Source organism: Sphingobacterium thermophilum, assembly GCF_039541675.1.
Classification (GTDB): Bacteria; Bacteroidota; Bacteroidia; order Sphingobacteriales; family Sphingobacteriaceae; genus Sphingobacterium; species Sphingobacterium thermophilum.
Map to the genome: position 1 here is coordinate 57,672 of NZ_BAABGR010000029.1, position 115,343 is coordinate 173,014.

Below are 115,343 nucleotides of genomic sequence, written 5' to 3' on the forward strand. Positions count from 1 at the left end.
TCTCTATTGACGCTATCGAGCAGATTGTGGTGAATGTGACACCTTTCGACGTACGTCAGTCAGGTTTTACAGGTGCTGCGGTAAATGCGGTAACGCGTTCCGGCCGTAATAACTTCTTCGGATCGGCTTTCTATACCGGACGTTCGGATCATCAGCAAGGTTCGCGTGTAAAAAATACGCAAGTTGCTATCAACGATATGGAGGAGAAACAATACGGTGTAAGCTTAGGAGGTCCTATTGTTAAAAATAAGTTGTTCTTCTTCGTTAACTTGGAGCAAAATAAAACCGTAGAACCTGGACCAACAAAAGTTGCAGATGACGCCAACAACCGTCAATATGGTTCGGGTAACTCCAACATTGCAAGACCTACTTATCAGTTTCTGGATGAAGTAAGAAATTACTTGATCACTAAATATGGATATGATCCAGGTGTTTATCAAGGTTACTCGAATAAGAGCAATAACGATAAACTTTTCGCTAAGATCGACTGGAACATTGCCGACAACCATAAAATTAACTTCCGTTACAATCAGGTAAAAGGAAAGAGTCCAAGTCAAATCAGTAATTCTTTCACTGGATCAGGACTTTCCAACCTAAGCCGTACCGGATCAAATGCTTTACACTTCTCTAATTCCAACTATTTCCAAGAAACTAACCTCTATTCGGGAGTAGCGGAATATACCGGTAAGTGGGGCAACACTAATAATACTATACGTGTAGCATACGTTCATCAAAACGAACCACGTTCTTCTGGCGGAGCAGACTTTCCTCTGGTGGATATCAAGGAGGGAAATAATATTATCACCACTTTCGGCTATGAGCCATTCACTTATGGCAACTTACGTGATGTGAAGACTTTGACTGTGTATTACGACGGGAACTATGTATACAAAAACCACAACTTCACGTATGGAGCCCAATACGAGGCTAGTACGACAAAAAATGGTTTCCAACGTTTTGGGGCAGGATATTACTTGTATAATTCGTGGGATGATTTTGTAAATGGGGCTAAGGCAGCTAACTATGTGCTTACTTTCCCACTGACAGAAGACGGCTCTCAGGCTTTCCCTTCATTCAAATTTGCACAGTATTCGCTTTTTGTTCAAGACCAGATTGCTGTTAACAGTAAACTGAAACTGACTGGAGGTGTTCGTTTGGAATTGCCAACATTCCCTAGCATTTCTGCTATGAAAACACACCCGCTTGTGGAGCAGTTAACGTTTGCTGACGGATTAAAGCTAAATACAGGTTTGACTCCGAAAGCGCGAGTGATGGTGTCTCCACGTATCGGCTTCAACTATGATGCTTATGGAGACCGTTCATTGGTATTGCGTGGTGGTTCGGGTATTTTCACCGGACGTATTCCTTTTGTATGGATTGTAGCTCAGTCTGGTGATGCAGGTATGTTGCAATATACACAAATCTTTCCTGCAGACCGTATTCCTGATTTTAATCCGGATATCAAAGCTAATTTTCCTTCTCCAATTCCTCAGGCAGGAACCTCTATTCCAAGTTCTATCTCAGCTATGGATAGAAACTTGAAGTTCCCTTCAACATGGAAGACCAGCTTAGCTGTAGACTACACATTGCCAGGAGGAATTATTGCTACATTAGAAGGTATTTATAACAAAGACCTTAATGCTGTTGTGGCGAAAAACGTAAACCTTGTAGAACCTACTGCTTTAGCAATCCCAGGATATAATGATCACAGATATATCTATCCAGCCAGCACAGCTAGTAAATACATCAATAAATTAAATTCTAATGGATTGGTTACGCCTGATGCGACAAACCGTTTTGATCCTACCTATATGACAAATGCTAAAGGAGGTCATTATTATTCAGTAACAGCACAGTTACAGAAAAACAATTGGAATGGCATGTCGGCATCTTTAGCATACACTTATTCAGGAGCTAAAAACTTTGGTGATGGTTCGGGAGACCAGATTGCCAACTTGTGGTCATTGCCAGCTACAAACACAGGAAATCCAAACGTTCCTTCGTTAGGATATACTACAAACGTGGTACCTCACAGATTGGTAGGGTTTGTTTCTTACAGCAATAACTGGATAGGTAAGTTGAATACTACTATGACCTTATTCTATTCAGGATCTTCAACAGGAAGAATGAGCTATGTTTATGCTGGAGACTTCAACCGCGACGGAAACTCAAACAACAATGACTTGATTTATGTGCCTAGCAGTCCTGCAGAAATAGAGTTTGATCCAATAGCTGCTGGTAACAGCAACTATGGTGGAAGGGCTTATACTGCTCAAGAGCAGGCCGATATATTCTTTGAGTTGATTGATAACGATAAATATTTAAAATCACGCAAAGGAAAATACGCAGAGCGTAATGGTGGCGTGATGCCTTGGAGAAATCAGTTTGATTTCCGTCTATCTCAAGAAATCTTCAAAAATGTAGGCGGAGCAAATAATTCGTTGGAATTTTTCTGGGATGTATTTAATCTAGGCAACTTATTAAGTTCAAATTGGGGTGTGTATAAATCCGCTAATACCCAGTTGTTGAGACCGACAAATACAAGTGCATTAACTCCTGACGGTACAACAAAACCTAAATTCCAACTTAATTATAGCAATGGAGATATTATTCGTTCAACAACTTACGTAAACGAAACAATATCATCAACGTATTACATGCAATTCGGGTTGAAATTCAAGTTTAACTAAGGTTGTTTAAGTGCTATATGTAAAAAGCCTTTCCATATATCGGAAAGGCTTTTTTAATGGATGTCTTTTATTAGAAGTTTGGTTTGAGCAAATATTTATCGTAGAAACGAAAGATATGTCCGGCAGCCTCTTCGGCGGTATCTACTATTCTATACAGCTTTAGGTCCTCAGGAGAGATATATGCATTGGCAAGCATGGTCTTTTCGATCCATTCGAACAAACCGCCCCAATATTCCGAGCCTACTAATACGATAGGGAAGCGGGCGATTTTTCCGGTCTGGATAAGAGTGATCGCTTCAAATAGCTCATCCATCGTGCCGAACCCTCCAGGCATCACGATATAGCCCTGAGAGTATTTCATAAACATAACCTTACGTACGAAGAAGTAGTTGAAGGTTAGAATTTTATCTCTGTCTATATAGCTGTTGTGAAACTGCTCGAATGGCAATTCGATGTTTAAGCCTACCGATTTTCCACCCACAAGGTGAGCTCCTCTGTTGGCTGCTTCCATAATTCCCGGACCACCCCCAGAGATCACACCGTATCCTTTTTCTGCCAGAAGTTTGGCTATCTCTACGGTCATCTGATAGTATTTATGGTTTTCAGGAGTTCGTGCCGAACCGAATATAGAAACACAAGGACCTATTTTTGCCAACTTCTCAAAGCCATCCACAAATTCTGACATGATTTTAAAAATCTGCCATGAATCTTTCACTTTAATCTCTTGCCAAGTTTTGTTGGCAAACGAATTTCTAATTTTACTTTCTCCTGTCGTCATCTTCTTTAAACTCAAATCAAGAGTTGCAATATAATAAAAATTATATTTCTATCCTTATACTAAAATTTTCCTTAAGAAAGCTATTTTTTGTCCGAATGGCCCAAGTTTTTTTCAGGACAGATGCGGTCTCTTACCCGCTGCTTTAGGGTTTTGATATCTGCAAAGCCTCCATCTCTTTTTCTGTCGAAAATCATAAAATCTTCATGACGTATCTGAAAACGGCCGCTCACCTCGCTAGGAATAAGCGTAATGCCGTAAACATCCTCTTCAAAGGTGGTCAGTAACTCTTGGGCTATATAAGCAGCCCGTAACATCCATCCGCACTTAGGGCAATATTCAATCTGTAGTGTTGGTTTCATAACAGAAATATAAAAAAATATAATGCAGAACGGAGCAATGTTTTCGTATACTGATATTTTGCTGACATAAAAAATAATTACCTTTGTATTATGAATTTTTCATCCAAGCTATTAGAAAATGCGGTAGAGGAGTTCGGGCGCCTGCCCGGAATCGGGAAAAAGACCGCATTGCGATTGGTGTTACATCTGCTCAAACAGCCGGATGGCGAAGTGCAACGTTTTGTGCAGTCCCTGACTACGCTCAAAGAGCAGATACAGTATTGTCGCGAATGCTACAATATTTCGGATGAAGCTGTCTGTGAGATCTGTCAGTCCGTAAAGCGTGATAAGACGACTATCTGTGTGGTGGAGGACACTCGTGATGTCATGGCCATAGAAAATACCAACCAGTATCAAGGTGTTTATCATGTATTGGGAGGGCTTATCTCTCCGATGGAAGGTGTAGGTCCTTCGGATCTAAAAATCGAAGGGCTTCTCGAACGCATACGTCGAGGGGACGTCAAAGAGGTAATCCTAGCCCTCAGTGCTACTATGGAAGGGGATACCACCATATTCTATCTATACCGTAAGCTGAAAGAATTTGATATTCAGATTACGACCATAGCTAGAGGTATAGCGTTCGGTGGAGAATTGGAATACGTGGACGAAATAACACTGGGCCGCTCCATATTAACTCGTGTGCCATACGAACGCAACGTAGGTTAAATCTTCATCTTGGTAATGACAAACTGGAATCCACCACTAGCAAGTAGTAGTAGGCTACCTGCCACTGTCCACAAGGTGAAGTATCCGTAGTGTTCAGCTAGGTAAGTTCCCAAATAAGGGGAAACGATATTGGCTGCAGCGAAGGCTAATGAGTTGAACCCCATATAGGCTCCTTGGTTATGTAATCCCGCTCGTTTGATAGAGATTGTAGCCATAAAGGGTAGTGTCAGCATCTCCCCGGTGGAAAGAATAAACATGGACATATAAAGCCAGATAAGCCCAAAATCTATATTCAGCATAAAGTATGCTATGGAAGTAATGGCTGTACCCCACACCATAATCTGCCGTACCGTAAAGCGATGTTCTACGAAATGGACCAAGACCATTTCAAAAACCACTATGACGAAGCCGCTAAACCCTAGAAGAAGACCTATCTGTGTGGAGTCTAAGCGATAAACATCCTTATAAAACAGCGGTAAAGTACTTAACAGCTGAAAGAATGCCATTGAAAAGAGGCAACATAAAATATTGAAGATGATGAAGAGACCGTCCCGATAAGCGTTTTTCTCTTTTTTCGTATCTTCAGAAGTTTCTTTGGTTGTTACATTAGGCTTTCTGTTTTTGAAGAAATAGATAAAGACAATACATGCCAATCCGGCAGCAATAGCGTTACCATAGAAAATCCAATGATAGGAAATAGTGGCGAGGAAGCCTCCCAGTGCAGGACCTATGGAAAACCCTAAATTTACGGCCATCCTGTTGAGTGAATAGGCCCGTGTAATATTTTCGGGTTTAGCATAGCGTGCCACCGAAACTGAGTTGGCCGGTCTAAATGTGTCGGCCACTACGGAAAGCAGGAAAATCATAGGAGCCAGCCCTTCGAAGGTAGTGAAAGCCGGTAGCACCAAGAAAAGTGGTATTACCGCCATCAGGGAGATGGCCTGAACTTTAAAATTACCAAAGCGGTCTGTCAGCCAACCTCCTAACCAGGAACCACATACCGCTCCTAATCCAAAGCAGCCTAACACCAGACCTATCTGAGTCTTGCTGAAGCCCAACTCCGAAGACATATACATCCCCAGAAAAGGTATTACCATGGACCCGGTTCTGTTAATCAATATCACCAAAGCCAATAGCCATGCCGCTTGCGATAATCCTTTGTATGAGTTTATATATGTTTGAAAAAGAGCTTTCAATCTATTTTTATGTAATTTAAAAGGTTAATTATACAATATTGTTGTCAACTTTGTAATTGTTGAATACAACCTTTTTTGTTTTGTCTTTGGGATTGAAGATAAAATCTATTCTTCCCAATATTGCTCCACCCGTTGCAGCCTGATTGACTATAGTTTCTTTGCCGGCAGCGTTAAGGACACGGGTTGGTTCTTCTAGGTAGGTGTGTGTATGTCCTCCTATGATAAGGTCGATATCCTTTGTTGCGGCGGCCAATTTCAAATCCGAAATCTGATCCGTGGTATAGCTGTATCCCAAATGAGAAAGACAGATAACAATATCGCATTTATGCTTGTTCTTTAACGTAGGAACTATTCTGTTTGCTACAGCAATAGGATCCAAATATTTCATCCCTGCATAGTTTTTCTTGTCTACAAGTCCTTCGACATTGACGCCTAGTCCGAAGACTCCTATTCGTATTCCACCTCGCTCCAAAATCAGGTATTCCTTGGTTTTTCCGGCCAAGGCTGTATTGCTGAAGTCGTAGTTGGAGGTAACGAAAGGAAAGTTGGCTTTGTCGAAATGTTTGAGAATACCGTCAATGCCATTGTCAAATTCGTGGTTGCCGAAGGTGCCTGCATCATATCCCAACTTGGACATGAGGGTAAGCTCCAGCTCTCCATCAAAAAGGTTGAAATAGGGGGTACCTTGAAACATATCTCCTGCATCGAACAGAAGTACATGCTTTTCTTCCTTACGTATTTTGTTTATCAACGTACTTCTGCGTGCTACACCTCCTAATCCTTGTAGTTTTGAACCATCCATAGGAAAAGGTTCTATGCGGCTGTGTACGTCATTGGTATGTAGGATGGTAAGCTTTATTTCTGTAGGCTTAGCCCACAGGTCTGTAGGCAGCTGACTTAGTGCTATAGTACCACCCAATACTCCTATATTTTTTAGGAAATTTCTTCTATTTAATGATTTGAACTCTGCCATCGAGTTTAGTATTTATGGTTTTACCTTCACTTGTTAACTTCTTCAGGTAGTCGATAAGACCGTTTCGGACCAATATTCCTGAATCTTTTCTCGAAATAGGGTTGTCTAGTCCTAATATGCGGTCGCCGCCATTAGCCAGATAATCGTAGGTCACCAATTTATAATTCTTATTGATGTCGAAAGGTTGGCCTTGAATAAAGACATCTACCGGCTTTCCGTCTTTGATTTTCATGGTCATTCCCGCGATAGGTTGTCCCCCTGTGTTGGCCATAAACTGTAACAGGTTAGCCATTTCCGACCCTTTTATTTCCAATATGGTGATATAATTTTCAAAAGGCATGAGCTCATAGATATTGCCGATTGTAACATCTCCCTTCTTGATGTCTGCACGTATACCGAATTTTGTGGCAATAGAAAACTGTACGTCAGGATCCAGTGTTTTTCCGATTTCCAGCAGTGCATCTACGAAAAAGTTTCCAGCCGAAGATTCGGCTTCTGATCGCGTGCGGTACAGGTTGTCTTCGGCAAAGGCGATGACTCTGTTCATCTCAATTTCCATCTTTTGCTTATAAGGCAAATAATATCGGATGATGCTGCTGTCTTCTTCAACCTGACTGTTAATGACATAGTTGTGGGTTGAAGTGCTATGTCCCCATTGAGTGGTCTTGCATCCCACTAGGGAGAGGGTTAGCAAGAGCGTCGGGAATATTTTCGAAAAGAAATTCATGGTACTAAATTTTATGCGAAGCTAAGAAGAATGTGGCTAGGAGCCAATTATCTTTTTGTAAAATTTTGATTTCGTCCTAGTAAAATTGTAAAAAAAAGAATTCTAATTTTTTCAAACAAAGTATTAGTTGTAATTTGGCTTATTGAAATCTAAATTATTCACCTTAAATAATCGATCTAAACTAGAGTAGGAGGAAGAGAAAAAGTATGCCTTTAAAGATTCCAGATAATTTGCCGGCTATAGAACTTCTAAAGCGTGAGAACATTTTCGTTATGAGTGATTTGAGGGCCAATACGCAGGATATTAGGCCGTTGCGTGTATTGGTGCTCAATCTTATGCCTTTAAAGATTTCGACGGAAACCGACTTTATCCGGCTTCTGTCCAACAATCCTTTACAGGTGGAGATGGAATTTTTGAGTATGGAATCTCATGTATCCAAGAATACTCCACAGGAGCATTTGGAGATGTTTTATAAGACTTTTAGTGAAGTTTCGAATCAATATTACGACGGATTGATTGTCACGGGGGCACCTGTAGAGATGCTTCCTTTTGAGGAGGTGAACTATTGGGAGGAGCTTGTACAGATTTTTGATTGGGCCCGTACACACGTTACCTCTTCATTATATATCTGCTGGGCTTCCCAAGCTGCCTTGTATCATTTTTATGGCGTCAACAAAATTGCTTTGGACAAAAAGTTGTTCGGTGTATTCAAACATACCGCTAGCAAGAAGAAATATCCGTTGTTTAGAGGCTTTGACGATGAATTTTACATTCCGCATAGCCGACATACAACTATTGATAAGCAGGAAGTGTTGTCCAAAGACGGATTAACCATCCTTTCGGAATCTCCAGAGGCGGGAATTGCCATTTTAAGTTCAAGAGGAGGAAGGGAGTTTTACCTTACTGGTCATTCGGAGTATAATCCATTCACGCTGCATGAAGAATATATGCGTGACTTGGAAAAAGGTCTGGACATAGAGATGCCAAAAAATTATTATCGAAATGATGACCCTAATGAGGGACCTATGGTACGTTGGACAAGCCATGCCAACCTTTTGTTCAACAATTGGCTCAACTATTACGTGTATCAGGAGACTCCATATAACCTTAACGATATTGCTTCTTTAGGCGATATTGGTGAGCAGAGCGAATAATAGCCACGACATAAAAAGGACTTTGAAAACTTTTCAAAGTCTTTTTTTTAATGTACACTTTCTTTACTTTCAACGACTATTAGTTGTAATTTAGGAATATGATTGGTAGCTACAGATATATGGATATTGCTTTCTCCTCGTCGGATAAGGTAGCTACTGACATGGCTATTATCTTTTAAGTTTAACCTCCATGTCGTATTATCCTTTACCGATTCGTCCATGGGAGGCAAGACATCGCCTTCAAATACTTTAATTCCTCCTAGAGTACTCACTTGGTCGGTGATATTCTTGATGACATAGTATGTGGTGATTTCAAAGTTATTTGCAGGGTCTTGTTCTAGCATAGCACTAAAGACACGTCCTTTAACAGGGATTTTATTTAGGCTATCCAGATAAAAAATGAAGGTGCAATTTTCGCAGATATTTTCATTGGTCGATTTGGCTCCTTTGGGGACTTTTAGGTATGGAAAATCATTCAAATCTACATCGGAAATAGGTATGTTGCTTAGAAATTTTTCTATACTCAGGACGCCTTCTTTCTCATTGTCTGTATGTGGAGGGTTATTTGGTGGATGACAACCTACCAAAATTCCAACCAACAGTGATAGTAGTGCAGTTTTGTTGATCAGCTTTTTTATAAGATGTGAATCACTTACGGAGTATGATTTTTATTTCACCAAATTAATATTCTGGTAGTAAGACAGGAAGCTGATAAAAGTTTATTTTTTCCTTTAACATATCGATTATTAAGATTGTAGTCTTCAAATCTTCTCCAATAGCTTTACTTATCTGGTCTAATGAATTATTAGCTTTTAAAAGCTCAATGAGTTGTGTTTCTCTTTTGGTAAGTTTTACCGTAGGTATACTATTATCTTTATGGATGTTTTCTAGTTTTTCACTAGATATTTCACAGAAGAAGAATTCACCGTTCATTACTTTTGTGATAGCTTCGTAAATTGTGGGGATTTTTGCCCCTTTCACTATATAGCCGTCGGCTCCGGCTTTCATAAATCTGTTGATATATTCGTAATCTTCAAAAGAAGAGTAACCAATGATTTTGATATGAGGATTTACTTTTTTGAGGTAGGGGCAAATCTCAAAGCCACTTGTATCTGGGAGATTGATGTCCAGAAGAGCAACGTCGATATCTTTCAGTCCTGTAAATTCGAAAAGTGATTTACCGGTAGAAAAATTATCAACAATATGGATATCATCGTATTGCTGTAAACCAATTTTAAGGTTAAAAACCACTATAGGGTGGTCTTCTATAATGATAACCTTTCTCATAAATGATGCTTTTCATAGTAAGATGTTTTAATAATACAATAATTAAATAAGAAATACAATGATTTTGTAGCACTGTTTAAAAATATTCTTTGTATTGAGGGATTTGAAGTATATTTATATAAGTTTTGGGATTATCTACCTATGAAATTTAAAAAAATTATTTTTTATATACTATCTTATTTTCTACTTACCAGTCCATTATGTGCAAAATCTTTTTCTCTTGATTCGTTGAACCAGTATAATGACTCTGTTATAAATCTTATAAAACGCACAAGTAAACTAGAGAAGAAGCATGTGTTAATAAATGACTTGTTAAATAAGAATAAAGAAGAAAACTTTGATTTTAACCGCAATTTTGTTCAAAAGCATTATCTGCTTGATAAAAATTACCAAAAAGACAGTCTTACCTATTCCAAAATATTATTCAATCATTATTCAAAGCTATATTTTTTCGTAGAACCGGACACTATTCTTTCTTATATCAAAGGGATGATAAGTTACCTCAGGGGGTCGACTACTCCGGAGTTGCAAAATATGCTGTATGAGTTTCAGCTGTTGGAAGCTACGGTTATCGGTCGGATGGGCTATGCATTGACAGAGTTAAGGATGCTTTCCGAACTTTATCCTAAGCTACTTAAAAGCAATAACACACTACTTTTATATAGATATAATTTCAATTTAGCCCTTATATATTACCAATATAACGAAACACAAAAATCATTGGATTTTCTATATAAGGTCATCCATGAAAAGAAATTGACCCAAGAAGTACAAAGATATAAAGGTGTTTCTTATATCCTTCTTGCATCTAATTATTTGAAACTTAACCAACCGGATAGTATCAGAAAATATAATAGAATGGCGGCACAATTTCTAACACGAAAGGTGCTGAGTCATATAATTTATATTTCTCGATATCATAGTATCAATGCATATCTGTTGGCACTGGACAAAAATTTTGTTGAGGCCTATAAGAATATTGATTCGGCCTACAATATAGCTGTGGAACGTAATAATGACGGAGAAATTTTGTATTCTAATTTTATGAAAGCGCGTTGTTTCGCTTTGCAAAAACGTTATGATGAAGCTATAGATCTTTATAAATATATTTTGGCTAATTCTCCGGTCCTTATGCTTAATATTTATAAGTCTTATATTTTAAGAAATCTATTAGATGTTTATAAGCAGACTGGAAAGATTGAGAAGGTGTATGATACATATGACGAGCTTCTCGAATTTCAGGAAGAAGAGACACAGCGAACTAAAGAAATGCAGATAGAGGAGTTGGATTACAATTTCAAGCTCAATGAAAAGCTTAATGAAATTGAAAAACTTAGAATAACAAATGAGAAGGCGGAAGTGACCAAACAACGTAATCGTATTTTTATTGTGTCTTTGGTCATATTGATGGTTTTTCTTGCTGGTATTTCGCTTTTGATTCATAAGAACAACGTCCGTAAAAGGCAATTGGCGATGAACCAATATGCCCTGTTGGAAGCTAGATTGGAGGAAGAAAGGCAGAATAAAAAAATCTATGAGATGCAGCTGCTTAAGCAGGTGGAAGATAGGGAGCGAAACCGTATAGCTAATGATTTGCATGATAGTCTTGGGGGATTGCTGTCTTCCGTGAAAACTGCATTGTACAGCCTACAGGAAAGGCAAGAGGATAATACAGAGGATAAAGCCCATATCGATCAGATTTTGGGATATGTGGGGGAGTGTAAACAAGAGCTTCAACGTATTGTTTACAACCTCACGCCTCTCGTGGTGGAGAAATTCGGTTTTGTGGAAGCAATAAAACAATACTGCAAAAAACTTCAAAATGAACAGCTTAAGATTGATCTGCAGTTGATAAGTGTGCCGGCAAATATAGTTATGGAAGATGAGATTATGCTTTATCGTATTATCCAAGAGGTGCTGTATAATATTACCAAACATGCCCATGCAAGTCATGCCCTGGTACAGATTCAATCCAACAAAGAGGGCATGATGATGATTATTATCGAAGATAACGGACAAGGCATATCTGCGGATGTCATGGAGGTAAATGCAGGTTTAGGTCTTCGAAGTCTTTATTCTCGGGTGAGCAGTCTTAAGGGAAAAATTAATATAGAATCAGAGAAAGGACAAGGTACGGTGGTGAATATTATATGCTATCCTAAATTGAAAGATATTGTTTGATAGCGTACAACTATATCGTTGACTTGGAATTAAGCTGATAATTTGTTAATTTGAGGCAAATCAGTGTTATGATACCATCCATAGTTATAAGAAAGTACAAAAATGAAGATTTTGAACCGTTGGTTCGTGTGTTAGAGCAAAACATACCTCAATACTTTGCTGAGTCCGAGATTGAAGATTACAGAAATTTTCTGACCAATGAGTTGGAGGATTATTATGTTTTGGAAATGGAAGAAAGTGTTGTTGGAGGAGGAGGTATCAATTACGACAGGGCTAAGAAGATAGCAAAGCTGAGTTGGGATTTGCTATTGCCGCAGTATCACAATCAAGGATTAGGCAAGCTTTTGTTGGACCATCGTTTGGGCATCATTTCCAAGAGGGAATACGTTAATACTATTGTGGTCCGTACCTCTCAGTTTGTATATCCGTTTTATGAAAAAAGCGGGTTTAAATTAGTTGAAACACATAAGGACTACTGGGCAAAAGGCTTTGACATGTATAAACTTGTCAAAAACAAGTAACTTAACTTTCCTTAAGCTCAAAAAGAAAGCCGGAACATTTGTTCCGGCTTTCTTTTATTGAGACTTAGAAAACATTAGTTTAAAGCATCCAATTTAGCCTGAATTTCTTTAGATTTTTCTTCTGCTTGTAAGAAGTCATATAAGCTTTTCAAACCTCTCAAAGCGCTTTCTTCATTAGGATTAACCTTAATGGCGTTTAAGAAATATTTTTCTGCACCTTTAGCTCTTTCTTTGAATTCAGCTACTTTCGCATTGTATGCTGCATTGGTAATATTTCTGTCACTGTTCAATTTTTGTAAATCTTCACGGACAAGATTCATGATAACTACACCAGCATTAACGTTGGCGTCAGTGTAGTCCGGGTCAATTTCCAAAGCTTTTTTATAAGCTTCTAAAGCTGCCTGTTCATTATTTTGAGAAGCTTCAGCGATACCCAAATAGAAGTAAAGCGTTTTGTTGGTTGGTTCTTTTTCTATTTGAGCTTTAAGATCGTTCATTATACCTGCTGTATTTCCTAACGCAATGTTAAAGTTGATATTTTGGTTGGCAATCTCACTATCCTCTGGATATTCTTTTGCGGCGATGCCGGCATATTTCAAGGCGTTAGTAGTATCCTGTAATGTCAAATAGATGTTTGGAAGATCTTTAAGGATTTTCTTGTGTTCGCTATAGTCTTTACGATCTACCAAAGCAAGGTATTTTTCCAATCCTTTTTGATAGTCATTGCTTTGTAGGGCAGCGATGCCGGCATAATATGTGGTGGTAGTGTCACCTGGCACGATCAAAGAAGCTTCGTGGAAAGCATTATATGCGGCATTATAATCTTGTTTATCCCAAGCCGCTACTCCTTGGTTGAAGTTGTATACATAAATGGTTTGTTCACCTAAAGTAATGTTTTCGGTGAACTTATTGTCTTTGTCCAACTGGCGGGCTTTGGCTAATGCTTCTTTAGCTTTAGCGATATCTTCAGCGTTGTTGGCATCTGCACCAATGTTGGCATAGATGGTACCGTAGTATGCCCATGCTTCCGCAGATTCTTTGGTCTTATCGTGAACGATTGCTGCATCGATGGCTTCTTTTGCCGATTTAATAAACGTTTCGCCTAGCTTAGCATTTCCGGCTTGTTTAAATTCGTAATACTTTTGAAAATTTGTCAATGCTGATTTTACTTTGCCGGCTTGGGCGAATAATGAACCTGCCGAGAAAAATATGGCAGCAAATAAAATTCCTTTTTTAATGTTCATACGTTTTACCTTTTTAATTATTTGATAACTGATTTAGAAGCAGATTGACTCTGTCTAATTGTTCTTGATCGCCAGTAGCTTCATAGAATAAAGCCAAGCCTTTTAGGGCATTTGTAGCATAAGGTTTGATTCCATTGGCTTTCAGTAGGTAGTCCTGTGCCATATACTGTGCTTCTAAATTGTTTTTATCCTTTAGATATTCATTTAAATATATCAATCCTAATGCCAAATTAGCATCATAATTGTCTTCTTCCAAATTTAATACTTTGGAATAATAATTTTTTGCTTCGGCAATGTTACCTACATTTTCGTGTGCAAATCCAGCCAGATAGTAAAGTTCTATGTTATCAGGCTCATAGGCTATAGCCTCAGCAATGATAGGAGTGAGGGCTTGATAGGTTTTATTTTGTGCATAAAAATCCACTAACAGAAAAAGAATATTCTTATGCTTAGGGAACAGTTGACGAGCTCGCTGTAAAGTACTTAGATATTCTTGGGAGTTATCTATGGCTTTATATGCTTGGGCCAATGCTATGTACACCTCTGGTTCTGCTTCTGTACTTTGTATCAGCTTTTGGTAATAGGAGATGGCTTCTTTATACTTTCCTGCCTGAGCGGACAGATATGCCAAATTCCTCAATACATCTACCGACTGCGACCCTAATTTCTCGACTTCAAGGAAGCTGTTATACGCTTTTTCGAATTCTTCTTTTTCTATTTCCTTATTTGCTTTATAAATATATGCTGCAATAAGATTTTGCTTGACGTAAGTAATTTCGTTAGTGAGATTTTTTCTATCCCGCGGGCGGATACGTTTCAAGGCATCTTCCGCAATGATGATAGGATCTTTATCTGTTTTGATTTTGCGCAAAGAGTCTGCATAAGCCATAGAACTATAAATCATAGCTCTAAGCACGTTGTTCTTAGTTAATGAAGAGTCACGTCTAGTTTTGTAGGCGGCATCAATGAATTTTTTGGCATTTTCCAATTCTTTTACGTCGCCTGTTTTCGTGTATTTGGCAAAACTGTTGGAGCCCTCCTTAAAGTTAGACTGGGCTACAACAGTAGAACCTATAAATATCGAAAGTATTGAAGCTAATATTGCTTTCATTTTTTTATTCTTCAGTCGCTTGATTGTCTGTTGTGTCGTTTTCGGCTGAATTGTCCATAGTGTTTTCATCTATATTTTCTTCAACCTCTTCGTCTTCCTCTCTTGCTACTTTAGTAATAGATGCGATCTCATCGTTTTCTTTCAACGTAATCAGACGTACCCCTTGCGTTGCTCTACCCATCACACGAAGGGTATCTACACCTATACGGATTACGATGCCCGATTTATTGATTATCATCAGGTCATCATTGTCTGTCACGTCTTTAATCGCTACCAACAAGCCTGTTTTTTCGGTGATGTTGATAGTTTTCACACCTTTACCACCACGATTTGTAATACGGTAGTCTTCAATGTCGGTACGTTTTCCATACCCTTTTTCCGAAACTACCAACACGGTAACATCAGGACTATTAACACTAATCATGCCAACTACTTCATCGTCATCGCTGGCAAGCGTAATTCCTCGAACTCCCGTAGCGGTACGGCCCATAGGACGAACGGTAGATTCGTTGAAGCGTATTGCTCTTCCCGATTTTAGAGCCATCACGATTTCGCTGTTTCCTGTTGTCAAACAAGCGTCGATCAATTGGTCACCCTCATTGATGTTGATGGCATTGATACCGTTTGCTCTAGGACGTGAATAAGCCTCTAAAGAAGTCTTCTTGATGATTCCCTTTTTGGTACACATGATGATGAAGTTGTTGTCCATGTATTCCTTATCTTTAAGGTTTTTCACCAAGATGTAGGCACGGATTTTATCTTCTTTAGGGATGTTAATGATATTTTGTAAGGCTCTTCCTCGAGAGGTGCGACTTCCTTCCGGAATTTCGAAGGCACGCAGCCAGTAGCAGCGTCCGGATTCCGTAAACAACAACATATAGTTGTGTGCTGTTGCCGTAATGATGTGTTCGGTGAAGTCTTCGTCTCTGGTGCTGGAGCCCAAAGAACCTTTACCACCACGTCCCTGACGTTTGTATTCCGACAGCGGAGTGCGTTTCACATAGCTGTTGTGTGAGATGGTGATGACTACTTCCTCATCGTCGATGAAGTCTTCCATGGTCATGTCTTCTGCCGAGTAGACTATCTGAGAGCGGCGTTTGTCACCATATTTCTCTTTAATTTCTATCAACTCGTCTTTGATGATCTTATAGCGCAAACTTTCATCAGCCAGGATTTCTTTTAAGTATTCGATAGTCTTCATTAATTCGGCATACTCTTCTTTGATCTTATCACGTTCCAGACCTGTAAGACGACGTAGAGTCATATCTAGGATGGCGCGTGCCTGAAGATCTGAGAGGCCGAATTTTTCCATCAATCCTACGCGTGCATCTTCAGGGGTTTCCGAATTACGGATCAGTTGAATAACTTCGTCAAGATGATCTAGGGCGACGAGATATCCTTCGAGGATGTGTGCACGTTTTTCGGCTTCAGCCAACTCAAATTTGGTACGTCTAACCACTACCTCATGACGATGCTCTACGAAAGCCTGAATCATATCTTTCAGGTTCATTAGCATCGGTCTTCCTTTAACCAGGGCAATATTATTTACTGAGAATGAAGACTGTAAGGCTGTATATTTATACAGGTTGTTTAATACAACGTTGGCGTTGGCGTCACGCTTTACTTCGTAAACGATACGTATATCTTTTGCTGATTCGTCACGTATTTCCGAAATTCCTTCGAGTTTTTTCTCGTTAATCAGTTCTGCGGTACGTTTGATCATGTCCGCTTTGTTGACTAAATAAGGAATTTCTGTTACGACGATGAGCTCTTTTCCAGTTTTGGTGGTTTCTATTTCGGCTTTACCACGGATAACGATACGTCCACGTCCAGTCTCGAATGCTTCACGTACGCCGTAATGTCCGTAGATGATACCCCCTGTAGGGAAGTCCGGCGCTTTGATGTATTGCATCAGCTCCGATATCTCGATGTCGCGGTTGTCGATATACGCATTGATACCATCTATGACTTCAGAAAGGTTGTGTGGGGCCATATTGGTTGCCATACCTACCGCAATACCGGAAGCTCCATTAATGAGGAGGTTAGGAATACGTGTAGGCAGGACGGTAGGCTCTTGTTCGGAGTCGTCGAAGTTAAGCTGGAAATCTACGGTATCTTTTTTGATATCGGAAAGCATCTCTTCGGCGATTCTACGAAGGCGAGCTTCGGTATAACGCATCGCCGCAGGAGGGTCTCCATCTATAGAACCGTAGTTACCTTGGCCATCTACCATAGGATAACGCATAGACCACTCTTGGGCCATACGCACCATAGTGTCATATACTGAAGAGTCACCATGTGGGTGATACTTACCTAATACTTCTCCGACGATACGAGCGGATTTCTTGTAAGGCTTGTTGGAAGTAACTCCCAAGCCGTCCATTCCGTATAATACGCGTCTATGTACAGGTTTTAGACCATCACGAGCATCAGGCAATGCTCTGGAAACAATCACAGACATCGAGTAATCGATGTATGCGGATTTCATCTGGTCTTCAATATTAATTTTTATGATCCTGTCTTCCGCAGGAACTAGATTATTGTCATTTTCTGTTTCTTCAGCCATATTTATTTGGAATCAGTAAAACTAAACTTTGCGGCGGATATATACGTCCGCTACCTTGCGAAGTTACAATATTTTATCGAAAAAAAGGACTCTTAAGGTCAAGAAAAGTGGAAGGGCGGTTATGCTATTTTCTTGTCATTTTTTTTATATGGAATAAAAGTTTGATTACGAGAGTTTTGATGGTAAAACGCTTTAGTAAAATGAGCTACTCAATAATTATCTTTTATAAAAAACGTTTTATTGATGAATTTTTAATAAAGAACAGTATTTAATTTTGATAATTAATTAAAAAAGCTCTTATATTTGCCTGAAAATAAAAGCTAACACAAACAATAATGAAACATAATTTTGGAGCAGGACCATGTATTTTACCACAAGAGGTATTTCAGGAAGCGGCGCAGGCTGTTCTTGATTTTAATAATACAGGTCTGTCGATATTAGAAATCTCTCACCGTTCTAAAGAGTTCGAAGAGGTTGTCAAAGAGACTGAAAGTTTAGTGCGTGAATTGCTAAATGTTCCAGAAAACTATTCCATCTTGTTTTTACAAGGAGGAGCAAGTCAGCAGTTTGCCATGGTGCCGATGAACCTGCTTCCAGAAGGAGGCAAAGCCGCGTACTTGGATACAGGTGTATGGGCTACAAAAGCTGCCAAGGAAGCAAAGAATTTCGGTCAGATTGAAATCGTAGCTTCATCAAAAGACAAAAATTACACTTACATTCCGAAAGATTTTGAAGTTCCTTCGGATGCTGCTTATTTTCACTTTACATCGAACAACACCATCTACGGTACGGAAGTCTTCGAAAAGCCACAGACAAACGTACCTACAGTAGTAGATATGTCTTCCGATATTTTCAGTAGAGAAATTAATGTTTCGGATTACGATTTGATCTATGCAGGAGCTCAGAAAAATATGGGGCCTGCAGGCGTTACGTTGGTAATCATCAAAAATGATATTTTAGGAAAGACAGGACGTACTATCCCAACCATTTTCAACTATGAGAGCCACATCAATGCAGGCTCCATGTACAACACACCTCCGGTGTATTCGATATATGTATCGATGTTGAATTTACGCTGGTTGAAAGCCAAAGGAGGTGTAAAAGCTATAGAGCAGGAAAATATTATCAAAGCTCGTACGCTATATGCAGAAATTGACAGAAATCCATTCTTCAAAGGAACTGCAGAAGTGGAGGATCGCTCACGTATGAATGTTACCTTTGTGATGGATACTCCGGAGTTGGAAGCTGAATTCTTAGCTTTGGCGAAAAAGCGCGGTCTGGTAGGCATCAAAGGACACCGTTCGGTAGGTGGTTTCCGTGCATCTATTTACAACGCTTTGTCTATAACATCCATAAATGCATTGGTAGATGCCATGCGAGAATTTGAAGAGAGCCATAAGTAAAAATTTTTAAATTAGCAGATCAATGAAAATATTAGCCAATGATGGGATCGATCCTATCGGTAAAAAAATATTAGAAGACGCAGGTTTTACAGTAGATACAAACCATATAGCACAGGAAGAGTTGGCATCTCGTCTTAACGAATACGATGCTATTACCGTTCGTAGTGCTACTAAAGTTCGTAAAGAGCTTATTGATGCTTGTCCTAATATCAAAGCTATCGGTCGTGGTGGTGTAGGCATGGACAACATCGATGTGGAATATGCTCGTTCAAAAGGTATTGCCGTAGTAAATACACCGGCGGCCTCATCTCACTCGGTAGCAGAATTGGTTTTTGCTCATCTGTTGGGAGGGGTGCGTTTTCTCTATGATGCTAACCGTAAGATGCCTGTAGAAGGAAATACTAACTTCGGAGGTTTGAAGAAAGCTTATGGAGCAGGAAAAGAGCTTAAAGGTAAAATTCTAGGTGTTGTAGGTTTTGGCCGTATAGGTCGTGAGACAGCGAAAATCGCATTAGGCCTAGGTATGGATGTGGTTTACTACGACTTGTTTGAAGGGCCTAAAACATTGACGTTGGAGCTTTCGGGCAACATTACAGTGGATGTTCCTGTAAAGCAAGTAGAGTTGAAGGAACTGTTTGCGGTTTCTGATTTTATTTCACTGCATGTGCCTTTCTTGGATAAACCGGTAATCGGTAAAGAAGAATTTGCTTTGTTGAAAGATGGAGTAGGTATTGTCAATGCTTCGCGTGGTGGGGTGATTGATGAGGAAGAGCTGTTGAACGCATTGAACTCCGGCAAGGTTTCTTTTGCAGGGTTAGATGTATTTGAAAATGAGCCAACACCAAGAGAAGATTTGTTGAAGCATCCTAAGGTATCTTTGACACCGCATATCGGTGCCGCAACAAACGAAGCGCAAGAGCGTATCGGTGTAGAATTGGCCAACTTACTTATTGATAGCTTGAAGAAGTGATTCTTCCGCATATATCAAAAGAATATATGCGGCACAAATAGCTTATAGCGTTTTGTGCCGCTTTTTTGTATAATAAGTTTTAATAGTATCAGTGATTAGTCTAAACTACTACTAATTATAACGATGAAAGTTTTAAAATTTGGAGGAACTTCCGTAGGAAGTGCAGCTCGCATCAAAGCGTTATTAGATATTGTAGATCCTAGCGAGCGTCAGATTGTGGTGTTGTCTGCCGTGTCAGGCACAACCAATGCATTGGTGGAAATAGCACAAGCTTTTGCAGACAGAGAAAAGTCCAAGGCATTAGAATTAATTCAAGCACATAAGGATAAGTACGAACAACTTATCAAAGAACTTTTTTCTACCGAAGAAGGGTTTAAGAAAGGTAAAGATTTGATAGATTATCATTTCAATCTTATCGCTGAATTCGGTAATCATGATGTCTTTACGCCTACCGAAGAGAAGATTATACTAGCGCAAGGAGAGTTGTTGTCTACAACATTATGGCATTTTTACCTTACAGAAATTAATATTCCTTCTATATTGCTTCCGGCGTTGGATTTCATGAAAATTGATGAAGATAATGAACCTATAGTAGAATATATTACAGATAAGTTGACTCCTTTGTTGGAACAACATGCCGACAATAAGCTGTTCATCACACAAGGATATATCTGCCGCAATTCGTTCGGTGAGATAGACAACCTTCGTCGTGGTGGTTCCGATTATACGGCTTCGTTGATAGGGGCCGCTTTGAGAGCCGAAGAAGTACAGATATGGACCGACATTGACGGAATGCATAACAACGACCCTCGTGTGGTGTCGGGCACTAAGCCCATTGCGCACTTAAGCTTCGATGAGGCAGCAGAATTAGCCTATTTCGGTGCTAAAATCCTACACCCGCAGTCTGTCTTTCCTGCACAAAAGTATAATATTCCGGTACGTCTGCTAAATACGATGGATCCTAAAGCCCCAGGAACGTTGATTTCCAAGGATGGAGGAGAGAAAGGTACTATACGCGCTATTGCTGCAAAAGACGGCATTACGGCTATCAACATTCATTCCTCGCGCATGTTGTTGGCATATGGCTTCTTACGTCGTATCTTCGAGATTTTCGAGCGCTACAAGACACCGGTAGACATGATTACCACTTCAGAAGTTGCTGTTTCTATGTCTATAGATGATACGTCCCATTTGTTGGAGATTGTAAAAGAGATAGAGCTGTTCGGAAAAGTAAATGTAGATGAGGGACAGACAATCATCTGTGTAGTAGGGGACTTCAGGGCTAACACGCATGGCTATGCTGCTCGTGTGTTGGATGCTGTGAAACACCTTCCGCTGCGTATGATTTCTTATGGCGGTTCGGATTATAATATTTCCATCCTTTTGGATACAAAATACAAAACTGAGGCGTTGCGATCCTTACACAATAGGTTATTTTAATGGTTTAACATTGTAAATTTGTAAGTGATGTTTAAGAACGATATAATAAAAAATAATCTGTTGCAGCAAGAGACGCCACTTTATTTTTATGACTTGCGTTTATTAGAGAAGACCTTAGACGCCGCCAAGAAGGCAGCAGACAAGCGTAATTTCCATATACATTATGCACTGAAAGCCAACTTCAACGATCGTATCCTTTCTCTTATCCAGTCTAAGGGGTTCGGTGCCGACTGTGTCAGTGGCAATGAAGTTCAAAAGTCTATAGATATAGGTTTCCCGGCGGAAAAGATAACCTTTGCTGGAGTGGGCAAATCGGATAAGGAGATTATTACAGCCTTGAAGCACAAGATTTTTGCTTTCAACGTAGAGTCTATTCAAGAGCTGGAAGTTATAAACGAACTAGCAGGTCAGGTAGGCGAGAAAGCTAATGTTTCGTTGCGTATCAATCCTAATGTTGATGCACATACCCATCATTATATTACGACAGGTTTGGACGAGAATAAATTTGGTGTGCCAAACTCGGAATTGGAAAAGGCTGCAGCCGTAATTAACAGCTGTGAAAATATACATCTTGTAGGCTTGCACTTTCATGTAGGTTCACAGATTACCGATTTGAATGTTTTCAAGAGTCTGTGTGTTAAGGTCAATGAGTGGAAAAACTGGTTTGAAGAGCGAGGAACCTATATCAAAGTGCTCAATGTAGGAGGAGGTTTGGGGGTAGATTACAAATATCCGGATGAAAATCCTATTCCGGATTTTGAAGCCTACTTCGATATTTTTGATAAATTTTTGGAACGTACGTCGCAGCAGGAAGTACATTTCGAGTTAGGAAGAGCTTTAGTAGCCCAATGTGGCACGTTGGTCAGCAAGGTGCTTTATACCAAAAGTGGGGTGAAAAAGAATTTCCTGATATTGGATGCAGGGATGACGGAACTTATGCGGCCGGCGTTATATCAGGCGTATCACAAGATAGAAAAGATAGGAGAGGAAATAGCAGGTGTACAAAAGCTTAACTATGATGTGGTAGGCCCTATCTGCGAAAGTTCAGACTGCTTTGGTAAGGAGGTAGAACTTCCCCCATGTAAGCGTGGTGATCTCATCGCTATACGTACTGCCGGAGCTTATGGAGAGGTTATGGCTTCAAATTATAATTTGAGAAACGAGATAAGGCATTATTATTACGAATAGTCTTAAAAATGTCTCTTATACCTTTTGAAAAAGCCTCGAATAGAATAATCTATCGAGGCTTATGCTTTATTATAGTATGCGGATTAGGAGTTTTTAATTTTGACGGGCAATGACATCAAATCTATCGGCATTCATGACTTTTGTCCATGCAGCGATAAAGTCTTTGATGAATTTTTCTTGAGCGTCAGCGCAGGCATATACTTCCGCTACAGCCCTTAATTCGGAGTTTGAACCGAAGACCAAATCCGCACGTGTTCCTATCCATCTTAATTCTCCTGTCTTGCGATCAAATCCTTGATACAGCTCTCTGTGGCTGCCTTCTACCACTTTCCATTCGGTGGCCATGTCCAACAGATTCACGAAGAAGTCATTGGTCAATACTCCTTCTCGGCTGGTGAAGACACCGTTTTTGGAGCCGTCAGTATTTGTTCCAAGTACACGCATACCTCCTACCAATACCGTCATTTCTGGTATTGTCAAAGTCAACAGCTGGGCTCTATCTATTAAGGCTGCTTCGGTAGAGAATGGTGTGTATCCTCTTTTAAAGTTGCGAAAACCATCCACTTTAGGTTCCAAGAAAGAGAATGCCCAAATGTCAGTCTGTTCTTGAGATGCATCACCTCGTCCCGGTAGGAAAGGAACTTTAAAGTCATATCCTGCTGCCTTAATAGCTTTTTCAATACCTACATTACCTCCCAAGACAATGATATCGGCCAGAGAAATGTGGATGCCAGCATTATTTACATCAGCTTTTATAGTTTCGAACACGTCTAACACTTTACTTAACTGAGCCGGATTGTTCACTTCCCAATAACGTTGTGGTGCAAGTCTAATACGAGCACCGTTGGCACCTCCTCGCTTGTCCGAACCACGGAATGTAGAAGCCGAAGCCCAAGCTGTGGATACAAGTTCTGACACTGTCAATCCGCTTTGAGCGATACGTTCTTTCACTTTTTCTATTTCATCTTCTGTTAAGTTATAGTTTCCAGCAGGAACCGGATCTTGCCAGATGAAATCTTCCTCTGGTACTTCAGGACCTAAGTAGCGTGCTTTTGGCCCCATGTCCCGGTGAGTGAGCTTGAACCAAGCTCGGGCGAAAGCATCGGCAAACTCATCTGGATTTTCGAGATATCTTCTGGCTATTTTTTCAAAAACCGGATCAAAGCGCAAAGCCAAATCTGAGGTCAGCATGGTAGGTCTTAGCTTCTTATTAGGGTCATGAGCATGCGGGATAATTTCGCCTACATTTTTAGCTACCCATTGGTGAGCGCCTGCAGGAGATTTGGTAAGCTCCCATTCGAAGCCGAAAAGATAACTTAGGAATAGATTAGACCATTCTGTAGGTTTGCTTGTCCATGTCACTTCCAATCCTGAAGTGATGGTGTCTGCACCTTTTCCTGTGCCGAATGTATTTTTCCAACCCAAACCTTGTTCTTCAAGTCCCGCAGCTTCCGGTTCTTTCCCCACATGGTCGGCAGGGCCTGCGCCATGTGTTTTGCCGAAGGTGTGACCACCGGCAATCAAAGCTACCGTTTCTTCATCGGTCATACCCATTCTGGTGAAGGTGTCACGAATATCTTTGGCAGAGGCTACAGGGTCGGGATTGCCATCCGGACCTTCGGGGTTTACGTAGATTAATCCCATCTGTACAGCTGCAAGTGGGTTTTCCAGATTTCTGGAATGGATTTTTCCATCTGCATCATCATCGGAAACCAATACCCCTTCTCCTTCAACACCTTCCGAACCATGTGCATAACGTTTGTCACCACCCAGCCATGTGGTTTCTGACCCCCAATATACATCTTGGTCGGCTTCCCAAGTATCTTCTCGTCCACCACCGAATCCGAAAGTTTTCAATCCCATGGATTCCAAAGCCACGTTACCGGCAAGAATCATAAGATCAGCCCATGAAATTTTGCGTCCGTACTTTTGTTTGACAGGCCAAAGTAACCTGCGGGCTTTATCCAGATTGACGTTGTCCGGCCAGCTGTTAAGCGGTGCAAAGCGCTGTTGTCCACGACCACCGCCACCACGTCCGTCTTGAATACGGTAAGTACCAGCACTGTGCCAAGCCATACGGATGATTAGTGGACCGTAGTGTCCAAAATCTGCCGGCCACCAATCTTGTGAAGTTGTTAATACTTTCTCAATATCTTTTTTTACTGCGTCGAGGTCCAAGGATTTGAATTCTTTTGCATAGTCGAAATCCTTATCCATAGGGTTGGACAACGACGAGTGTTGACGTAAGATGGCCAAATGTAGCTGGTCAGGCCACCAATCTTTGTTTTGCGTTCCTGCACCTGCAATTCCTTTGTTCATGGTTCCATTGTGGAACGGGCACTTGCTGATGTCATTAGCGTTATTTTCCATAGTTTATATAATTTTTGAATTATTTAACGTTTTGTTAGTATAAAAGTAAAGGGAATTTACTCTTAAGGAAAATAGTTTTATTTTATACGATATAATGTAAATTTATAATGTAGCTCTCTTTTTATTGTATTAGTCTATAATTGGTGTTTTATTAAATGCCTAGGCCGACCTTAAAACATTATTTCATAAAAAAACAAATTTTCGGCTTTGGTGTTTTTATAAAAGAGTTTATTATAATTTAATAAGTAAATATAATAAAAATGTAAGGACAATAAGATATGTTGTTAACCTAAATTAGAAGGAGTTATGGGAGTAATGTCCAAATATCAAATGTTAATAGATGAAGCAAAAAAATCCGGTATTGCTGAGCTGCAGATTGCGGAGCAGAATGGGATTTTATATATTCGAGGTATAGCTCCCACCGCTGATGTAAAGAATAAGTTGTGGGACATATATAACCAGATTGATCCAAATTTTTTTTCGGGAGAAGTGGTACTTGACATTGTAGTTTCGCCCGACGTGGTGGGAACCAAAGTAAGGGTGGTGACTGAAAGTACAGCTTTGAATATCCGTAAAGGGCCTGGGATAGAGCAGCCTATCATAGGGCAGGCCGCGAAAGGAGAGGTCATTACCTTACTAAACAGAGCAAACAGCTTATGGTGGCTGATCCGAACAGTTAATGGTATAGAAGGATATTGTTATGCCGAATATCTTGAACCGATAAAATAAGAAAGGGCTTATAAAAGCCCTTTCTTATTTTGTTAATGTCTTAGGCTTAGCTGCTCCGTTATGACAGGTCTCGCAAGAAATATTTTTTAACACTCCATCGTGTTCTTTGTTGAAGTATTTCTTATTGATTTTCTGGGTCATTTTTATCATTTCGCGAGCTACATTTTTCTTAGGATTGGCATCGCTGGCAAAGTCCATTCCTTTTTCACCATTGGATTTTGGAGCGTGACAATAATTACATTTTACCCCGAGGGCTGCATTGAATCCGCGCATGACCTTGGTTAGCTCTTCATTCGAAATATTTTTTGGTAAAACCTTTAGATTTTTAGGTTTTTCGTTTTGTGGCTGTCCCGGTTGGGTAAATGCTGAAACAGCAATTATCATGCATAATATTCCTGCAAGGAATAAGGTTTTCTTCTGTTTTTTCATTGTTCTTTTATAATAAAAACTAATATTACGAAAGATTTTGGGAACGTCATAAAAATGTCATGAAATATTTACACTTGTGGATTGGTAAGTGTATTTTTGCGTCAATAGTGTTTAATAAATTTATGAAGATACTTGTTAGTTTCCTGCTTGTGCTAAGTTATTTGGGGTTGCAAGCTCAAACTGCAGTATATGACAGGACGAGTTACAATTTTTTGATACATCAGCCCTCAATAGACACTTCTAATGGGAAATTGCCTTTGATAGTCTTTCTTCACGGAAGAAGTCTTAGCGGAAGTAATAACCTAGAAAGAGTAAAAAGATATGGTGTTTTTCGTGCCTTAGAGCGCGGTTTACAGCTTCCTAATGCTATTGTTATAGCCCCTCAGTCGCACAGAAAGTGGGAGCCTGACCGCGTCATGGAACTGATAGATTATGTCATCCAACATTATAATGCAGATTCATCTCGAGTGTATGTCTGTGGAATGAGTATGGGTGGGTATGGAACAATGCACGTGGTAGGAAAATATCCGCACAGGATTGCTGCAGCGGTGGCTATATGCGGTGGAGGGGATTTGAATGATGCCTGTAATTTAGGACAGGTGCCGATCTGGTTGATGCATGGCAGCATAGATAAGATAGTGCCTCCTTCGGAATCACGAAAACTGTATCGTGCGATAAAACAATGTAGGGATACAGCAAAGGTGAAACTGACAATAATAAAGGGAGGAACACACGGTAGTGTGGAGCGTGTTTTTCATACGCCTGAGATGTATGAATGGATGTTAGAGCACACCAAAAATAAATAGTATAAGACCTCAAGATTTCTTGAGGTCTTTTTATTTTTCGATATAAGTAGAATCAATTTTAGTCCTTAAAAGCCGGAAAGCTCGTTATTATGTGTAGATATTTTTACCTTTAATAAGGATTAGTTGTCCGAAGCGTAACATAAGTTACAGATTTTGATGTTGAAGGATTTTACTTTTGTCATAAACTAAAAAAATATGGAAGCTATTTATGGAACATGGCCTTGGTATGTAGGAGGGCCCTTAGTAGCCTTAATTATGCTGGCTTTGATAAAGCTAGGAAAAACTTTTGGGTTTTCTTCGAATTTCCGCACGTTATGTTCGGCGTTGGGCGCAGGCAAAAGTTGTGATTTTTTCGACTTTGACTGGAAAGCGCAGCGCTGGAATTTGTTATTTCTGTTGGGTACTGTCTTTGGAGGTGCTCTTGCAGCTTATGGATTATCAGACCATCAGGTGCCACCAATTGCGGAGAATACCATAGGAATATTAAAATCTTATGGGTTTGATAGTGCTGGAAAGGCTTATCTGCCGACAGAGTTGTTCTTTGAGATGGACCTCAAAAATGTGCTTCTGCTTCTTATAGGCGGAATTTTTGTAGGCTTTGGCACTCGCTATGCTGGAGGATGTACTTCCGGACATGCCATTACGGGATTGAGTGAACTGCAATGGCCTTCCTTAGTCGCTGTAATAGGATTTTTTATTGGAGGATTGCTTATGGTTCATGTGTTTTTCCCTTTAATCTTTTAAGTTATGAGAAAGTTAGTTTTTATTCTACTAGGCATTTTGTTCGGCGTAGTGATGTATAAGGCAGAAGCCGCATCATGGTTCCGCATTTTCGAGATGTTCAACTTTCAGTCTTTTCATATGTACGGATTTATAGGTTCTGCGTTGGTGGTAGGGCTTTTAGGTGTTCAGTACATGCAGCGCAATAAGTCCAAAGACGTTGACGGTAAAGAAATCGTATTTCATCCTAAGGTTAAGTCTATTCCACGATATCTTATAGGAGGTATATTTTTCGGATTAGGGTGGGCATTGGTAGGTGCATGTCCCGGTCCCATTTTTGCGTTACTGGGAGCAGGGGTTTATGCTATGCTTATTGTGATTGTAGGAGCCTTGTTGGGAACTTATTTATACGGTGTATTACGCAAATATCTTCCACATTAATTCATGTTTGTTTTAGGATTAATTTTAGCTGTAATTGTAGGCATTACGTTAGGTTTAGTCGGTAGTGGAGGCTCCATATTGACCGTTCCTATATTTGTCTATGTTTTTGGTGTGGATCCGGTTTTGGCCACGGCTTATTCGTTATTTTCCATAGGCGTGACATCCCTTGTGGGAGGGGTGAAGGGCTTTATCTATGAGGATGTCGATATGGATAAGCTTATAAAATTCGGGATTCCTTCGATGATTTCGGTATTTGTGATGCGAAAATATATCGTACCCCTGATTCCCGACGAGTTTTATATAAGAGGGTATGTCATCAGCCAGGAAGTGGTGTTGATGGTGGCTTTCGCTATTTTGATGCTCTTTGCTGCTTATGCCATGTTTAAGGATGTAAACCTTCCGCGGTCGAAATATCCTTTTTTCGCGGTGGTGTCAAAAGGTGTTATTGTAGGTAGTGTCACTGGTATTGTAGGGGCAGGGGGAGGATTTTTAATTATCCCAGCACTGACGAGCTTTTTCCATCTAAGCATGCGTAAGGCGGTGGCTACTTCTTTGGTACTTATCGCCATCAATTCCATGTTAGGCCTACTGGGCGACTGGCGAAGGATTGGCATGTTCCAATGGAATCTTCTTCTGACGTATACAGGACTTACGGTACTAGGCATATTTATAGGCTTTAATTTAAGCAATAAGTTAGACGGTAAGAAGCTAAAAAAGCTTTTCGCGTTGGTCATTATGTCGGTAGCCATTTTTGTCATTCTCACCGAATTAGGAATTATTTAATGGTTGAATCAAAAAAAATTAAGATATGTTTTTCGAGTTGATATACGACAAAACTTTAGCTCAAGCTAGCTATATGATTGGTTGTCAGGTTTCCAAAGAAGCAATAGTTATTGATGCTAAAAGAGATGTGGATACCTATTTAGAAATAGCGAAAGCCAATAATCTTCATATAACCCATGTTGCAGAAACGCATATACATGCTGATTTTCTTTCCGGAAGTCGAGAGTTGGCTGCCCTTACCGGAGCAAAACTGTATCTTTCTGATGAAGGAGGAGAAGACTGGCAGTATGAGTTCCCCCATATAGGACTGAAACATGGTGACAAGATAAAATTGGGTAATCTTTCGTTGGAGGTGCTCCATACTCCGGGACATACACCTGAAAGTATTTCCTTTCTTCTTACAGACCATGCCGCAACCGATAAGCCGGTGATGATCTTTACGGGGGATTTTGTCTTTGTGGGAGACGTTGGACGGCCGGACTTGCTGGAGGAAGCTGCCGGGGTGGTGGGCTCTAAAGAGAAGGGGGCAAAGCAACTTTTTGAATCACTGAAATTGTTTAAGGCTCTGCCGGACTATGTGCAGGTGTGGCCTGGTCATGGGGCAGGGTCTGCTTGTGGGAAGGCCTTAGGTGCTGTGGCAAGCTCTACAGTGGGCTATGAGAAGATAAGAAACTGGGCTTTGAAACATGAGGACTTTGAAGCATTTAAAGAGGAGCTCTTGCGCGATCAGCCGGAGGTTCCGACCTATTTCGCTATGATGAAGAAATTGAATAAGGAAGAGCGCCACCTCCTTACCGAAGTGCCTGATCATCCGGTGATAGCAGTATCGCAGATTCCTGCAGAAGCTATAGTTGTAGATACGCGCAACAAGTTTGAATTTGCCACAGGACATCTTCGGCATTCTATTAATATCCAGAATAATAACAGTCTGGCTAACTGGGCGGGGTGGATGCTTCCATACGATAAAGCTTTAGTGCTGGTGGTCTCTCCAGAAAACAAAAAGGAGGTGACTAGAAAGTTGATGCGTATAGGTATGGACAATATTGTAGGCTTTGTGGAAAAGCTGGAAGGGGATTTGGTGCAAATACCGATTGTGGAGGCCGAAGAGGTGAAGTCAGCATTGCAAGAGGACTCTTCTGTATTGCTAGATGTGCGCAGCAAGGTAGAGTTTCGCAACGGTCATATCCCGGGAGCTCAACATTTTTTTGTGGGTAGGCTGGCTAAAGCACTTCCCGACATTTCTAAGCATCAGCCCATTATGGTCCAATGTCAAGCAGGGGACAGAGCTACTATAGCAGCATCCATACTCAATCGAAACGGCTTTACGAATGTTAAAAGTTATATCGGTAGTATGCAAGATTGGCTGGCAAAAGGTCATGACGTCGTAACAGCTTAGTTGTTGCTATATTATTTTGCAGACGGCAGTGTACGGAACGGTACACTGCCGTCTGCTTTTGTGTTTTTGTAAATTTTATTTTCATTATTCTGATTTTTATAGAATTTTACAACATGAAAATAACGTTATTGTGCATAGGAAAGACGGACGATAAATACATTCAGGAAGGACTGGATAAGTATTTGAAGCGGTTGAAACATTATATTTCCTTTAATTTTGTAGTGATTCCTGATGTTAAGAATGCTAAAAACCTTTCCGAAGCACAGCAGAAAGAGAAAGAGGCAGAACTCTTTTTTAAATATATTGCGGCAAACGATCAGGTCATCTTGTTGGACGAACGAGGGAAGGAGTACCGTTCGGTAGAGTTTGCCGATTTTTTGGAAAAGAAGATGGTTTCCAGTGTACAACATTTGGTATTTCTTATCGGAGGACCCTATGGATTTGCTGATGCTGTTAAAGCGAGGTCCAATGGTTCTTTGTCTCTTTCTAAAATGACATTTTCACACCAAATGATAAGATTGTTTTTTGTGGAGCAGATTTATAGAGCTTTCACGATTATGAAAGGTGAACCTTATCACCATGAATAAGCAATAATTTACAAAATTAATCGTAATTTAACTAGCAATAAATATTTTGAAGGAGACAAAATCATGGAAAAATATAAAAGAGATTTCAAATTCAGAAGCGAGGAAGGGGAGAAAAGCTATACATGGCTTATTATTTTGGCGGGTATCGCAGTAGCTGTATTAGCTTATTTTCTATAAGATTTTCAAAAAGATAAGGCGATATTTTGGGGGATATCGCCTTAAAATCACACTAACTATTTATCTCTTATGAAAAGAGAACAGGATGTCGATGGTCTGAAAATTTTCAGGAATTCATCGATGAGATAAAATTATATAAAAAATTTATCTTTGTCAAGAGTTTGTTACGATGAAAAGAAAAATTAATTTAAATTTTAAATATTAATTAAGCTTTCTGTATTCCTCCCACGCCCTTTGATCGGTACGGAAAGTAAGATCCTCTGTTTTAAGTTGGTCTATATCCACCAAACGGAAGACTTCTAATTTTTTTATGGAGTCTTTGTCATGAAAGTCGAAGGGTTTCTCCTTGAGCTCTATGTCCAATTTGTCTAGGGCTTCCACCTCATAATAAATCGATATGATTTGGCTACTATTGAAGCTGGATTTCTCGAAAAAGTCGGTGGTGTAGATATGTCTTTTTACTTCAATTCGTAGGTTGCACTCCTCGAGAAACTCTCTTTTCAGTGCATCAATAAGTCCTTCTCCGTATTCTAATCCTCCACCCGGAAACTTCGTGAATGATATATTTTCTGCTCTTTCATCCGTAATGAGAACTTGATTGTCCTCATTTTTAAGGATTCCGTATACGCGGACGTTAAATGGAAACATTTTATCTTTTTCGCTTATAATCAAAACAAATATCTTCTATATTATCGCAGTTTCATGATTTGAAACTGCCTATCTGATTATATTTTGTCAGTATTACAATTCAATAAAAGCATTGCCTTCGATGGAAGCTTCATCTACAAACAGCACCGAATAATGCTTAGGCAACATCCAAGCAATAGCGCTTGAAATCTCTTCAAACAGCTTGTCATTTTTCAGTTGAGGAGGAGTGAAGTTGAATACAAGGTCTTGTTTTAAGTCTTCTTCGTTTTCGAAGCTGCGTGCTATAAGCATAGCTTTTGGCTGCTGTATCCCCATATGTTGCAAAAACTCACGCAATTGTTTTTTCAGATATTTAGGAAGTATAGCTTCTGAAGGAGCTCCCACCAACACGCGTTCGTCTTTGCCGATAACCACGATATCTTGGCTGTGGGAGAAGCTACTTTCGTTGCTGTAAAAAGTGTCGTTAAGCTCGTAATTTACGATATCACCATAAGAAAATACCCAGTCCGGTCTTTCTTTCTGCGGGTTGATAACTACGCCGAAACCTTGTAAAAGAATTGTAGGAAGCTGTTTGCTGATTACAAAAGCCTGAAAACTTTCTTCAGCTTCCACATTTTGTAATTGTATATAAGGAAAGCCGTCGCTGGCAACAATAACTTCAGGATTGCCTAATTTAAGATTGGCTTGATCGATAACGCTCAAAAATTGATCTACCCATTTCTCGTCACGTTGCCCAAAAGGAACTTCTAGCAATGTGTTAAGAATCACCGTCTTTTCCAAATCTCCTAATCCTATCTCCGGATTTACGCCGTTATTCGCTGTATTCATAAAACTCTAAAGTATCAATTATTTGCGCTTAAAAGTACGTAATTATTGTATATATTTTAGGACTAATATTAAATTATTGGTTATATTGTAAAGAGTTAATTTGCTACTTTTGTTGAATAAGAACATAGATTAATGATTGATTCACGTTTGAGTGCACCGATGAATAGTATACCTTCAAAATTGAGCTTTGATGATTTTCGTGCTATCGTTTTAAAGGATTATGAAGCGGCGGTGCAAAGTCGTAATGCAAGTTTGTTGGGAAGGAAAGAAGTACTTACAGGTAAGGCGAAGTTTGGAATTTTTGGTGATGGCAAGGAGGTGGCGCAGATTGCTCTTGCCAAAGTATTTAGAAAGGGCGATTGGCGTTCGGGCTACTACAGGGATCAAACATTAGCCTTTCAGACAGGTATAAGCACCATTTATCATTTCTTCTCACAGTTATATGCTCACCCTTCTTTGGAGGCTGATATATCCTCGGGAGGAAGGCAGATGGTAGCTCACTTTGCTACCAAGCTGGTAGAAGAGGACGGAAGCTGGAAAAACCAACTGCAGCAGATTAATTCTTTTTCTGATATTTCTACCACGGGGGGGCAGATGGCCCGAACGTTGGGATTAGGACTTGCCTCCAAACTTTATCGTAACAATAAAGAGTTGGCTTATCTTACAGAATATTCCGACAATGGAAATGAAGTTGTCTTTTGTAATGTAGGTAATGCTTCAACCTCCGAAGGTGTTTTCTGGGAGACCGTCAATGCGGCGGGAGTGAAGCAGATTCCAGCCGTAATTTCCATTTGGGATGATGGTTATGGCATTTCTGTGCCGAACGATATACAGACTACGAAGTCCGATATTTCAGAAGTGCTGAAAGGTTTTCAGTCGGATTTTAAAGGTCTAGGAATAGAGATTTTTAAAGTAAAAGGATGGGATTATCCAGGTCTCTGCGAGACTTATGAGCAGGCAGCGAAAATCGCACGCGAACGTCATGTGCCTTGCCTAGTGCATGTAGTGGATCTTACGCAGCCACAAGGGCACAGCTCTTCGGGATCGCATGAGCGCTATAAGTCTGTCGAACGATTGCAGTGGGAAAAAGATTACGACTGCAATGTGAAGATGCGTGAATGGATTATCGAAGCTGGCATCGCTACCGCAGAAGAACTAGACAAGATAGAGGCTGAGGCTAAGGATTTTGTAAGAAAAGAACAAAAGCGAGCTTGGTTCGATTACCGTAACTTCCTGCAACAGGAGCTAGATGAAGCTATTGTTTATCTTTCGGCGGTGAAAGATGGGCAAGTAGAGCACGCGCTAAACGTATTAAAGAGCGCTACGGAGCCCTCACTTAAGGATATCTATTCGGTAGTACGTCAGGCATTGCGTGGTTTACGTTTTACCGACACGGCAGAGAGGAAGGCCTTATTGGACTGGTATCAGTCGCGCAAAGCCGTGAATGAAGAACGTTACAACAGTAAGCTTTTTGTAGAAAATATATATTCACCATTGGAGGTGGATATTATAGATCCGGAATATGCGGACAATGCAGCCGTCTTGGATGGAAGAGAGGTGTTGAACGCCTGTTTTGAGGCTAACTTCCGTAGAGATCCAAGGTTGGTAGCTTTCGGAGAAGATGTTGGAAAAATCGGTGATGTAAATCAAGGCTTTGCAGGCTTGCAGGAGAAATTCGGTGACCTTCGTATTTTCGACACCGGAATCCGGGAGTCAGCTATCATTGGTAAGGGGATAGGTTTAGCAGTAAGGGGCTTAAGACCTATAGCCGAAATACAGTATCTGGATTATCTGATTTATGCCTTGCCGGTGTTAAGCGATGACCTTGCTTCGTTGAGTTATCGAACCAAAGGACAGCAGAGAGCACCTCTCATTATTCGCACCAGGGGCCATCGTTTGGAAGGAATTTGGCATTCCGGATCGCCAATGACTGTGCTTTTAGGCTCATTGCGTGGGTTGCATATATGTGTGCCGCGCAATATGACGCAGGCAGCAGGAATGTACAATACTTTGCTGAAAGGAGAAGATCCTGCCGTAGTGGTAGAATGCCTTAACGGATATAGGTTGAAAGAGAAAATGCCTAGCAATGTGGGCGACTTTACGGTGCCTATAGGTATTGCTGAAGTCATACGAGAAGGTAGGGATGTAACCGTAGTATCGTATGGATCTACATTACGCTTAGTACAGGAAGCAGCATTGGAATTGGACAAGATAGGCATTTCCATAGAAATTGTAGATATACAGTGTCTACAGCCGTTTGACCGTACTCAAGTGTGTTTGACGTCCTTGTCAAAGACAAATAGAATTTTGGTAGTTGATGAAGATATGCCGGGTGGAGCCAGTGCATTTATCATGCAGCAGATTTTAGAAACGCAAAACGGATACTATCATTTAGATAGTAAACCTCGTACGTTGTCGGCCAAACCCCACCGACCTCCTTATGGTTCAGATGGGGATTACTTCACCAAACCATCGGTTGAAGACATTGTCGAGACCGTGTATGAAATTATGAACGAGGTCGATCCGCAGAACTACCCTAAATATATCTAAGGAAAATCAAGACAAGCCTTATTCAAATATGGAGGCAGCACCTATCAGTGCTGCTTTTTCTGCATATTGTGCATGTGTAATATGATATACCGAGAAAATGCCGCCCTGATCAATTAAATTCCAAGCTTTTGCGATATTGCCTCCTATGATAAAATCTTTGCAGCAATGTAGCTCGCTGAAATATTTAAGGAAATCAATCAGGTGTATTCTATATTCTAACATTAACTGTTGGAAAGCCGCTGTTTCTTGATGCTTTTCTATAATTTCTTTAAGGCCAGTTTCTTTGATTCCTGAAAGCTGTTCAAAGCGATTCGTAAACCATCTTGTCACCAAGTATTCCTCGAAGATGCTGTCTTTGTAAGGGGTGTTCCAAAGGTCAGCGTCGAAAGCTTTATGACCTTTGCTCCATACCGCACTTCCTAGACCTGTGCCCAGCGTAATGCCAAGCACTTTGGGTTTATGTTGTAGCTGTTGGGCATATACTTCCCCCTGCAGGAAGGCTGCCGCATCATTGATGTATTTGATACTGCAATTTTTATTGTTCAAACCTTCTAATATGCCGTGCGACACATTTAGCTTATACAAAGCATCGTATTTGTCTTGATTTTTCATTAAAGAAATGCCTTCTTCGTAATTGAAAGGGCCCGGCATCGCAATACCGATTTGATTGATGGTAACTTCATGCTTTTGTTGGCAAAGGTTGATGGTAGAAGACCAATTTTGAAAAATCGATTTAGCATCAGAGGAAGAATCAACGTGATTTCGTACCAATGTATCAGGTAATATAGTCCAGTCCTTAGCATTCACTATGGCTGAGGTGATGTGGGTACCTCCGATGTCACAAGCTAAAATAAAAGAAGCAGTATCAGACATTATGATTATATTTAGTTAGTATTTTTCGCCAAATATAGGATATCTCAATAAAATTTAGGGATAAAAATTAATTTTTAGCTAACGATTGCATAGACTTCTGTCTACATAGGTCTTATTTCCATTGCTATTGATGTAATAACAACCACCTCTTGGGCCTCGTATATACGTTTTTTGAACAGCTGATGATTTTCTTTTGGGAGAAGAGTAGGAAGAAAAATTTCGACTTGTAGAAGTTCTGTAGGATGAGCTATTGCTTTTGGATGGAGCTTTTCTATTGACGTATTCCCAAGTTCCGTTACTTCGTAAAAGTACGACTTTTCCATTGCTTGTGGTGGCGTATTGATCTTGAGCATATGATGAGGTAGCTATACATACACCGAGTAATATCATGCGGATGAAATATCTCATAATCATTTAAAACTAGGAAGAACTTCCGTGTATGATTACGGAAGTTCCAAATTTATACTAAATAAGCTTTCTGTTTCAAGAGATAATCTGCTATCACGAGTGCGGCCATAGCTTCCACGATAATTACGGCACGAGGCACCACGCAAGGGTCGTGTCTTCCTTTGCCAGAGATGGTAGTTTCTTCACCTTGCTGATTTAATGTGGTTTGGTCACGCATGATTGTCGCTACAGGTTTGAAGGCTACTTTGAAGGTGATGTCCATGCCATTGGATATTCCACCCTGTATACCACCTGAAAAGTTTGTTTTGGTGACGACTTTGCCGTTTTCTGTGGTGAAGATATCGTTGTGTTCAGAGCCTCTCATCTTAGACCCTTCAAAACCAGATCCGTATTCAAATCCATGAACGGCATTGATGCTGAGCATAGCTTTTCCCAGTTCGGCATGGAGCTTGTCAAATACAGGTTCTCCCAATCCGGCGGGTACTCCACGTATGATAGTGAAAATTCTGCCACCTACGGTATCCCCATTCTTGCGAATCTTCTCGATAAAGCTAATCATCTCATTTGCTGTTGCCGGATCGGCACAACGCACTATGTTGGATTCGCGGATTTCAAGTAAGTTTTTTAGGTCTGCGGTGTCTACGTTAGGAGATTCGATTTCTCCCACACCAGAGACGTGGGCAAAGATTTCAATGCCATGCTGTTTTAGGAAAAGCTTGGCAATAGCGCCTGCAGCAACACGTGCTGCCGTTTCTCTAGCGGACGAACGGCCTCCTCCACGGTAGTCACGAATACCATATTTCATCTGATAGGTATAATCTGCATGGGAAGGGCGGTATTTGTCAGCAATGTGGGAATAATCTTTCGATCGTTGATCCTCGTTAGGTATCAGAATAGCTATAGGTGTTCCGGTAGATTTACCTTCGAACGTTCCGGACAAAATTTGTGCGGTGTCGCTTTCTTTACGTTGTGTAGTTATTTTCGACTGTCCCGGTTTTCTTTTGTCTAACTCAGATTGAATAAACTCTTCGTCGATTTGAATATTAGGGGGGCATCCGTCCACGATCACGCCTATGGCTTTTCCATGGGATTCACCAAAGGTCGTAATGCGGAATAGTTCGCCAAATGAATTTCCTGCCATAATGATTAGTATTTGTACTAAAATACAAAATAATATGCCTGCTGGAGACACAAATGTTTATTAGAGTGTCGCTGAACCGTATCGCCACATAGTCCTTGTTGTCTTTTCACAACTATATGACGATACGCAAAGGCGACAAATTTTTTATTAAGCTCATTGTATTGCAAAACCTTGAGCTTCCAAATGTTCCCAAAACATTGGATAAGATTTTTCTACTACCTGAGGTTCTTCAATGCTTATTTCTTTGAATACCAATGCCAAAGGAGCAAAAGCCATCGCCATACGGTGGTCTTCGTAAGTGGCAATAGATATGGCTTCAGGTTCTTTGACATTGTCGGTGTTTAGATGGTAGATACCATTATCTTCAGTCAAAGTAGCACCGAATTTGCCTATTTCGGTTTGTAGAGCAGTAATACGGTCTGTCTCTTTGATTTTCAGTGTTTCCAATCCTGTGAAGGAAACATTTCTTTTTAGTAGGGCGGCTACTACTACTACCGTCTGTGCAAGGTCGGGACATTCTTTGAAGTCGAAAAGAATTTTGTCAGAACGGCTGTCTTTCTTTTTTAGCAAAATCCCTTTTTCTTCGAAAATGGTTTCCACGCCGAAATGTTGCATAATTTCTGCAATGGCAATATCCCCTTGCAGGCTGTTTTTCTTCAATCCAGGAAGTTGAATTTCCGCATCTTCGGCCAAGGCGACCATGGCATACCAGTATGAGGCTGCACTCCAGTCCGGCTCGATGTAGATTGTTGCTTCTTGGGCTTCCTGCGGCCTAATATGAATTTTATTGTCTTGCCAGCTGTGATGTATGCCTGCTTCTGCCAGCATGTTTAGTGTCATCGTCACATATGGACGGGAGGTCAACTCACCTTCGATTTCTATGGTAAGCCCTTTTTTAAGTGCCGAGGCTACCAGCAATAGTGAAGAAATATATTGACTGCTGACATTCCCTTTTATGCACACATGGTCTTTAGTTTGGAAAAGCTTTCCCTCAATATGAAGAGGAGGGAAGCCCGCCTTTTTAACATAATGAATGTCGGCTCCAATATCTTTCAAAGCATCAACAAGGATACCTATAGGACGTTGCTGCATGCGTTCTGTTCCTGTAAGTATAAAATCTCCCGGAATGAGATTCAGGTAGGAAGTCATGAAACGCATAGCCGTACCAGCTGGACCTATATCTATGGTTTTCTGTTCGGTGCCCGGCATACAGGCTTGCTGGAGAGCTCTAGTAAGCAGTACGGTGTCATCTGCTTTGGACAGGTTTTCTATCGTAACCTTGCCCTTACTCAGAGCCTGTATGATGAGAGCACGGTTGCTCTCTGACTTAGAGCCAGTAAGTTGTACCGTGCCTTGTAACTTTTTCGTCGGATGAGATAGCTTGATGCTTTTTTGACTCATTATGCCTCCGCTACTGGTTTAGAGTTCATAACCTCGTTTTGTTTACGAATAGATTCGTTGTGCAACAATTCTAAGTATTTTACCGTAAACTCTTCTCCGAGATTTAGCGCCTTTGCCAGTTGAACACGTTTTTGGACGATTTCATCCCAACGCGATACTTGCAAGATTGTTACGTTGTTGTCGCGTTTATATTCTCCGATTTTTTCAGCAATTTTCATGCGGTCGGCAATGGTTTTAAGGATTTGGTCGTCTAGTTTGTCGATCTGTTTACGCAATTCAGCCAGTTTATCTTCGAAGGCGGGATTGTCTGACGCAGGTTTACGTACAGCAATATTATCCAGCATATCCGCTAAGGCAGCAGGAGTAACCTGTTGTTTGGCGTCTGTCCATGCCACTGACGGGTCGATATGGGATTCGATGATAAGCCCCTGCATATCCATATCCATAGCTTTCTGCGTAATGTATGGGATCAACTCACGGTTACCACAGATGTGGCTTGGGTCGTTGATGATAGGAAGCTCGGGAGCAATGGTTTTCAGCTGGATTGCGATGTCCCACATAGGTTCGTTGCGGAAAGCAGTTTTCTCGAATGAGGAGAACCCACGATGTATGGCGGCAATCTTCTTGATGCCAGCACGGTTGATACGTTCTAATGCACCGATCCATAAGGAAAGATCAGGATTCACCGGGTTTTTCACCAATACTGGTACGTCGGCTCCCAATGCTTTTAGAGCATCAGCGATTTCCTGTACTGTGAATGGGTTTGCCGTAGAACGTGCGCCTACCCAAAGTACGTCTACACCGGCTTCCAAAGCTTCTTCGACGTGTTTTGCTGTTGCAACCTCGGTAGCAGTCAAAAGTCCTGTCTCTTCTTTAGCACGTTTCAGCCATTGTAAACCTATACTTCCGATACCTTCGAATTCTCCCGGACGTGTACGAGGTTTCCAAATACCGGCACGAAGGATATTTACTTTTCCTGTATTTGCCAATAGGTGTGCTGTAGAGACCAATTGCTCTTCAGTCTCAGCACTACATGGACCTGCTATTATAAGTGGTTTGCCATTAGTGTCAATCCATGAACTTAAAGGAAGAACTTCTAAAGAATGTTTCATCGTATTATGTTTTAATATTTTAAATTGATTAGTAACTTTATTGTTTGTGTTAATTATACTTTGTCATTTTTGATGTATTCGCCCATGATGCTGAAGTTTACCGTATGTTTTAATACTTTACGGATGGCGGCGTCATAGTCGGACTGTTTTTTCCATTCTACGTCCACATAGAAGTCGTACTCGTTACGACGGCCTATGACAGGCATAGACTGGATTTTGCTGAGGTTAACGTTCTGCTCGGCAAAACATTGTAGTACTGTAGCCAAAGCACCTACTGAATTGCCTATTTGAAACGATAGAGAAGCTTTATTGGCTCCTTTTTGTTCTACCACTTCGTTTGCCAATATGAGAAAGCGGGTAGCATTCTTTTTGTGCGTCTCAATTCTTCTTTCTAGAATGTTAAGACCATAAATCTTAGCCGCATATTCGCTTGCAATGGCTGCCGTATTTTTAAGTTTCTCTTCGCTGATTCTTTTGGCACACCCCGCCGTATCCAATCCTTCTTTGATGGTCCATTCCGGATGTTCGCTTAAGAATTCGTCACATTGACGGATAGCAATAGGATGCGATTCCACGGTCTCTATGTCGCTTAATTTGACTCCTGGCAAAGCCAAAAGATTTTGCTGTATATTTAAATGTACTTCTCCGATGATATGAAATCTGTAATCTCTCAGTAAATTATAGTTAGGCAAGATACTTCCAGCAATGGAGTTTTCTATGGCCATCACCACATAATCTGCTTTACGTTGCTTCAACATTTCGCAAGTCTGTCTGAAAGAACCGCACTCAATAGTTTCGATATCCGAACCGAAATACTTGACTGCAGCTTCTTCATGAAATGAAGCCTTTACTCCTTGAATAGCAATTTTTGTCTTCTTACTCATCTGTCTCATCTAGTATAAAAAAAGTCCCAGTTTCAAACCGGGACTTTTGTGATATGCTCTTGATTTTAACCATACTACTAGTCCCGTCCTTTATTTCTAAAATAAAAGAAGTTGAAAAAGTAATATGTGTTAAAATTATTCATGTCCTTGTTTTGATGATTCAAATGTAAAACAGTTTTTTTTAATTCCAAAATAAATTATAATTTTTTTGATTTTTTGGCTTTTTTGTTGTGCTAAATGGGTAAAAAAATGTGTATTTTTTTATTAAAAAAAACTCAAAAAAATAGCTTAAAATTAACTGTATTTTTTATGTGTATAATTTTTAAAATATTAATATTCAGCTATTTAAGTTTTTTTATTGTCTGTTTTTTTATACTTTTTTTTGTATTGATTTTTCATCAAAAAAAGAGCTTATTTTTTTATAAAAATGTTTGTTTTTTGAGGTAAAAAATATGTCTTTTTAAGTGGTTTTTATGAATTATCAAATATGAAGATTATTTGATATTATTGTGCTGTAATAAGAGTTCCATATAATGATATATGTTTTATTGAGTGTATGCTGTAGCGTTTTGGTTGGTGTTTTGATAAAAATAGCCCGTAAGAGGAGTGTTGACGTACAACAGATGGTGTTGTGGAACTATCCGACTACCGTTGCGCTCACTTATTTTCTTTTCCGACCGGAGATTGGGGTGTTGCAAGAGGTTACATTGCCTTATCTATATTATTTGCCTTTGGCAATCATGTTGCCTTGTCTTTTTATCTTTATAGCGTTAGCGGTAAGATATAGTGGTATTGTAAAGACCGATGTGGCACAGCGTATGTCGCTGTTTATACCGCTTATTGCTTCTTTTGTACTCTTTAATGAAGCGGTACAAGTTCGGAAGATTATAGGAATCCTTATCGGGGTAGTAGCCGTGATCTGTTCTGTGAGCTGGCGTAATCATGAGGATAAGCCGAACAGCAAGAATATATATCCTTTTATTGTTTTTATAGGTATGGGATTTATAGATATTCTTTTCAAGCAGGTGGCTCAATATAAGAATATTCCGTATACTACTTCCATGTTTTTGGTGTTTGTGGGGGCAATGATTTTTGCTTTTATGATATTATTATATTTCAGCTGGACTAATCGACAAAGGTGGGATAAAGACGCTATACTTTGGGGATTGTTTTTAGGATTGTTTAATTTTGCAAATATCTACTACTATATGCGGGCACATAGAGCCATTTCTGATAATCCTTCCATCGTATTTACGGCGATGAATGTAGGGGTAATAGTTTTGGGCAGTTTGGTGGGAGTATTTGTTTTTAAGGAGAAATTGACTTTGTTGAACAAGATTGGACTGCTTTTGGCGGTTATATCGATTATATTAATAGCATATCTGTGAGTCTATTTGAAGATACGTATCTGACTATAGAAGAACCTGCGGAAGGCATTTTTAAGGATAAGGGCAGTAAATTTATTGCGTATGCTTTTCCATTTAGGGATGAGAATCAGCTGAAAGAGATTATCGCAGGTGTAAAGGCTGAGCATCCAAAGGCTCGTCATCACTGTTGGGCATATAGACTTACTCCCGATCGGTCGATTTATAGGGTAAACGATGATGGGGAGCCTTCCGGTACGGCAGGCCGTCCTATTTTAAATGTCCTTCTTTCCAAAGATGTCACTAATATTCTGGTCGTGGTGGTCCGTTACTTTGGAGGTACCCTACTTGGTGTGCCCGGCTTAATCAACGCTTATAAGACGGCGACACAAGAAGCCCTTGAGAATGCCATTATCCTCGAGCGTACCGTAAATGATGTTTACTGCATAGAGTTTGAATACCTTTCGATGAATGACGTGATGCGAGTCATTAAAGAAGAAGGTATTACGGTATTGAATCAACAGTTTGATAACTCGTGCTCCATGACGGTGGAGATGCGTAAGATGCAGGTCAATACTTTTATTCAGAAGATGGAAAAGATTGATGGGGTAAAGACCACTTATCTTAAGACGCTTTAGTTAGGTGATAAGCCTTTGCGCATAGAGTCAAACTTCAACAGAATAAATAGAAGTATAGTAAAGCTCCATAATGAAGACCCTCCGTAGCTGATAAAAGGAAGAGGAATACCTATAACAGGAACTATACCTATGGTCATGCCAATATTGATAAAGAAGTGGAAGAATAGGATGGAGGCCACCCCATAGGCATAAACACGAGCAAAGGTGGTCCGCTGTCGTTCTGCGATATGTATTATCCGGAATAGAAGGAATACATATAAAGCTATCAATGTTACGCAGCCGACAAAGCCCCATTCTTCGCCAATAGTACAAAATATAAAGTCTGTACTTTGTTCGGGCACGAAATTGTATTTAGTCTGTGTCCCTTGCAAATACCCCTTGCCGAAGAGTTTTCCCGAACCAATAGCAATCTTGGATTGATTCAGGTTGTAACCTTGACCTTTTGGGTCATCCATCTTTCCTAATATGATGTCAATGCGGTTACGTTGGTGCGGCTGAAGGATTTTTTCGTAAGCGAAATCTACACTCATGACAAAGACGCTGGCCACGGCGAAGATGATGCTGAGATCAATGATATATTTTCTTTTCTTCCCTAAAAGAAAAATGAAAAGCACACAGATGGCTGCTATAATTCCTATCAGAATCCATTGGTTTATAAGAAGAGCCATGATGAAAAGCAGGATGGCCAATCCTCCAAAAATCAGTAGTTTGGTGCCTACATACCCTTCTCTGTAGAATACAAAAATGAGAGAGAAGAAGGCTAAAGCAGAACCCGTGTCCGGTTGCAACATGACTAGGAAAACGGGAAAAAGTACGATGCTGGCACCTATTAACAGTGCTTTAAAGCTTGGAAGCTTGTTGGTCTGTGTATTAAGGTAATAGGCAAGCAATAGACAGGTGGCCAGCTTACCAAATTCAGAAGGCTGCAGACGGAAACTTCCCAGAGGTATCCAGGCTTGGTTACCTCCCACATTGCGTCCTATCACGAGCACTGCGATAAGAAGAAGAATGACCACAAAATAGATGAAGGGCGGTGCCGAATAGAAAAAGCGTTGGTCGATGATAAGTATGCTGAAACCGATAATCAAGGCTGTGAAGATGTAAATAGACTGCTTGCCATAGTTGGTAGCCATATTAAAGATGCCCGGATTTTCTGCATCATATACGGCTGCATGGATGTTGAACCAGCCGATAAGGCACAGCGTGAACCAGAGGCATATAGTTACCCAGTCAATTCTTCCCAAAAAACCTTTCTTATCATTGTGCATAATTTTTTCTGACTTGGCTATGATGAACTAAGATATTTGACTCTTTATTCTCTTGATATGCAACTTGTTTGTTGGCAGTTGTTGAATCTTTCTTCGAATTGTTATCTTGTTTATCTGTTTTTTTCACTTCCGGTGTGCTTTTCTTTTTGAATGGCAGGATGTTCGTATTCATTATTCTATCCTGCACATGCTTGGACATGGATATGGTATCGCGAATATATTTTTCCACGATCATACTGGCAATAGGGGCAGCCCAAGTTCCTCCATACCCTGCATTTTCGACGAAGACGGCGATCGCGATTTTAGGGTTTTCGCGCGGTGCAAAAGCAAAAAACACAGAATGGTTTTCGCCGTGTGGATTTTGGACGGTTCCTGTTTTGCCACACATCTCAATTCCTGGGATTCGGGCGCCGGCAGCGGTACCACTGGAAACGGCACGACTCATCCCTTCGATTACAGGTTCGTAATATTGAGCGTCCACGCCCGCCCATATTTTTTCGGTAAACTCCTTTTTGACGATTTTCTTCTGTCCTATACCTTTGATAAGGTGAGGACGGTAATAATAGCCGCGGTTTGCTACTATCGCCATCACATTGGCCATCTGAAGAGGTGTGATGCCGAGCTCTCCCTGACCGATAGATAAAGAAATATTAAATGATGAAGCCCACTTGTTACTTCTGAACCGTTTGGTGTAATATTCGGCAGGATAGATGTTGCCACCCTTTTCTCCAGGAAGGTCAATACCCAAAGGATTTCCTAAGCCAAATTTCATTAGTGACTCTCGCCAAAGTTCGTATGCCTTATATGGAGGCATTCCTCTGGATTCCAGCATACGAGCATATACATATCCGTAGTAGGTGTTACACGAATTTTGGATGGATTTTACGAGGTCTGTAGTACCGTCCACATGGGTACAGCGCATTTTGGCACCATTCACATAATATCCCCCAGGGCAAAAGAAGGTTGTCTTAGCGTTAATAACACCGGCTTGTTGGGCTGTAAGGGCTGCAATAACTTTAAATGCTGATCCCGGAGGGTAGGAGGCCTGAATAGGTCTGTTGAACATAGGTTTGTTCGGATCCCTGAGCAACTTCATATAGTTGTTGCCCCGCTCACGTCCTACCATAAGGTTAGGATTGTAGGAAGGGCTGCTCACATAGACCAATATTTCTCCGGTAGAAGGTTCTATAGCCACGATAGAGCCCGATTTGTTGCGCATGAGCTTTTCTGCTAGTATTTGAAGGTCTTTATCCAATGAAGATATAAGGCCTTCCCCGGCAACAGCCAGCGTATCGTACTTGCCGTTCATGAAGGAGCCTTGCGGTCTATTCAGGGCGTCCACCATCAGGTTTTTAACCCCTCGGGTGCCACGTAGGAGCTCCTCATAGGAACGTTCTACTCCAGAGGCGCCGATATAATCTCCTGCGCGGTAGAAGCCGTTGGAACGCTCAATATCTTTTTCGTTTACCTCCTGAATATATCCTAAGAATTGGGCTGCTATGCTGTCCGGATAGGTCCGGATATTTCTATCAACGGTGTAAAAACCGTTGAACTTGTCCATATGTTCTTGCAAAACGGCAAACGTCTCTTTAGGGATAAGCTTTTCGAAAATGGATGCTCGGTAAGGAGAGTGTTCACGAGCTTTTTTCATTCTTTTTTCAAAGCCCTCCTTATCTATGCCCAGAAGATTACATAGTAGAAGAGTGTCAATATTTTTTGCTTCTTTAGGGATGACCATAAGATCATACACTGGTTCATTCTGTACCAGAATCTTGCCATTGCGATCCAAGATAATCCCTCGAGCAGGATATTCTATTACTTTACGTAGGACGTTGTTATTGGCTGATAATAAATAAGAATCGTCGATGATCTGGAGATAGAACAATCGAGCGATAAGAGTTAAGGCAACTATCAGAATAATTCCTTGTATGATATATTTTCGCTGAAAAAAACTATTCATAATAATTCCTTATTAATTGCTCAATATCCGTGTTTTTTTCTGATATGTCAGCAAACTAATGATGAAGATGACAATACAAGTCATCAAAGAACTTAGTACGACACTTAATAATGTCTGTAAGATATTCGAAAAAGAAAAAGATTCTACCAAAAATAGTACGAGATGATGGATGAATGTCCCTAAAAGGATATAGGTACTGTACCATTTTAATCCTCTGCTTCCCCACGATGGAGTATTGAAGGAGCTTCTCTCTTCGACTTCGATGGTGATGTTGTGAAAGAATATCCTGAAAAAAGCTAAAGCTACGCAAGCCGAAGCGTGAATCCCTATACTGTCGTAGAAAGCGTCCACACACAAGCCGGTCAAGAAGGCTAATACGTATAAGACCAAGTTGGGTATTCCTATAGGTAACAACAGGATGATAAGGATATACGGATAGGTTACAGCTATATTATAATATCCGAAGTTTTTCAATACAGCTACTTGCAGAATCAGTAATATTACAAATCGAATAATGTTATATATAATTACTTTAGCCATTGTTGTCGTTTCCCGCTTCGAGTTCCAGCTTTTCTTTCGCTAATTTATCTTTAACAATATAGACGTGATGCAGTTGCTCAAATTTAGTCGTCAGTAAGATGCGTACATCTTTAAACGACCCTCCGCTTACAATATCTGTCTGTACGATATGACCTACTTTTATGCCTTTCGGAAATTTAGTGGAATATCCGGAGGTGAAGATAGGTTGACCTATATAAAGCTTGACGTGATTCGGAATATCTCTAACCATTGCAAAGCGGGGCTCGGTATTGTTTCCCCATACAAGAGAACCAAAAGCTGTAGCATTGGAATCAATGGTTACGGAAATTTTTGTGTCCGGATGTAATAGTGATTTGATGGTGCTAAAGTGAGGAGAAACGTTTTGAACGGTTCCTACCACACCGTTAGAGGTTATTACACCCATATCTTTTTCAATACCATCAAGAGATCCTTTGTCTATGGTGATATAATTGCTTCGGTGATGTACACTGTTGTTTACTACTGAAGCAACTATAAATTCGTATCTATTGTGATCTATATCTTTGGGAAGGGAGTCCAAAAACAGAGCATGTTTTGCACTGTCTTTATCTAGGAGATTTTGCAGATGATAGCGCAACAATGCATTTTCATCCATCAGATCTTTGTTGGTTTCTGCCAAGTGCATATATCCTTTCCAAGAATTCACTTTGGCGTAGAAAGAGCCTACAACAATATTGGAAGAGTTGATAAATGCAGATCGCTGATAGTTATTGTTGTTTATTACTAACACTAGAGAAAACACGAAAAAGAGGATAAACCAAAAGGTGGAGTTGTATCGGACCAGAAAAAGCCACAAATTTTTCATGTCTCAAATGTTCAGTAATGTAATTGTTATTAATAAGTACGCGATATTGAAAAAGTTGGACTTTTCAATATCGCGTAAAGATATACCTAAGCAACTCTATTATTGCATTAAGAATTTAAATCTACCGATATTTTTCAGTGCAATACCTGTACCGCGTACTACTGCACGTAGTGGATCTTCTGCCACATGAACTGGCAATTTGGTTTTTGCCTGAATACGTTTGTCCAAACCTCGTAAGAGTGCACCACCACCAGTCAAGTAAATACCGGTCTGATAAATATCTGCAGACAACTCCGGAGGAGTGATCTCCAACGCTTTGAGGATAGCTTCCTCGATTTTAGAGATAGATTTGTCCAGACAGTGGGCAATCTCTGTATAGGAAACGGTAATCTGTTTAGGAATACCGGTCATCAAGTCTCTACCTTGTACGGCGAAGTCTGCCGGAGGGTCAGACAGCTCAGGAAGGGCTGCACCTACTTCAATTTTGATTTTTTCGGCAGTACGCTCACCGATCATGATGTTGTGCTGACGACGGATATACTGAACGATATCAGAATCGAAGTTGTCTCCCGCCACACGGATGGACTGGTCACAAACGATACCCGACAAGGCTATTACCGCAATCTCTGTAGTACCCCCACCAATATCGATAATCATATTTCCTACAGGTTCTTCTACGTCAATGCCGATACCTACTGCGGCTGCCATAGGTTCGTGAATGAGGTACACTTCTTTGGCGCCAGCAATTTCTGCCGAGTCACGTACGGCACGTTTTTCAACCTCGGTGATACCTGAAGGAATACATATCACCATACGTAAGGAAGGGAAAAACCATGATTTACCGTTATTTATCATTTTTACCATCCCGCGGATAAGGGCTTCGGCAGCAGTAAAGTCTGCTATTACACCATCACGCAGAGGCCTTACTGTTCGTATATTGTCGTGGGTTTTACCTTCCATCTGCATGGCTTGCCTTCCAATAGCGATGACCTTGTTTGTCGTACGGTCAAAGGCCACTATCGAAGGTTCATCCACTACTACTTTATCGTTATGTATAATTAGGGTGTTTGCTGTCCCTAAGTCAATCGCAACTTCTTGCGTAAACCAATTGAATAAACCCATTTAAAAAGTCCTGATTCTTTGTAAAAAATTTGAACAAAAATAATCAAAAAAAACCGATAATGTTAAAAGCTATTTGATAAAAACTGTTAATTCTTGTCGCAAAAAATTGGTATTAGATTTATAATTTTTTCGTCAAGATGAATGTGAATCTACTATTTTTTATTCTATTTCGACATTTATATAAAAGTTAAACGTGTCAATTATCAGATTATCAATGTTTAAGTTTTCGATATCTATTTTTTGGAAGGTATCGGTCAGTTCGATAAGGTCCATTTGGCCTTTCAGACCTAATAATACAGGCATGCGGAAATTTTCGACCTGAGCTTTCCAGCGTCCATAAACTTTTCCATCGGTTCCTTGTTTTACTAGGAGAGTAGGGATGCTATTGGTTTTCAGGTACTGCTCGAATATTTTATCGAAGCTTTTTCCTGTGTACTGATTCATATAGTTTAATATATCATTGTAATCTACCTGTTTTAATCTAAAGTCTTTGTTCATGTCGCGAAGTAGATTTCTCCATTTGATGTCATCATTGACTATGGTTCGAATCATGTTAAGGATTACACCTCCTTTGTTGTACATGTCACCCGATCCTTCTTTATTTACGTGGTAAGGCCCTTGGATAGGTTTATCGTTCAGGATGCTGCGTCGGTTTCCGTATATATACTCCTGAGCAGCTTCCTTGCCGTAAAAATATTCTATAAACAGCGCTTCGGAATAGTTGGTGAAGCTTTCGTGAATCCACATGTCGGCTATATCTTTGGCAGTGATATTGTTGCCAAACCATTCATGTCCACTTTCGTGGACAACGATGAAGTCCCATTTCTTTCCCCATCCTGTGCCGGACCCATCTCTTCCTAAATAGCCGTTCAAAAACTTGTTACCATACGCTATGGCCGATTGGTGTTCCATGCCTAGATGTGCCGTTTCTACTATTTTATAGCTATCTTCATAAAAGGGGTACGGCCCGAACCAATATTCAAAGGCTTCTATGGCCTGTCTGACATTTTTGCCAAGATGTTCTTTTTTGTCTTCGCTGTTATTTTCTTTAAGGATATAATAGACAACATCGAGCTCTCCCTTTTCACCTTTAATCTTTTCATTGAAAGTGATGTAATCACCAATGTTTACAGCAACATTATAATTGTTTATGGGGTTAACAACTTTCCAATGATATTTGGTATAGCCGTTGTTTAGTGGTTCTACCTTTTCAAGGCGGCCGTTAGAGACGTTGATAAGTCCATTCGGTACAGCCACGGAAATTCTCATGCTGTCCGGTTCGTCGGACTGATGGTCCTTGTTGGGCCACCAAGCACTGGCTCCTAAGCCTTGTACGGCTGTAGCTACGAAAGGTTTGCCGTTGGAATCCTTTTTCCAGTCGAATCCTCCAATCCAAGGAGCCCGCGTAGCTTGTATAGGGTTTCCTGAATAATAAACGGTAAACGAGTCTGTCTTTCCGCGCTTGATTTTCTTGGGAAAATGTACGAACACCGCGTGATGCTGGCGGTCGAATTTGAGGTTTTTGCCGCGGTAAACGATTCTGTCGATGGATAGATTGTCAAAAAGGTCTATCTGTAGGGTCTTAAAATCCTCGACAGTCTTAAACCTTATAAGATTCGATCCGGAGATATATTTCTTGTCAATGTCAACCTGTATATCCAAGTGATAGTACTGTACATCATAGCAAGTACGTAGGGGTGTCAACTGCCCCCGCAAGGAATCAGCCTTTGTAAATAAATCTTTGGCCAGCATAAGCTGCGCTTTCGCGGTGGTGGATGCTAAGAATAAAGTTCCTGCAGCAAAGAATGAAAGAAATAGTTTATTCATGGATTTCAATATAATCTTCGGTTTTAGGAATTTTATTCATGAATTCTTTCCAACTTTTGGGGATGGTTGTCAGTTTTCTTTTTTCGAGGTCCAGCCATGCTCCGTCCACATTGACTGTAGCGGCTATGCTGTTATCTCCTTTGATAATCTGATGGCGGAAGGAAAACCTGCCGTTTATGGTGTTGAACTTGCTAAGCGCCGTGCTTACCTTGATATATTCGTCAAGTCTTACTTCTCTGTGATAAACCAATTCTTCACGGAAAAGTATAGGACCTATATTATATTGAGCAAACTCGTCCAGAGAAAGTCCTATGCGGTTGAGCATATTGCTTCGTGCTTGAGCGCAGAAATCCGCATAAGCGGAATGCCGTAAATGTCGGTTTGCATCTATCTGAGCCCAAAGAACTTGGCCTTCGTAAAATATGTTGTCCATAAGTATTGTCTTAAAAGGTTTCCTAAATATAAGAAAACGTTTTAAAAAGACGAGCTTAGAGGAAATAAAGCACAAGGCGATATGAAATAAACATATCGCCTTGTGCTCATAAAGTATTTTGTTGAATGTTATTGCGCTCCTGATGCAAGTTGCATAAGTATGGCTGTCAGCCAGCCTGCATAGGTTCCTATGGCATAGCTGAACACAGAAAGGATTACTCCGACAGATATCAACGAAGGGTGAAACGCAGCCGACATTACTGAAGCCGAAGCAACGCCTCCCACATTGGACATACTGCCCACGGCAAAGTAGAAATAAGGAATTTTGAAAATCTTAGCAACGATAAATAACAACAAAGCATGGAAGGATATCCATAGTATTCCAACAATAAATAATCCCGGATTGTCAAGAATTGCTAAAATATCCATTTGCATGCCTATTGTTACAATCAACATGTATAACAAGACGGTACCCAGTTTGGATGCACCATAATTTTCATAATGGCGTGCTCGGGTGAAGGATAAGCAAATGCTGAATATGGTTGAGAAAAGGATAATCCAGAAAAAAGTGTTTGTAAGGGAAAAGGTAGAAAGCTGAGGGTAGTTTTCCGAAACGTACTGAGCTACCGGCTCCGCTAAGTAAGTGGCCAATCCCGTTCCAGCGAACGCTAAGGCAAGCATGATGATGATATGCTTGGCCTCCGGCATTCTAGCATTTTCTTTGGCTCTTTTTTCCAGCTTTTTTTTCAGATAATCCACGTCCGAAGAGTCGGCCTTCAATAGCGCGTCCATCTTTTTACTTTGGCCGGCCCCATAAAGCAAAATTGCCATCCACATATAGGCAACAAAGGCATCAACCGCAATTATAGCAGAAAATAGGTGTGGAGAAGGCTGTAAAATTTCTTTCAATGCCACTTGGTTGGCACTTCCTCCGATCCACGAACCTGCAAGGGATCCCAATCCTCGCCAAACGGCATCAGGCCCAGTACCGCCCACAACTTCGGGTGCGACCAAAGAGGTAAGCCATACGGCTAATGGCCCTCCAACGACTATACCTATTGTTCCGGTGATGAACATTAACCCTGATCTTTTGCGGAGAGCCCACATCTCTTTGAGATCTAAATTTAATATAAACAATATTAAACAGGCAGGAAGAAAATAACGGCTCCCTATGGTCGTAAGAGGAGAGTTTTCTCCGTCAAAAACATTGAAAGAATTAAGCAGTCCCGGAAGGAAATAACATAGGAGCAGAGGAGGAAAGATATCGTAGAATTTTTGAATAAAGGGGTTCTTGATGCCAGAAGTATAGAAGACTAATCCTAGGATAGTCATCAAAATCCCAACAATAACGGTGTTATTTGTAATTAAAGGTTCTATAGTTTGCACGTTTTCCATGATTTTCTCTAAAACACCGTGAAAATATGCAATATTTTTGACCTTTTTTGGTTTAATTTTAAAATAAAGAGACTCATGTTAATACTTTTTTACGCAAAATGATTTGTATCTTATGGCGTAGAAGAATGCGTTGTGAGTCCTGATAAATATTAATTATTATTGTGTAACCTTAACCTAACCCCAAAAAGAGTATATGAGTAAGATAAGAGTTTTAGTGGTTGGCTGTGGCAATATGGGGGCTTCCCATGCGAAAGCCTATCACGATATGTCGGAATTTGAAATTATAGGTCTTGTGTCCAGAGGTGATAGCAAGAACGAATTGCAGAAAAAACTGCAGTCAGACTATCCACTTTTTGATGATTATGAGAAAGCTTTGAAAGCTACAAAGCCGGATGCTGTCTGTATTTCCACCTATCCGGACACACACGAAGTATATGCTATTAAGGCTTTTGAGCAAGGAGCTCATGTATTTATTGAGAAACCTTTGGCTGATACAGTAGAAGGAGCGCAGCGTGTCATAGAGGCGGCCCAAAGAGCTAATAAGAAACTTGTGGTAGGCTATATTTTAAGGCATCATCCTTCCTGGATGCGTTTTATCGAAGAAGGGAAAAAATTAGGGACGCCTTTGGTTTTTCGTATGAATCTGAACCAACAAAGCCATGGCTATATGTGGGATGTACATCGTAACTTAATGAAAAGTTTAAGTCCTATAGTGGATTGTGGGGTTCATTATATTGATGTAATGTGCCAGATGACGGATGCTAGGCCTGTGGCAGTAAGTGCTATAGGAGCTAGACTTACAGAGGATATCCCACATGATAATTATAATTATGGACAACTACAGATACGTTTTGATGATGGCAGTGTGGGGTGGTATGAAGCAGGATGGGGTCCTATGGTGAGTCAAACGGCATTCTTCGTAAAAGACGTCTTTGGACCTAGAGGATCTGTTTCCATCATAGCGCAGAGCGCCTCCAAAGATGGTGCGTCAGATTCCGTAGAGTTCCACACCAAGACTGAGTCTATCCGTGTACATCATGCCGATATCGACGCACATAACAATTTTGTAAAAGAAGATGAATGGATTAACCTTGAAGATGAACCCGATCATCAGGAACTTTGCAACAGAGAACAACGCTTTTTCTATGATGCCATCATCCACGACAGAGACCTTACAAAGTCCATGCAAGATGCACTCAACAGCCTGCGTATAGCGATGGCTTGCGATGAAAGTGTTAAAACCGGAAAAATTATCTCTTTATAAACGAGTAAGAGCCGATAAAGTTATCGGCTCTTCTTGCTCTATTAAGACTATGGAATGTTCAGGTATTTATGGGTTTGCAAAGAAATATTCCATTTCGGGTTTTCTTTGACATATTCTATTATTAAAGGCGTAATTTCTGACGCCTTGGACCATTCAGGCTGAAGGTAAAGTTTACAGTCTGGACCTACAAGCTTGGCATGGTCTTCAGCCCATTTGAAATCGCTTTTGTTGAATACAATAACTTTGAGCTCCCCCGCTACTTTAAGGATTTCTGGTCTTGGCGCTTTGAATTTTTTTGGCGAAAGACAAATCCAATCCCATGTACCCGAAAGAGGATAGGCCCCGGAAGTTTCTATATGCGTTTTTATTCCTTGATTTTTTAACTGCTGTGTTAAATAGTCTAGATTATAGATAAGGGGTTCACCTCCGGTCACCACTACCGTCTTAGCGGGATAAATAGATGCATTTTCCACTATTCTGTCTGTCGCTGTCAGTGGATGAAGCTCTGCATCCCAACTTTCTTTGACGTCACACCAATGGCAACCGATATCACATCCTCCCAATCGAATAAAATATGCTGCTTTTCCGGTATGATATCCTTCTCCCTGTAAGGTGTAAAACTCCTCCATCAGAGGCAATAGTGTTCCGTCTTCTGGTACTTGATGTGACATTTAAAATTATTTTGCGTGCAAAGTTACGGATAATAATATTAATTTCATGTCATTAAATGGATTGCAGCCAATTATAAACGGAAGAAGTAGAGGCTATATAAAGCGCCACAAAATACGTATATTTATAATAACTGACTAATTACTAACCCGGGATGAACTGGAAGGTAAAGGTTCTCTTCATTATACTATTTCTATTATGTGGTTTACGAACTACATTATGGGCGGATGGATCAAAAGATCTTTATCCTCGAGGAGTACGCGGTACCAGAGCCATGCTCGAACCCCATATTCTTAATCAAGCCAATTCCAATGCTGCGCGCTTCTATAACCATGCGCGTCACTTTGTTTACGCCAAAATGAACGAAACCATTGCTGTTGCGTCTAGTGCTATGGGAGTTGGCGCTGGTGGCATACGCATCATGAGCCCAACAGGTGTTACCACAGAATATTTCGGTCCTTTGGGTAGAATAGTAGGTAGTGGAGGCCTAACAAATCGGGAAGCTGAGCTTGCTGGTCCTAGGGCAGGCTATACACCTTATGAGTTTGCAGTGAATGAAGAGGGTATCTGGACAGTAGAATTTATCAGTCCGGTGAATAATACGGGAGGCAACTTTTCTCCTACGTTGGTAGCTGCGGACGACGAGTGGGCACAAAGTGCGAATTCCAATTTTATAAGTGCTTGGGATATTTCTGTACGTAATGCCTCCGATACAGAATGGATTTCAGGACGAGTATATACAAATGTACTGAACCTTTATATGAACGGAGGGTTGATGAATAGTGAGGATTACGGATTTTTCGGGGTGAATTATGTGTTGACGAGAGACGGAAATCTTTACAAAGTTGACGGAAATGGTTTTATAGGACTTCGGTTTACTTATTTTGTCAATAATTCCGGATTTCTTGACGATAATGGTAATCCAAGTTATAAAAGTTCAAGTGCAGGTTATGGCGCTAGGATTCACAATCCTAATGATCCGGATGTCAATTCGCAATATGTAACACATAAGATGTTTTATGCTTTGCCGAGCATAGACTTGCCTAGCAGCGGAGTCGGTTTTTTCGGCGAAACATGGCTGCTAAGGGATCCTCTTACCGCGACTGTAAGTAATATTCGAATAGGATCCTCTGAAAATACTATTCAGCATGTAAATACTAAAGGAATGTTTATACATTTTGAAACTAATTATGCGGGAAGGTATAGGGTCAATATTAAGAGTAAGAGTCCTACCTTTAATTTCCCTCCTAAGGACATTATTGTCTATGCTGAAATGGGAGATAATAAAGTGTTTTGGGATGGATTGGACGGAGAAGGGAAGTATCTCCCTATAGGTAAATATGATATAGATGTTACTGTTGCAATGATAGAAGGAGAAGTCCATTTTCCATATTTCGATATGGAAATCAATCCGCGTGGTCTTTTGCTATACCGTATAGATAGAGCAGGAGCAACGATAGGTCCTGCTACCATATATTGGGATGACAGTAAAATCCCTTTGGGTCCTAATGTAGAAGAACACTCCAACCCGCTGGTCAATCTTTCCGGAATTCCTAGTAATGTGAATGGACACCGTTGGGGAACGTACAGTGTCACTACACCCGCAACCAATCAGAATATTAACAACAACTTTTATACGGGGGCTAATAGCTTTGGAAACAATATGGCTATGGACACGTGGTCCTATGCGGTGCAAATAGAAGAAAAGATGGAGAAAGAGATTCTAGTGGAAATAGCCGATCTGGAGACAGTAAGCATTGAGGCTAATAGGGACACTATCGAACTTAATGAACAAGTTGAATATAAGGTTATAGTAAAAAACAATGGTCCTTCACATGCCCTAGGTAGCCGATATGAATTTGATCTTCCCCAAGGATTTTTTATAGATAATGTAACTTACCAAACCAATGGATGTGCGGTAATAACATCTCAACAGTTTAATCAGCATTCGCTTCGAACAATAATGGATATAGACAATGGCTGTGTGGTGATTCTTACCATAACAGCACACGCCAACAATGTGCCGGATGAGACCTATGGATATGTTCGTGCCTTGGCAGGTATGGTTCGGCCTCCAGGATATATAGATCCGGATGCTACTTCTTCTGATATTACTATTGATAGACCTTTATCTGCTCAGGAAGAATGTGCTCCTACGGAATGTAATAACATCAAAATTCATGACGAAGTGTTTTTGTTGGAACCATACAATGAAAGAGGAAAGATTGCTTTGTTGAAAACCGCTAACCATATTGACCGAAACGGCTCCGGCTTTCAGGAGGAAGGAGAAGAAATTGAGTATGTTTTTACGATTAGGAATACTGGTTTGGTGGCGGTAAAAGATTTTCAGCTAACGGATAGTCTTCTAAATGTTTTTGCAGATGACGTGAATGTTACCCTCTTGCCAGAGGAAGAATACTCCTTTTCAAGACGCTATACCATAAGAAAGTCCGATATAGAGCGTGGATATGTCTTGAATCAGGCGTTGGTGATAGGAAAGAACCCTCGAGGGTTTGATGTGAAAGACTTGTCCGGCACATCCTTCGATAATAACAACATTACAAGAATAGATATCGCACCTGCACCTTATTTTCGCTTAAGACTGAGTGTGACAAATACAGGCACAGGCGAGAATAATCAATTTACCATAGGAGATACCATACGCTTTGAATATACCGTTAAACATGAGGGAGTAGTTTCTATTCAGCAGCTCAGGGTGCAACATGATTTAGTAATGTCAGATCCGGTAGTAACTTATGATTTTACTTTACAAAACAGGGATTTACGCTTTAATTCACAGTATGTTATAACAGAAGAAGACATTCAGAGGGGGGCTATTGTTACATCAGCATCCTTATGGGGCAGGGACACTAAATATGGAAATGAACTGAGAGATTTATCCGGATTGACATTTGAAGATGACCAGAGCCTTGTTATCCCATTAGCGACAGCGCCTACGGCCGTAGCCGATCGGATTGCTTTGTATCAGGGACAGGAAAAAGAACTTAACATTTTAGATAATGACCGTAAAGGATCCAGTGAGTGGAACTCCGGAAAAATTGAGATTATCGAAGCTCCGAGTATGGGTAATGTTCGGGTGGAAGGAATAAAAGTATTTTACAAACAGCATGACAACTTTGAGTCGGGAGAAGATTATTTCACCTATCGTATCGTGGATAACAGTCGGTTGGCAAGTAATGCTGTTAGGGTGGATCTCACGATTCTGAAGACCTCACCTCAAGCCGTAGATGATTATTTTGTGCAGCCGTACAATGGTAAGATTCAACTTTCTGTGACGAGAAATGATTTTGTGGAATATTCGGAAATTGATGCGGAAAGTGTGAGAATCATCAGCAATCCTTCCCACGGTAGTTTGAGATATCAGGGTAATGGTATCTTCATCTATGAATCCGAAAAGACGTTCTCGGGAATAGATCAATTTACCTATATTGTACGTGATAAAAATGGCAACTGGTCTGAGGAAGCTACTGTACAGATAGAGGTAGCAGGTCTTGTGTTGCCAAACGTCATCACACCCAATGGTGACGGCTATAACGATACATTCGAAATCATAGGGTTATATAAATATGATAGATGTGAGTTCCAAGTGTTTGATCGTTTCAAAAATGTAATCTATAGTAATGACAATTACAAAAATGATTGGGTGGTACAGCCTAATGTAACTGACGGTACTTACTTCTATCTGGTAAGACTGTGGGACAAAGAAAAGAAACCTACCGTTATAAAGGGACATGTCCTCATCACGCGGGAAAAGCTGCGGTAGCCTTTTAATCATGCCATTCTTCGCGCCCTAAAATTTTTTTATTCTCGTAATGTATGATTTCTTCCTCTGTAATAGGAGTGGAGAGGGTAAGGCTTTTCAGATTGGGCTGTCCTGCATCTACCCAGGCGCTAAACCAATAGGAAGCCACATAAAAGATAGAAGAGCGGAAGCGACGTTCTACCATACCGTTCAGTGCAGCGTGATATTTTTCTGCATAATAATCCGAATAGGTATATACAAGCTGCTTGTTACGCTCGACATATGATTTAATGTCCGCCGCCTTCATGGTTTGGGAAAGTTCCTTTTCTATCATTAAGACGGAATCCACAAGGCTGTTGCTTTCCCGAACGATTCTCCATGCGGTTTCCAGTGGATTGTTTATGTATCGTGCAGGACCTATAAATAGATCGTACTGTTCCATAAACATCTCTGGAAGGCGTGTTTCCCATAGGGCATGTATTCCTACTTGATTGGTAAACTGCCCATTATAGTTACTTGTCGTATGTAAAGGTACGTGGGCATCGGCGATATAATGTCCTAAATCCGCACTATGACGTATTATCTTCGCTACATCATTATTCTTGAATGCTTCAACAAGACTATTGTAGGAACGATATATCTGCCAAGGGACAATGCCTTTGGCTATTAAAGCGCGTTCGGTGAACTTCTCTTGCGCCTGAGACCAATGAATAGGAATAGAGTCTATGTTCTCATAGGTATCCAAGTCGATGAAATGTCTTGGACTTTCAGCCGTATCAATGTAGCAGCGCTTGTCAGCATCTATGGCCTTGTTGGTAATCTGACTGATATAGGACTTATAAAAAATGGCCATTTCTGCAGGTAGGAGAAAGACTGCAGTTTCATTGATTTTCTTGTGAGGATTAAAGCCCCAGCTACAAAGGCTCATTAACGCTACAAACAACCCTAATCGGATGATGTTCATAACTAGTTAATTGGTTCTTTCAAATTAAGAAAAAGTCAACAAATTTTAATATTGTTTTGAATTAAAAATTTTATGTACTAAAATTATGTAATTTCGATACGGAGATTAGCGAAGCTGATGAAGATTCTATACGCAATTCAAGGAACCGGCAATGGGCATTTGTGTAGGGCTATGGACATAATTCCATGCCTTCAGGCCTTCGGAGAGGTAGATGTGTTGATAAGCGGAATACAGGCGGATATTATCTTACCTTTCGATATCAAATACCGGTTGCACGGCTTAAGCTTCATCTTTGGTAAGTCTGGAGGTGTGGACATCTGGAAAACCTTTATGAGCTCCACCGTACGTCAGGTCATCCGCGAAATAAACTCCGTTCCGGTAGAAAATTACGATTTGATTATTAATGATTTTGAACCTATAACAGCATGGGCTTGCCATACTAAAGACATTCCCTGTATAGGTTTGAGTCATCAGATAGGAGTGATGCACCCTAGTGCCCCTAAGCCGGAAGAGACGGATATGATGGGAAAATTTATCATGAAAAACTATGCACCTGTTTCGTATGCCTATGGCTTCCATTTCAAAGAATACCATTCTTCCATTTATACTCCTGTTATTAGAAAAGCAATCCGCGAGATAGAGCCTACCAATAATGGACATTATACGGTTTACCTTCCTTCTTATGACGATGCACATCTAATAAAGCATCTGACAAAGTTTGTCGATGTACAATGGGATGTCTTTTCCAAGCATAATTCCAAACCCTTTCGTTATAAAAATGTTAAAATACAGCCCATCAACAGTGACCTCTTTATCAAGAGTATGGCTTCTTCATCAGGGGTACTGTGTGGTGCAGGTTTCGAAACACCTGCCGAAGCTTTGTATCTAGGGAAAAAGATTCTTGCTATTCCTATGAAAAACCAGTATGAGCAACATTTGAATGCAGCAGCATTGATAGATCTCGGGGTGCCGGTGATAAAAAGTCTGAAGAAAAAGTATGAATACGATATAGAGTTATGGTTGAATAGCGATAAGGTGGTGCAGGTAAATTATCCTAACAACACCATGCAAATCATTGAGACCTTAGTCAACAGACATAAATAACATTTTTAATTATCAACTTATGCATTACAATAGATTGGGAAACTCCGAACTAAATATCTCGCAGATCGCGTTAGGATGCATGTCGTTGAAATCAGACTCTGCTGAATGTTCTTGTATCATTGAGGCAGCCTATGACTGTGGAATAAATTACTTTGACACGGCAGATCTATATGATTTTGGGGAAAACGAGGTCTTATTGGGTAAAGCCTTGAAGAAGTTTCGTGACAAGGTATATATAGCTACAAAAGTCGGTAACAGATGGAAAGAAGATAGGTCAGGATGGACCTGGGATGTGTCTGCGAAATATATTTTTGATGCTGTGGACACATCTTTAAAACGACTGCAAACGGACTATATTGACGTCTATCAAATACATGGTGGTACGAAGGAAGATAATTTTGAAGAAGTGTTGGAAACGTTAGAAACATTAAAAGCACAAGGAAAAATCCGCTATTATGGCATTTCTTCTATCCGTCCTAATGTTTTTCTTCGCTTTACCGAACAATCCAATATTATATCAAATATGATGCAGTACAGTATGTTGGATACTCGCCCTGAAAAATATTTCGATAGATTTAAAGACAAGATTTCGGTTTTAGCAAGAGGGGCTTATGCTCAGGGTGTTTTGTTAGGAAAAGCTAAAGACTCCTACCTTTCCCATTCTTCCACCAATATGCAATCCATTCTTACTTATTTAGAGGAGTTAGCTAGTCAATATCAACTGCATAAGGAAACTATAGCTTTGGCTTATGTTCTTCGAAAAAAGGTTGTAGCCTCAAGTATAATAGGAATTAGAACTATGGAGCAATTTCTTGCTTTGAAGCAAAGCATCATAGAACTGGATAAGCTAAATATCGTCTTCGATGAAAGTCGTATTCCTAAGATAGATTATACGGACCATTTGACATAGAGCAATATGTAGCTGCCCTTTTCTATTTAGAGAAGGCATAGCTTCGAAAAAGGAAAATCAGTTTTAGTGGTTGTCAACCTTATTGGGATTGGGAGGAAGAGGGCTTTTGTCTTTTGCAGGCCTTTTGCCTGTATCACTTTCCACTTTCGTGTTGGGCTGTCTGTTTTTTTTAAATTCATTTTTTCCGCTCTTCTTTTTGGGTATTTCTTTTCGTGTGTCTTTCATGGCTGTAATTTTTTAACAGAACAACTGAATGACGAAAGGGTTCAAAAAAAATCCTCCTACACTTTATGGTACAGGAGGATTCCAAATATTACGATTTGTCCAACTTATTTCTTATTGGCTTCACACCATTTCCTAGCATTGATAAAAGCTTCTAACCATGGTGTTACTTCGTCTTTTCTTCCAGCAGGGTAATAAGCCCAATTCCATTGGAATATAGAACGTTCGATATGTGGCATAGTTACCAGATGACGTCCTGTTGCGTCGCACATCATCGCTGTATTGAAGTCCGAACCGTTTGGATTATGAGGATATTGCTCATAAGCGTACTTAGCTACGATATTGTATCGGTCTTCACTGTATGGAAGCTTGAATTTACCTTCCCCATGCGATATCCAGACTCCTAAGGTAGATCCCGCCAATGAGCTTAACATCACAGAGTTATTTTCTTGGATTTTCACCGACACGAAATTGGATTCGTGCTTACCAGAGGTGTTGTGATGCATTTTGCCATGTACTTCGTGATCCGGATTGATTAATTCCAGTTCCATGAAAAGCTGACATCCGTTACATATACCTATAGAAAGGGTATCCGGACGGGCAAAGAAATTCTCTAATGCTTTTTTAGCTTTTTCGTTGTATAGGAAAGCGCCGGCCCAACCTTTTGCAGAGCCCAATACGTCTGAGTTGGAGAAGCCTCCCACAGCTCCGATAAACTGAATATCTTCCAATGTTTCACGACCGGAAATCAGGTCGGTCATATGTACATCCTTAACGTCAAATCCTGCCAGATACATGGCGTTGGCCATCTCACGTTCGGAGTTTGAACCCTTCTCACGGATAATAGCGGCCTTAGGTCTTACATGAGGACGTGCCGGTTTTTTACCGTCAAATTGAGAAGGGAAGGAGAAGGATAGAGGTTGGTTTTTGTAGTTTTTGTAACGCTCCTCGGCCATTCCATTTTTCGACTGTTTCTGGTCCAAAAGATACGATGTCTTATACCAGATGTCTCGTGTTTGCACCACATCGAAAGAGAAGGTGTCAGCATGGTTTTTGAAAGAAACAGTAGTGCCTTCTACGGCAGTACCTATCTTCACCGCTACTACACAGGACTGTGCTAATGCTGCTTCAAAAGCGTTATCGTCTTTCGCTTGCAGGACTACGGCAATGTTTTCGTTGAATAAAGCTTTTACGGTATCATGCTCCCCAAGACCTGACAAGTCGTAATTAGCAGCCAGATTTACGTCGGCGAAGGTCATTTCCAATAGGGTGGTGATAAGACCGCCAGAACCCACATCATGTCCTGCCACAACCTGATCATTCAGAATCAGTTCCTGAATGACGTTGAAAGCCTTTTTGAAATATGCAGCATCTTTGATGGTTGGTACTTCTTTACCTATTCTATTCAGGATTTGACCGAAAGAAGAACCTCCCAGTTTAAAGTTGTCTTTTGATAAGTTGATATAGTAAATCGATCCGGCATTTTTAGACAGTACCGGTTCTACCACTTTGTTAATGTCTATACAGTTTGCTGCTGCTGAGATGATTAATGTTCCTGGAGCAATTACGTCCTGACCGTTAGGATATTTCTGCTTCATGGAGAGGGAGTCCTTCCCTGTAGGGATATTGATTCCCAACTCAATAGCGAAATCAGAACAAGCTTTCACGGCTTTGTAAAGGCGTGCATCTTCTCCTTCGTTGTTACAAGGCCACATCCAGTTTGCTGATAGAGACACTCCTGACAGTCCGTTTTTCACCGGAGCAAAGACGATATTAGATAGGGCTTCAGCAATAGCAGTTCTGCTTGCCGCCTCAGGATCTACTATGGCTGCTACAGGAGTATGCCCTACAGATGTCGCGATACCTTCTTTATTTTTGAAGTCTAAGGCCATCACGCCCACATTGTTAAGAGGCAGCTGTAAAGGTCCGGCACATTGTTGTTTAGCTACACGACCTCCCACACAGCGGTCCACCTTATTGGTCAACCAATCTTTACATGCTACGGCTTCCAGCTGTAGGACTTGTTCGAGGTAGGTAGGAATCTTGCTCACTTCGTATTCCACATCTGCATATTGACGGGCTACGGTTTTGTCTTTCATGTACGTCTTCGGTGAAGAACCGAAGAAGTCTGCCAAGTCATAATCCATAGGCTTTTCTCCCGTAGTCTTAGATACGAAAGTGAAGCGATGGTCGCCGGTGACGTCACCGACGGTGTACATAGGAGCTCGTTCACGGTCGGCCACCCGTTGTAAGGTTTCAATATCCTTTTCGGCAATTACCAATCCCATACGTTCTTGAGATTCGTTGCCGATGATTTCTTTTGCTGAAAGGGTAGGGTCTCCTACAGGTAGTTTATCCATATCGATGCAGCCACCTGTTTCTTCCACCAGCTCAGACAGACAGTTCAGGTGTCCACCGGCACCATGGTCGTGAATGGATACGATAGGGTTGTGATCCGATTCCACCAAAGCACGGATAGCATTGGCAGCACGTTTCTGCATTTCAGGGTTAGAGCGCTGTATAGCGTTCAACTCTATGCCGGAGCCGAAGGCTCCGGTGTCTGCTGAAGATACGGCAGCACCCCCCATGCCGATACGGTAGTTTTCCCCTCCCAAGATTACAATTTTGTCTCCCGGTTTAGGTGTTAATTTTTTTGCTTGATCTTTTTTGCCGTAGCCCACACCACCGGCAAGCATGATAACTTTATCATATCCCAACTTGCGTCCTAGCTCCTCATGCTCGAAGGTCAATACCGATCCGGCGATTAGAGGCTGGCCAAATTTGTTGCCGAAGTCTGAAGCGCCGTTTGACGCTTTGATAAGGATATCCATCGGTGTTTGATAAAGCCAAGGACGCTCTTCCATGCCCTTTTCCCATGGGCGGTCTTCCATAAGACGCGAATAGGCTGTCATATAGATTGCCGTACCTGCAAGAGGGATGGCGCCCTGACCACCAGCTAGACGGTCACGGATTTCACCACCCGAACCGGTAGCGGCACCGGAAAAGGGTTCCACCGTGGTCGGGAAGTTATGGGTCTCGGCCTTAAGCGACAAAACAGATTCGAAATCCTTCTCTGCGTAGAAGTCCGGTTTGTCTGCCGACTTAGGGGCAAACTGCGTTACAGTAGGACCTTGTATGAAGGCAACATTATCTTTATATGCAGAAACAATCTCATTAGGATTGGTTTCTGAGGTTTTCTTGATCAGCTTGAATAAAGAAGTAGGCTGCTCTTCACCATCGATGATGAAGGTACCGTTAAATATCTTGTGGCGGCAGTGTTCGGAGTTGGCTTGTGAAAACGCAAATACTTCAGAGTCGGTCAGTTTACGACCTAGCTTCTTAGATAGATTGTTCAGGTAATCTATTTCTTCAGCACTTAGTGCCAATCCTTCCGATTTATTATAAGCATCAATATCATCAATTTCCTTTATAGGTTCGGGAGTGATATTGATGGTATACATCTCTTGAGTCAGCGCAGCATATTTCTGCGAAATCATAGGGTCATAATCTTCGAAGTCTTCGGACACAGGATGAAATTCTTCGATACGAATCAACCCTTTAATCCCCATATTTTGTGTGATTTCCACGGCGTTGGTACTCCATGGAGTAATCATGGCAGCACGTGGTCCTACAAAATAACGGTTGATGGTTTGTTGTTCAAGTTTTTTGGCGTTTCCAAAGAGCCAATTTAGTTTACTAATGTCTTCTTGTGATAAAGAGTCAACACTTTGAACAGCGTAAACGATGTTCGATGGGTTCTCAAAGAAATGAATCATTATTTATGTTAGTTTTGAACGTTCTTCAATTTAAAGCACAAATTTAGGGAATATTTTTCACAATAATCTGATAGGAAAATAAGGATGTGAATAAATAAGAGTTTTCAACAAATTATATTTTCTGACATTAAAATCTTATGCAAAAAGGTAAAAATCCTATCTTTGTGTCTTAAAAAAAATATAAAATGAAAATTTCTTACAATTGGCTTAGGAATTATTTAAATATAGATAAAACCCCGGAAGAACTGTCTTTAATACTCACAGATATAGGTTTGGAGGTAGAAGCGGTAGAAAAAGTGGAGTCTATCCCTGGAGGATTGGAAGGATTAGTGGTAGGGGAAGTGTTGAGTGCAGAACAACATCCTAACGCTGATAAACTTAAAATTACCAAAGTGAATATCGGTGGTGAAGAGCCATTGAATATTGTCTGTGGAGCTCCTAACTGCCGTGCCGGATTAAAGGTTGTCGTAGCTCCTGTAGGTACAGTTTGTCATCCTACTGCGGGAGAACCTTTTAAAATCAACAAATCTAAAATCCGTGGAGAGGTGTCGGAAGGTATGCTCTGTGGTGAGGATGAAATTGGTCTAGGAACTTCTCATGCGGGTATAGTAGAACTTCCACAGGATGCGCAGATTGGCACTTTAGTACGTGACTACTATCAAATAAAGGATGACTATTGTTTTGAAATAGGATTGACACCTAACCGTGCCGATGCCGCATCACACTTGGGGGTAGCACGTGACCTTGCTGCTTATTTTCGCGGTACCTACCAGCTTCCTAATGTAGATGCTTTTGTAGCAGGAGATAGCGTACAAACGCAAGTGGTGGTGGAAGATGGCGAGTCATGTCCTCGCTATTCAGGTATTAATATTTCCGGTGTTAAAGTTGCCGAGTCTCCGGACTGGCTGAAAGAAAAGTTGGCAGCCATAGGTATCCGTTCGATCAACAATATTGTCGATATCACCAATTATGTGTTGCATGATTTAGGTCAACCTTTACATGCGTTTGATGCTGCTAAAATTTCTGGTAATAAGGTAGTTGTGCGTAAGGCTAAAGAAGGAGAGCTCTTCGTGACGCTAGATGGGGTAGAGCGTAAGCTTTCTGCCGAAGATTTAGTTATTGCTGACGCGGAGAAAGCTATGTGTATTGCTGGGGTGTTTGGCGGAGAATATTCTGGAGTTTCGGAAACTACTACCGATATTTTCTTAGAGTCGGCCTACTTTAATCCTGTCAGCGTTCGTAAGACTTCAAAACGTCATGGCCTGAAAACGGATTCTTCATTCCGCTTCGAAAGAGGGACAGATCCTAATATCACTGTTTATGCATTGAAGCGCGCTGCTTTATTGATTCAAGAGATTGCCGGAGGTAAGGTTACTTCAGCCATAACAGATATTTATCCAAAGCCTGTGGATGCCTTCAAATTCGATGTAAACTATCGCAACGTTCAACGTCTTATTGGAAAAGATATCCCGGCAGAGGAAATTAAAGAAATCATCCAAGCTTTGGGAATAAAGATTGCCAAAGAGACGGAAGAAGGACTTTCGGTAGAAGTACCTCCATACAAGGTAGATGTAACTCGCGAGGTAGACGTTATCGAAGAGGTTCTTCGTATCTATGGGTACAACAACATAGAATTGAAGTCTCAGATTTTGGCTTCGCTAAATACCCAAGAGAAGCCGGACAAAGAAGCCGTGCTGAACCAGATTGCGGACTTGCTGATCGCTAATGGTTACAGAGAGATTTTGTCCAATTCGTTGACAAAATTGGCATATGCCGATGATGAAGCTACTGCGGTGAAGCTTTTCAATCCGTTGAGCTCCGACTTGGATACGATGCGCCAAAACATCCTATTCTCGGCTCTTACGGCTATAGCATACAATCAAAAGCGCAAGCAGTCGGACTTGAAATTCTTTGAGTACGGTAAAACTTATCATCTGAAAGAAGAAGGATATGAAGAGAAGCAACATCTAGCCTTAGCTATCACCGGTAAGAAGACTACTGAAAAGTGGTACGAAAAGGTTAAGGAGGTGAACTTTTACAACCTTAAGGCGGCAGTGGATACTATCGTCAGACGCCTGAAGATAGAAAACTTACAAATCGTAGAGACTACCAGCAAAAATCTGGCATACGGGCTGGATTACATGAAGGGTCAGAAGGTGTTGGTGACGTTAGGCGCTGTTGCTGCAGAAGCCTTACACAAGGCAGACGTAGAAGGTCCTGTATATTTTGCAGATTTTGACTGGGATTTGGTGCTCAAGACTATCCGTAAAAACACTATCAAATACAAGGAAGTGTCTAAGTTCCCTGCTGTGCGTAGAGATTTGGCCTTATTGGTAGACGAACAGGTTACTTTCGAGCAATTGAAAAATATAGCTTTGAAGACCGATCGCAAGCTGTTGAAAGAGGTTAATATCTTTGACGTATATAAGGGAGACAAACTTCCGGAAGGTAAAAAGTCCTACGCGTTAAGTTTTGTCATTCAGGATGAGGAAAAAACGTTAAATGATAAACAAATTGATAGTATTATTCAAAAATTAATTATTAACTTTGAGAAGGAGATTAAAGCAGTAGTGCGCTAATCTCAAAGATTTAATTGCGATAAATAATATATGGCATCACTATCATCACAAATGAATGTTATCGTTGAGAAAACGAAAAATTTAATTCAGTTGTGTGAGGCACTTCAAGAAGAAAATGATTTGTTGAAACTGGAATTGCAGTCGGTGCAGGTAGCATTTGACACCAGCAAAGCGAAGATTCAACAGTTGGAAGAACAGATTAAGGCGATGGCTGTCGCCAAGTCGCTTGATGAGGCCAAAGATAAGGAAGCCATAAATGAAAAAATACTTGACACAAAACAAAAAATTAACGATTTTGTGCGAGAAATAGACAGATGTATAAACTTATTGAAGTAGTTTCGTTAAGTTAAAGTGAGGTAGGGCGAGTAAGTTTATAACGTTATTAAGCTCGATAAATCATGGGAGAAATTTCCATAAAGATAAATATCGCAGATAGGGTTTATCCGTTGAGGATAACAGCAGAGGAGGAAGAGGTGATTCGATATGCTGCGAAATTGGTTAATGAAAAGATAAAGGAATTGCAAGAGAACTATGCAGTTCGTGATAAGCAAGATTTGCTGTCCATGTGTGTATTACAATATGCCACAGGGATGATTAAGGCAGAGCGTGCTTTACAGCAACAGGACACAGGTCTTGAGCAGTCTATTCACGAATTGGATACGTTACTCACGGATTTCTTTTCAAAATAAATATCGTTCTTTTAGAGCTATATAACGACGAATTTGCCGCAATTAAATTCGGGTTGTCACTATTTTAAACTTAACGCTTCAATATACAGAGCGAAAACGAAGATATAGGCCATTTTGCGTAAGCCATCTGGTCACAATCTAAAGCTCAAACTTGTGTAATCGAAGTTTAATAATACATGCGACCTGTTAATTTAATTGCGGTTTTTTTTTTGCAAAAGCTATAATAATCATTATATATAAATTAAGAATATGGAGTTATCAATAACACTTTCAATTATAATTTCTCTTCTTGTCGGTATCCTGATAGGGCGATATTTGTTGCAGATGGTGTTCAAGAAGCAGGAAAGGGATGCCAACCAAAGAGCAGAAAGCATTATCAAAGAAGCCGAAAAGCAGGCCGAACATACAAAAAGACAACGTCAGTTAGAAGCTAAAGAGAAGTTCTTACAGCTTAAAGCCGAGCATGAGCGTGAAATCACTCAACGCAACAATGCGTTGGCACAGAAAGAAAACTCGTTGAAGCAAAAAGAGCAGTCGCTGAATCAAAAGCTTGAAAATCTAAATCGTGAGAAGCAAGAGTTGGATAAGAAAAGCGTGAAGCTGGATCAGCTTATCGAGCTTAACGAGAAAAAAAGTGAAGAGGTTGAACAACTGAAAAGACAACATATCAGTCAGTTGGAAACCATTGCAGGACTTACTGCCGAAGAGGCAAAAGAACAACTGGTAAACTCTTTACGTGAAGAAGCCCGCTCACAGGCTATCATCCAGATTAAGGATATCGTCGATGAGGCTAAGCTTACTGCTGCCAAAGAAGCGAAAAAGGTGGTAATACAAACTATTCAACGTACAGCCACCGAATCGGCGATAGAAAATACCGTTTCGATCTTCAATATTGAGAACGATGAGATCAAAGGTAGAATTATCGGTAGAGAGGGACGTAACATACGTGCTTTGGAAGCTGCTACCGGTGTGGAGATTATCGTGGATGATACCCCTGAAGCTATTATCCTTTCGGGCTTTGACCCTGTCCGTAGAGAGATCGCCCGTCTTTCGCTGCACCGTTTGGTGACTGATGGACGTATTCACCCAGCACGTATTGAAGAGGTGGTAGCCAAGACACGTGCACAGATCGAAGAAGAAATCGTCGAAATAGGTGAGCGTACCGTTATAGACTTAGGTATACACGGTCTTCACCCAGAGCTTATCCGTATGGTGGGCCGCATGCGCTATCGTTCTTCATACGGACAGAATTTATTACAGCACTCTCGCGAGGTGGCTAACTTTGCGGCGACGATGGCTGCCGAATTGGGATTGAATGTCAAGCATGCAAAACGTGCTGGACTGCTACATGATATAGGTAAAGTTCCTGATGACAATCCTGATCTGCCACACGCAATCTTGGGTATGCAGCTGGCTGAGAAATATAAAGAACATCCAGACGTATGTAACGCTATCGGTGCTCACCACGATGAGATAGAGATGACATCCTTGATTTCGCCTATCGTTCAAGCTTGTGACGCCATTTCTGGCGCTCGTCCAGGAGCTCGTCGTGAGGTAGTAGAAAGCTATATCAAGCGTCTGAAGGAGCTTGAAGAACTTGCGCTATCGTATCCTGGCGTTGAGAAAACTTTCGCGATACAAGCGGGACGTGAGCTTCGTGTGGTGGTAGAAAGTGAGAAAGTTTCGGATGCTCAGGCAGAAATCTTAGCTGCCGACATTTCAAACAGAATTCAAACTGAAATGACTTATCCGGGACAAATCAAAGTTACTGTAATTCGCGAGACGCGTTCGGTAGCTTACGCTAAATAAGAAGAGAAATTATAGCAAGCATAAAAGCCGACTTATAGTAAGTCGGCTTTTTTCATTTTTTTCTTGCAATAGTGTATAAAATACACTATCTTTGTGCCATCATAATTTAGGTTTATAATTGGTTAGTAAGAAAGGTTTTCATTCTCCCCGTTTGAAAACCTTTTTTCTTTTTATCGAGAGTGTAAGATATTTCTTCTAAAGTTTTCACGTCATCCTTATGTATTTCCGTTTTTACCACACGAGCTATTTCTTTGTCGTCCTTATAAAATACATAATCTCCGACTATATATTTACAACTAATTTCGGATAGCGCCCAGCTTTTTTTTGAAAATACGGAATTATAGAGGTTCAGCTGTCCTTTTTCTATGCTTAGTCTAGGTGTTGTTAAATGGTACAATGCCACCGCTATGGAATAATAGAAGATAAAGAGTATGGGCAGGCTGCGTAGCGTTATGACCTTGTGATTTTCTAAGAAAAGAGCTATAAGCAACAGCAACATAGCCGCAGCAATACTAATCTGCCCCCATAAAAGGGATTTATTTCTCCGGATAATCATAAGCTCATAATCAGCTTAATTAAAGATAATTATTTCTTATGGTATGTAGGAAAGTTTTATTGGCAATTTTTTAAATTTTCTATGACTTCATCATGCGTATATGCAGAATCGGCCTTACCAAAATGAGTGGTGACATAGGTGAGGATATAAGCTATGTCGACATCGGTAAGTTGTGCATTAGCCGGCATCTGCTGATTATATATTTCGCCGTTAACTTGGATTTCTCCGGAAAGGCCATGTTTGACGATACAAGCCAGCTGGCTTCTGTTTTTTTGAAGGAAATCGTGGTCCGTGAGAGGAGGATAGAGCTTACCTAATCCTTCACCTTTTGCTCCATGACAATTTTCGCAGTGCGTTTTGTACAGTTTTTGCCCATTTACGGCATATTGTGCTGTTTTGATATCCAAGTTAGAATGACATGCTGATAGTTGGCTTATAGCTACTATCAGCATGCCTATGGAAACAAGAGAGAAAAGATATCTCATGTTATTTCTTGTATTCGGATAATAAGATTTCGATATCACTAATAAGTTTGTCCACTTCTTCGGCATTGGTGCCATCGTATACACCACGGATATGCTTATCGTGATCTATAAGTACAAGGTAACCGGAATGGTCATATCCTCCTGGCGCGTTTTCATCTTCTTTGGTGAATACCAAGTATTTGTCCGAAATGCCATAGATATCGCTTTTGGAACCCGTTACAAACTGCCATTGATCGTTATCAACTCCCAGTTTGGTCGCATACTCTTTTAGCACATGCGGCTGGTCATGTTTGAAATCTATACTATGCGATAAGAATGATATTCCTTTGTTGCCTTTATATTTCTGGTAAGCTTTGAGAAGATTACGCTGCATAGTAGGGCAAATGCTTGGACAGTGTGTAAAGAAAAAATTGGCAACATAAATTTTGTTGTCAAAATCTTTGTGGGTGATGATCACACTATCCTGATTCAAGAATTGGAATTCCGGAATTTTAGGATATATAGTGTCTATCACTTTTTTACCATCCACAACTTTTTCTACGATATCTTTATCACCTATGATAGGTAACTTTTTGGTATTGGATTGGCAGGCGGATAGGGCTATTACACTACTTATGGCGAAGGTAAATAAGATATTTTTCAACATGTTCATAATTATAAATTACCCAATTTGTTGTTGCTCTCTAAGGAAACATCTTCAAATTGTTTTTTCATTGCTTTGATCTTTTCGACTTCGGCTTTTTGGTAAGCTACATCAGTGCTGTCCGGAGCGTAGTCACGCATCCAAGTCATCATGTTGTCTGTTGCTGCTTCCAGATTTTGCTTTAAGGCAGTAAGGTCTGCTTTGATAACATTGGTGTCAATATCTTTCTTTGCTTTTGCAAGGCTGTCTAAGTTACCGAGGATATTGTCAATTTTCAATACAGTTCTGTCGAAATGTGCTATCTGAGGCATGATCTCATCATGGATTTTGATAGCCTCTTCTGCTAGCTGTTGGGGTTGTACGACTTCTTTTGTTGACGACTGCTGGCAAGCAGCAAATAATGTCAGTCCAGCAAGCGCGCATAAATAAAATACCTTTTTCATATCATCTATATTTTAAGCGGTTTTATTTAGTTTTTCGTCTATGGATTTCAATGTACTAAAATCGAAATTCAAATCCCTGATATATACTTCATTTTCACATACAGCACATTTTGTACCGTTCTGGTCAAAGATTTCGGTGGAAAAAGTTTTTATTACTTTACCATACTTTTGTATGAGTTGAAAAGCTTCTTCCACTTCTTGCTGATTTAATTTTATGGTGAAGGAAAGATCTGTTCTTCCGGGTTTAAGATACTCAATTTTTGCGGATTTAAGCCATGCTACGGTTTTTTTCAGTCCTTTAGCTTTTAGGAGCTGGTCCAGCAGGACAGAATGCATAGGGTCCAAAGCGGAGAATATGGTTCCTCCGAAGAGTGTCTTGTTGGAGTTGATATTGAGAAAACTCTTAATAATTTTCACTTCAGCGCCACAAAAATCTTCATCGATTTTTTTTACCCAGATACGCTGAAAGAAAAAGGGTGGATACATCCTTAATCCCCATTTAAGAGCTGTTGGTGTCAGTTTCATCTTACAAAAGTAAGAAATAATTACCCTTCTGACGGTCAATTCATCGCAATATGTTGTTTTAAAAATAGAATTATTTTATTTTCATCGGACAAAAATCTATTTATGAAAGGAAGCAAAAAAAATGTTGTTCTTCTCGTCCTTGTAGCCTCATTAGGTTACTTTGTCGACATTTATGATCTGATTATTTTTTCTATTGTCCGTATTCCTTCATTTAAAGACATAGGCGTTGGCGAAGAGCTCATGCGTGTCAAAGGGGAATACGTGCTGAATATGCAGATGGGGGGACTGTTGTTGGGTGGTCTTATATGGGGTGTAATAGCGGACAAATTCGGACGTATTAAGGTGCTTTTCGGCTCTATATTGATGTATTCGCTGGCGAATATCAGCAACGGTTTCGTGCAGGATGTCAACACATATGCTATGATACGTTTTATTGCAGGGATAGGTCTTGCAGGAGAGTTGGGCGCCGGTATTACATTGGTGAGTGAGAGCATGCCTAAGGACAAGAGAGGTTATGGAACCATGTTTGTGGCTGCTGTAGGGGTGCTGGGAGCTATACTGGCGTATTATGTGTCGGAATGGTTTGACTGGAGGACAGCCTACTTTGTAGGAGGAGGAATGGGCTTATTGCTTCTTTTGATGCGTATGGGTACTTTCGAATCAGGCATGTTTGCTGAGTCGGCAAGTCAACAGCACATACAGAAGGGAAGTCTTAAACTTTTATTTGCTGATAGAAAGCGTGTCGTGCGTTATATCTACTGTCTTTGTATAGGTCTCCCGATTTGGTTTGTTGTAGGGGTCTTGGTAACCCAAAGCCCCGAAATAGGAAAAGCGCTACAGGCACCGCAGGTTCTAAGCGCTGGAAAAGGCGTTATGTTTACGTATTTAGGGATTTCTTTGGGGGATATCTTTGCGGGAATGCTAGCACAGTGGCTTAAGTCGCGAAGAAAGGTTGTCTTTATTTTTCAATTAATGATTATTGCTACCTCGGTGTGGTATTTAAATAGTTACGGCATTACGGAAACTAAGTTTTTATGGTTGGCCTTTCTGATGGGGTTTGGTGTAGGCTATTGGGCGACCTTTGTTACTATAGCAGCCGAACAGTTCGGCACCAACCTGCGTGCTACGGTGGCTACTACGGCTCCTAATTTTGTGCGAGGAGCATTGATACCTTCTACGATGCTATATGGTCTTTTAGTCAATCAGATGGGGATAATCATGGCTGCCATGGTCACTTTATTACTATTGAGCGCCATAGCAATCTTTGCATTGACGCAGTTGAAGGAAAGTTTTGATAGGGACCTTAATTATTTTGAAGAATAACTGTCTTTAACGGTCAGGACACTTTTTGCAGCGCTTTCCTTTTTTATATTTTTTGCAGCACTTTTTGAATACACAACAAGAAAAATCAGCAAAAGGATTCAAGCCTTTTGCTGATTCTATATCATTCATCTTTGTATCTTGCTCTAATTCCAACGGATATTTCATGACACAAAGACAGTTATTTAGAATGATTATAAATTATTTTGGAATAATTTTTCTTTGACTTCCTGCGAGATAAGTGCTGTAGCGTCGTGAATAAGTTTCGGATCATCCGTATTGTTGATGATGACTTTGTCGGTAGATGCCTTAAAAGGCAGTAAATAAGTGTTGTAAGCCGGAACTACATGTTCTTTCCACTTATACATCACGTCATCGTGATCGTATCCGCGTTCTAATAAATCTCTTTTCAATCTTCTTGCTAAGGCAACTTCTTCATCAGCATCGAGAAATATTCTGTAATCCAACAGTTCGTTGACCTCTTCGTAATAAAAGATAAAAAGTCCTTCTACGATAAGGATAGGAGCTGGTTTTATTTCCAGCATTTTAGGTTTGATGTTAGGGTTGTTGAAGGTATATTCTTCTTTAAATACGGTTTTGCCATCAAACAGATCTTTGATATCTCTGTAGAAGGCCTTACGGTCTATGGCCGTAGGCAAGTCAAAATTATATAGTCTGTTTTCTTCTTTTGTTTTCGTATTCGCAGGAATATAGTAATCGTCCTGCGATATGAGAGTGATTTCGTCGTGTTTAAAATGATTTAAAAAACTCCTTAGAAAGAATGTCTTTCCGGACCCACTGCTTCCTGCGATACCAATGACGTAAGGTTTGTTCATCTTTTGTTACTAATTTATATTCAAAGGAGCTCCGTAAGTGATTTCTATCTGAAATCTTTTGTCCAAGATGCCGATAGATGAGGCTACGGATTTGGAGATGATGACGATAGCTCCGTGTGTTTCGTGATTATCAGTAAATTTTCCTACCACCTTTGCAAAGGTAACACTTCTATTCATAGGATTGGTAATTTTCAATATAGTTCCTACAGGAGCTGTCTTATGAAGGGCTAAACTGGTGTGTTCGTCGTTCTCTAGGTCTTCCATCCATACGCCGATACCTTTTTCGCGTGTTTCACGGATGCCATATTTGTTGGTTCGTACTGCGAACTCCTCAGCTGTTTCGTTCTCCCCATGAGTGCTTTCAATGACCGGTGGGATAGGGATTACCGGTGCCGGCTTCGGTAAACTTTTATTCGGGATTTTCAAAATCTGTCCTTCTCGGACATTGTTGTTGGTCATATTATTGACTTTCTTGATATCCTCTACCGAGATGGAGAACCGTCTGGATATGGCGTATAATGTTTCGTTTTTTCCAACCTTATATTCGGTGATATCCTCGGGATTTAGGATTACTTGTTCATCCTTTTTCGAAGTAACGTTAGATCTGTTATCGGCAATTAAGGCATTACCTCTAGGGATGCGTACCGTATCGCCAACACGTAGATTTTTTTTATTGTTGGCTTCCATGATATCCTTGACCGCTACCCCGTATATGCGGCTTAGTTGATAATAAGTTTCTTTGGGTGCCAGTTTATGGATAACATAACGTTTGCCATTAACAGTTTCTGTTCCGATGGAATCCGGAGCGCTGGCTATGATAATATTATGGTCTAGTTCTGCCGCTTTTGCTGGCGACGTAGCACTTAATGTCAATCCGAAAAAAAATAAAAAAGAAAGCTTCTGATACGATTTAATAATACTTTTCTGCTCCATATCTTACAATTATACTAAATACGTGCTAATTTTCATTTTATCACCGGATAAAATGAAAATATAATCTTTGACTGTAAAGTAAGGTTGGGGGATTAATTTATCCAAATCATTTAACATTATTTTACTATCCAGCAATTCTGTTTTAGTGCTGATGCTTAGGTTAAGCGCGTATTTGGAGCTCTGAATGGTATGGTAAGACCAGAGAAATAGGTCTCGGTGTGGTTGCAACCATAGCTGATCGGTGAAATCTATAGTCTGCATGAATTTGGGCACTTGGCCTTGGTAAGGGACTGGATAGTTAATGTCGCGGACACAATAGGCGAGTGGAATATGTTGGACCATAAGATTCCCTGTAGGAATATGGATTAGATAGTCTATACCGCTGGGAATAAGCCGATGCCGTGCAACAATGTATTCGGTGTAAACCTCTTTGATGATATATTCCAAATGGGTACACAAGACCGTGCGACTGGGTATATGTATAATCTGTATGCCTGCCTGTATGGGACTATAATCGCCAAACCTTTTCAAAATAAGATAATCTCCTTGTACACCTTCCAAGGTCCACTCTTTGGCTTCTGCGGCCATATGGTCTATGTGTGTCAGTCCTTCAAAATCTATTACCGAAAAATAAGGAAGGGTGTCTGTCTGGTTACGACTTTCTACAGCTAATAAATTATTAACTGTATCGACCTCCATTTTCCAGATAGGGAATTGAAAATTTCGTTCGAATACTTTATTTATCGTATATTTAGTCATAACCCAATGTACAAAGCGATGATATACAAATCTACGAAAACTATTTTGTTGTTGGCTTTGCTAATTTGGTCTTCCATAGCTGCCGCGCAGACCGTTTATTATACGGAGTTGAAGGAAGATGTGGGGCCTAGTTCTTGGCGCATAATAAAGAAGTCGTATGCCGAGGCTATGGAGCAGCAGGCGGACTTTTTTATGATAGAGATGAATACTTTCGGAGGGGCGGTGAATTTTGCGGATTCCATACGTACGTTATTGCTTAATGCTAAGCCGAAGACTATAGTTTATATCAACAATAATGCAGCTTCGGCAGGGACGTTGATAGCACTCGCCTCGGACTATATTTATATGCAGGCAGGTGCATCGATGGGAGCAGCCAGTGTGGTAAATCCTCAAGGGGAAGTTATGCCGGAAAAATATCAATCTTATATGCGAGGGTTGATGCGCTCTACGGCTGAAGCCAAAGGTAGGGATGCACGACTGGCCGAAGCTTTTGTAGATGGTAGTGTATCGTTGCCCGATTGGAAGGAGGAAGGTCAGGTGCTAACGCTGACGCCTTCGGAGGCATTGAAAGCCCAGCTTATCCGGGCTGAGGTGAGAAGCAGAGAAGATATATTCAGAGATTTGGATTTGAATGCTCCTAAGCTTACTTCCTACCATAAGACATGGATAGACCATGTAATCGCTTTTTTGGTAAATCCTTTAATCAGTGGTCTGCTGATTATGGGTATTATCGGCGGAATATATTTTGAACTTCAAACGCCGGGCATAGGTTTTGCTTTGGTGCTGGCTATAATCTGTGCGGCTCTTTTCTTCGCGCCTTTGTATTTACAGGGCTTGGCTGAGCATTGGGAGATAGCCCTCTTTGTATTGGGTGTTATTTTGCTCGTCTTGGAAGTTTTTGTCATACCCGGATTTGGGGTGGCTGGCATTTTGGGGATAATCTTTGTGATTTGCGGACTTTCTTTCTCGATGTTGGCAAATGATTATTTAGATTTTAAGATTTCAAAACCAGGATTGTTGATGAACTCATTTTTAATTGTAATAGGCTCAATGATACTTTCCGTAGTACTGATGGTCATCTTCGGAAAAAATATCATGCAGTCGTCGGCATTCAAAAGGTTCGTGCTGCAGGAAGAGCAAAAGTCTACCAGTGGATATACGGTGTCGACACCGAAAATTAATTTATTAAATAAGACGGGTGTGAGCCGAACAGTACTGAGGCCTAGCGGCAAAATAGAAATCGAGGGCGTCTGGTATGATGCTGTAGCTTTGGATGGATTTATAGAGGCTGGAGAGGAGATCTATGTGGAGAAACATGAAAACTATAATCTCTTCGTCCGTAAAACGACGGAAAGAAAAGCATAAACGTGTAAAGAACAAAGGTCGGCTCTGTGCCGACCTTTGTTCTTTATCCTTTACGAAGATATTTGGTGAGGATGACGATGGTTTGTCCATCGATTTTTCCTTCAATATAATCGGTGTTATTAGGGTCTAGACGAATGTTTTTGATTACGGTACCTAGCTTGGCATTCACCGAAGAACCTTTTACGTCCAACGTTTTGATCAATACTACCGTGTCGCCGTCGTAAAGTCTTGTTCCATTGGAGTCTTGGTGAAACTGTACGGTAGCGTCTTGCTCGTGATCACCTGTTTTCTTAGCCCATTCCAAAGTGTCATCGTCCAGATAGAGGATGTCCAAACTGTCTGCAGCCCAGCTTTCGTTTCTCAGACGGCTAAGCATACGCCAAGCTACAACCTGTACAGGAGCATATTCGGACCACATGGTCTCAGTTAACACTCTCCAATGTTCGGGGTCTATTTGTTCTCTTTTTTCTATCTGAGATTTACAAGTTTCACAAACATAAATGCTATTGTCTGCACTCGGAATATCTACAGGAGGAACTTCATACACACCTAAGTTAGCCGTAGCGTTGCATAATTCGCACTTATTTTGACTTCTCTCTTGCAGTTGTTTTTCTAAGCTCATTTATATATAGGTTGTTTACTTTTCGCAAAAGTAGCAAAATAAAAGTATATCCTTATTGATGAAGGATAATTTATTAAGATGTCGAAATGTACGCATAGTACTTTTGGAAGATGGTGAATCATCCAATTCTTTTGCATATTGATTATTTTCATAGTAACTATAAAAAGCGGTATTTACCGGTTTTTATATGTCTGATAGTTTGAAAATATCTTTCACGCGAATTCCCTTTTCGGTATGGTGGAGAGTACAACATTCGTTTATAGGGTCATGTTCGAAAAATAGGATATATTCTTTTTCTACGGCTTCCCGCCAATATTCTTGTCTTTCCTGCATGGTAACGAGAGGTCTTACGTCATAGCTCATCACGTAAGGAAGAGGTATATGTCCCACAGATGGAAGTAGGTCGGCCATATACAGTATGGTTTTGCCTTTATATTCTATTTGCGGAAGCATCATGGATTCGGTATGTCCATGGGCGTAGCGTACTACGATATCCGTATCGTCAAATTGGTTGCCTTGAACGAAGTTGAGTTGTCCCGACTCTTTTATAGGAAGGATATTTTCCTTGAGGAAGGATGCTTTTTCGCGTGGGTTAGGGTTGGTAGCCCATTCCCAGTGGCTTTCGTTGGACCAATATTTCGCGTTTTTAAATGCGGGGATAAGTTTATCGCCTTCCCGTTTAATTGCTCCTCCACAGTGGTCAAAATGTAAGTGGGTAAGAAATACATCCGTGATATCATCGCGATGGAAGCCGTATTTTGCTAAAGATTTGTCTAGGGTATCATCTCCGTGCGGATGATAGTGTCCAAAAAATTTGGCATCCTGTTTGTCTCCTAATGCAGTATCCACCAAAATAAGACGCTTACCGTCTTCGATAAGTAGGAGGCGGTTTGCCCAAGTACAAAGGTTGTTCTCATCGGCCGGATTTGTTCTTTGCCATAAAGACTTAGGTACCACACCAAACATGGCACCCCCATCCAGTTTAAAAAATCCTGTATCTATAGTATATAAGTTCATAATCCTTTTATTTTTACGTTAAAATGTAAGTTTGGTGCCAATTACGAAACTCCGAGGTGTCGCAGCATTAAAATAACGACCACCAAAAGCATTGATATCATTCCCGAGACTATATTTTTGATCCAGCAGGTTGTCAATCTGCAAATAAAGTTGGTGATTAGATTTAAGTTTTGAAAGTATAAAATTCCAATTTATTTGCAATTGTATTAGGTTGTAAGCTTTCGCAAAGACTGTATTTGCATCATCCAGTGGAATGTCGGATATATGAAAATGATTGATTTTCAAACTTGTATACTTTGGTAGTTGTAGCTCTAAAGTATTACTCATCGTCCATTTGGGTACGGAAGTAACTGCGTTTCCTTTATAATTATTGGAGCCGTTCACGTAATCGCCAAATTTATAATCGTTGTAGGTCACAGCCGTATGGTATTGAAGTGTTTTGAAGAAAGAGTTTTTTAAATTCCAAAAAGACCAAAAAGATAGCTCTAAGCCGCGCTGTTTCATATGTCCTGCATTGCCATAATAATCGGCACCATCGGCATTGATATGTCGTACTATACCATTATCCATTCGGTAACTATAGGCAGCAATATCCAAAATTTTGGAACCGTTGCGAGATTTTATCTTATAGCCGATTTCATAATTTATTCCTGTTTCGGCCTGCAGATCCTTGTTTACAAGGTTGTCAGAAGCTCTCAGCTCTGCAATAGTTGGCGTAGAATACCCTTTGGAAAGCGAAGCACGTAAAGCCGAAAAGTTATTTAGAAGGAAGGAAGAACCAAGGCGAGGCATTAGCTGGTCTTCAAAGTCGATATTGCCTTTGGTCATAACCGAAGCGGGAAAGAGAGTCTGATAATGTATCTTGTTTTTGTTCCATCCCAAAGAACCTTCTATCATCCATTTTGAGGTTAAGTTATACTGTATTCTGCTGAATATATTCATCTGAAAGACATCAAGTTTATCGCTCGCCTGCATATCTCCCGAAACCCCTTGGAGGTTATCATAGTTATCTATACTGTTCCAGCCTTTGTTGGCCTCCATGCCGAACTGTATTTCGTAGGGTTTGTCTTCCCGTTGAAAGGAAAGGTAAGTGCGGAGACCTAAATTTTTCTCTATTCTGTATTCATAATTGGTGATAAAAGGATTTTCAAAGTCGGTATACGAACCGTAGGTGGCAATAAAATGTTTCCACCCATTCGTAAGGTGAAAGGTATTACTTATCCCGCCATAAAGAGTTTTATTGTATATCCCTGCTTTCTGTTCTTGGGCTCCGGGGGTGCTTCCTGCTGCAGGTCGTGCGGCTTTGGGATTGTCGGCATACTGTGCTGCCGTAAGCCCTCCGGGAGTGAGGTATCCCAAGTCGGAAAAAAGGATATAAGCATTCAAATGATTGTCTTTATTATATTTCAGCTGGTGTGCTGTCTGGAAAGCCCAGCGCTTCACTGAAGAATTTTCTCTGTAGCCATCATAGTGTGTATATCCCTGTTGTAAAGTGAAATTATACTTAGGTGTTAGCCGTCTGGAGATACCTACATTTTCATGCAGAAAACCATACGATCCCAATGATATTCTGGCGTCTGTCGTATTATCGTCCTGTTTAGTGACAATCTGTATTACTCCTCCGGAGTTGGCAGCGAAAATGGAAGCATCTGGCCCTTTGATTACCTGTACTTCTTGCAAGAAGTAGGGATCCAGTACATTGAGATAAGTATTTCCTCCAGCATCCGTCAAGGGCATATCGTTGATATAAATTTTGACATTCCGTATACCGAAGGGCGAACGGATGGTGCTGCCCCGTAGGGCCAACCGATAAGAGCCTGGAGAGCGTTCTTCCATGCGTACTCCCGCTACAGTATTCATCGCGGCGGTCATAGAAATTTGTTGGTTTGCTTCTAAGGTCTTACGTCCTACAGTGTGCATACTGGCAGTGACAGCTATATCTGCCTGTTTGTTGAAATAGTGCTTTATTTCGACAGGTTGTAACTCAACTTTAATACTGTCTTGTATATGTTGCGAAGAGGCTATTATCGGATAAAATAAGGTTAGAAGAGAGCATGCCAGTTTCATAGATTCGATTCTTTTCATCTTCTCTAAAAATAGGACTTTTTAAGGGTTAATGTAATGCTTATTTCATTTTTTACTATTTGTCGACGAGCATTACGCTTCTATCAAACAATTTTGGGAATTTATTGTTATCTTAATAAAAACCAAAGAATTTAGCGTATGATTATAAAGCATAATGAGAGTGATTCCAAGGGTGCTTTCTTAGCTATTGAAGATAATGTTCAGATAGGAGAGATGACCTATTCCAAGGCCGGAGAGGGAAAGATTATTATAGATCATACGGAGGTTCATCCGGATCAGAAGGGTAAAGGGATTGGCAAGATTCTTTTATCTAAGGCTGTAGAGTTTGCGCGTGACCACAACATAAAAATAGTTCCATTGTGTCCTTTCGCGAAGACTATGTTCGATAAGGACATAGATATTCGCGATGTTTTGGCATAAAGTATTTTTTAATTTGGGCTTGTAGTTAAAAAGTTCTTGAAATGACTTTCAAGAACTTTTTTATTTGCTAACTTAACCATTGCAGGAAATTATAAAGATGGATATTACGAAACGTTTTGATCGGTTGTTAGGTATTTATTTTTACCTTCAGTCCAAGCCTGTGGTGAAAGCTCAAGAGCTTGCCGACAAGTTCGATATGAGTCTTCGAACCGTGTATCGTGATATCCGTTCGTTATTGCACGCAGGAGTACCTATCGTGGGTGAGGCCGGTATAGGGTATTCTCTGATGAGTACCTACAAGATTCCACCTATACGCTTTTCGGAACAAGAGGCATTGAGTTTTGGTGTTGCCGAGAAGCTTATGCGGCATTACCTTGATAAGGAGATGGGTGAACATTTCAGTAGTGCCCTTCGAAAGATGAAGGGGATGTTGCGGTTCGCGGAGAAAGAACATGTAGCTGACTTGGAAAGCAAAGTATTAATCAACAAACAGAAAAATTTTATCAACGAGAAAGTTCCGGCGGCGTTGGCAACTCTCTTCGAAAGTATGGTAAAAAAGAGACAGGTAAAACTTACTTATAAAGCTCTAGAAAGTGACTTGCAAGAGCGGCATATAGAAGTGATTGGAGTATTCCAAGAGGACCAGTTTTGGTATTTTATGGCTTATTGTCATCTTCGGAAGGCGGTACGACAGTTTAGACTCGACCGTATTGTGGATATACATCTTACAGAGAAACGGTATACCCAGCAACTTGAACCCTTGCATGTCTATCTTGAGCAAAGAAGAAAAAATCAGGAGAAGCAGATTGTTCGGATACGTACCAGTAGAGAGATGGCGCGCTATATGTATTGGGACCGCCAATATTTTGGTTTTGTGAGTGAAGAAATGAAAGATGACGGTGTGGAGATGCTCTTCCACACCGCCAATATCCACCATTTCGCCCGATGGATATTAATGTTTGCGGACGATGTGAAGGTGTTGGAGCCCTCCTTTCTGAAAGAGATGATGAGGGATGTCCTTCAGCGTGCTATAGCCAATTTATAGGATTTAGTACCTATCCCAGAAAAAAGGAGGAGCAATACCTAAAGCTCTCAGATATACATATCCTTGACCTCTATGATGGATTTCGTTATCTATCATGTATAGAATATTCTCAACAATTGGAAATTTGTATTCTCCAAAGAGATTGAACTCTTCATGAAATCTCTCCTCTGGGAGTTGATTGTATAGTTCGGCGATCTTTTGGGTGTCATAGTCCCATTGGGTCAACAATGCTTCCTTAGTAAGCAGTCCTTCGCGGTGTGTAAAAGGTGTAGTTCTGTTGAGAATCATATCTTCTAATGCGGGTACGGCAATAGACAACAGCTCATTGACCATTTTGGCGAAGGGGCGCATGCCTCCGATTGAAAATTCAAACAGTTCCTTTTCGGGAAATACTTCTATTGTTCTTTTTGTAAGGGTTCTATGTTCTAACCAATGTTTCAATAGTTCATCTTTTGTGATAATTTCTGTCTTCTTCATAGCTTGTTGGTTTTTGTTATACCAAAGCTAAGAGATGGAAGTGACAACTGTCTGTCAGCAGTATTTTGAATTTTTTAATAAAAAAGGAGCAAACGCTATGCTTGCTCCTTTTCATTTTTCCAATAGAAAGGTTAAATTTTCGGTTCTTGTTGACTCAAACAATGAAAGCTTCCTAAACCCCAGATGATGTCTACGGAATTAATACCTATAACTTTACGTCCGGGGAAACAAGATTGGATGATTTGAAGTGCTCTTTCATCGTTTTTGTCGTTAAAAATAGGCACGACCACCACTTTGTTTGCGATATAGAAGTTGGCGTAAGAGGCCGGAAGTCTTGTGTCTTCGTAGATGACAGGAGCAGGCATTGGCAACTCCACGATATTGAGTTTGCGTCCATCAAGGAGGGTCATCTTTTTCAGTGCCTCCAGATTTTCCTGTAAGGGCTGATAGTTTTCGTCTTCCGGATTTTCTTCGACTACTGTAAGGACTGTATCTTCATTGACAAAGCGGGTAATGTCGTCGATATGTCCATCTGTATCATCTCCCACAATGCCATCACCAAGCCATAATACTTGCTCCTGTCCATAGAATTCTTTCAGATATTGCTCTATCTGTTCTTTGGTTAGGTGTGGATTACGGTTTTCGTTCAGCAGGCAAGATGTTGTAGTGAGGACGGTTCCTGCGCCGTTGAATTCCACGGATCCACCTTCCATGACGATAGGAGGAGTAAATAGCGGTAAACCGAAGTGGTTAGCAATTTTGGTAGGTATCACATCATCCAGGTCGAATGGAGGATATTTTCCCCCCCAGGCATTATAGCCCCAGTCTACTACGGCTTTTTTCTTTTCGGTTTTGTTGATGACAAAAGCAGGGCCATGGTCTCTACACCAGGCGTCGTTAGTTTCGTGGAAATAAAACTCCACATTGGCAAGATTGGCGTTTACAGCTTCAAGATGCCTCAAGGCAAAATTTTTCATGGCTTCATCGGCCACGTTTATCCGTACCTTTTGGTCCTCCGCTACCGCTTTGATAAACTCCGAATACGGCTTATATATTGTTTCTATCTTTCCCGGCCAGGAAGCTTCCTTGTGAGGCCAGCTCAGCCACATAGCTTCCTGTTCAGCCCATTCGGCAGGGAAAGAATACCCTTGTTGTTTCGGTGTATTTTCTAATGTCAAACTCATTTAACTCTTTTTCCTTCTGTGATGAAAATATTAATCTTCGTCAATAAATCTTTTGGTGATAGGTCCGTATGTTTCGATACGTCTGTCACGTAAGAAAGGCCAGTGTTTGCGGAAATAATCGGACTCTTTAAGGTCTAACTCTACCACTTTAACTTCTTCTTTGTCGTGAGAAGCTAGGTATAACAATTTGCCTTGTGCGTTTGTTACAAAGCTACCTCCCCAGAACTTCATAGCACCATCCTGCTCGTACCCTACACGGTTTACAGACACCACAGGAACCCCGTTGGCTACAGCGTGTGAACGTTGGATGATCTGCCAAGCATTGTATTGGTCTTTGTTGGTCTCTTCATCTTGGTCTGTAGCCCAGCCTATAGCTGTAGGATAGAATAGAATTTCTGCTCCCATCAATGCAGTGATACGCGACGCTTCAGGATACCATTGATCCCAGCAAATTAATACTCCTATCTTTCCGAATTTGGTTTTGAAAACTTTGTATCCCAAATCTCCCGGTGTGAAATAGAATTTCTCGTAATAGGCTGGATCGTCAGGGATATGCATTTTGCGGTATTTTCCTAGGTAAGAGCCATCAGCATCCAACACGGCAGTGGTATTGTGGTAAAGACCTTCCGCTCTTTTCTCGAAAAGGGAAGCGATGATAACTACGCCTAACTCCTTGGCTACAGTCGACAAAGCGTCAGTAGAAGGACCAGGAATAGGTTCTGCTAGGTCAAAGTTGTCATAATCTTCGACGTCACAGAAATATAATGAAGTGAAAAGTTCTTGCAAACATACAATCTGAGCGCCATCGGCAGCAGCTTCTCTAATTTTCTCAATAGCTTTATTAAGGTTCGCTTGCTTGTCCTTCACACAAGACATCTGAACCAATCCAACTTTTACTTTGCTCATCTTTAGAATTATTATTTTACAAAGACAAAGATAAGATTATTTATAGTATCCCATGGTAATTGCGTACGAGTTTCCTCTTTTATGTGGCACAGATGACGTACGGTTAACATTTAATTGCTGTCATGTCTAATAGAGAAGGGAATAATCCTCCTCTGCTTTATAATTTTTTAGTATAGGTTAAAAACTCATAAATAAATGTATCTTTGGTGGACTAACGCAGTATAACTATCTTTTTTATGAAAAAATTATATGTAAAACTAATAGTTTGTGCCTGTATACTTCTTATCTCAGGAGGTCTTAAAGCTCAAACACTTAAAGGAATCGGTAAGAAGATTGGCAAAAAAGTAGAATCCGTAATAAATAATACAATTGAAGAAGGGGAGAAGACTTCCTCCTCTAGTACAGGTCCAACGAAAACATCCAACCCTTCAAAATATGGCCCTTTCGAAGATCTTCAAGGTATGAAATATGATTTTCAGCGAGGTACAGAGCGTGTTTTTTACGATGATTTCAGCAAAGATGCTGTAGGAGAGATGGCGCAGCGATGGACCAGCAATGGGCGTGGAGAAGTTAATACAGTGGAAGGAATAGAAGGACAGTGGCTTCAGCTGTTTGACGGAAATACCTATAAGATTAAAGAACTAATACGAATTCCTGAAGATTTTACATTGGAATTTGATGTGCTGTCATTCAGCGAACATAAACATGAGTTTGCTTTGGACTTCGGTTTCGATTATGAAAAAGGAGTAGGGAAACACTATTATGTAGCGGAAGAAAATCCAGTGAATATCAGGGCATCTTATCGTTTCAACTATTTTCAATTCAACAGCAAGGAAACTTCACCCAAGAAAGAAAGCATGGTTAAAGCCAATATGTCAACTTTTGTCAACGACATTATGAAGGTTAAAATAAGAGTGGAAGGAAGGCGTATGCGTACATATATTAACGATTACAAGATTCTCGATACCGAAATGACGGACCCATCGATAAAAAAATATTTTTATCTAGCACTGAATAGCGACGACAAATCGGGTTCAGTATATGTGTCCAATTTTAGGATTGACAAAATTTAATATTGCCTAAAGCCTCTCTTAAATCAGGAGGCTTCTTTTTAGTTTATGACATGGGTAAGTAATAATCCATCCCTGCCAATCTTTTTTGCTGTCATGTCATAATTCATCCTTTTGTGAAGATTTAACAATGATTTTCTTATCTTTAGGCGGAATTTTAAAAACTACGCCTGGTAGTTTTTCAATTTCGTGTGTTATTGTAGAAACATTAATATTTTCAACAGGAAACTATGTCATCTAAAATCATTTACACTAAAACAGATGAAGCGCCGTTGTTGGCGACGTATTCTTTTTTACCTATAGTTCAAGCATTCGCTAAAACTGCGGATATCGAAGTAGAATTAAAAGATATTTCATTAGCAGGACGTATTCTTGCTAATTTCAACGAATATTTGACTCCAGAGCAACAGACTAATGATGCTTTGGCAGAATTAGGCCGTTTGGCAACTACTCCGGAAGCGAACATTATCAAATTGCCAAACATTTCGGCTTCTATCCCTCAATTGAAAGCGGCTATTGCGGAATTACAAAAGGCCGGCTACAATGTTCCAAACTATCCTGACACACCTTCCAATGAGGAGGAAGAAAAAATCAAAGCTACTTATGCTAAGGTGTTAGGGTCGGCTGTAAACCCTGTATTGCGTGAAGGTAACTCAGACCGCCGTGCTCCTAAAGCCGTGAAAAACTACGCTAAAGCTAATCCTCACCGTATGGGCGAATGGAAAGCAGACAGCAAAACGAAAGTTGCTTCCATGCATGAAGGAGATTTCTACGCTACAGAAAAATCAGTAACAGTAGAAAACGATACACAATATAAGATAGAATTTGTAGGTGAAGACGGATCTGTAAAAGAATTAAAAGGCTTGGCTCCACTGAAAGCCGGAGAAGTGATTGACTCGGCGGTGATGAGCTTAGCTAAATTAAAACAATTCGTTGCTGCTACTATTGAAGAGGCCAAAGAGCAAGGCGTATTACTATCGGCACACTTGAAGGCGACGATGATGAAGGTTTCTGACCCTATCATGTTTGGCGCTATCGTCGAAGTGTATTTCAAAGATGTATTTGCGAAATATGCTGGTCTTTTCGAATCGTTAGGTATCAATAAGAACAACGGTCTTGGTGAAATATACGCTAAGATTGCCGGTCATGCCCAAGAAGAAGAGGTGAAAGCCGCCATCGATGCTGCTATTGCCAATGGTCCTGACCTTGCTATGGTAAACTCCGACAAAGGTATTACCAACCTTCACGTGCCTTCAGATGTGATTGTGGATGCTTCTATGCCAGCCATGATCCGTATCGGTGGTAAGATGTGGGATAAAAACGGTCAAGAGCGTGATACTATCGCTATAATTCCTGACCGTTCGTATGCTGGAGTTTACGAAGCGGTAATCGCGGACTGTAAAGCCAACGGGGCTTACGATCCTAAAACCATGGGTTCAGTGCCTAATGTGGGATTGATGGCTCAGAAGGCCGAAGAGTATGGCTCACACGATAAGACTTTCCAAGCGCAGGCCAACGGTACAATCCGTGTGGTAGATGCTGAAGGAAATGTGTTCATGGAACAGGCTGTGGATGCTGGTGATATCTTCCGTATGTGTCAGACTAAAGATGCTCCAATCCAAGATTGGGTGAAATTAGCCGTAACACGTGCCCGTCTTTCCAATACGCCTGCTGTATTCTGGTTGGATGAAAACCGTGCACATGACAGAGAAATTATCAAAAAAGTAAAAAAATACTTGCCAAATCATGACACTACAGGTTTAGATATTCGTATCTTATCTCCTGTAGAGGCTACTAAATTCTCTGTAGAGCGTATCCGTCAAGGGTTGGATACTATCTCTGTAACAGGTAACGTATTGCGTGATTACCTCACAGACTTGTTCCCTATCTTAGAGGTAGGAACTTCTGCGAAAATGCTATCTATCGTACCGTTGATGAATGGCGGTGGTTTGTTCGAAACAGGAGCTGGTGGTTCAGCACCTAAACATGTAGAACAGTTCTTAGCAGAAGGTTATCTACGTTGGGACTCTCTAGGAGAGTTCTTGGCATTGCAAGCCTCTCTTGAGCATCTGGCGCAAACGCAAAACAACCCTAAAGCACAAGTGTTGGCGGAAGCCTTGGATGAAGCTAACGCCCTATTCTTGGCTAATGATAAGTCTCCTGCGCGTAAGGTAGGACAGATTGATAACCGTGGTTCGCACTTCTACTTGGCCTTGTATTGGGCACAAGAGTTGGCTAAGCAAACCAAAGATGCGGAATTGGCAGCTAGATTCGCGCCTCTCGCTGAAACATTGGCGGCAAATGAAGCTAAAATCAACGAAGAGCTCATCGCAGCACAAGGTCAGCCTCAGGACATCGGCGGATATTATTTCCCTAATGATGAATTGGCTTCTAAAGCTATGAGACCTTCAGTGACATTGAATAATGCTATAGCTTCTTTATAAGCAGTTGATAGCTGAAAATAAAAAAGCCCTTTGTGTTCACACAAAGGGCTTTTTTATGCTTTATTAAATTTATGCTCCTAAATTAAATTATACCACTTCTGAAAATAAATCAAATAATTAGTTGATAATCCAATTATTATACCTACCTTGCAGAAATAATAAAATAATACAATATGAATAACGGAACTGTAAAGTTTTTTAATGAGACCAAAGGATTTGGTTTTATTACTCCTGATGGTGGTGGCGATGATATTTTTGTTCACGTATCAGGGTTAGTTGACCAAATTCAACAAGGCGACCATGTATCGTATGATGTAGAAAACGGTCGTAAAGGCATCAATGCCACTAATGTGAGAGTAAACTAATTATTATATATAATTTATCTTACAGAAAGCGAATCATATGATTCGCTTTTCTTTTTTTATAGCGGGTTATAAGACGATTACTTCGGTGACTTGAAGTCCTTGTCTGCTGGATTTGGACTTAAACTTCACTTTTTGATCCTGATGCAATACAAAACCTAAAATCTTAAAATTGAAATAGACATTTTCTCGTGTTTCGTTATCGCGGATAAAGCCATATTGGCCGGCTTCATTATAGAAAGAAACCTTGCCGTACGCATATTCCTCTTCAGGACGTACTAGATCTTCTTCTTTGAATTCGTATTTCTTTACAGGAGGTGTGTCGGATATGTTTCCATTTTCATCGACATAGGCAAACATCTCTTCTAAAGATTTTCCTTTGTCGTTAGATTCCTGACGTTGTGCTCTTTTTTCTTCTTTTTCTTTACGTTTTTGCAGTTTTTTCTTGGCGATTTCTTTTTTTCTAAATGTTTGTTGGCTTTGACTCATGTATGATTTTTTAATGATGATTTAATGGGAAAAGTCTTACTTATCGTCAAGAATTCTGTGGAAAGAATAGGTAGGCGAAAATGTGCGGCTTTTGTCAAATATACTAAAAATTATTGAAATAAAGGAACTTATTTCTTATTCTTGGTGAATACTAAACTGCATTGCTATGATAATTATTGATTCACCTTCACATGATGCCTATTTCAATATTGCATCGGAAGAATATTTACTTTCCCGTTTTCCAAAAGAAGAAATTCTTCTTTTCTATATCAATGCACCTTCCATTATCATCGGTAAATTTCAGAATACGCTGGCCGAAATTAATCTGGATTATGTGAAGGAACATGGCATCAAGGTGGTACGCCGTCTATCCGGTGGTGGGGCAGTGTATCACGATCTTGGAAATTTGAATTTCTCTTTCCACACCAAAGCTGAAGATAAAGATTTTACGGATTTTGAAACTTTTACCAGACCTGTGGTTAAGTTGCTCAACAAGCTCGGTGTTCCGGCTAAGCTGGAAGGTAGAAATGATCTGCTGGTGGATGGGAAAAAGTTTAGCGGTAATGCCAAGACTATTAAAAATATGAAGATGATTCAGCATGGGACGATTCTGATTCATTCAGAAATGTCGGTTCTTGCCGACGCACTGAAGGTCAATCCGCTTAAGTTTGTCGATAAAGCCGTCAAATCGAACCGTGCTAGGGTGACCAACCTGATAGATTACCTTCCCGAGGGCACCACGACAGAGACGTTTAAGCGCCTTTTTATCGAAGAAATCAAACAAGATAATGAGCAGGTAGAGATTTATAATTTTGATGAAAAAGATATCCGAGCCATAGAAACTTTAGCTGCAGAAAAGTACAGCACGTGGGACTGGAACTTTGGCGCTTCACCGGATTACAATTTTAAGAAGGCTAACAAAGTGCCGGCCGGATTTATAGAAGTGCATCTTGATGTACATAAAGGTTATATCGAAAAAGCTAAGATTTTCGGAGATTTCTTCGCCTCTAATGCCATAGAAGAATTGGAAGAAAAACTGGTAGGAGTGAAGCATGAGGAAGAGGCATTGAAAAAGGTGTTGCAAGAGAGCGACCTAAAGGCTTTTTTCGGAAATGTAACCTTAGAAGAGATATTGGATATCTTCAAATAGATATTTAAGCTCCTGCATAAAAGCATCGAAATATTTTCGATGCTTTTTTATTTTACTAGTTTACAGTTTTTTATCGGCAGGCTACCCGTCGGGTAGTCTTGTTTTTACTCCGCGAACTACCTTGTGTGAAGCTTAATGGTTTCTAGTTTGATTTTATTTTTGCCAGCGGAATCAAACTAAGTAACCAAATTAATAACATATATGAAATTTTCTAAAGTAGCGCTTGTCGGTGTATTATGTGCCGGCTTATTAGCATCCTGCGGAGGCAGAAAAGTGGTTGATACGGGTATTGCATCACAAACTGCACGCATTTCTGGTCAGTTGAAAAGATCGGAATACACTATCATGAATGAAAGCTTCACAGCTACTGTTCAAAACAAAAAACAATACAGAAAATACACGCTAGATGAATTGAAAAAAGTAGCATTCATGATGGCTGAAAAAACAGCAATCGAAAAAGGTGCTGACGGTGTATTAAACCCTACTTTCATGGTTGATCAAAAAAGAAAAACGTATACCGTTACTGCTCGTGTAAAAGGTTACAGAATTAAGAGCGATGACGAGTACATCGATATGGATTAACAGTTGAAAAACGGTACGACTGGTGGTAATTAATTGAAATTATTTGTAACACCATAATATGCGAAAGGGATATCAAAAGATATCCCTTTTAAATTATCCGATTATGAAAAAGAAACTACTCAAGATAGCCTTGATGTTTGCTGTTTCGCTGACATGTCAGGAAGTTGCAGCGCAGAAAATAGAGCTTAAAGATATTCAAGGTATGACAAGAAAAACTCTTGCCAGCATACAGAGTGAAATGATAGCTCAGGATTTCAGCATTGCTAATATTTTCAACGATAAGTTGAGTGCTACGGATTCCGTGGTATTCAAATACGGCAATAGCATATATCTTTCATATAAATCAAAAAAGAAGACGGAAGGTGCTACGGTAAGCTATAGCTTTCCATTTAAGGATCTTTATATCAACTATTGTAAGGTGTTGGAGTCCAAGTCTTATATGCTTCTACACACTTCTGCAATACCTTCTTTAGGATTGGAAAATATCTATTACGATAAGGAGCAGGGGCAGGTGCTTTCCTTAACGTTGAGACATGAGTCTGCCGAAGATAAAACGTTCTATCCAAGTACCTATACGCTTAAGGTCTTGTCTGCTGATGATGCAGCTAAGCTGTTAAAAAAGCATAAGATAAAGCTAACGGCTTTATAAGACATTTTCTGTTGTGGGGGGGAGGTAAAAATGCTGCTTTTCTCTTAAGCTCGTGGCGGCTGTCAACCCCCATAATACTATATATTGCTTTAAGGTGGTATTTCACGGTGTTTTCCGATATAAAGAGAATTTCCCCAATTTCTTTATTGGTCTTTCCTCGCTTAACAAGCTCTATGATATCTCTTTGTCGGTCTGTCAAGGCCATAAGGTCTGCATTTCCTTCCTCCAGATTCGCATGATTGTGTAGTAGGACCGTGCTGTTAGGCTTGTATTTATTTTTTCTGAATAAAAATAAATATCCTATCCCTTCGAACAAGATAAAGAGAATACAAGTCATGATGGTAGAATAACGGACTTTGCTTTTTGCGTATTCCAACTCTTCGGAGGTAATTCGACCTAGATGTTTTTGCTCTATAATGTTCAGCTGTCCTAAGATGTTAGAAGTATCATAAGCTTTCCATAGTTTATTGAAAGCTTCTTGAGCTGAGAGTAGTTCTGCCGCACTATTGGTGTGGAGGTAATATTGCGTTAGGGTGTAGTGAAGAACCAGCGTGTAATATTTACTTTGGTACTGTTGCGCCGCGCGGATGCCTTCTTCAAACGCTTCCAATACTTTATCTTTCTGCCCCTGTCTTTTATGGAATTCCATTTTTGTGATCAGTGCATACGGTAGATTAGATGTTTGGGGGCTTCTTTTTGGAAGATGTATATCGCTTCGGTAAGCAGTTTTTCTGCTTTCTCGAATTGCTTGTCTTTACTCGCCAGTCCGGCTAAAACTGTCCAATAAAAAGCTTTTATAGGGTCGGGGATATGTTTCAGATGATGAGGGCTTATTTTGCGTAAAAATATTCGCGTCTCCTCCTGCATAGCTGCTTCGTATGCTATAAAAAGCCTTTCAACACTAATTCTTGCTTCTACTTCTTCAAAGTGGCGTTTATCTTTTTTCCAATTTCTTCTGCTAAGGTGAGGCATTCCAGTGCCAAAGTGTAGTTGAACAACTGTTTATATAAGGCGGCTTTGTGAAGAAGAAGCTTATATTGGCCGTAATAATCATCCGCACCGATTTCTTCTCCTTTTTCGAGGATAAAAAAAAACGATTTCTCTAATTCTCCTTTATGGATTAATGAAGTAATATTTTGTTCGAATTGAGTGGTATTTTTTGAAGGAATGACAAAGTTTAAAAACAGCTGCAAATTCAATACCACTCCAATTACAAAAGTGTTTGCCATTAAGAACAATCCGTTGTGTTAGTGTTTCTTTAAATAGGTAGATGTAGAACTACAAGCTGCAAAGATAAAAATATGATTGTGATTTCTTAATGAAAAACAACAAATACCTATTAATAGGTATAAAAAAGCAGGTCTGCCCGGACGACAGACCTGCTTTTTCCTAGCCATAGCGTCTATTAATTTAGATGAATGACAAAATCTTCTTTGCTGAAACGTACTTTCTTCAATTTGACATTCCAGTCGTTAGCTTCGTCTCTATAACCTAAGGCTAATAAAGTCACTGATTTTAACCCCAATTTATCCAAACCCAAAAGCTTGTCGAGTTGCTCATTGTCGAAGCCTTCCATAGGAGTGGCATCCACTTTTTGTTCGGCAGCAGCTGCGATAGCCAATCCGAAGCCTATATAGGCTTGTCTTGCCGTATGGTTAAAATGTTCTTCTTGCGTTTGTTGAGACAGCTTACTCCACAACATATTTTTGTAGTCGTTGGAAAAGCCAGCAGGTAAGTTTCTTTCTTTCTCGCTGTATTCAAAAACTTTGTCCAAATACTCCTGTGTATAACGGTCATAAGCCGCAAATACCAATAGATGCGAACAGTCTACAATCTGAGACTGACCATAAGCTATAGGTTGAATCTTAGCTTTCAATTCAGGATCTGTAATCTGAATTACTTTGAAAGGTTGTAGTCCAGATGAAGTAGGGGCCAAACGTGCCGCTTCAATGATATAATCGACTTTTTCTTGAGCTACCGCTTGACCATTCATTTTTTTTGTCGCGTATCTCCACTTTAAATCTTCTAATAAGCTCATATATTATTTTTTTTGTAATGTATAAATAAATCCTTCTACCGCGTCTATAAGGGTAAGAGGAGGTGTGTTTGAAATTTTGTGATTAGAAAGTAGGTCTATAGCAATAAAGCCGTGAAGCATAGACCAAAATGTTTTAAGCTTCAAATGCTTGTCGACCGCCGTATTTTTATGATGAATTAAAACTTTATCAATAGCGTTGAGCATCTGATTGGAACTGGATTTCATTTCCTCGGAGCTATTTATAGTTTCACAGGCAGGTATTCCTAAGCCAAACATAATACGATAGTATTTTGTATGGTTAGAAGCAAAATGCCAATAAGCTAATGCTATATTACGTAGATTGTCCTCTGCACTGGAATTTTCCGATAGAGAGTCTTTTAGTTCCTTGGAAAGCAATTTGAATCCCTCTTTCGAAAAATACTCTACAATAGCTTCCTTATTTTCAAAATGCTTATAGATTATAGGGACACTATAATTTATAGCCTCCGCAATTTTGCGGATGGAAAGAGCCTGCCATCCTTCTTCTTGAATAATTTTCCAAGATTCATCGATTATGGCTTGCCTTTGCTCTAATATTTCTTTTTCTCTACGTGATAGCATTTACTTGCATTAGTTAACAGTGTTAGCAAAGCTAACGGTGTTAATTTTTCTATGCAAATTATAATAAAAATTGTACTTTAATCTGACAATTCCTATTTTGATAAAGCATCTTTCAAGATATCGATGAATAGGAAAAAAATCTCTTTAGTTTTAGGTAGTGGTGGTGCCCGCGGCATTACGCAGATAGGCGTTATCAACTGGTTGATAGAGCATGAATTTGAAATAGACGAGGTGGTAGGTTGCTCCATAGGTTCTTTGGTAGGCGCTGCTTTTGCCGAAGGTCGTATTCATGAGTTGGGAGAATGGATGTCCAAGCTCACTAAGCGGGAAGTATTCCGTCTGATGGATTTCGGAGATCCGCGCTACGGCTTTCTGAAAGGACAGCGCGTGTTGAATACTCTGCAGGAAGTGTTTGAGGATGTACCCATCGAAAATATGAAGATAAACTATGCTGCTGTGGCTACGGATCTTGTCAATGAGGAGGAAGTCGTCTTCCGGAATGGTAGTGTATATCATGCGATAAGAGCTTCTATAGCTATTCCTGGTGTGTTTAAATCCGTCAATACGGGAAGTCAGTTTCTTGTAGATGGAGGAGTGCTTAATCCTCTGCCTATCAACTATGTTCGCCATCGTGAGAATATAATTGTGGCTGTAAATTTAGATGGTCCTCCCTTACTGAAAACACCTATAGCCTACGAGAAGCTGAATGCCATATCCCTGCTGCAAGAGTCCTATTTTGCCATGCGAAGAAAGCTTACACAGCTCAACATAGACTTATACAAACCGAATTATACTGTTCATATTCCACATAATATTTCCGGTATTTGGGACTTTGACCGTTCGAAAGAGTTGATAGATACCGGCTATCAGTTTGCTGAAGAGCAGCTGGCAGGACTTTTAAACGGAAAGAAATAAAAAATGCGATTGACATTTGTCAATCGCATTTTTTCTATAGAAAATAGAATAATTATTCTTCGATTACGACGCCCATTTTGCTGAATTTGTCAATTCTTTCGGCCACCAGTGTGTCGGCATCTTTCGTTTTCAGGATACCTAAGTCGGACAACAGCTGGTTCTTAAGGTTGGACGCTGCTTCTTCCGGATTTTGATGGGCTCCTCCCAGCGGTTCTGGGATGATGCCGTCGATAAGGCCGTTGGCCAACATGTCGTCTGCAGTAAGTTTTAAGGCTTCTGCTGCACGTTCTTTGTGATCCCAACTTCTCCATAGGATAGAAGAACAAGATTCAGGAGATATAACTGAATACCAAGTGTTTTCCATCATATATACACGATCTCCTACACCTATACCTAGGGCACCGCCGGAAGCTCCTTCACCTATAATGACGCAAATGATAGGCACTTTCAATACGGACATTTCTAACAGGTTGCGGGCGATAGCTTCACCTTGACCTCTTTCTTCAGCCTCTAAGCCCGGATAAGCACCCATCGTGTCTATAAGTGTGATGACAGGCTTGTTGAATTTTTCTGCCATCTTCATCAGACGCAACGCTTTACGATAACCTTCTGGGTTCGCCATACCGAAATTACGGTATTGTCTTTCTTTGGTGTTCTTACCTTTCTGATGACCTATGATCATCACTGACTGACCGTTGATTGACGCGAAACCACCTACGATAGCTTTGTCGTCTTTTACTGTGCGGTCTCCGTGAAGTTCGATGAAGTCTTCACAGATCATGTTTATGTAGTCCAACGTCTGCGGGCGTTCCGGATGTCTTGACATTTGAACTTTTTGCCAGCCCGTCATGTTTTTATATACTTCAATTTTTGTTTGTTCCAACTTTTCTTCCAATTCGCGGATGGTAGCACTCATGTCCACTTTCGTCTTTTCTGACACCTGCTTCACTTTCTCTATCTGTGTTTGCAATTCTGCGATTGGCTTTTCAAAATCAAATGTAGTATTCATATAATAAATTACACTCATCGTTTATTCTGGCTAAGTTAGTGTATTTTTGGATAATTTAAAACGCTTTTTTAATACTCGGCAACAATTAATTTTATTAGTTTAGTACTGTTTGAATTAGCGGATAAACTTTTTTGCATGAACACTATAGTTATCTTTATACTTAAGGTTGTAGCAGCTATTTTATTTGTAGCCATATATATTGTATTTCCGGATACTAAGGAAAATACTGTACTTCTACAGGCTATTAAAGGGGGAAACACCTTTCTGATTCCCAGCATTATCTTGTCTATCATTCGTTTTACCGTTATTTCGCTCTATAATGCCCGCCATGCGAATAAAAACGTGCGAGGCAATTTCGTGCTGGCCATTAACAGGGTGACAAGTATGGTGAACGCCGTACTTCTGGTTATTGCGATCATGGTAGGCTTAGGAATTAACCCTATAGAGTTTGTAACCAGTTTGACCATCGTGGCCATGGCTATTGCGGTACTGTTTAGAGATTATATTACCAACCTGCTGAGTGGCCTTTTTATTATGTTTTCGGATCAGCTGTCTGTAGGGGACCGCATCAAGGTGGGAGATTATAAGGGAAGAATTATGGATATCAATTTCGCTAATATTGTCTTGCAAAATGAGGAAGATGATATCGTTATGGTGCCCAACAATCTGGTGTTTACGCAGGCTATAGTTAACCTGTCGGCACACCGCTCACAGCTCTTTACCATAAAATTTGAGCTGCCGCTGTCCGTAGCCTCCGATATAAAAACTTTGGAAAAGGAGATTATCCCTATTTTAACCAATCATCCGAATATAGATCAAAGCCACACACCGAAGCTTATTGTGCAAGAAGTAGGAAAAGATTATGTAAAATATAAGTTTGAGCTATACGCTACTACGAGTAGTAACAGGCTACATCGCGATATAGAAAATGAAATATTGCGTGAGATCCTGCTGTTTGAACACGATAGAATCAAATCTTCCTAACCTTAACATTTTCGACGAAATGGTTGGATCCTTTCTGCAAAATGAGATCGGCTCTGTATTTTGTCGGTAAAATGTTGTTATGCAGGTTGGGACTGTTGATTTCATTCCATATATGTATGGCCATGGCTTTGCTCTCTTTCGGTGTCAGGTTGGCATAGCGGTGGAAGTAAGAGTCCGGATCTTGGAAGGCTGTGGCTCGTAAGGACTCAAAGCGGTTGATATACCACTGTATGATGTCTTCTTCTTTCGCATCCACATAAATAGAGAAGTCAAAATAGTCGGAAACGAAAATCTTGTTGTTTTGTCCTTTCTGGGAGTTTACCTGCAACACGTTGATACCTTCAACGATAAGTATGTCAGGATCTTCAATCAGTAGGGTATCGTCAGGCAGAATATCATAATGAAGATGCGAATATACGGGTACGATATGTTGGCGTATACCCGACTTTACGGCGGTGAGGAAGTTGAGGAGTTTCTTGGTATCGTAACTTTCGGGAAAACCTTTGCGGTTGAGGATTCCTCTTTCGGAGAGCACCTTGTTAGGGTAGAGGAAACCGTCAGTAGTGACCAAAGCAACCTTGGGTTTTTCCGGCAGGAAGGAGAGCACCTTTTGGAGCACTCTTGCTGTAGTACTTTTGCCTACCGCTACAGAACCAGCTATACCAATAATAAAGGGGAGCTTCTGCTGGTTTCTACGGAAGAATTTGTTTATGGTATGACGCACTTCGTGGTATTGCTGGATATGAAGTTCCAGCAGGCGTGCCAACGGAAAGTAAATTTCTTCGATTTCCGCATAGTTTAGCGGTTCGTTGGCTGCATGCAGCTTGTCTATCTCCTCAACACTTAAGCTTAGGTTGAAGTGGCCGTTCAGTTCTTTCCATTCTGCTCGATTGAAATCTAGGAAAGGACTGTTCAAAAGTTTTTCTTCCGGAGATGATAGCATTTATTTTTCCTTTTAGTGGCGCAAATATAGCTTTCCTACAATTTTTTGAAAGGATTTATTTTTATTCTTTTTCATCCAATAATCCTTCTATTATTAACGAACCTGTCGCGGGATTTGTTGCTAGTGGTACATTATATAAATCACATATTCGCATAAGCATCTGTATATCTGGTTCGTGTGGGTGCTTTCCTAAAGGATCTCTGAAGAATATTATTCCCGAAATTTTACCTTCTGCTGCCAATGCCGCTATTTGGGCATCACCTCCCTTGGGACCACTAAGTTTCAACTCTACTTGTAAGCCTGTTTGCAGAATATATGTTCCGGTAGTTCCTGTAGCAATGAGATGGGCTTTTTTAAGGTATTCGATATGGTCTTTGACGAAGGCTACCATCTCTGCCTTTTTTCCGTCGTGCGCAATCAATGCTATTGTTTTCATAAGCAAACAGTTTATATAGTTTAGTATATTTTCTTATCCAAAGAATATGTAAGCCACTACGATTGCCGCGATGACACCTACGAGCTCGGATAGCAGGGCGCATGGCAAAGCGTGTCTCGTATTTTTGATGGCTACCGATCCGAAATATACCGCCAATACATAGAATGTCGTTTCGGTAGATCCTTGGATGACACATGCCACGCGAGCAGCAAAGTCGTCAGCCCCTTTGGTATTCATAAGTTCCACCATCAATCCCCTTGCTCCAGATCCACTTAAAGGTTTCATGAAGGCCACTGGCAGCGCCTCTACAAAAGAAGTGTCGAAGCCAAGTTTGGCGATGACAAACGAAATACCTTGTACAAGGTAGTCCATAGTTCCCGAAGCTCGGAAGACAGCTATAGCCACGAGGATAGCTACCAAGTAGGGGATGATATTCACCGCAACGGAAAAACCTTCTTTAGCACCTTCTATAAAGGCGTCATATACATTAATTTTTTTGTAAAAGGCTAAAGCTATGAAGGATACAAAAATGGTAAACAGGATAACATTCCCCGCCACTTTGGAGATAATTTCTATTTCGGGCTGAGATAGCGTAGAGAAATAGTATAACAAGGCCCCGATAGCGACAGTCAGCGTACCCAAATAAAGAAGGATGGTCTTGTTGAATAAGTTTATTTTCTGATAGATGGAAACCAAAATCAGGGCTGCCAATGTAGAAAAGAAAGTAGCGATAAGAATAGGCAGAAAGATGTCCGAAGGTTGTGCTGCTCCTGCTTCTTGGCGGTACGCCATGATGGAAATGGGCAATAATGTAAGGCTCGAGGCATTAAGCACGATAAACATAATTTGTGCATTGCTGGCCGTATCTTTTTTAGGGTTTAGCTCCTGCAGTTCCTTCATGGCCTTCAGTCCCAACGGAGTAGCTGCATTGTCCAACCCTAAGGCATTGGCAGAGAAGTTCATCAGTATGGAGCCTAATGCGGGATGGTTTTTCGGAATTTCAGGAAAAAGTTTATTGAAAAAAGGACCTACCAGACGTGCGAAGATGGCGATCATACCGCCTTTTTCACCTATTTTCATGATGCCTAAAGCAAAGGTCATCATACCTATTAATCCTAATGAGATAGATGCTCCATTGGCTGCACTGTCGAAAAGTGATTTGATTATATTTTGGAAAACTTCGGTGTCGCCTCCAATAAGTTTCACTAATGCTACTACAAAAGTGATAAGAAAAAATGATATCCAGACGTAATTTAAAGCCATATTTGTTCTATTTCAGTAGTAAATGTAAGAGTTCTGCCTGATTCTAACAATTTGGTATTTGGTTTTTGCGTTAATTTTTTGTGACCAAAGGTCAACGGCTTACTTAAGAAGTAAGGGTTTGCAGGATGGCCGATGCTTTGAGTAAGCATTCGTTATACTCTTTTTCAGCTTCGGCATCAATGGTAATGGCCCCACCTGTATGAAAAGAAAGATACTTTTCACTCTGGTTGTAGAGGATAGTGCGGATGACCACATTGAAGTCGAAATCTCCTTCCGGAGAAAAATATCCTACGGTTCCCGAATATACTCCACGGCGTGAATGTTCATAGGTATCGCACAGCCGCATAGCCGACACTTTAGGTGCCCCCGTCATAGATCCTGGAGGGAATATGTTTTTAATAGCTTGAATATCACTTATTTCTTTGCTCTTAGTGCAAGTGATGGTGGATATTAGCTGATGAACCTGTTTAAAGGTGTGTACTTCCAGTCTACGCTCTGCTGCTACCGTTCCGGGCTGAGCCGACCGTGTCATGTCGTTGCGTACCAAGTCCACAATCATCACATTTTCTGCGATTTCTTTTGGATTTGATTTCAGCTCGTTGATGATGTTTTCGTCCTCTTCGTGAGTATTCCCTCGAGGTGCTGTGCCCTTGATAGGTTGTGAAATCAGCATGTTGTCCCTTTTGGCGAGAAAACGTTCAGGAGAGGCAGACAGAATATATCTATCTGACAGCTTGAAGAAAGTTGAAAACGGAGTAGGAGATACCCTGTTCAGTTTTTGATAGACTGCGAGAGGATTTATGACGGCATTTTCGGCATAGAATTCTTGACAAAGATTTACTTCGTAAATGTCTCCACGCCGTATATGACGAATCATATGATCGAAAGCCGTGAAATACTCTTCCTTACTCATCCGGGTTCGGATATTTGGAGTGGCAGTGTTTTCCTCTTTAGCTTCTTCCGAAAAGTTGTTGATTTGGTCAAATACTGCTTTAGGATCGTCGGCTTCTATATGTATGGAGGTACCACAGAACTTTATCAGTACCTTGGGAATAAAAAAATAACAGTCCGGAAATTTCAGTGGATTAGGGAAGGGGGTGTGTAGCTCTTCAATCTCGTTTTTGAGGTCATAACCAAAAAAACCAAACATCCACTGTTGCGGATGTTTGGTTTTAAATATTTCCAAACTTTCGAAAGTGTTTTGGGAACTCTCGAAGGTAGCTATGCTATCTACTGCCAAGATAGAGTCTATGGCCGAGAAGGCGTCCTTATAGCCATTCGATTGAAGATAACAACACTGTTCAAACTGCTCCGCCCAAGCTAAAGCTTTACGTTCAAATCCTTCTATGTTTACTTCAAAGATGGCTTTTGCCATGTCTTATTTCAATACGATAGTTTGTGTACGATCTGGACCTACTGACAAATATTTGATTGGAACTTCCAACGCTTTTTCTAAGTACGCAATGTAGTTGGCCAAAGCCGCAGGGATTTCTTCTTTCGAGCGTATACCTGTAAGATCTTGATTCCAACCTTCAATTTCTTCGTAGATAGGTTCCGGCTTAATGGCGTTGATGTCGTACGGCATATAGTCGATTACCTCACCATTGTATTTGTAGTGCGTACAAGCATATATCTTTTCGAAGCTATCTAACACGTCGGCTTTCATCATGACAAGCTCGGTCACGCCGTTTAACATGATGGCATATTTTAAGGCAGGGATGTCTATCCATCCTGTACGGCGGGCACGACCTGTTGTGGCGCCGAACTCATGTCCTAGCTGACGTAGCTTTTCGCCTACCTCGTTGTCCAGCTCTGTAGGGAAAGGACCTCCACCTACACGTGTACAGTACGCTTTGAAAATACCGATTACTCTTCCGATTTTGTTAGGAGCCACACCCAAACCGGTACAAGCACCGGCAGTCGTGGTGTTCGATGAAGTTACATATGGATATGAACCGAAGTCTATGTCAAGCAATGTTCCTTGAGCACCTTCTGCCAAAACTTTTTTACCTTCTCTTAGATATTGGTTTACCAAGTGCTCTGAATCTACATGAGGGATAGTTTTGATAAAGTCGATGGCCGCTAAGAAAGCTTCTTCACGTTCGCTGAAGTCAGGAATTTCGCCGTAGTGTGACAAGATTTCTAGGTGTTTGGCTTTCAGCTTTTCGTAACGTTCTTTGAAGTCCGCTAGGGTAGTGTCTCCCACGCGAAGACCGTTGCGACCGGTTTTGTCCATATAGGTAGGACCAATACCTTTCAATGTAGAACCGATTTTGCTGGCCCCCATCTTTGACTCTGAAGCGGCATCCAGCAACTGGTGAGTAGGCAAGATTAAATGTGCCTTACGAGCTAATACCAATTTTCCTTCACCTATAGGGTCGAAACCTGCAGCTTTCAAGTTGTCCAACTCTCTTTTTAAGATGATTGGATCGATTACTACTCCGTTACCGATAAGATTTAAAGTAGTCTTATTGAAAATACCTGATGGAATGGTGTTTAAAACAAACTTTTTGTTGTCAAACTCTAACGTATGTCCAGCATTCGGACCACCTTGGAAACGCGCTATCAAATCGTATTGCGGACATAATACGTCCACAATTTTACCTTTTCCTTCGTCGCCCCATTGTAAGCCCAATAGCACATCAACTTGCATAATGTATTAATTTGATATTGTGATTGAAAGTTTTACAAATTCTATTAAAAACAATGTTCGGAAAATAGGTCGATCCATTTTCCGAACAAATTTACTATTATTAATAATGTATAGAGAATTTAATTTAAATTACTTCTTTGCTTTCGTCCTTTTTTTCGGCTTCACGTTTGGCTTTGCAGGTAGAGCAGATGCCATACAGGTTCAAAGAGTGATGTTTGATGTCGAACTTCAACAGTTCGCCGATCATGGTTTGTATCTGATGGATACGAGGATCGCAGAATTCAACCACCTTATTGCACTCTATGCAGATGACGTGGTCGTGCTGCTTATATCCATAAGACTTTTCGAACTGCGCCATGTTGCGTCCGAACTGGTGTTTGGTCACCAAGTCACAAGATACGAGTAGCTCTAAAGTATTGTATACAGTAGCACGGCTGACCCTGTATTTTTTATTTTTCATGTGGATATAAAGGGATTCCACATCGAAATGATCATTACGCGAGTAAATTTCTTCTAAGATAGCATATCGCTCAGGAGTCTTTCTTAGATTTTTATTTTCTAGATAAGCCTCAAAAATTTTTTTTACGGTTTCGTAATTTTCTGCCTGATTCATATTGTTGATTGCTCCTAAGCAAATTTACCAATTAATTTCCAAATATGCTATCGCTGCGTTTGCAGTGATGAAGGATACTTTAATGTTCTGACTCATAACGGGTAACACTGGTTACTCCCGGTACTAACTTAAGACGGTTTATTAGACTTTCTAGTTGTTCAATGTTGCTGATATTCACCATGATATTTCCTTCGAAGATACCTTCATTGCTGGTGATGCTGAGAGAGCGTATGTTGACACTGAATTCCTGTGAGATGACTGTAGTTAGTTTATTAACCAAGCCAACGTCATCTATACCCAAGATACGTATTCCGGTGATGAAGGAATGGTCGATTTTCGATGAGGCCCATTTTGCTTTAAGGATACGGTAGCCGTAGTTGGCCATCAGCTTAGAAGCGTTAGGGCAGGAGGTGCGATGAATCTTGATTCCTTCATTTACGGTAAGGAAGCCGAAGATGTCGTCTCCCGGAATAGGGTTGCAACATTGCGCCAAAGTATAATCCAACTTTTGGAAGTCGTCACCAATCAAAATGGTATCGGAGTTTTTGCGGTCAATCTTTTCCACCAATCCATTGATATGGGAGGTGAACTGATTTTGCGTGCTTTCCTGAGACTTCTCACTAGCCAGATAATCTTTTAGATGCTTGATATCAATGTTTCCTTTGGCAACATTGTAGAAGAGGTCCTGAGAGCTTGGAAACTTAAGGAAGTTGGCGATCTTGTTGATATTGTCTGTGTTATAGGTGATTTTCAGCGACTTCATCTTTCGCTCCAAGATCTCCTTACCGTCTTCAGCAATACGGCGTTTCTCTTCTTTTAGGGAGGACTTTATTTTGGATTTGGCTTTAGCCGTAACCACAAAGTTTAGCCAATCCTCCTTTGGGGTCTGTTTGCTGGATGTAATGATTTCTACTTGGTCACCATTCTGTAAACGGTGGCTAAGCGGTACCAGCTTATGGTTTACCTTTGCGCCAATACATGTAGCTCCTATATCGGTATGGATTTCGAAAGCGAAATCTAGGGCAGTAGCTCCATTAGGCAACTGAATTAGGGTTCCTTTTGGGGTGAAGACGAAAACCTCGTCTGAGAAGAGGTTCATCTTGAAGTCGTCCAGAAAGTCCAAAGCGTTTTGCTCAGGATTGCTGAGGATGTCACGCACCTTTTGTATCCATTGGTCCAGACCGTTGTCTGAAGTGGACTCTTTGTATTTCCAATGTGCGGCAAATCCTTTTTCTGCAATTTCGTTCATACGCTTGGTTCGTATCTGCACTTCGACCCATTGACCTTTAGGTCCCATCACTGTGGTATGTAGAGACTCATAGCCGTTGGCTTTAGGGGTCGAAATCCAGTCGCGAAGCCTGTCGGGGTTTGGTCGATACAGGTCTGTGACGATGGAATAGACCTTCCAACATTCGGTCTTTTCGTTTTCGTATTCTGTGTCTATGATAATACGGATAGCGAAAAGGTCGTACACCTCCTCGAAAGGAATAGACTTTTTGCGCATCTTATTCCAAATCGAATAGATGGACTTCGGACGTCCGAATACTTCGGCATTTATATTTTGTTCGGTCAGAATCTCCTGTATAGGCGTGATAAAGTCTTCGATATATTTTTCGCGCTCAGCTTTTTTCTCGTTAAGTTTTTTAGCGATAAACTTATACGTATCCGGGTCGGTATATTTCATGGAAAGATCTTCCAGTTCCGACTTGATGGCATAAAGCCCAAGACGGTGTGCCAGAGGAGCGTATAAGTAGCTAGTTTCGGAAGCGATCTTGAGTTGCTTGTGGCGGGCCATGAATTCCATGGTACGCATGTTGTGCAGCCTGTCCGCCAGCTTAATGAGGATCACACGTACGTCATCCGCTAAGGTGAGCAACATTTTTCGGAAATTTTCCGCCTGGATGGAGCTGTTAGGGTCGAAGACTCCCGAGATTTTGGTCAACCCATCTATAATCTTGGCTACCTTTTTCCCGAATTGTGCTTCTATGTCTTCCAATGTTACGCTGGTGTCTTCCACCACGTCATGCAGAAGGGCACATACGATAGACGTAGGTCCTAAACCTATCTCTTCCGCAGCGATCTGCGCTACGGCAATGGGGTGATATATGTACGGTTCGCCTGACTTGCGGCGCATGTCTTTGTGGCTTTCCAGTGCTAGTTCGAAAGCCTTGCGAATCATCTGTTTGTCGCCTTTTTTAAGGGTAGGTTTACAAGCTCTTAATAACGCTCTGTATCGCTTACGTATCTCCTTATTTTCCGCCTCAATATCAATCACATAATCTTCCATAAGAACTTCCTCAAAAATTTCGAAATTTGCATCAAAAAAATTATCTTTACGACTAGGTGATGGAGTATCAAAAACCACGCCTATTTATTGATAAATATACATATTTATCTTTGATTTTGATTCCTTTTTTTCGTCAATGTTAATGAAAAGTTTTGGTAAAATATTCGTTTTGTTGATGTTTTCTTTGCTTGGGCAAAATGTCGGCAAAGCGCAGGAAGCCATGCCGCCATTAACATTGCCACATTATGGTGCTGGGAAGCCGGAAACGGTGATGTATTATCCTACCACCAAATTGGAAAACGGTGAGATAGTACCTTGGTTTCCCATAGAGACTGTTTATGTGTATGCCAAACGTGTATGGAAAAGCGAAGAGCAAAGGCAGCAATATCTTCGTCTGAAGAGAAATGTGCTGCGTGTACTTCCATACGCCATTTATGCACAGAAAAGATATGAGCAGCTAGAGCGTGATCTGGCTATGGCCAATTCCAAGAAGGAAGAAAAGGCTTTAATCAAGGCTTGCGAACGTGAGATAAAGGAAAAAATAAATAATGAAGTTAAGAACCTTTCTGTATCGCAAGGCAAAATTCTCATTAAACTTATAGAACGGCAGACAGGACATACAAGTTATAAGCTAGTCAGGGATCTTAAGGGTAGTGTGGCCGCTTTTGTTTATCAAGGAGTAGCCAAAGTCTTTGGTCACAACCTAAAAGCTACCTATGACCCACAGGAAGATTTCGTCATTGAAAACATTATCCGTGAATACGAAGAGATGAGACCTATCAACAAACCCTATCAATAGAAGTTCCCTTCATTTTAAAATTTGAAATTCATTCCACTTTTCTTTTCCACACGGAAAATCTATAAATGGTATATTTGAACAAAAATATACTATGAAATTAGATTTAATGGTAATGACTGTGCATCCCGATGATGCAGAATTGGGGGCAGGAGGAACCATCGCAAAATATGTTGCCGAAGGTAAAAAGGTCGGTATAGTGGATCTTACGAGAGGTGAATTAGGGACACGAGGTACAGCGGAAACGCGTAAACAGGAAGCAGCCAATGCGGCTCAAATTCTTGGTGTACATGTACGCGAAAATTTGGGGCTGCGTGATGGCTTTTTTCAAAATGACGAAGAATCGCAGCTCGCCATCATTCGTTGCATTCGTAAATATAAACCTGAAATTATCATTACCAATGCTTTAGAGGACCGTCATCCCGACCATGGACGTGCCAGTAAGCTGGTAAATGACGCCATCTTCTTGGCGGGATTAAGGCGCATAGAAACTACATTAAACGGAGAGGTGCAAGAAGCTTATCGCCCACGGCTACAATTACAGCTCATTCAAGATAAGTATATCCAACCGGATATCATTTTGGATGTATCTGACTACTGGGACATCAAGGAAAAGTCGATTTTGGCGTATAAGACACAGTTTAATGCATCTAATAATGATGACGGCCCACAGACCTATATTTCCACCCCGGAATTTTTAGAGTATACGAGGGCCCGAGGTAGAGAATTCGGACGAAATATCCAGGTTGCCTTCGGGGAAGGTTTCACCACTCGAAAACTGTTAGGCGTTGATGATTTATTCAGCTTAAGATAAAAAAACAAAAAGAGGGATTTCATTTTAAAATCCCTCTTTTTGTTTTTAAATCCCGTTTACAATCTTATAATTGCTTGTCTAATTTTGCTGTAAGTACTGATTTTGGCACAGCACCGATTTGTTTGTCAACGATTTCTCCGTTTTTGAAGAATAATAAAGCAGGAATATTTCTGATACCGTAACGTACTGAAATATCTGGATTGTTGTCCACATTTACTTTGCCGACAACAGCTTTACCTTCATATTCTTTAGCGATTTCGTCAACTAAAGGACCTACCATACGGCAAGGACCACACCATTCAGCCCAAAAATCAATTAAAACTGGTTTATCTGATTTTAATACAAGCTCATCAAAGTTGCTATCTGTAATTTCTAATGCCATAACTATACGCTCTTTATATTTTTATTCCTCAACAAAGATAATTATTTCAGAGGTAATTACACGGTAATTGCAATGTAATAATTATTTATACACTATCAATTTAATTTATATTTGACTCCTTCCATGCTTTCAATGGTTTCTATCAGCTCATTGGTGATTTTAATTTTTTTCGTTTTTGCGGGCATTTCCACGGCAATGTTATCTTGAACATCCACCACCATAAATTTGAGCTGACAGTTTGCTACTTCTCCTTCAGGGGTAGTAGCTTCCACTGCCTCATGTATTTTATGGATTATTTCTTCATCAAGCTGGTGTAGGGCTATCTGTATGGTAAAGCTTTTAGCATACTTATCGCGCAGGTCTGACAGTAGCTGTATGCTTTTCAACTCAAAGCTCCAGTTGCCTACTTGACGGAAACGTTCCTGTACCAGCCCTTTGATTTGCACGAAATAGCCTTCCTGAAGGTATCCTTTGAACTTGACGTAATCTTCGCCGAAGACCGCAATTTCGAAGGAGTCGGTATAATCTTCTATGACGAACGAGCCGAAAGGTTTTCCTGCTTTTGAGACTTTATGTGCTGCACTGGCTATAATGCCTCCCACTACGACTTCTTTGTTTTTTATTCTGTTGAAGTCTAGCAGCACTTCTTCATCCACTTCAGCGGCTTTAACTTTATTGATAAGTTGCAGGTCTGACACTTTATGTGGACAGAAATTTTTGATTTCGAATTTATAGTTATCTAGCGGGTGACTGGTCAGGTATATACCTATCACATCCTTTTCGTACTTCAGCTTTTCGAGGAGGCCCCACGGCTGGCAAGGTGCTAGCACTGGCTCCGGCAGAGATGTGGCTGCTCCTCCTCCGAAGAGGGAGGCTTGTGCTGAGCTTTCGTTTTCGCGGAAGCGATGTCCGAATTTTATAGCCTTTTCTATACCTGTGCTATTGTCACCATCTTTATGGAAATATTGAGCTCGGTGCGTGTCTTTGAAGCAGTCGAAGCCGCCGGCATAAGCTAGGGATTCAAATGCTTTTTTGTTTGCTGCACGTAAATCTATACGTTTAGCAAAGTCGAAGATAGACTTATAAGGTCCTTCTTCACGATTTTGCACTATGGTATCTACAGCGCCGGCACCTACGCCTTTCACCGCACCGATTCCGAAACGTATGGCTCCACTTTCGTTTACTGTAAATTTGTAGTGCGATTCGTTGACATCAGGCCCTAGCACTTCGAGTCCCATGCGTCTACACTCTTCCATGAAGAAGGTCACCTGTTTGATATCGTTCATGTTGTTGGACAGTACGGCTGCCATATATTCTGCGGGGTAGTGCGCTTTGAGATATGCTGTCTGGTACGCCACCCATGCATAACAAGTGGAGTGGGATTTGTTGAAGGCATAACTCGCAAAGGCCTCCCAGTCCGTCCATATTTTTTCCAGAATTTTAGGGTCGTGACCACGTTCTGCCGCTTGGTTGATGAATTTCGGTTTCATTTTATCCAATACGGCTTTTTGTTTTTTACCCATGGCCTTACGCAAGACGTCGGCATCACCTTTGGAGAAACCAGCCAGCTTCTGTGAAAGCAGCATTACCTGCTCTTGATAAACTGTAATACCGTAAGTTTCTTTAAGGTATTCTTCGCAGGCTTCTAAGTCATAGGTGATAGGCTCTATGCCGTGCTTACGTCGGATGAAGGAAGGAATATACTCCATAGGTCCCGGACGGTAGAGAGCGTTCATGGCAATGAGGTCGGCGAAGACTGTGGGCTTAAGCTCCTTCATGTATTTCTGCATGCCGGGAGACTCGTACTGGAATATTCCGACAGTTTCACCGCGTTGGAAAAGCTCATAGGTGAGCTCATCATCGATAGGGAAGTTGTCGGGGTCCAGCTCTATGCCGTGGCGCAGCTTGACGTTGGCTACAGTATCTTTGATGAGGGTTAGCGTTTTCAGCCCTAGGAAGTCCATTTTCAAGAGGCCAGCACTTTCTACCACCGAGTTGTCAAATTGTGTCACCCATAAGTCCGAATCTTTAGCGATGGAAACAGGGACAAAGTTGGTGATGTCGTCCGGTGTGATAATAACACCACAGGCGTGTATACCTGTATTTCTCATGGATCCTTCTAAGACACGTGCCTGGCGGATGGTCTCAGCTTCCAGACCGGCCCCTTCGGCCAAGGCTTTAAGCTTGTTGACTGCTTCCAATTCTTCCGCACGCAACACCTCTTTGAGGGCTTCCTCTTCCATGGAGAAAATTTTGCTCAGCTTCAGGTTAGGGATGAGCTTGGCAATCTCGTTGGTCTCCACGAGAGGAAGGTCCAGCACACGTCCCGTATCACGGATAGAGGACTTTGCCGCCATAGTTCCGTAGGTGATGATCTGTGCTACCTGAGAGGCTCCATATTTGTCTATCACATACTGCATGACGCGGCTACGGCCTTCATCGTCGAAGTCAATATCGATATCGGGCATGGATACCCGATCTGGATTTAGGAAACGCTCGAAAAGGAGGTCATACTTGATAGGGTCTAGGTTAGTGATACCTAAGCAGTATGCTACTGCCGACCCTGCTGCCGACCCCCGTCCCGGCCCTACAGATACTCCCATGCGCCGTGCAGCAGAGATAAAGTCCTGTACGATGAGGAAGTATCCCGGATATCCTGTACGTTCGATAGTTTCCAGCTCGAAATCCAGACGTTCGCGGATCTCGTCGGTAATCTCTTTATAACGTCTTTTAGCTCCTTCGTAGGTGAGGTGGCGTAGATAGGCATTTTCACCTCTTTTGCCGCCATCTATCTCATCTTCCGGATGTTGAAACTCTTCCGGAAGATCAAACTTAGGAAGCAGGATGTTCCGGTTAAGTGAATATATTTCTATTTTGTCTAATATCTCTTGGATGTTGAGGATAGCTTCCGGCAGATCTTCGAAGGCTTTTTTCATTTCTTCTGCCGACTTAAAATAGTATTCCTGGTTTGGAAGACCGTAGCGGAAGCCACGTCCTCGACCTATAGGTGTGGACAGCTTTTCACCATCTTTAACACAGAGTAAGATGTCGTGAGCATGTGCGTCGGATTTGTTGACGTAATAGGTGTTGTTTGTCGCTACGATTTTGACATTGTGTTTACGGGCAAGAGCTATCAGCGTTTCGTTGACGCGGTCTTCGTCCTCTTGACCATGACGCATTATCTCTATGTAAAAGTCCTCGCCGAATTGTTCTTTCCACCACAATAAAGCCTCTTCAGCTTGGTTTTCACCGACATTCAATATCTTGCTGGGAATTTCTCCTTGCAGATTTCCTGACAGCACGATAATATTTTCTTTGTATTGTTCTACTACAGAGCGGTCGATGCGGGGAACGTAGTAGAACCCTTCGGTATAGGCTATGGATGCCATCTTGGCCAGATTATGATATCCAGCTTTATTTTTGGCGAGAAATACGACCTGATAGCCATTGTCTTTTCGGTTTTTATCTTTACGGTCGTCGCAGATATAGAACTCACATCCCACGATTGGTTTAATAATCTGGCCTTTTGGTTCATCACCGGCGGCAATAGCTTCCTGATTTTTGGCTTCCACATCTTTGTTGTGCGCCAACACTTTGCTGACGAAATGGAAAGCTCCCATCATATTGCCATGGTCTGTCAGTGCCACTGCCGGCATGTTGTGTTTTGCCGCTGCAGAAACCAAATCTCCTATGGAGATGGTGGATTGCAGTACCGAAAACTGCGAGTGGTTATGAAGATGAGCGAAGGCAGCATTGGCCAGCGCCTCTTTTGTTGCGGCATCTACAGTGACTGTGGTTGTAGCCCCTTTATCTTTGTTGCGCAGTGCCTCCGAGGCAGCCTTAAGGTTGATATGGGTAAGGCCTACTGGCGCAATCTCCGTAGGGTTGTGCTGTCTGAATTCTACGAAATATCCGCTGTCTACCTGCAGCTCTTCGGCGGTAAACACCTCACGACGTACTAGCTCGAAAAAGCAGCGTGTGGTAGCTTCGACGTCGGCTGTAGCGTTATGAGCTTCGGCGAAAGGAACGCCGAAAAGATAGGAGTGTAGCTCGGTAAGGTTAGGCAGCTTGTAGCGGCCACCACGACCTCCCGGAAGTTTAAGCAGCTCGGCTGTCACTTCGGTACAGGTGTCAAGCACCGGCATGTTGGCCATGGGCGACTCCACACCATAGCGGTAAAATTCACAGCCCATGATGTTGATATCGAAGCCTATGTTTTGACCTACAACAAATTTGGCCTTTCGTAGTGCTTCATTGAATTTGACCAACACTTCCGGTAGGGGAACGCCTTGTTCGGTAGCCAACTCCGTAGAGATACCGTGAACTTTTTCAGAATCAAAAGGAATGTTGAAGCCATCAGGTTTGATAAGGTAATCCTGATGTTCTATCAATCTACCCATTTCATCGTGCAATTGCCAAGCAATCTGAATACATCGCGGCCAATTGTCCGTATCAGTAATCGGTGCATCCCAACGCTTTGGCAACCCCGTAGTTTCGGTATCGAAAATTATATACATATCTGATCTCTCTTTCTTCCTCGCTTTATCAAACAAAATTAACGAAACTAAGCAGCATTTTATAAGTATAAATGCAATGCGCTAATAGTGTTCTAGTTATACAAAATAATAAAAAAGGACAACATTTTCTGTCGTCCTTCGCTCATATTTTGGTTGTATGGTATTAATCCAAGATTACCACCTCCACACGTCGGTTTTTCTGTCTACCTTCCGGCGTTTTGTTGTCGGCAATAGGTTTGTTTGGTCCATAGCCTTTGGTAGTGATACGAGAGGCACTGACACCTCCATCTTCTAGGTATTTCTTCACTGAAGCTGCACGTTTTTCTGACAGCCAGATATTATATTTTTCTTCTCCCGTGGAATCTGTATGTCCATCTACACGGATTTTTTTATTGTCTTTTTTGAGAATTTTAATCAGTTTATCGAGTTCGGCTTTTGCCTCTTGTGTAAGGTACGACGAGTTGGTAGGGAACAGTACATCGGAAGACAGTGAGAATTTGATGCCCTCTTCCGTACGTGTGGCGTTGTCGAATTCGGATTTCACATTTTTGAGTCCATCATCCGTACCGTCTGTAGACACTACCGCTCCCGGTAAGATAGTAAGTTGCTGCTGTTTACAGCTTTGTAAGCTTATTATTCCGATAAGAAATGCAAATAAATATGTTTTTTTCATAATCATATTCACTCTAATGAGTTACTAATATAGGCCAATATTTTAATTTTTGTGCAGTTATTTTGTATTTATTGTTTCCCGAGCTTTCTGGAGTTCGGGAATTTTGTCGTATAGATTCCATATCAAACCTGACTGAGCGTTTTCTATAGCTATGGCTACGGCAGCTTGGTTGAAGGACATGTATTCGTCGGAGGCATCATTATTACGAAGGTCGAGCCATGCCCTGAAACCATATTCGGTGAAAAGAATATGACCGTATTGTCTGTATAGCGTAAGAATAGACCTGTTGCCGAGGTATTCGTCTACCATTATTGCCGAAGAAGCTATCGCCGGATTGATGCGGAAACTTCTGTTGAGGGTATCTCTATGTTGATAAAACCCCCAGATATCGCTATTTGCTGCACCGACACCTACTTCGTTATCTCTACGCTTGGTGTAAAGGACGTAGTTAGTCAGAGTTTGTTTCCAGTTGGTCAGGGTATCATGAAGTCTTTCCGGTTTTACGGTCAAGAAAGGACGATAGATATTCATGACACTCTTATTGTAGATGCCGAAAGGAAGTTTCAGACCAAAGATGGTGGTGTCTATATCGCTCTGCTCTGCCGTGATGCTATCCAAGAATGCCAAGGTCTGTTCGTGCGTATCTTGGGTCAAGCTGTCGGTTATTGGTGCTTGTTGCAGCTCAGGGTGCTCTATTTGAGGTGTTAGCGGGTCATAGATGGCATTATATAATAAGTCTTGTGAGATGCTGTTTTTGGGGCTACCCATAGCCAACAGGTAGGTGTTGATAGCTTCGTCAAATCCTACAAGACCTTGGTTGGCTAGATCAGGATTTTCCAGCATCGACAGCTTCTTTTGCAGGTAGCGGCTGTCGGGCGTGAGACACTCCTGCCAATTTATACGGTTATAAAGCTGTGTAATCCTGTTGCGCAGATCTTTCTCGTTGTCGTTGTCACTATTGAAAAATTCGCGTGCCACCAGTAGAGCTTCGACAATTTCTGCTGTGGCCTGTACGTCGTATATAGCATCTTCCTGAATATATTCGGGAAGTCCTCTGCGGCCATCGTAATAGGCCGGAAGAATGCCATGTTTATTTTGTGAACGCAGCAGGAAGAAGACAATCTTCGAGATGCGGTTTAAGGCTGTCTGACGAGAGACGAATTCATTATGTACGCCCACAAGCAGGGATAAGATAGCACCTGCCGTCTCTCTGGTGGATACGATGACTTTATGTTTGGAGCGGTAAGGGAGGTGCATTCCCGTGTTCACGTCGAAATTCTCCACGAAGTAGTTTACGTGGGCCAGCTGTACGAGTTTGATGATGCTGGAGTCCCCTAGAGGTTTAGCTTCTACTTCTTTCACCGAAGAGAATGGAGATTCTTTGTAGTTATAGTCCATCCATGTGATTTTGTAGTAATATTTTTGTCCCATTTGTGGTACGATGTCGAAGCAGGACTGCATATGTATTGGACGTATACTTACAGGATTAAAGTTTTTGCCGTCTGTAGAGCGATAAATCTTGATAAAACGTATGCTCGGCGTTAAAGGCAACTGCCATTTGAGGTGTACTGTCTTATCGTAACTTTTGGCATCACTCAACATTGCTGGTGAGCGTAGAGGAATTTCCGAATACCGGTTCGGCAAAAATTCTATCTGATCGAGATAAATATGATGGTAGCCTTTGCTCTTTTTAGGTTGTGACAGGCCTACCCCCGTAATTTGGATATTCTTATTCTTAAAATTTTTTACGGGAATCTTTATCTGTATCCATTTATTAGATTGAAAATTAGTGATGTATGGCTCTATATTTAAAGTGTCACTACTCCTTTGACGAGCCTGAAGGATAAAAATGTTGGGTAAGTCACTTATCTTAGTGCTGTTGCTGTTTACATAGAGCCAGAGGCTAAGCACCTCATCCTGTTCGGGTACATAGCTATATTTTAAGCGGTTGTAGTTTATGGTTGTTTCCCAATACCCTTTTTCGGAAGAAAGGTATTTTAAAGATAGGGCATTGCCCGGAGTAAAGAAGATAGTGTCCGATACAAGCAAGTGCTTGTTGATGTTTTCCACCCAGCTTTTTCCGGAATAGTTTACCGTACTTTTTGCGTAGGTGCCATTGACAATGCTGTTGTCAAATA

General features: G+C 40.8%; 105 protein-coding genes (2 of these 105 cut by a window edge). 41 read left to right on the forward strand and 64 right to left on the reverse strand.

Going from position 1 to position 115,343, the window contains the following annotated elements; translation table 11 throughout:
* Positions 1-2,690, forward strand: partial view of a TonB-dependent receptor gene (locus ABD873_RS09985; protein ID WP_345067940.1) — the 3' portion only. The gene continues 595 nt to the left of window position 1, outside the view; 2,690 of the gene's 3,285 nt are visible here — the last part of the coding sequence; its start codon lies beyond the left edge, outside the window; its stop codon occupies positions 2,688-2,690.
* A 70-nt stretch (positions 2,691-2,760) separates the two neighbouring features.
* Here ABD873_RS09985 and ABD873_RS09990 read toward each other — a convergent pair whose 3' ends face one another.
* Positions 2,761-3,468: an LOG family protein gene (locus tag ABD873_RS09990; RefSeq protein ID WP_345067942.1), complete on the reverse strand. Its 708-nt coding sequence runs from the start codon at positions 3,466-3,468 to the stop codon at positions 2,761-2,763.
* Between the two features lie 80 nt (positions 3,469-3,548).
* Complete coding sequence (locus tag ABD873_RS09995; protein ID WP_082021815.1) at positions 3,549-3,827, reverse strand: Rdx family protein; 279 nt, start codon at positions 3,825-3,827, stop codon at positions 3,549-3,551.
* 90 nt (positions 3,828-3,917) lie between these two features.
* Between ABD873_RS09995 and recR the strand changes: the two genes are divergently transcribed.
* Positions 3,918-4,532, forward strand: a complete 615-nt coding sequence (gene recR, locus ABD873_RS10000; RefSeq protein WP_039053283.1) for a recombination mediator RecR — start codon at positions 3,918-3,920, stop codon at positions 4,530-4,532.
* On the opposite strand, the gene ABD873_RS10005 is transcribed toward recR, so the two are convergent.
* The 3 genes from ABD873_RS10005 to ABD873_RS10015 are packed head-to-tail and all read right to left on the reverse strand — an operon-like array spanning position 4,529 to position 7,428.
* Positions 4,529-5,728, reverse strand: coding sequence for an MDR family MFS transporter (locus ABD873_RS10005; RefSeq protein WP_345067946.1), 1,200 nt, complete (start codon positions 5,726-5,728; stop codon positions 4,529-4,531). The genes recR and ABD873_RS10005 overlap by 4 nt on opposite strands.
* 28 nt (positions 5,729-5,756) lie before the next feature.
* Positions 5,757-6,701, reverse strand: coding sequence for a bifunctional metallophosphatase/5'-nucleotidase (locus ABD873_RS10010; protein ID WP_345067948.1), 945 nt, complete (start codon positions 6,699-6,701; stop codon positions 5,757-5,759).
* Positions 6,676-7,428 (reverse strand): 5'-nucleotidase C-terminal domain-containing protein, encoded by a 753-nt coding sequence (locus ABD873_RS10015; protein ID WP_231561175.1) that lies wholly within the window; start codon positions 7,426-7,428, stop codon positions 6,676-6,678. The genes ABD873_RS10010 and ABD873_RS10015 overlap by 26 nt, the downstream gene beginning before the upstream one ends.
* 206 nt (positions 7,429-7,634) lie before the next feature.
* Here ABD873_RS10015 and metA point away from each other — a divergent pair, with 206 nt between their 5' ends.
* Positions 7,635-8,582 carry a homoserine O-acetyltransferase MetA gene (gene metA / locus ABD873_RS10020; protein ID WP_039053285.1) on the forward strand — a complete coding sequence of 316 codons (948 nt, stop codon included), beginning with the start codon at positions 7,635-7,637 and terminating at the stop codon, positions 8,580-8,582.
* 47 nt (positions 8,583-8,629) lie between these two features.
* Here metA and ABD873_RS10025 read toward each other — a convergent pair whose 3' ends face one another.
* Both ABD873_RS10025 and ABD873_RS10030 read right to left on the reverse strand, forming a co-directional pair.
* Entirely contained in the window at positions 8,630-9,181 is a 552-nt protein-coding gene (locus tag ABD873_RS10025; protein ID WP_345067952.1) for a hypothetical protein, read from the reverse strand.
* Positions 9,182-9,263: 82 nt separating this feature from the next.
* The gene (locus ABD873_RS10030) at positions 9,264-9,869 is read right to left on the reverse strand and encodes a response regulator (RefSeq protein ID WP_345067954.1); all 606 of its coding nucleotides are present in this window, start codon (positions 9,867-9,869) and stop codon (positions 9,264-9,266) included.
* A gap of 489 nt (positions 9,870-10,358) precedes the next feature.
* On the opposite strand from ABD873_RS10030, the gene ABD873_RS10035 reads away from it, so the two are divergent.
* Positions 10,359-12,050 (forward strand): ATP-binding protein, encoded by a 1,692-nt coding sequence (locus ABD873_RS10035; protein WP_345067956.1) that lies wholly within the window; start codon positions 10,359-10,361, stop codon positions 12,048-12,050.
* A gap of 68 nt (positions 12,051-12,118) precedes the next feature.
* Positions 12,119-12,571, forward strand: coding sequence for a GNAT family N-acetyltransferase (locus ABD873_RS10040; RefSeq protein WP_345067958.1), 453 nt, complete (start codon positions 12,119-12,121; stop codon positions 12,569-12,571).
* 74 nt (positions 12,572-12,645) lie between these two features.
* On the opposite strand, the gene ABD873_RS10045 is transcribed toward ABD873_RS10040, so the two are convergent.
* The 3 genes from ABD873_RS10045 to gyrA are packed head-to-tail and all read right to left on the reverse strand — an operon-like array spanning position 12,646 to position 17,492.
* Positions 12,646-13,815 (reverse strand): tetratricopeptide repeat protein, encoded by a 1,170-nt coding sequence (locus ABD873_RS10045; RefSeq protein ID WP_345067960.1) that lies wholly within the window; start codon positions 13,813-13,815, stop codon positions 12,646-12,648.
* Positions 13,816-13,828: 13 nt separating this feature from the next.
* Complete coding sequence (locus tag ABD873_RS10050; protein ID WP_345067962.1) at positions 13,829-14,926, reverse strand: tetratricopeptide repeat protein; 1,098 nt, start codon at positions 14,924-14,926, stop codon at positions 13,829-13,831.
* Between the two features lie 4 nt (positions 14,927-14,930).
* Positions 14,931-17,492 carry a DNA gyrase subunit A gene (gyrA, locus tag ABD873_RS10055; RefSeq protein WP_345067964.1) on the reverse strand — a complete coding sequence of 854 codons (2,562 nt, stop codon included), beginning with the start codon at positions 17,490-17,492 and terminating at the stop codon, positions 14,931-14,933.
* 335 nt (positions 17,493-17,827) lie between these two features.
* Here gyrA and serC point away from each other — a divergent pair, with 335 nt between their 5' ends.
* The 4 genes from serC (at position 17,828) to lysA (ending at position 22,493) form a co-directional block, all read left to right on the forward strand.
* Complete coding sequence (gene serC, locus ABD873_RS10060) at positions 17,828-18,895, forward strand: 3-phosphoserine/phosphohydroxythreonine transaminase (protein WP_345067966.1); 1,068 nt, start codon at positions 17,828-17,830, stop codon at positions 18,893-18,895.
* Positions 18,896-18,917: 22 nt separating this feature from the next.
* A complete protein-coding gene (locus ABD873_RS10065) occupies positions 18,918-19,865 on the forward strand; it encodes a D-2-hydroxyacid dehydrogenase (RefSeq protein WP_039052858.1) in 948 nt (315 codons plus the stop codon).
* Positions 19,866-19,988: 123 nt separating this feature from the next.
* Positions 19,989-21,305: an aspartate kinase gene (locus tag ABD873_RS10070; protein ID WP_345067968.1), complete on the forward strand. Its 1,317-nt coding sequence runs from the start codon at positions 19,989-19,991 to the stop codon at positions 21,303-21,305.
* Between the two features lie 27 nt (positions 21,306-21,332).
* Positions 21,333-22,493 carry a diaminopimelate decarboxylase gene (lysA, locus tag ABD873_RS10075; protein WP_345067970.1) on the forward strand — a complete coding sequence of 387 codons (1,161 nt, stop codon included), beginning with the start codon at positions 21,333-21,335 and terminating at the stop codon, positions 22,491-22,493.
* A 93-nt stretch (positions 22,494-22,586) separates the two neighbouring features.
* Here lysA and katG read toward each other — a convergent pair whose 3' ends face one another.
* Positions 22,587-24,863, reverse strand: coding sequence for a catalase/peroxidase HPI (katG, locus tag ABD873_RS10080; RefSeq protein ID WP_345067972.1), 2,277 nt, complete (start codon positions 24,861-24,863; stop codon positions 22,587-22,589).
* Between the two features lie 315 nt (positions 24,864-25,178).
* Here katG and ABD873_RS10085 point away from each other — a divergent pair, with 315 nt between their 5' ends.
* Positions 25,179-25,592 (forward strand): SH3 domain-containing protein, encoded by a 414-nt coding sequence (locus ABD873_RS10085; RefSeq protein WP_345067974.1) that lies wholly within the window; start codon positions 25,179-25,181, stop codon positions 25,590-25,592.
* A 24-nt stretch (positions 25,593-25,616) separates the two neighbouring features.
* Here ABD873_RS10085 and ABD873_RS10090 read toward each other — a convergent pair whose 3' ends face one another.
* Entirely contained in the window at positions 25,617-26,021 is a 405-nt protein-coding gene (locus tag ABD873_RS10090) for a c-type cytochrome (protein ID WP_039054627.1), read from the reverse strand.
* Positions 26,022-26,143: 122 nt separating this feature from the next.
* On the opposite strand from ABD873_RS10090, the gene ABD873_RS10095 reads away from it, so the two are divergent.
* The 6 genes from ABD873_RS10095 (at position 26,144) to rlmH (ending at position 30,754) form a co-directional block, all read left to right on the forward strand.
* Positions 26,144-26,827: a carboxylesterase family protein gene (locus ABD873_RS10095; RefSeq protein ID WP_345067977.1), complete on the forward strand. Its 684-nt coding sequence runs from the start codon at positions 26,144-26,146 to the stop codon at positions 26,825-26,827.
* 195 nt (positions 26,828-27,022) lie between these two features.
* Positions 27,023-27,571 (forward strand): YeeE/YedE family protein, encoded by a 549-nt coding sequence (locus ABD873_RS10100; RefSeq protein ID WP_345067978.1) that lies wholly within the window; start codon positions 27,023-27,025, stop codon positions 27,569-27,571.
* Between the two features lie 3 nt (positions 27,572-27,574).
* Complete coding sequence (locus ABD873_RS10105) at positions 27,575-27,988, forward strand: DUF6691 family protein (RefSeq protein ID WP_039054587.1); 414 nt, start codon at positions 27,575-27,577, stop codon at positions 27,986-27,988.
* 3 nt (positions 27,989-27,991) lie between these two features.
* A complete protein-coding gene (locus tag ABD873_RS10110; protein ID WP_345067980.1) occupies positions 27,992-28,771 on the forward strand; it encodes a sulfite exporter TauE/SafE family protein in 780 nt (259 codons plus the stop codon).
* 25 nt (positions 28,772-28,796) lie between these two features.
* Positions 28,797-30,167, forward strand: coding sequence for an MBL fold metallo-hydrolase (locus ABD873_RS10115; RefSeq protein WP_345067982.1), 1,371 nt, complete (start codon positions 28,797-28,799; stop codon positions 30,165-30,167).
* A 113-nt stretch (positions 30,168-30,280) separates the two neighbouring features.
* Positions 30,281-30,754: a 23S rRNA (pseudouridine(1915)-N(3))-methyltransferase RlmH gene (rlmH, locus tag ABD873_RS10120; protein WP_345067984.1), complete on the forward strand. Its 474-nt coding sequence runs from the start codon at positions 30,281-30,283 to the stop codon at positions 30,752-30,754.
* Between the two features lie 378 nt (positions 30,755-31,132).
* Here the strand turns inward: rlmH and ABD873_RS10125 are convergent, their stop codons facing one another.
* A complete protein-coding gene (locus ABD873_RS10125; protein ID WP_345067986.1) occupies positions 31,133-31,579 on the reverse strand; it encodes an NUDIX domain-containing protein in 447 nt (148 codons plus the stop codon).
* Between the two features lie 93 nt (positions 31,580-31,672).
* Positions 31,673-32,407 (reverse strand): hypothetical protein, encoded by a 735-nt coding sequence (locus tag ABD873_RS10130; RefSeq protein WP_345067988.1) that lies wholly within the window; start codon positions 32,405-32,407, stop codon positions 31,673-31,675.
* A 132-nt stretch (positions 32,408-32,539) separates the two neighbouring features.
* On the opposite strand from ABD873_RS10130, the gene ABD873_RS10135 reads away from it, so the two are divergent.
* A complete protein-coding gene (locus ABD873_RS10135; protein WP_345067990.1) occupies positions 32,540-34,957 on the forward strand; it encodes an alpha-ketoacid dehydrogenase subunit alpha/beta in 2,418 nt (805 codons plus the stop codon).
* Positions 34,958-34,975: 18 nt separating this feature from the next.
* Here the strand turns inward: ABD873_RS10135 and ABD873_RS10140 are convergent, their stop codons facing one another.
* The 6 genes from ABD873_RS10140 to ABD873_RS10165 all read right to left on the reverse strand — a co-directional run bounded on the left by ABD873_RS10140 (position 34,976) and on the right by ABD873_RS10165 (position 40,776).
* Entirely contained in the window at positions 34,976-35,830 is an 855-nt protein-coding gene (locus tag ABD873_RS10140) for an ROK family protein (protein WP_345067992.1), read from the reverse strand.
* 101 nt (positions 35,831-35,931) lie between these two features.
* Positions 35,932-36,153 carry a hypothetical protein gene (locus ABD873_RS10145; protein ID WP_345067994.1) on the reverse strand — a complete coding sequence of 74 codons (222 nt, stop codon included), beginning with the start codon at positions 36,151-36,153 and terminating at the stop codon, positions 35,932-35,934.
* A 137-nt stretch (positions 36,154-36,290) separates the two neighbouring features.
* On the reverse strand, positions 36,291-37,379 hold the full coding sequence (gene aroC, locus ABD873_RS10150; RefSeq protein WP_345067996.1) for a chorismate synthase: 1,089 nt from the start codon (positions 37,377-37,379) through the stop codon (positions 36,291-36,293).
* A gap of 153 nt (positions 37,380-37,532) precedes the next feature.
* Positions 37,533-38,780, reverse strand: coding sequence for a 3-phosphoshikimate 1-carboxyvinyltransferase (aroA, locus tag ABD873_RS10155; protein ID WP_345067998.1), 1,248 nt, complete (start codon positions 38,778-38,780; stop codon positions 37,533-37,535).
* Entirely contained in the window at positions 38,780-39,892 is a 1,113-nt protein-coding gene (locus ABD873_RS10160) for a chorismate mutase (protein ID WP_039054169.1), read from the reverse strand. Before ABD873_RS10160 ends, aroA begins: the two co-directional genes overlap by 1 nt.
* 53 nt (positions 39,893-39,945) lie before the next feature.
* Complete coding sequence (locus ABD873_RS10165; protein ID WP_345068001.1) at positions 39,946-40,776, reverse strand: prephenate dehydratase; 831 nt, start codon at positions 40,774-40,776, stop codon at positions 39,946-39,948.
* Positions 40,777-41,309: 533 nt separating this feature from the next.
* Between ABD873_RS10165 and ABD873_RS10170 the strand changes: the two genes are divergently transcribed.
* On the forward strand, positions 41,310-42,164 hold the full coding sequence (locus ABD873_RS10170; RefSeq protein WP_345068003.1) for an EamA family transporter: 855 nt from the start codon (positions 41,310-41,312) through the stop codon (positions 42,162-42,164).
* Positions 42,161-42,778 (forward strand): IMPACT family protein, encoded by a 618-nt coding sequence (locus ABD873_RS10175; protein ID WP_345068005.1) that lies wholly within the window; start codon positions 42,161-42,163, stop codon positions 42,776-42,778. The genes ABD873_RS10170 and ABD873_RS10175 overlap by 4 nt, the downstream gene beginning before the upstream one ends.
* Here the strand turns inward: ABD873_RS10175 and rodA are convergent.
* The 8 genes from rodA to ABD873_RS10215 form a co-directional block, all read right to left on the reverse strand.
* Positions 42,775-44,046, reverse strand: coding sequence for a rod shape-determining protein RodA (gene rodA / locus ABD873_RS10180; RefSeq protein WP_345068007.1), 1,272 nt, complete (start codon positions 44,044-44,046; stop codon positions 42,775-42,777). The genes ABD873_RS10175 and rodA overlap by 4 nt on opposite strands.
* The gene (gene mrdA / locus ABD873_RS10185; protein WP_345068009.1) at positions 44,036-46,006 is read right to left on the reverse strand and encodes a penicillin-binding protein 2; all 1,971 of its coding nucleotides are present in this window, start codon (positions 46,004-46,006) and stop codon (positions 44,036-44,038) included. Before mrdA ends, rodA begins: the two co-directional genes overlap by 11 nt.
* 12 nt (positions 46,007-46,018) lie before the next feature.
* The gene (locus ABD873_RS10190; RefSeq protein WP_345068011.1) at positions 46,019-46,546 is read right to left on the reverse strand and encodes a rod shape-determining protein MreD; all 528 of its coding nucleotides are present in this window, start codon (positions 46,544-46,546) and stop codon (positions 46,019-46,021) included.
* The gene (mreC, locus tag ABD873_RS10195) at positions 46,539-47,390 is read right to left on the reverse strand and encodes a rod shape-determining protein MreC (protein ID WP_345068013.1); all 852 of its coding nucleotides are present in this window, start codon (positions 47,388-47,390) and stop codon (positions 46,539-46,541) included. Before mreC ends, ABD873_RS10190 begins: the two co-directional genes overlap by 8 nt.
* A gap of 99 nt (positions 47,391-47,489) precedes the next feature.
* Positions 47,490-48,512: a rod shape-determining protein gene (locus tag ABD873_RS10200; protein WP_345068015.1), complete on the reverse strand. Its 1,023-nt coding sequence runs from the start codon at positions 48,510-48,512 to the stop codon at positions 47,490-47,492.
* 159 nt (positions 48,513-48,671) lie between these two features.
* The gene (locus tag ABD873_RS10205; RefSeq protein ID WP_345068017.1) at positions 48,672-50,339 is read right to left on the reverse strand and encodes a M1 family metallopeptidase; all 1,668 of its coding nucleotides are present in this window, start codon (positions 50,337-50,339) and stop codon (positions 48,672-48,674) included.
* Positions 50,332-50,772 (reverse strand): acyl-CoA thioesterase, encoded by a 441-nt coding sequence (locus ABD873_RS10210; RefSeq protein ID WP_039053191.1) that lies wholly within the window; start codon positions 50,770-50,772, stop codon positions 50,332-50,334. Before ABD873_RS10210 ends, ABD873_RS10205 begins: the two co-directional genes overlap by 8 nt.
* 128 nt (positions 50,773-50,900) lie before the next feature.
* A complete protein-coding gene (locus ABD873_RS10215) occupies positions 50,901-52,166 on the reverse strand; it encodes a DUF819 family protein (protein ID WP_345068019.1) in 1,266 nt (421 codons plus the stop codon).
* 193 nt (positions 52,167-52,359) lie between these two features.
* Between ABD873_RS10215 and ABD873_RS10220 the strand changes: the two genes are divergently transcribed.
* The gene (locus ABD873_RS10220) at positions 52,360-53,430 is read left to right on the forward strand and encodes a Gfo/Idh/MocA family protein (protein WP_345068021.1); all 1,071 of its coding nucleotides are present in this window, start codon (positions 52,360-52,362) and stop codon (positions 53,428-53,430) included.
* Between the two features lie 47 nt (positions 53,431-53,477).
* Here ABD873_RS10220 and ABD873_RS10225 read toward each other — a convergent pair whose 3' ends face one another.
* Positions 53,478-54,101 (reverse strand): 7-carboxy-7-deazaguanine synthase QueE, encoded by a 624-nt coding sequence (locus ABD873_RS10225; RefSeq protein WP_345068023.1) that lies wholly within the window; start codon positions 54,099-54,101, stop codon positions 53,478-53,480.
* Between the two features lie 152 nt (positions 54,102-54,253).
* Here ABD873_RS10225 and ABD873_RS10230 point away from each other — a divergent pair, with 152 nt between their 5' ends.
* Complete coding sequence (locus ABD873_RS10230) at positions 54,254-57,883, forward strand: DUF7507 domain-containing protein (protein ID WP_345068025.1); 3,630 nt, start codon at positions 54,254-54,256, stop codon at positions 57,881-57,883.
* A gap of 4 nt (positions 57,884-57,887) precedes the next feature.
* On the opposite strand, the gene ABD873_RS10235 is transcribed toward ABD873_RS10230, so the two are convergent.
* Positions 57,888-58,826 carry a zinc dependent phospholipase C family protein gene (locus tag ABD873_RS10235; protein ID WP_345068027.1) on the reverse strand — a complete coding sequence of 313 codons (939 nt, stop codon included), beginning with the start codon at positions 58,824-58,826 and terminating at the stop codon, positions 57,888-57,890.
* A gap of 117 nt (positions 58,827-58,943) precedes the next feature.
* Here ABD873_RS10235 and ABD873_RS10240 point away from each other — a divergent pair, with 117 nt between their 5' ends.
* Both ABD873_RS10240 and ABD873_RS10245 read left to right on the forward strand, forming a co-directional pair.
* Positions 58,944-59,930: a glycosyltransferase family protein gene (locus ABD873_RS10240; protein WP_345068029.1), complete on the forward strand. Its 987-nt coding sequence runs from the start codon at positions 58,944-58,946 to the stop codon at positions 59,928-59,930.
* A gap of 19 nt (positions 59,931-59,949) precedes the next feature.
* On the forward strand, positions 59,950-60,840 hold the full coding sequence (locus tag ABD873_RS10245) for an aldo/keto reductase (RefSeq protein ID WP_345068031.1): 891 nt from the start codon (positions 59,950-59,952) through the stop codon (positions 60,838-60,840).
* Between the two features lie 63 nt (positions 60,841-60,903).
* Here the strand turns inward: ABD873_RS10245 and ABD873_RS10250 are convergent, their stop codons facing one another.
* Both ABD873_RS10250 and purL read right to left on the reverse strand, forming a co-directional pair.
* The gene (locus ABD873_RS10250) at positions 60,904-61,065 is read right to left on the reverse strand and encodes a hypothetical protein (RefSeq protein ID WP_345068033.1); all 162 of its coding nucleotides are present in this window, start codon (positions 61,063-61,065) and stop codon (positions 60,904-60,906) included.
* Between the two features lie 104 nt (positions 61,066-61,169).
* Positions 61,170-64,838 carry a phosphoribosylformylglycinamidine synthase gene (purL, locus tag ABD873_RS10255; protein WP_345068035.1) on the reverse strand — a complete coding sequence of 1,223 codons (3,669 nt, stop codon included), beginning with the start codon at positions 64,836-64,838 and terminating at the stop codon, positions 61,170-61,172.
* A gap of 185 nt (positions 64,839-65,023) precedes the next feature.
* On the opposite strand from purL, the gene pheT reads away from it, so the two are divergent.
* The 4 genes from pheT (at position 65,024) to rny (ending at position 69,915) form a co-directional block, all read left to right on the forward strand.
* Positions 65,024-67,417, forward strand: a complete 2,394-nt coding sequence (gene pheT, locus ABD873_RS10260; RefSeq protein WP_345068037.1) for a phenylalanine--tRNA ligase subunit beta — start codon at positions 65,024-65,026, stop codon at positions 67,415-67,417.
* A gap of 30 nt (positions 67,418-67,447) precedes the next feature.
* Positions 67,448-67,753: a hypothetical protein gene (locus ABD873_RS10265; protein ID WP_345068039.1), complete on the forward strand. Its 306-nt coding sequence runs from the start codon at positions 67,448-67,450 to the stop codon at positions 67,751-67,753.
* A 62-nt stretch (positions 67,754-67,815) separates the two neighbouring features.
* A complete protein-coding gene (locus ABD873_RS10270; protein WP_039053189.1) occupies positions 67,816-68,106 on the forward strand; it encodes a cell division protein ZapA in 291 nt (96 codons plus the stop codon).
* Between the two features lie 249 nt (positions 68,107-68,355).
* Positions 68,356-69,915, forward strand: a complete 1,560-nt coding sequence (rny, locus tag ABD873_RS10275; protein WP_039053188.1) for a ribonuclease Y — start codon at positions 68,356-68,358, stop codon at positions 69,913-69,915.
* 112 nt (positions 69,916-70,027) lie between these two features.
* On the opposite strand, the gene ABD873_RS10280 is transcribed toward rny, so the two are convergent.
* From ABD873_RS10280 to ABD873_RS10300, 5 genes are read right to left on the reverse strand one after another with little or no spacing between them, the layout of a single operon-like run.
* Entirely contained in the window at positions 70,028-70,471 is a 444-nt protein-coding gene (locus ABD873_RS10280) for a hypothetical protein (RefSeq protein ID WP_345068043.1), read from the reverse strand.
* 56 nt (positions 70,472-70,527) lie between these two features.
* Positions 70,528-70,956: a c-type cytochrome gene (locus tag ABD873_RS10285; RefSeq protein ID WP_345068045.1), complete on the reverse strand. Its 429-nt coding sequence runs from the start codon at positions 70,954-70,956 to the stop codon at positions 70,528-70,530.
* Between the two features lies 1 nt (position 70,957).
* Positions 70,958-71,608 (reverse strand): SCO family protein, encoded by a 651-nt coding sequence (locus tag ABD873_RS10290; RefSeq protein WP_345068047.1) that lies wholly within the window; start codon positions 71,606-71,608, stop codon positions 70,958-70,960.
* Between the two features lie 2 nt (positions 71,609-71,610).
* On the reverse strand, positions 71,611-72,042 hold the full coding sequence (locus tag ABD873_RS10295; RefSeq protein ID WP_345068049.1) for a transposase: 432 nt from the start codon (positions 72,040-72,042) through the stop codon (positions 71,611-71,613).
* Between the two features lie 12 nt (positions 72,043-72,054).
* Positions 72,055-72,567 (reverse strand): YiiD C-terminal domain-containing protein, encoded by a 513-nt coding sequence (locus tag ABD873_RS10300; protein WP_345068051.1) that lies wholly within the window; start codon positions 72,565-72,567, stop codon positions 72,055-72,057.
* Positions 72,568-72,669: 102 nt separating this feature from the next.
* On the opposite strand from ABD873_RS10300, the gene ABD873_RS10305 reads away from it, so the two are divergent.
* On the forward strand, positions 72,670-73,890 hold the full coding sequence (locus tag ABD873_RS10305) for an MFS transporter (protein WP_345068053.1): 1,221 nt from the start codon (positions 72,670-72,672) through the stop codon (positions 73,888-73,890).
* 191 nt (positions 73,891-74,081) lie between these two features.
* On the opposite strand, the gene ABD873_RS10310 is transcribed toward ABD873_RS10305, so the two are convergent.
* Genes ABD873_RS10310 through ABD873_RS10320 form a run of 3 tightly spaced genes read right to left on the reverse strand, consistent with a single transcriptional unit; the run spans position 74,082 to position 76,415 of the window.
* On the reverse strand, positions 74,082-74,723 hold the full coding sequence (locus ABD873_RS10310; protein WP_345068055.1) for a uridine kinase family protein: 642 nt from the start codon (positions 74,721-74,723) through the stop codon (positions 74,082-74,084).
* A 9-nt stretch (positions 74,724-74,732) separates the two neighbouring features.
* Positions 74,733-75,656: a DPBB and LysM peptidoglycan-binding domain-containing protein gene (locus tag ABD873_RS10315; protein ID WP_345068057.1), complete on the reverse strand. Its 924-nt coding sequence runs from the start codon at positions 75,654-75,656 to the stop codon at positions 74,733-74,735.
* A 9-nt stretch (positions 75,657-75,665) separates the two neighbouring features.
* On the reverse strand, positions 75,666-76,415 hold the full coding sequence (locus ABD873_RS10320) for a hypothetical protein (protein WP_345068059.1): 750 nt from the start codon (positions 76,413-76,415) through the stop codon (positions 75,666-75,668).
* Between the two features lie 18 nt (positions 76,416-76,433).
* Between ABD873_RS10320 and ABD873_RS10325 the strand changes: the two genes are divergently transcribed.
* The gene (locus ABD873_RS10325; RefSeq protein WP_345068061.1) at positions 76,434-77,780 is read left to right on the forward strand and encodes an NfeD family protein; all 1,347 of its coding nucleotides are present in this window, start codon (positions 76,434-76,436) and stop codon (positions 77,778-77,780) included.
* A 43-nt stretch (positions 77,781-77,823) separates the two neighbouring features.
* Here the strand turns inward: ABD873_RS10325 and ABD873_RS10330 are convergent, their stop codons facing one another.
* The 3 genes from ABD873_RS10330 to ABD873_RS10340 form a co-directional block, all read right to left on the reverse strand.
* Complete coding sequence (locus tag ABD873_RS10330; RefSeq protein ID WP_345068063.1) at positions 77,824-78,402, reverse strand: PhnA domain-containing protein; 579 nt, start codon at positions 78,400-78,402, stop codon at positions 77,824-77,826.
* A gap of 183 nt (positions 78,403-78,585) precedes the next feature.
* A complete protein-coding gene (locus ABD873_RS10335) occupies positions 78,586-79,419 on the reverse strand; it encodes an MBL fold metallo-hydrolase (RefSeq protein WP_345068065.1) in 834 nt (277 codons plus the stop codon).
* Positions 79,420-79,437: 18 nt separating this feature from the next.
* Positions 79,438-81,504, reverse strand: coding sequence for a TonB-dependent receptor (locus ABD873_RS10340; protein ID WP_345068067.1), 2,067 nt, complete (start codon positions 81,502-81,504; stop codon positions 79,438-79,440).
* A gap of 138 nt (positions 81,505-81,642) precedes the next feature.
* Here ABD873_RS10340 and ABD873_RS10345 point away from each other — a divergent pair, with 138 nt between their 5' ends.
* Both ABD873_RS10345 and ABD873_RS10350 read left to right on the forward strand, forming a co-directional pair.
* Entirely contained in the window at positions 81,643-81,924 is a 282-nt protein-coding gene (locus tag ABD873_RS10345; protein ID WP_039054557.1) for a GNAT family N-acetyltransferase, read from the forward strand.
* A 97-nt stretch (positions 81,925-82,021) separates the two neighbouring features.
* Entirely contained in the window at positions 82,022-82,969 is a 948-nt protein-coding gene (locus ABD873_RS10350; RefSeq protein ID WP_345068069.1) for a helix-turn-helix transcriptional regulator, read from the forward strand.
* Between the two features lie 3 nt (positions 82,970-82,972).
* Here ABD873_RS10350 and ABD873_RS10355 read toward each other — a convergent pair whose 3' ends face one another.
* The 3 genes from ABD873_RS10355 to ABD873_RS10365 all read right to left on the reverse strand — a co-directional run bounded on the left by ABD873_RS10355 (position 82,973) and on the right by ABD873_RS10365 (position 85,536).
* The gene (locus ABD873_RS10355; protein WP_345068071.1) at positions 82,973-83,446 is read right to left on the reverse strand and encodes a DinB family protein; all 474 of its coding nucleotides are present in this window, start codon (positions 83,444-83,446) and stop codon (positions 82,973-82,975) included.
* Positions 83,447-83,577: 131 nt separating this feature from the next.
* The gene (locus ABD873_RS10360; RefSeq protein WP_345068073.1) at positions 83,578-84,630 is read right to left on the reverse strand and encodes an agmatine deiminase family protein; all 1,053 of its coding nucleotides are present in this window, start codon (positions 84,628-84,630) and stop codon (positions 83,578-83,580) included.
* Between the two features lie 30 nt (positions 84,631-84,660).
* Entirely contained in the window at positions 84,661-85,536 is an 876-nt protein-coding gene (locus ABD873_RS10365; RefSeq protein WP_039053780.1) for a carbon-nitrogen hydrolase, read from the reverse strand.
* A gap of 236 nt (positions 85,537-85,772) precedes the next feature.
* Between ABD873_RS10365 and ABD873_RS10370 the strand changes: the two genes are divergently transcribed.
* From ABD873_RS10370 to ABD873_RS10380, 3 genes are all read left to right on the forward strand, one after another.
* Positions 85,773-86,609, forward strand: coding sequence for a hypothetical protein (locus ABD873_RS10370; RefSeq protein ID WP_345068076.1), 837 nt, complete (start codon positions 85,773-85,775; stop codon positions 86,607-86,609).
* A gap of 227 nt (positions 86,610-86,836) precedes the next feature.
* Entirely contained in the window at positions 86,837-89,050 is a 2,214-nt protein-coding gene (locus tag ABD873_RS10375) for an NADP-dependent isocitrate dehydrogenase (protein WP_345068078.1), read from the forward strand.
* 173 nt (positions 89,051-89,223) lie between these two features.
* Positions 89,224-89,415 (forward strand): cold-shock protein, encoded by a 192-nt coding sequence (locus ABD873_RS10380; RefSeq protein ID WP_039053777.1) that lies wholly within the window; start codon positions 89,224-89,226, stop codon positions 89,413-89,415.
* Positions 89,416-89,481: 66 nt separating this feature from the next.
* Here the strand turns inward: ABD873_RS10380 and ABD873_RS10385 are convergent, their stop codons facing one another.
* On the reverse strand, positions 89,482-89,901 hold the full coding sequence (locus ABD873_RS10385) for a cold-shock protein (protein WP_345068081.1): 420 nt from the start codon (positions 89,899-89,901) through the stop codon (positions 89,482-89,484).
* Between the two features lie 166 nt (positions 89,902-90,067).
* On the opposite strand from ABD873_RS10385, the gene lplA reads away from it, so the two are divergent.
* From lplA to ABD873_RS10400, 3 genes are all read left to right on the forward strand, one after another.
* Positions 90,068-91,051 (forward strand): lipoate--protein ligase, encoded by a 984-nt coding sequence (gene lplA / locus ABD873_RS10390; RefSeq protein WP_039053775.1) that lies wholly within the window; start codon positions 90,068-90,070, stop codon positions 91,049-91,051.
* Between the two features lie 201 nt (positions 91,052-91,252).
* Positions 91,253-91,633, forward strand: coding sequence for a hypothetical protein (locus tag ABD873_RS10395; protein WP_345068084.1), 381 nt, complete (start codon positions 91,253-91,255; stop codon positions 91,631-91,633).
* Positions 91,634-91,736: 103 nt separating this feature from the next.
* Positions 91,737-92,282 (forward strand): hypothetical protein, encoded by a 546-nt coding sequence (locus ABD873_RS10400; RefSeq protein WP_345068086.1) that lies wholly within the window; start codon positions 91,737-91,739, stop codon positions 92,280-92,282.
* Here ABD873_RS10400 and ABD873_RS10405 read toward each other — a convergent pair.
* The 5 genes from ABD873_RS10405 to ABD873_RS10425 all read right to left on the reverse strand — a co-directional run bounded on the left by ABD873_RS10405 (position 92,239) and on the right by ABD873_RS10425 (position 94,920).
* Positions 92,239-92,931 (reverse strand): response regulator transcription factor, encoded by a 693-nt coding sequence (locus ABD873_RS10405; RefSeq protein ID WP_345068088.1) that lies wholly within the window; start codon positions 92,929-92,931, stop codon positions 92,239-92,241. The genes ABD873_RS10400 and ABD873_RS10405 overlap by 44 nt on opposite strands.
* 8 nt (positions 92,932-92,939) lie before the next feature.
* Complete coding sequence (locus ABD873_RS10410; protein WP_345068090.1) at positions 92,940-93,149, reverse strand: hypothetical protein; 210 nt, start codon at positions 93,147-93,149, stop codon at positions 92,940-92,942.
* 47 nt (positions 93,150-93,196) lie between these two features.
* A complete protein-coding gene (locus ABD873_RS10415; protein ID WP_345068092.1) occupies positions 93,197-93,511 on the reverse strand; it encodes a hypothetical protein in 315 nt (104 codons plus the stop codon).
* Positions 93,512-93,687: 176 nt separating this feature from the next.
* Entirely contained in the window at positions 93,688-94,320 is a 633-nt protein-coding gene (locus ABD873_RS10420) for a nitroreductase family protein (protein ID WP_345068094.1), read from the reverse strand.
* 3 nt (positions 94,321-94,323) lie between these two features.
* Positions 94,324-94,920, reverse strand: coding sequence for a TetR/AcrR family transcriptional regulator (locus ABD873_RS10425; protein ID WP_345068096.1), 597 nt, complete (start codon positions 94,918-94,920; stop codon positions 94,324-94,326).
* A gap of 123 nt (positions 94,921-95,043) precedes the next feature.
* On the opposite strand from ABD873_RS10425, the gene ABD873_RS10430 reads away from it, so the two are divergent.
* On the forward strand, positions 95,044-95,835 hold the full coding sequence (locus tag ABD873_RS10430) for a patatin-like phospholipase family protein (protein ID WP_039053769.1): 792 nt from the start codon (positions 95,044-95,046) through the stop codon (positions 95,833-95,835).
* Between the two features lie 52 nt (positions 95,836-95,887).
* Here ABD873_RS10430 and ABD873_RS10435 read toward each other — a convergent pair whose 3' ends face one another.
* On the reverse strand, positions 95,888-96,844 hold the full coding sequence (locus ABD873_RS10435; protein ID WP_039053768.1) for an acetyl-CoA carboxylase carboxyltransferase subunit alpha: 957 nt from the start codon (positions 96,842-96,844) through the stop codon (positions 95,888-95,890).
* Between the two features lie 135 nt (positions 96,845-96,979).
* On the opposite strand from ABD873_RS10435, the gene ABD873_RS10440 reads away from it, so the two are divergent.
* Positions 96,980-97,828 carry a mechanosensitive ion channel family protein gene (locus ABD873_RS10440; protein WP_345068099.1) on the forward strand — a complete coding sequence of 283 codons (849 nt, stop codon included), beginning with the start codon at positions 96,980-96,982 and terminating at the stop codon, positions 97,826-97,828.
* Here the strand turns inward: ABD873_RS10440 and coaA are convergent.
* The 7 genes from coaA to ABD873_RS10475 all read right to left on the reverse strand — a co-directional run bounded on the left by coaA (position 97,815) and on the right by ABD873_RS10475 (position 106,023).
* Positions 97,815-98,771, reverse strand: coding sequence for a type I pantothenate kinase (gene coaA / locus ABD873_RS10445; RefSeq protein ID WP_345068101.1), 957 nt, complete (start codon positions 98,769-98,771; stop codon positions 97,815-97,817). The two genes, ABD873_RS10440 and coaA, sit on opposite strands and share 14 nt — an antisense overlap.
* A 61-nt stretch (positions 98,772-98,832) precedes the next feature.
* Positions 98,833-99,207, reverse strand: a complete 375-nt coding sequence (locus ABD873_RS10450; protein WP_345068103.1) for a methylglyoxal synthase — start codon at positions 99,205-99,207, stop codon at positions 98,833-98,835.
* Positions 99,208-99,240: 33 nt separating this feature from the next.
* Entirely contained in the window at positions 99,241-100,470 is a 1,230-nt protein-coding gene (locus ABD873_RS10455; RefSeq protein ID WP_345068105.1) for a nucleoside recognition domain-containing protein, read from the reverse strand.
* A 103-nt stretch (positions 100,471-100,573) separates the two neighbouring features.
* Positions 100,574-101,845 carry an anthranilate synthase component I family protein gene (locus ABD873_RS10460; protein WP_345068107.1) on the reverse strand — a complete coding sequence of 424 codons (1,272 nt, stop codon included), beginning with the start codon at positions 101,843-101,845 and terminating at the stop codon, positions 100,574-100,576.
* A gap of 3 nt (positions 101,846-101,848) precedes the next feature.
* Complete coding sequence (locus ABD873_RS10465; protein WP_345068109.1) at positions 101,849-103,123, reverse strand: adenylosuccinate synthase; 1,275 nt, start codon at positions 103,121-103,123, stop codon at positions 101,849-101,851.
* A gap of 124 nt (positions 103,124-103,247) precedes the next feature.
* Positions 103,248-103,736: a Fur family transcriptional regulator gene (locus ABD873_RS10470; RefSeq protein WP_345068111.1), complete on the reverse strand. Its 489-nt coding sequence runs from the start codon at positions 103,734-103,736 to the stop codon at positions 103,248-103,250.
* Positions 103,737-103,815: 79 nt separating this feature from the next.
* On the reverse strand, positions 103,816-106,023 hold the full coding sequence (locus ABD873_RS10475) for a RelA/SpoT family protein (protein ID WP_345068113.1): 2,208 nt from the start codon (positions 106,021-106,023) through the stop codon (positions 103,816-103,818).
* Positions 106,024-106,198: 175 nt separating this feature from the next.
* Between ABD873_RS10475 and ABD873_RS10480 the strand changes: the two genes are divergently transcribed.
* Positions 106,199-106,822 (forward strand): DUF4294 domain-containing protein, encoded by a 624-nt coding sequence (locus ABD873_RS10480; protein ID WP_156138132.1) that lies wholly within the window; start codon positions 106,199-106,201, stop codon positions 106,820-106,822.
* 91 nt (positions 106,823-106,913) lie between these two features.
* Positions 106,914-107,633: a bacillithiol biosynthesis deacetylase BshB1 gene (bshB1, locus tag ABD873_RS10485; RefSeq protein ID WP_345068116.1), complete on the forward strand. Its 720-nt coding sequence runs from the start codon at positions 106,914-106,916 to the stop codon at positions 107,631-107,633.
* 64 nt (positions 107,634-107,697) lie between these two features.
* Here the strand turns inward: bshB1 and trxA are convergent, their stop codons facing one another.
* The 4 genes from trxA to ABD873_RS10505 form a co-directional block, all read right to left on the reverse strand.
* Entirely contained in the window at positions 107,698-108,015 is a 318-nt protein-coding gene (gene trxA, locus ABD873_RS10490; RefSeq protein ID WP_039053280.1) for a thioredoxin, read from the reverse strand.
* A gap of 95 nt (positions 108,016-108,110) precedes the next feature.
* The gene (gene dnaE / locus ABD873_RS10495) at positions 108,111-112,532 is read right to left on the reverse strand and encodes a DNA polymerase III subunit alpha (protein WP_345068119.1); all 4,422 of its coding nucleotides are present in this window, start codon (positions 112,530-112,532) and stop codon (positions 108,111-108,113) included.
* A gap of 163 nt (positions 112,533-112,695) precedes the next feature.
* Positions 112,696-113,205: an OmpA family protein gene (locus ABD873_RS10500; protein WP_345068121.1), complete on the reverse strand. Its 510-nt coding sequence runs from the start codon at positions 113,203-113,205 to the stop codon at positions 112,696-112,698.
* 57 nt (positions 113,206-113,262) lie between these two features.
* On the reverse strand, positions 113,263-115,343 hold the 3' portion of the coding sequence (locus ABD873_RS10505) for a glucoamylase family protein (RefSeq protein ID WP_345068123.1). 85 nt of this gene lie beyond the right edge of the window; the window shows 2,081 of its 2,166 coding nt (coding positions 86-2,166); the start codon falls outside the window, past its right edge; the stop codon is at positions 113,263-113,265.

Bases quoted from the DNA above. Each gene is read 5' to 3' on its own strand.
- ABD873_RS09990 (WP_345067942.1), bottom strand. From the start codon at position 3,468: ATGACGACAGGAGAAAGTAAAATTAGAAATTCGTTTGCCAACAAAACT.
- ABD873_RS09995 (WP_082021815.1), bottom strand. From the start codon at position 3,827: ATGAAACCAACACTACAGATTGAATATTGCCCTAAGTGCGGATGGATG.
- recR (WP_039053283.1), top strand. From the start codon at position 3,918: ATGAATTTTTCATCCAAGCTATTAGAAAATGCGGTAGAGGAGTTCGGG.
- ABD873_RS10010 (WP_345067948.1), bottom strand. From the start codon at position 6,701: ATGGCAGAGTTCAAATCATTAAATAGAAGAAATTTCCTAAAAAATATA.
- ABD873_RS10015 (WP_231561175.1), bottom strand. From the start codon at position 7,428: ATGAATTTCTTTTCGAAAATATTCCCGACGCTCTTGCTAACCCTCTCC.
- metA (WP_039053285.1), top strand. From the start codon at position 7,635: ATGCCTTTAAAGATTCCAGATAATTTGCCGGCTATAGAACTTCTAAAG.
- ABD873_RS10030 (WP_345067954.1), bottom strand. From the start codon at position 9,869: ATGAGAAAGGTTATCATTATAGAAGACCACCCTATAGTGGTTTTTAAC.
- ABD873_RS10035 (WP_345067956.1), top strand. From the start codon at position 10,359: ATGATAAGTTACCTCAGGGGGTCGACTACTCCGGAGTTGCAAAATATG.
- ABD873_RS10040 (WP_345067958.1), top strand. From the start codon at position 12,119: ATGATACCATCCATAGTTATAAGAAAGTACAAAAATGAAGATTTTGAA.
- ABD873_RS10045 (WP_345067960.1), bottom strand. From the start codon at position 13,815: ATGAACATTAAAAAAGGAATTTTATTTGCTGCCATATTTTTCTCGGCA.
- ABD873_RS10050 (WP_345067962.1), bottom strand. From the start codon at position 14,926: ATGAAAGCAATATTAGCTTCAATACTTTCGATATTTATAGGTTCTACT.
- gyrA (WP_345067964.1), bottom strand. From the start codon at position 17,492: ATGGCTGAAGAAACAGAAAATGACAATAATCTAGTTCCTGCGGAAGAC.
- serC (WP_345067966.1), top strand. From the start codon at position 17,828: ATGAAACATAATTTTGGAGCAGGACCATGTATTTTACCACAAGAGGTA.
- ABD873_RS10065 (WP_039052858.1), top strand. From the start codon at position 18,918: ATGAAAATATTAGCCAATGATGGGATCGATCCTATCGGTAAAAAAATA.
- ABD873_RS10070 (WP_345067968.1), top strand. From the start codon at position 19,989: ATGAAAGTTTTAAAATTTGGAGGAACTTCCGTAGGAAGTGCAGCTCGC.
- lysA (WP_345067970.1), top strand. From the start codon at position 21,333: ATGTTTAAGAACGATATAATAAAAAATAATCTGTTGCAGCAAGAGACG.
- katG (WP_345067972.1), bottom strand. From the start codon at position 24,863: ATGGAAAATAACGCTAATGACATCAGCAAGTGCCCGTTCCACAATGGA.
- ABD873_RS10085 (WP_345067974.1), top strand. From the start codon at position 25,179: ATGTCCAAATATCAAATGTTAATAGATGAAGCAAAAAAATCCGGTATT.
- ABD873_RS10090 (WP_039054627.1), bottom strand. From the start codon at position 26,021: ATGAAAAAACAGAAGAAAACCTTATTCCTTGCAGGAATATTATGCATG.
- ABD873_RS10095 (WP_345067977.1), top strand. From the start codon at position 26,144: ATGAAGATACTTGTTAGTTTCCTGCTTGTGCTAAGTTATTTGGGGTTG.
- ABD873_RS10100 (WP_345067978.1), top strand. From the start codon at position 27,023: ATGGAAGCTATTTATGGAACATGGCCTTGGTATGTAGGAGGGCCCTTA.
- ABD873_RS10105 (WP_039054587.1), top strand. From the start codon at position 27,575: ATGAGAAAGTTAGTTTTTATTCTACTAGGCATTTTGTTCGGCGTAGTG.
- ABD873_RS10110 (WP_345067980.1), top strand. From the start codon at position 27,992: ATGTTTGTTTTAGGATTAATTTTAGCTGTAATTGTAGGCATTACGTTA.
- ABD873_RS10115 (WP_345067982.1), top strand. From the start codon at position 28,797: ATGTTTTTCGAGTTGATATACGACAAAACTTTAGCTCAAGCTAGCTAT.
- rlmH (WP_345067984.1), top strand. From the start codon at position 30,281: ATGAAAATAACGTTATTGTGCATAGGAAAGACGGACGATAAATACATT.
- ABD873_RS10125 (WP_345067986.1), bottom strand. From the start codon at position 31,579: ATGTTTCCATTTAACGTCCGCGTATACGGAATCCTTAAAAATGAGGAC.
- ABD873_RS10130 (WP_345067988.1), bottom strand. From the start codon at position 32,407: ATGAATACAGCGAATAACGGCGTAAATCCGGAGATAGGATTAGGAGAT.
- ABD873_RS10135 (WP_345067990.1), top strand. From the start codon at position 32,540: ATGATTGATTCACGTTTGAGTGCACCGATGAATAGTATACCTTCAAAA.
- ABD873_RS10140 (WP_345067992.1), bottom strand. From the start codon at position 35,830: ATGTCTGATACTGCTTCTTTTATTTTAGCTTGTGACATCGGAGGTACC.
- ABD873_RS10145 (WP_345067994.1), bottom strand. From the start codon at position 36,153: ATGGAAAAGTCGTACTTTTACGAAGTAACGGAACTTGGGAATACGTCA.
- aroC (WP_345067996.1), bottom strand. From the start codon at position 37,379: ATGGCAGGAAATTCATTTGGCGAACTATTCCGCATTACGACCTTTGGT.
- aroA (WP_345067998.1), bottom strand. From the start codon at position 38,780: ATGAGTCAAAAAAGCATCAAGCTATCTCATCCGACGAAAAAGTTACAA.
- ABD873_RS10160 (WP_039054169.1), bottom strand. From the start codon at position 39,892: ATGAAACATTCTTTAGAAGTTCTTCCTTTAAGTTCATGGATTGACACT.
- ABD873_RS10165 (WP_345068001.1), bottom strand. From the start codon at position 40,776: ATGAGTAAGAAGACAAAAATTGCTATTCAAGGAGTAAAGGCTTCATTT.
- ABD873_RS10170 (WP_345068003.1), top strand. From the start codon at position 41,310: ATGATATATGTTTTATTGAGTGTATGCTGTAGCGTTTTGGTTGGTGTT.
- rodA (WP_345068007.1), bottom strand. From the start codon at position 44,046: ATGCACAATGATAAGAAAGGTTTTTTGGGAAGAATTGACTGGGTAACT.
- mrdA (WP_345068009.1), bottom strand. From the start codon at position 46,006: ATGAATAGTTTTTTTCAGCGAAAATATATCATACAAGGAATTATTCTG.
- ABD873_RS10190 (WP_345068011.1), bottom strand. From the start codon at position 46,546: ATGGCTAAAGTAATTATATATAACATTATTCGATTTGTAATATTACTG.
- mreC (WP_345068013.1), bottom strand. From the start codon at position 47,390: ATGAAAAATTTGTGGCTTTTTCTGGTCCGATACAACTCCACCTTTTGG.
- ABD873_RS10200 (WP_345068015.1), bottom strand. From the start codon at position 48,512: ATGGGTTTATTCAATTGGTTTACGCAAGAAGTTGCGATTGACTTAGGG.
- ABD873_RS10205 (WP_345068017.1), bottom strand. From the start codon at position 50,339: ATGAATAAACTATTTCTTTCATTCTTTGCTGCAGGAACTTTATTCTTA.
- ABD873_RS10210 (WP_039053191.1), bottom strand. From the start codon at position 50,772: ATGGACAACATATTTTACGAAGGCCAAGTTCTTTGGGCTCAGATAGAT.
- ABD873_RS10215 (WP_345068019.1), bottom strand. From the start codon at position 52,166: ATGGAAAACGTGCAAACTATAGAACCTTTAATTACAAATAACACCGTT.
- ABD873_RS10220 (WP_345068021.1), top strand. From the start codon at position 52,360: ATGAGTAAGATAAGAGTTTTAGTGGTTGGCTGTGGCAATATGGGGGCT.
- ABD873_RS10225 (WP_345068023.1), bottom strand. From the start codon at position 54,101: ATGTCACATCAAGTACCAGAAGACGGAACACTATTGCCTCTGATGGAG.
- ABD873_RS10230 (WP_345068025.1), top strand. From the start codon at position 54,254: ATGAACTGGAAGGTAAAGGTTCTCTTCATTATACTATTTCTATTATGT.
- ABD873_RS10235 (WP_345068027.1), bottom strand. From the start codon at position 58,826: ATGAACATCATCCGATTAGGGTTGTTTGTAGCGTTAATGAGCCTTTGT.
- ABD873_RS10240 (WP_345068029.1), top strand. From the start codon at position 58,944: ATGAAGATTCTATACGCAATTCAAGGAACCGGCAATGGGCATTTGTGT.
- ABD873_RS10245 (WP_345068031.1), top strand. From the start codon at position 59,950: ATGCATTACAATAGATTGGGAAACTCCGAACTAAATATCTCGCAGATC.
- ABD873_RS10250 (WP_345068033.1), bottom strand. From the start codon at position 61,065: ATGAAAGACACACGAAAAGAAATACCCAAAAAGAAGAGCGGAAAAAAT.
- purL (WP_345068035.1), bottom strand. From the start codon at position 64,838: ATGATTCATTTCTTTGAGAACCCATCGAACATCGTTTACGCTGTTCAA.
- pheT (WP_345068037.1), top strand. From the start codon at position 65,024: ATGAAAATTTCTTACAATTGGCTTAGGAATTATTTAAATATAGATAAA.
- ABD873_RS10265 (WP_345068039.1), top strand. From the start codon at position 67,448: ATGGCATCACTATCATCACAAATGAATGTTATCGTTGAGAAAACGAAA.
- ABD873_RS10270 (WP_039053189.1), top strand. From the start codon at position 67,816: ATGGGAGAAATTTCCATAAAGATAAATATCGCAGATAGGGTTTATCCG.
- rny (WP_039053188.1), top strand. From the start codon at position 68,356: ATGGAGTTATCAATAACACTTTCAATTATAATTTCTCTTCTTGTCGGT.
- ABD873_RS10280 (WP_345068043.1), bottom strand. From the start codon at position 70,471: ATGATTATCCGGAGAAATAAATCCCTTTTATGGGGGCAGATTAGTATT.
- ABD873_RS10285 (WP_345068045.1), bottom strand. From the start codon at position 70,956: ATGAGATATCTTTTCTCTCTTGTTTCCATAGGCATGCTGATAGTAGCT.
- ABD873_RS10290 (WP_345068047.1), bottom strand. From the start codon at position 71,608: ATGAACATGTTGAAAAATATCTTATTTACCTTCGCCATAAGTAGTGTA.
- ABD873_RS10295 (WP_345068049.1), bottom strand. From the start codon at position 72,042: ATGAAAAAGGTATTTTATTTATGCGCGCTTGCTGGACTGACATTATTT.
- ABD873_RS10300 (WP_345068051.1), bottom strand. From the start codon at position 72,567: ATGAAACTGACACCAACAGCTCTTAAATGGGGATTAAGGATGTATCCA.
- ABD873_RS10305 (WP_345068053.1), top strand. From the start codon at position 72,670: ATGAAAGGAAGCAAAAAAAATGTTGTTCTTCTCGTCCTTGTAGCCTCA.
- ABD873_RS10310 (WP_345068055.1), bottom strand. From the start codon at position 74,723: ATGAACAAACCTTACGTCATTGGTATCGCAGGAAGCAGTGGGTCCGGA.
- ABD873_RS10315 (WP_345068057.1), bottom strand. From the start codon at position 75,656: ATGGAGCAGAAAAGTATTATTAAATCGTATCAGAAGCTTTCTTTTTTA.
- ABD873_RS10320 (WP_345068059.1), bottom strand. From the start codon at position 76,415: ATGACTAAATATACGATAAATAAAGTATTCGAACGAAATTTTCAATTC.
- ABD873_RS10325 (WP_345068061.1), top strand. From the start codon at position 76,434: ATGATATACAAATCTACGAAAACTATTTTGTTGTTGGCTTTGCTAATT.
- ABD873_RS10330 (WP_345068063.1), bottom strand. From the start codon at position 78,402: ATGAGCTTAGAAAAACAACTGCAAGAGAGAAGTCAAAATAAGTGCGAA.
- ABD873_RS10335 (WP_345068065.1), bottom strand. From the start codon at position 79,419: ATGAACTTATATACTATAGATACAGGATTTTTTAAACTGGATGGGGGT.
- ABD873_RS10340 (WP_345068067.1), bottom strand. From the start codon at position 81,504: ATGAAAAGAATCGAATCTATGAAACTGGCATGCTCTCTTCTAACCTTA.
- ABD873_RS10345 (WP_039054557.1), top strand. From the start codon at position 81,643: ATGATTATAAAGCATAATGAGAGTGATTCCAAGGGTGCTTTCTTAGCT.
- ABD873_RS10350 (WP_345068069.1), top strand. From the start codon at position 82,022: ATGGATATTACGAAACGTTTTGATCGGTTGTTAGGTATTTATTTTTAC.
- ABD873_RS10355 (WP_345068071.1), bottom strand. From the start codon at position 83,446: ATGAAGAAGACAGAAATTATCACAAAAGATGAACTATTGAAACATTGG.
- ABD873_RS10360 (WP_345068073.1), bottom strand. From the start codon at position 84,630: ATGAGTTTGACATTAGAAAATACACCGAAACAACAAGGGTATTCTTTC.
- ABD873_RS10365 (WP_039053780.1), bottom strand. From the start codon at position 85,536: ATGAGCAAAGTAAAAGTTGGATTGGTTCAGATGTCTTGTGTGAAGGAC.
- ABD873_RS10370 (WP_345068076.1), top strand. From the start codon at position 85,773: ATGAAAAAATTATATGTAAAACTAATAGTTTGTGCCTGTATACTTCTT.
- ABD873_RS10375 (WP_345068078.1), top strand. From the start codon at position 86,837: ATGTCATCTAAAATCATTTACACTAAAACAGATGAAGCGCCGTTGTTG.
- ABD873_RS10380 (WP_039053777.1), top strand. From the start codon at position 89,224: ATGAATAACGGAACTGTAAAGTTTTTTAATGAGACCAAAGGATTTGGT.
- ABD873_RS10385 (WP_345068081.1), bottom strand. From the start codon at position 89,901: ATGAGTCAAAGCCAACAAACATTTAGAAAAAAAGAAATCGCCAAGAAA.
- lplA (WP_039053775.1), top strand. From the start codon at position 90,068: ATGATAATTATTGATTCACCTTCACATGATGCCTATTTCAATATTGCA.
- ABD873_RS10395 (WP_345068084.1), top strand. From the start codon at position 91,253: ATGAAATTTTCTAAAGTAGCGCTTGTCGGTGTATTATGTGCCGGCTTA.
- ABD873_RS10400 (WP_345068086.1), top strand. From the start codon at position 91,737: ATGAAAAAGAAACTACTCAAGATAGCCTTGATGTTTGCTGTTTCGCTG.
- ABD873_RS10405 (WP_345068088.1), bottom strand. From the start codon at position 92,931: ATGGAATTCCATAAAAGACAGGGGCAGAAAGATAAAGTATTGGAAGCG.
- ABD873_RS10410 (WP_345068090.1), bottom strand. From the start codon at position 93,149: ATGCAGGAGGAGACGCGAATATTTTTACGCAAAATAAGCCCTCATCAT.
- ABD873_RS10415 (WP_345068092.1), bottom strand. From the start codon at position 93,511: ATGGCAAACACTTTTGTAATTGGAGTGGTATTGAATTTGCAGCTGTTT.
- ABD873_RS10420 (WP_345068094.1), bottom strand. From the start codon at position 94,320: ATGAGCTTATTAGAAGATTTAAAGTGGAGATACGCGACAAAAAAAATG.
- ABD873_RS10425 (WP_345068096.1), bottom strand. From the start codon at position 94,920: ATGCTATCACGTAGAGAAAAAGAAATATTAGAGCAAAGGCAAGCCATA.
- ABD873_RS10430 (WP_039053769.1), top strand. From the start codon at position 95,044: ATGAATAGGAAAAAAATCTCTTTAGTTTTAGGTAGTGGTGGTGCCCGC.
- ABD873_RS10435 (WP_039053768.1), bottom strand. From the start codon at position 96,844: ATGAATACTACATTTGATTTTGAAAAGCCAATCGCAGAATTGCAAACA.
- ABD873_RS10440 (WP_345068099.1), top strand. From the start codon at position 96,980: ATGAACACTATAGTTATCTTTATACTTAAGGTTGTAGCAGCTATTTTA.
- coaA (WP_345068101.1), bottom strand. From the start codon at position 98,771: ATGCTATCATCTCCGGAAGAAAAACTTTTGAACAGTCCTTTCCTAGAT.
- ABD873_RS10450 (WP_345068103.1), bottom strand. From the start codon at position 99,207: ATGAAAACAATAGCATTGATTGCGCACGACGGAAAAAAGGCAGAGATG.
- ABD873_RS10455 (WP_345068105.1), bottom strand. From the start codon at position 100,470: ATGGCTTTAAATTACGTCTGGATATCATTTTTTCTTATCACTTTTGTA.
- ABD873_RS10460 (WP_345068107.1), bottom strand. From the start codon at position 101,845: ATGGCAAAAGCCATCTTTGAAGTAAACATAGAAGGATTTGAACGTAAA.
- ABD873_RS10465 (WP_345068109.1), bottom strand. From the start codon at position 103,123: ATGCAAGTTGATGTGCTATTGGGCTTACAATGGGGCGACGAAGGAAAA.
- ABD873_RS10470 (WP_345068111.1), bottom strand. From the start codon at position 103,736: ATGAATCAGGCAGAAAATTACGAAACCGTAAAAAAAATTTTTGAGGCT.
- ABD873_RS10475 (WP_345068113.1), bottom strand. From the start codon at position 106,023: ATGGAAGATTATGTGATTGATATTGAGGCGGAAAATAAGGAGATACGT.
- ABD873_RS10480 (WP_156138132.1), top strand. From the start codon at position 106,199: ATGTTTTCTTTGCTTGGGCAAAATGTCGGCAAAGCGCAGGAAGCCATG.
- bshB1 (WP_345068116.1), top strand. From the start codon at position 106,914: ATGAAATTAGATTTAATGGTAATGACTGTGCATCCCGATGATGCAGAA.
- trxA (WP_039053280.1), bottom strand. From the start codon at position 108,015: ATGGCATTAGAAATTACAGATAGCAACTTTGATGAGCTTGTATTAAAA.
- dnaE (WP_345068119.1), bottom strand. From the start codon at position 112,532: ATGTATATAATTTTCGATACCGAAACTACGGGGTTGCCAAAGCGTTGG.
- ABD873_RS10500 (WP_345068121.1), bottom strand. From the start codon at position 113,205: ATGAAAAAAACATATTTATTTGCATTTCTTATCGGAATAATAAGCTTA.